Genomic DNA, 115,343 nt, shown 5'->3' with positions numbered 1-115,343 from the left:
TCGGGGCAAGGGCGGCAGCGACACTTGCCACCACGTGAAGGGCGGTCACCGCGATCAATGGGATGCGGCGCCCGACCTTGTCGCTGAGAGGACCGACCACCAGCTGACCCAACGCGAAGCCGATCATGGTGCCTGTCAGCGTGAGCTGGATGGCGGCCGCGGTGGTCTGAAAATCCTCTTCCAGCACGGGAAACGCTGGCAGATACAGATCGATTGTGAACGGGCCTAGTGCTGTGAGCGCGCCGAGCAGAATGATGTAGAGAACCCGGCGCCGAGTCGAGATCGAGTCTCCGGGATGCAGCACGATTGGCGCAGTGGCCGGGTTGTGCCCGAGGGCGCGGATCGCGTCGGTGTGCATCGCGGGCGCACGCCGACCGTCGTGGGGTGCTGCTTGAGTGGGAATAGACGCGGTGTCGAGCAAAGAGAATCTACGTTTCAAAAGGAGAGGAGGAAAAATGGAGGTCGAATCGATTCGACACCTCCATCGTATCGGACGACCAACTTCGCCCTTCCCAGCTGGCACCATGTTTGGGGCGCATAGGATGACCCTGTCCCGACCCCGCCCGCACGACCCGACGGGCCCAACGAGCCGAGATCGCCCATGAGTTCGAAGTCCCCATCGTCGCCTGACAAACGTCAAAGCGGCAACCCCGCAAAGCAGGCCGACATCAATTTGTCCGTCAAGCAGCAACGCGAGGCAAAACGCCAAGAGAAGCTCGCGGAGTATCAGCGCCAAATGGCCAAGCGCAAGCGAAGCAAGCTGGTCTGGTGGATTGTCGGCGCAGCGGCCGCGATTGCTGTCGTTGCCCTCGTGGCAGCATCCGTCGTGTTCGCGCCTGACCCCCCTAAGAGCTACGACGCGGGCAGTGAGGGCGTTGAGATCGTGGGCGTCGAGGAATTCGCCCACACCACCACGCATGTGGAAGGCACCGTGGAGTACGACCAGTCGCCACCCGCCGGCGGGGAACACAACGCGATCTGGTTGAACTGCGGCGTGTACAGCGAGCCCGTGCCCAACGAGAACGCGGTGCACTCGATGGAGCACGGAGCCGTCTGGGTGACCTACGATCCCGACACCATCTCGGGTGACGATCTCGAGACTCTCAAGGCGGAGCTCCCCTCGTCGTACGCCATTCTGTCTCCATACCCGGGCATCGATTCGCCGATTGCGCTCTCGAGCTGGAACCACCAGCTGAAGGTCGACTCGGTCGACGACGAGCGCATCGGCGAGTTCTTCGAGGAGTATTGGCGCAGTCAGAACGTGCCCGAGCCCACCGCGGTGTGCACGGGTGCACTCGACGCACCCGGCAAAGAAAGCTAGAGAGCTACGGGTGAACGTGCACGACACCTCATCGCCAGCGCCGCGCTGGCGATGGTGGATGGTCGCGCTCGCGGTGATCGGCGTTATGAGTCTGGCCTTCGCCATCGGCCGATTCTCTACTTTCAGCGCAAGTAGTGTTGGCGCGTACCCCACCTCGTCGTCCGCTGAAGCAGGCTTCTCGCGCGACATGCAGGTGCACCACGCACAAGCCATCGAGATGGCCATGGAGATCTACCGCAAGACTGACGACGATGAACTGCGAATTCTCGCCTACGACATCGCGACTGGCCAAGCCGGGCAGCGCGGCGAGATGTTCGACTGGTTGGTGCAGTGGGGGTTGCCGCAGGCTGGTGGGCCGATGATGGCGTGGATGGCGACCTCAGAAGCTGGCCACGACCATGGGGTACCCGCCGACGAGTCACTCACGGACGCCGAGGCGGAGGCAGCGATGGGTATGGCGTCGAGCGCAGAGCTCAGCGCGCTCTCGGCCGCTACCGGTCACGATGCTGACTGCTTGTTTCTCGAGTTGATGATTCGACACCACGAAGGCGCCATCCCCATGGCCGATGCGGTGGTGGAGCTTGGTTCCGACGCCCGCGTGCTCGAAGTCGCTGGTGCGATCATCGCTGGTCAAAGTGCCGAGATTGACGCCATGGAGTCCATCCAGGCCCGGATCGGCTGCTCAAGCTAGTTCACCGAGAGCAGCGCGGCACGCCCACGCCCGCGCACCACGCTGCCTCAGTGAATGTCACCCCTTGGTAGAGCCCGCGAGAAGGCCGCGCACGAAGTATCGCTGCAGCGAGAAGAAGACGATCAGCGGAACGACAATCGATACGAACGCACCGGCTGTGAGCAGTTGCCACTCGTTGCCTCGCGTACCAGTGATCTCGGCGAGCAGTTTCGTGATCGGCGCGACCGGGCCGTCGGCGAAGATCAGTGCCACCAGCAGGTCATTCCACACCCACAGGAACTGGAAAATCGCGAACGATGCGATCGCCGGCATGGTGAGCGGCAGCACGATGCGATAGAAGATCTGACCACGTGTGGCACCATCGACCCGAGCTGCTTCGATGATGTCGGCGGGAATCTGCGACATGAAGTTGTGCAGCAGATAGATGGCCAGCGGCAGCGCGAACATCGAGTGCGCAATCCACACCTGCGCGTAGCCGCCTGAGACACCCAGCGGCCCGGTGATCTGCACGCCCAGAATGTTGATTCCGCGCGAGAACGAGCTCAGTAGCGGGATCAATGCCATCTGAATCGGCACAATCTGAAGTGCGAACACGAAGATGAACAGCCAGTCGCGACCCTTGAAATCGATCCACGAGAACGCGTAGGCCGCGAAACAAGCGATCGCCAACGGCACGATCGTCGCCGGTATGGTGATGGCGATCGAGTTGACGAATGCGCCAGCCATGGTCAACTGCGAGTTGCCTGCCTGCAGCACCTGCACATAGTTGTCGATCGTCACCTCGGGGTCGGCGAAGAACGTCCACCATCCCGTCGTCTTGATCTGCGCTTCCGGGCGGAACGATGACACCAGCAGGCCGAAGGTCGGTATGGTCCACAGCAGCGCGATAACGATCGACGCGGCCGAGGCCCATGGGTTTGAGAGCGCCTTCTTGGTGCGACTCCAGATGCTCTCTGAACGACGCTCCCCGCGCGTAAGCTCTTCTCTCGTCTCGTCATCGACGGGAAGGTCGATTGGCATTACACCGCTCATCGGATCTCCTTCTGCAGGCGAATCTGTCGTGCGTTATAGATCACGATCGGCAAGACAAGCACGAACAGAATCACGGCAAACGCCGCTGACCGGCCAGCCTCAAACTTCGTGAACTGGGTGTACATCTCGTTCGCGATCACCGACGTGTCGAAGTTTCCGCCCGTCATGGTTCGAACGATGTCGAACACCTTCAGCGACGCAATCGAGATCGTTGTCAGCACCACAATGATCGCGGGACGGATCGCGGGAACCGTCACGTTCCAGAAGGACTGCCATGCGTTCGTACCGTCAAGTTCAGCAGCCTCGAGCTGCTCAGTGGGCACGCCCTTGATCGCGGCCGACAAGATGACCATTGCGAAACCGGTTTGCACCCAGATCAGCACGACAATCAGAAACAGCGTGTTCCATGGCGCTACCAAGAGCCACTGCTGCGGCTCCCCGCCAAACCAGACGACGATCTGATTCAGCAGACCGATCTGTTGGAATTCGGCCGCGCGATACTCGTACACGAACTTCCAGATGATGCTGGCGCCGACGAACGAGATCGCCATCGGCATGAAGACGAGCACCTTGTAGATCTTCTCGCCGCGAGTCTTGTCGATGAACACGGCGTATGCCAGACCCACCGCCGTCGAAACGGCGGGCGCGATCAGCACCCACACGATGGTGTTCGCGACAGTGCGAATGCCGTCGGGCTGCGTGAACACCCACACGAAGTTGTCGAATCCGATGAACTCCTTGCCAGAGGAGTTCATAAACGCTGCGACGAATGTCTGAATGGACGGGATGATGAGCCCGATCAGCAACAGCAACGCTGCCGGAGTCAAAAAGGCGATGAGCTGAATCAGATAGCCCTTGCCCTGACGTGCGCGATAGTCCAGCAGGAACAGAATGGCGCCGACTACCGCAGCGGCTGCGGCCGCCCACCATGCCGAGTTGAACGCGACGAAAAGCACGACTGGAATCAGCACGCACATGGCGAGGCGAATCCAGGTATAGATCTTTCCTGGGCGTGGCGCGATGTCGATGAAGAAGAGGATGAGGCCTACCACCGCGAGGAACGCCACCACCACCAGGATTGCCTGGACTACCGGGGGGAAGGCTCCCACCCAGGTAAAGAAAGCGGTCATGTCGCTCCTTTCGAGTGCGACGACGGACTCAAGGGATGAATCCGAAACAAGAGAGTCACTGCGTGCGCAACACGAGCCGCCCCACCCATGCGGGGCGGCTCGTGCGCGGCGCTAGCTAGGCCAGCCCGACTCAATCTGTTCAGTGACTTCGTTGACCGGAGTCCCGCTGATCCACGAGACCATGCCCTTCCAGAACGTTCCTGCACCAACGGCACCCGGCATCAGGTCCGAAGCGTCGAAGCGGAATGTCGTATTGGGGTCCTGCAGAATCTCGATCGCTTGCGACAGAATTCCCGAAGAGGCACTCGAGGAGTCAAGCCCGGTGTTCGCCGAAATCACGCCGCCCAGTGCAACGCGGTTGTTTGCCCACTCGGGGCTAGACAGGAACTCGAGCACCTGCACGGTGTCAGCATCGGAGTTGAATGCACCGACGATCTCGCCACCACCTGTGACAGCCGCGGCACCAGCCTCAACACCCGGCATGATGAATGCCCAGACGTCGCCGTCTTCAGCGACAGTTCCACCGGCATCCTCAATGAATCCCGAGTAGAAGGAAGCCTGGTGGTGCAGTGCGCAATCGCCCGAGACAAGCGCGCCCGCGGGATCGCCGAACTCAGTTGAGTTGATGGACTGCACATCACCGAAGCCGGCGTTCACGAGGTCTTCGTTCAGCAGGATCTCGCCAGCTGAGTTGAAGGCATCGACGATAGGAGCGTCGGTGAACGTAACCTCATTCGCGACCCACTGGTCGTAGACCTCAGGGCCAGACTCTCGCAATACGTAGTCTTCAATCCAGTCTGTTCCCGGCCAACCAGTGGCATCGCCAGACCCGAAGCCGACACACCACGGTGAAGTGCCCGTCTTTTCTTGAATGGTGCTGGTGAGCGCCATCATCTCGTCAAGAGTTTCGGGAACGGTCACGCCCCATTCCTCGAACTTTGCGGGCTGGTACCAGATGAAGCCCTTGACGCTCGCCATCAACGGCGCGCCATAGAGGGTGCCGTCGACGGTGCCATAAGTAGCCCAGTCTTCGGTCCAGTAGTCCTCGACGTTCGCGACAACTTCTTCAGGAGCGGGCGCCAGGTAGTCGCGACTGGCGAGGTCAGCGAGAAGGCCCGGCTGCGGGAAGATGGCGATATCGGGTGGGTTGCCGCCCTGCGCGCGAATACCGATCTGCGACTCGAACTCTTTCGAGGCTTCGTACTGGATCGTGATTCCAGACTCTTCCTCGAAGTCAGCCCAAGATTCCTCGAGCAGCTCGGCTTCGGTGTCAGAGATGGTGCCGTAGACCGTGACGGTGTTGTCGCTCTCAGCGGCATCTGAATCACCTCCGTCCGCACTGCAACCCGTTATCGCAAGTCCCACGACCCCCGCCAGGGCGATAGGCACCATCACACGACTCCGCTGTGATCTCACCATGTTTTTTCTCTCCTCGTTGAGCGTGCGGGCGACAGAGCCCGATCGACATGTGTTTGACGGCATCCTCGGGAACCGCTTCCAGGCAAAGGTACATTGCCAACACCCTGCGCACAACAAATCGATTGTTACAACTCGGTAACTCGGTGAATTCCGGCCCACGGCGAGCCGATGCGAACATGGAACCGGTTGCTGACAGACGCGTGCTCAGGTACGGTTTACGCATTCCCATCCACCTTCGATGACGAAAGCTGACGGATGAGCGGTATCGCCGATGTGGCCCTTCGTGCAGGCGTGTCTAAATCGACTGCCAGCCGCGCCCTGAGTGGTGCAGGGCATACGTCCGAGCGCACCCGCACCCGAGTTCTCGCGGCAGCCAGCGAGTTGGGATACGTTCCATCGACCAACGCGGTCAGCCTTGCCACTGGGCGCACGCGCAACATCGGTGTGGTGATGCCTCGCGTCAACCGTTGGTTCTTCGCCGAAGTGCTCGAGGGCATTCAAGCCACTCTGCTCGCGCGGGGGTACGACCTCACGCTCTACGATGCCAAACCGGGGTCACCCGAACGAGCGCGAGTGTTCACCGAATTCTTCGCGCGCAAACGCTTCGACGGGCTCATCGCGGTCGGCATTGAGCCGGTCGACGATGAGATCGGTCAGCTGCAAGCGGTGGGCCGGCCGATCGTCAGCGTGGTCGGAGCGCAGGATCAGCCTGGCGTCGTAGGAATCGATGACGTGCGCGCGTCAAGGCGCGCGACCGAACACCTGCTCGGATTGGGGCATCGCAAGATCGCGTTCTTAGGCGCCGGAGATGCTGAGGTGTGGGCCAACGTCGACCGATTGCGGCTGGAGGGATACCGCGCCGCGATGAGCGACGCTGGCCTCAGCGCATCGATCCTGCACGTGCCGTCGCCAGTCACACTGCCTGGGGGCTACGCAGCGGCGGTTGATCTGCTCAGCGACGACCAACGACCGACAGCGATACTCGCGGTGTGCGACGAAGTAGCCATCGGCGCGATTATTGCCGCGCGGCGACTAGGCATCGCCGTGCCCGCATCGTTGAGTGTTGTGGGCATCGATGACCACGAGTTCGCTGAGATGTTCGCACTCACCACTCTGCGGCAAGAGCCGCAGGAACAAGGGGCCCTCGCCGCGCGGGTGCTGCTCGAGACACTGCAGCACCCCGACAATCCGACCCTCATCGAGCCGATGCCTGCACGGTTGATCGTGCGCAACTCCACAGCCTCCGTGGATCCGTCGCAGCTCTAGCGGATTGAACAGAATGCACGAAGCCCCGGATGCCTAAGCATCCGGGGCTTCGAAATAACCCGATCGGATCAACCGATCTGAGCGATCAGCGGACGCTCAACGAGCGCCCGCATCGGCTCACTTGAGGGTTACGGTCGCGCCTGCGGCCTCGAGAACTTCCTTGGCCTTGTCAGCGGCTTCCTTGCTTGCGCCCTCGAGCACAGCCTTGGGAGCGCCGTCGACAACAGCCTTGGCCTCGCCGAGGCCGAGCGAGGTGAGCTCGCGCACGGCCTTGATGACCTGGATCTTCTTGTCGCCAGCAGCCTCGAGGACGACGTCGAAGGAGTCCTTCTCCTCGACCTCTTCAGCTGCGCCTGCGCCGCCGGCGCCAGCAACGGCGACGGGAGCAGCAGCGGTGACGTCAAACTTCTCTTCGAATGCCTTCACGAACTCGCTGAGTTCAACGAGGGTCAGGTCGGCGAACTGCGACAGCAGTTCCTCAGTGGTGAGCTTCGCCATGATGTATCTCCTAGATAAATGGGGGTTTGTGTTGAGAAAAAGCCAGACGCTTACGCAGCGTCGGCAGTCTCGAGCTTCTCGCGAAGAGCATCGATGGTGGCCGCAGCCTTGCCCATCGTGGCCTTCATCATGCCCGCAGCCTTTGCAAGCAGAACCTCGCGGCTCTCGAGCGAGGCGTACTTGTTGATCTCGTCGGCGCTCAGGAGGTTTCCCTCGAAGACACCGCCCTTGATCACGAGATGCGGGTTGGCCTTGGCAAAGTCACGCATTGCCTTCGCGGTGGCGACGAAGTCACCGTGCACGAATGCGATAGCCGACGGCCCCTTGAGGTCGTCGTCCAGACCAGAGACGCCAGCGTTGTTCGCCGCGATCTTGGTCAGCGTGTTCTTCACCACGGCGTATTCCGCGTCCTGACGGATGCTGTTGCGCAGCTCCTTGAGCTGTGCAACCGTCAGACCGCGGTACTCGGTAAGCAGAACGGCGTTCGAGCTCTCGAAGTTCTTCGTAAGCTCGGCAACCGATGCATCCTTCTGCGCCATGGTCACTCCTTGTGTATATGAGACGTTCCGCGGCAGCGGGGCGTCAGCTTCGGCATCCGGTCAGCTGATTTGTTCACGAACATCAAAAAAGCTCCGGCGCAAGCGCACGGAGCTGGATTCTCGAAGAGATTCATTTCGTACACCTGCGCGGGCCCCTGCAATGCAGTGCTTCAATCTTCGTTCGCTTGCGCGCACGATGATGACCGACGGTCTTTGGCTAACGTCAAGACTAAACGATCGAGCTCTCTCCGCCAAATCAAGGGCCGTCGACGAAGTCATACTCCTGAAACTCGGCGACTTCGGTGACCCAACGATTCGCAACGAAGGCGACGTGATCGGGGTGGTTGTTGTAGGCGTCGTACGCACTCTGATCTGCAAAGCTCATCGAGAACTGGTGGGTCAGTGCACTTTTCGCACTCACTTGCCGCGCGACAGCAAAATTCTGCACGCCCGGAATAGCGGCAAGAATATCGGGGCCAGCATCCAGAAATTCACTTTCTTCAGCGGAGCCCGCGGAGTGCACCAGGCGGAAGACAACGGTGTGCTGAATCGACATGACCCCATCTTGGCAGGTGCAGCGCACTGCCCTTGCTCTCGACGCTCGCGTGCACGAAGAAGGCCCCGCTCACCGCTTGAATGCAAACGATGAGCGGGGCCTTCCGTGTTGACTAGACCGCGCGACGTGCGGCGATAACCCGCAGTGTCACCCCGAGACCCAGCATCATCGCGAGCGCGATGAGAAGCGCACCGAGCTCACCGGCGTTGCCACCGGTCGCAGCCAGCGCGCCCCCGGCGCTGGTGTCGCCGGCATCGTCTGTGCTCGTCGCGACGTCGCCATCGGCGATCGTGATCGACTGCCAGCCGATCACCTCACCGGAGGCATCGAGCACGACAAGACGGTGTGTTCCCGTGACATCGGTGGGCAGCTGAACCGAAACAGTTCCGTCTGCGGCCACCTGCAACCAACCACCGCCCAGCTGCTGTGGCGTCGAGTGCAGCCACACGCTCACCCACTGGCCCGCGTACTTCGGGTCAAGACTGATCACGACGGTGCCGCCGGGCACGAAGTCGCCATCGAGCCCTGCAATGCCGTTCGCATTCTGCGGGGTGAGATCACCATCTGCAACCGGAATTGCATCGGTGGTCGGCTTCGCCGATCCGCCCGTTGAGGGCAGTTCTCCCCCTGTGTCCGGGTCAGTCGGATCGGTCGGATCGAGAACTCCCACCACTGTCAGCGGAACAGTCACGACCGTGCCACTGACGGGTGCTGTGAGCGTCAGCGTGGTCGCACCTGCTGCCGACTCAGGAACAACGAGTTCGATGGATGCTGCGCCCGCCGTCACTGCGAACGGGGCGTACGCCGTATCGCCGATGGTCGCCTCGACCGTGGTGTTCTCTGGGCTGCCGAGCGATGTCAGGTTAAGCCCTGAGACCTCGATCGAAAGCGTCTCACCTGCGTTGATCATCGAAGGAACACCGGTGACCTGAGCGCTACGGCTCTCGAAACTCGGGCTCACCGGTGAATTCGACTGAAGGTAGGCGATCCAGGCGTCACGATCGATGAGGCCCGAATCCCGCGTGTTCGATCCCTGAGCCAAGGTAGAGAAGTTGTCTCCGCCCTGAAGCAAGAAGCTGAACGATCCGATGCGGTAGTCAGCCTCACGGTCGATCGGCTCACCGTCGATCCAGACACCTGTGATGTGCTCACCGCGGTCTGCGGTCGCGTCGAACGTGTAGCTGACGTTCTCTGACAGACCAAGAGCCAAGAAAGCACGGCTAGAGCCCTCGGGCTGCCATTGCTCTTCGAGTGCCGATATGAGCTGTGCACCTGTGAGCGTTGTCGTCCACAGGTTGTTGAGGAACGGCAACACGGCGTTTGCCTCGGCGTAGGTGATGACTCCGTTATCTGAGCCGTAGAGCATCTCGGCTCGAAGCCCGCCGGGGTTCACCATGGCGATCTCGGCTGCCCCGAGCTCGGGGCTTGAGAGGCTTTCGACGATCGCGTCTGCAACCAGGTTGCCCAGTGTCGACTGCGAGGTGCGGTCGTCTCGCGACCCACCGGTCCACACTCCGTCGACAAACGCGCCGCCGCTGAACGCGGTGGTGATGTCGGCGGTGACCGAGCCCACCTGAACACCGCCGACCACAGCTGCGTGCGCAAGAGCGTCGGCGACGATCGTCGACACTTCTTGAACGCGCGGGTAGGCGGCGATCAGGTCAGCATCACTGGTCGTTGTGCGAGCAACGGTGCGTGCCGTGTATGACTCAACGTCACCCGATTCAGCGTCAACCGAGAGAACGATCTGACCGATGTTCGAGCCGTAGTCACCGCTCTGAACAATTGGGCGTGTGCCCTCTTCGCCGGGGATCGGTGCGTCCCACACATACAGCTTGTGGGTGTGGCCGGTGAAGATGGCGTCGACGTCGCTCGACGTCTTCGTGACGATGTCAGCGAATGAACCGCCAGCAGCAACCTCTTCTTCAACAGTCGCGCCCTCAGCCGCACCGTCAGTAGCTCCCTCGTGGTATTCGGCAATGATGACGTCGGCCGTGCCCTCGAGTTCAGCTGCCACTCGGTTGACGGCCTCGACCGGGTCTCCGAAGTCAACCGAAGCGATGCCACCGGGGGTGACGAGCGTTGCGGTGTCTTTCGTCACCGCGCCGATCACGGCCACGGTGAGGCCATCGACCTCGAACAACTCATACTCCTGAAGAACGGGGTCGGTAGTGCCCTTGGCATAGATGTTCGCGCTGAGGTACGAGAAGTCTGCTGCGTCAGTCACGCGGCCTGTCAGGTCATCGATTCCGTTGTCGAGCTCGTGGTTGCCCACGGCCGACGTTGCCAGGTCAAGAGCATTCAACACATCGATAGTGGGCTCATCACCCTGCGTTGAGGACGCAAATTCTGACGCACCGATGTTGTCACCTGCAGAAAGGAACAGGGTGTTGTCGTCGCCGTACTGTGCACGCAGCTGCTCCACGGTTCCCGCGAACTTCACGGTGTTCGAGTTGATGCGTCCGTGGAAATCGTTGATGTTCAACAAGTTGAGATCCACAAATTCGTCTTGTTCGGCGAAGTCCACACCCACCACGACAGGATCGTGGTCGCTCGAACGGTACGGTGACTCGTCGTAGAAGATCGTCGCGTTGTAGTTGTAACGGCTGTACTCCAGCGCGATCGATTCACCCGAGTTGATGTTCCAGATGTCTGCACCGGTCACAAGCTCGTCTGCCGAAGCCGAGGCGAGAATGTGGTCAAGCGATCCGCTGGCACCGTCGAACGAGTATGTGTACTTTCCCGTCTTGGAGCCCTGGTCAACGTATCCCGCGCTGTAAAACACCTGCATCGGGTCTTCCTGCGTGTAGGCGTTGAAGTCTCCGATGAGGAAGACATCGTCAGTACCGACGTCGGCCTGCAGCGTATCTGAGAACTCGACGAGGGCGGTCGCCTGCGCAACGCGCGATGCGTTCGAGGCTCCCTGACCATCGCCCTGGTCGGCGTCAGCTCCCGTGCCCGATCCTTTCGACTTGAAGTGGTTCACGATTGCGATGAAGGTGTCAGCGTCACTCCCACCCGCGGGCTTGAACGCTTGAGCAAGCGGGTAGCGCGCGTTGCTGAACGCTGCGTCATCATCGATGACCGCGTCGCCCACGGTTTCAAGATCTGCTTTCTTGTAGATGAAGGCAGTGCGAATGACGTCTTCGCCCGTCGGCACGGTTTCGGGCGAACGAGCGTAATCCCATGCGTCCGAGCCAAGATCAGCATTCAACGCGTCGACGAGTTCTGCCACAGCAGCGTCGCGGTCGACGCCAGCGATGGTGGAGTTCTCGATTTCTTCGAGCGACACGACCTCAGCGCCCAGCCCGTTGATCGCTGCGACGATCTTGGCTTGCTGACGTGCAAGGTTTTCGTCGTTTGCAGCTCCGCGCACGGCTGCGGTTCCGGAGCACGAGTTCACCGTGATGTTGTTGCCGGCGCGGTCTGTGTAGTAACTGCACGATGAGCCGAGCGCTACAGCATCTGCGCCGGTGGTGGTGAAGTAGTTCAGCACGTTGAAGCTGGCGATCTGCACGTCGCCACCCACATCCGCAGGCGACGCGGTGCGAGTGTTTTCGAACGTTGCCGGCTGCACAGTGGTGGCGTTTTCTACCGTCAACTGCTGGGTGGGCTGGAAGTTCCACAGGCCGTAGCGGTAATCAACGATCACCGCTTGGGTGAACGTCGTCGAGGCACCGACGATGACCGGATCGGTGGTCGACAGGTACGGCAGCGGAATGCCTTTGTTGGCGGTCGAGTTGAAGTTCGTCGAGGCACCGTCATCGAGCGTGACGAAGCGCGCCGCGTTATCGGCGATGACATCCTCGTACTCGGCGCTGCCGGGAAGAGCAACTTCAGTCGGGGTCAGCAGAGGTTCGACGCCTGAAGCCAGACCGATTGATCCGTAGTAGTTGGTGTCATACGTGTCGGTGACGGTGAACTCACCCTGAGGAGCAACAAGCATGCCCTCGAGCAACTCCCGCTCGTCGTCGGTGGTGGGCCATGTGATGTTGGTCGGAGTCACCGGCTCAACGACATCAGAGAGCACTGTGACGTTTGCGTCGGTGGCTGAAAGCTGAGTCGCTCCGCTGAACTCCGAAACGGCTCCCGTCACCTCGACGTAGTCGCCGATCGCGACCTTGCTGGCCGCTGCAGATCCATAGACGAATACCGCCTCGGATGCTGTGTATGGCGCCTCAGGCGCACCTCCGGTGCCCGGCGTCTGAATGTAGAAGCCATTGAAGCCACCCGTGGGATAAGCAGCGGTGACCACACCGTGGGTCGTTACCGTCTGACCCGCGAGTGGGCTGGCGGTGCCGGTGCCCTGAATGGCGGCGATCGTGACGGCTCCCGGCGCTGCAGTCGCAGTCGGCGTTGCCGTTGCCGTAGGAGTTGCCGTCGCGGTAGGAGTTGCCGTCGCCGTGGGGGTCGGCGTCGGCTCCACACTTGAAGCGGATGACTGTGGAGTGACCGTTGCAACACTCGCAAAGTCGACGGAGTTGTTGTCGGTGTCTACAAAATCAGCGCGAGTGAGTGAGTTGGGCTCACTGTTACCCCCGTTGACGGCGACGACTGCGCCTTCAAAAGTGTTCGACGTTCCATAGCCGATAAGGTCTGCGACCTCGGGGTTGTCAACGATCGACCCGATGGCAAGAGTGACAGACTCTGTCGTCTCCGCCAGGTAAAGGGTTCCTGAGGTGCCTGAGGCGCCAAGGGTGGCGTCAAACGCAAGGTCGGGAGTTACCGGCAACGCGGCCCCATTGGCGCCGTTGCCGTTCCACGCAACCAAGAAGTAGCCGCCTGGCTCGATCGTGCCTGCGAGTGGGTAGCTCACCGAGGGCCCCGCCGTACCGCTGGCTGAGCGGTATTGCACAGACCAGTCCGAGAGGTCTTGCGCAACGTCGCCAGCGTTGTACAGTTCAACGAATTTGTTCGTGTACGGCGCGTTTGCGCTTCCGCCCTTGAGGTATGCCTCACTGAAAATGACATCAGCTTCGCCAGGCTCTGCGGCGAATGCCGATAGCGGCACTAACGCTGTGCCAACGAGTGCCACCGTGATACCGGCGGCGAGACGACCAAGCAAAGGGCGCCGTCGAGAACTGGACATATGTCTCCTGATGAGTGTGATCGAATGATCGGAACCTCCAAAAGCTATGGCCGCGTTCATCCCGTAGCGTTTCCCGTGCGTGTCGCACTGATGAACAGTCGATGTGAGTTTCCCGCTGCACCATCTGCTGTGTTTCGAGCGTCGCAGGCGCACGGTGTCTACGCACCGAGTTAGTCTCGATTGGTGACCCCCGAACTCGCGGCCAGAATCGTCGCTGATTCTCGCGACCGAGTGGCGTGGATGCGAGCACGATCGCGTGGAATCACCGCGACAGATGTGGCATCCCTCACCTCCGAGAAGTCAATCGTGCGCGCCGCTGACTCGAAGCTCATGGGTTCGGGCTTCTCGGGCAACGCTTTCACCGCGCATGGCAAGGCGCGCGAGCCCGAGATCGCCGCATGGGTTGCCGCGACCCACGGCATCCAGCCTTCATCGGCACTTTTTCACGCCGTCGTCGAAAAGCGGCACCTCGCGACTCCCGACGGAATCATGATCGACTCCGCAAGTCGTGTCACTCTCGCCGAGATCAAAACGACGAACAAGTCGTGGCGCAGCGTGCCACGCACCTACCTCCGTCAGGTCTGGTGGCAACAGCACGTCCTCGGGGCAGAGCGCACGCTCGTGGTCTGGGAAGAGCACAACGACTTCGTTCCGGTGAGCGACGAACCCCGTTGCGTCTGGATCGACCGCGACGAGCGTGAGATCGCAAAGCTGGTCAGCCTCGCAACCTCGTTGATCGATGAGCTTTACCACCGCACAACAGGCCGACGGCCCGCAGCTGATGCCCCCATCGCAGCGCCTGTTGATGCGCGTCAACCCTTCCGCTCGCTGGCACTTGTCGACCTGAGCTGACGCCGGCGGGCGCCTTCGACTCTTCCGCATGCGCATTTAGTTGACACCAGTCAAAGATCTTCATATAGTTGACTCTTCTCAACTATTGACCTAGATCAACCATGTCGCGTCAATGCCGCCGCGCGCCACGCGAAGGATTTCCATGTCAGCATCCACCGGCAAAGCTCAAACCGCCGCCGCTCCCCCTGCAGACCCCGCTCACAAGCGCCGCGTTCTTCAGGCTCTTATCGGCCTGCTGCTCGGCATGTTCGTTTCGATGCTCGCATCGACAGTGGTCTCTTCCTCGCTGCCGGTGATCATTCACGATCTCGATGGCGACCAGGCGGCCTTCACCTGGGTGATCACAGCCACTCTTCTGACGACGGCTATCTCGACACCCATCTGGGGCAAACTCGCCGACCTTTTCAACCGCAAGATCCTCATCCAAACCGCCATCGTCATTTTCGTGCTGGCTACGGCGGCAGCAGGTTTCTCTCAGAGCACCGAGATGCTGATCGCCTTCCGCGCAGTGCAGGGCATTGGAGCAGGCGGGCTCGCAGCTCTCAGTCAGGTGATCCTGGCCGACATCATCAGCCCTCGCGAACGCGGACGATACATGGGGTTGTTCGGGGCAGTCATGGCGCTCGCGACGGTCGGTGGCCCGCTTCTCGGCGGCGTGATCACCGACACCTGGGGCTGGCGCTGGAACTTCTTCGTCGCGTTGCCCATCGCCGTCGTCGCGCTGATCATTCAGCAACGCACCCTTCACCTGCCCCCGCGCCCCAAGGTCAAGGCACGCATCGACTACCTCGGCATAGTGCTGCTCTCTACCTCGGTATCGCTCTTGCTGATCTGGATCACCAATGCTGGATCGACCTACGACTGGCTCGGCACCGAAACGCTCCTCATGGTGGGCGGCGCGATCCTCGGGGTGATCGCGTTCGTCATCACGGAGCTGCGCGCGAGTGAGCCGCTGATTCCACTCACGCTGTTCCGCAACCGCACCTTCACCCTGTCGGTACTCGCGTCGATCGCCACTGGCATCGCGATGTTCGGGTCGGCGGTGTTCCTCAGCCAGTACATGCAGATGGCGCGAGGAGCGACCCCCACTGAGGCTGGTCTGATGACGATCCCGATGATGGCTGGCTTGCTCATCGCGTCGACGGTGGTCGGTGGCATCGTCACGAAGTACGGGCATTGGAAGCCTTACCTCATTGCTGGCGCCGTGCTGCTCATCGCTGGGTCGTCGCTGCTGTCGACAATTCACTACGACACAAACTTCGCGCTGGTGTCGCTCTATATGTTCTTGCTCGGTTCCGGTGTCGGCATGACGATGCAAAACCTCGTGTTGGTGGTGCAGAACACGGCAAAGCCCGAAGAGATGGGTGTCGCCAGTTCAGGCGTCACGTTCTTTCGCAGCCTCGGCGGCACGATCGGCGTTTCGGTGATGGGCGCGGCACTGGCTTCGTCAGTCACCACGCTCACCGCCGCAGCAAGAGCGGACATCACTGCCGCCCTTGCTGCGCTGGGCGAGCAGGGTGCGGTGATCGCGGAGCAGCTTCAGTCTGGAACGCTCCCGCAGGTTTCGGCGTTGCCCGAAGGCATCCGCATCATCATTGAGGATATCTATGCTCAGTCCATCGCTCAGTCGTTCCTCATTGCGGTGCCGTTTGCCATTCTGAGCTTGATCGCGATCGCTCTGTTGCCAAATCACCCGCTCACGCGTATGACTACCAGTGAACGCGTCGTGGCGAACGAGGCCGATCTGGCAACAGTCTCTACGGCCCAAGGCATGGATGTGCTGCAAGCGACGGGTGACGATCGTGAATCCCGTTCACACGACTCTCGCACCGCGCACGACAACCGCTAGTGTCGACAGTCATGGACCCGATCGACACCCCCGAGGCGCGCACGGCTGCCGTGCGCGCCCTGGAGGCCGAATTCGGCGAGCTGATCTCTCGATTCCGGCGCGTGCTTTCTGAGAATGCCAACCGGGTGAGCCCTGGCATGCTGCCCGGCGCATACAAGGTTCTCACCACGATCGCACGCAAGGAACAGGTCACCCTCTCTCACTTGGCCGACTGCTTGATGGCCGACAAGGGGCAGATCAGCCGCGCGGTGCGTGAACTCGAGGCCTTGCAGCTCGTCACCCGCACGCCCGACCCCGAGGATGGGCGTTCCAGTCTGATCTCGCCCACCGCGTTCGGGCTGGAACGGTTGAGCGTCGCTCGCGCCCCCCAGGAAGGCGCACTCCTCAAGGCGCTCGACGCGTGGTCGCTCGCAGACATCGAGAATCTCTCTCGCATGTTGCACGCACTTAGCGCAGGCGAGACCCCGTAACTCGCCCGGCGATCGGGCACGACGTTCGCGACACGGTAGCACCCGCGTAACACGTGCGAGACATTGACAAGGTTGACTGCTCGTATCACCAAATCACGTGCGGTCGTCGCCGACCGCACACGCGGAAGGAGCCATCATGAGAGCGCGACCTCTGCGAACCGCCTCAGCGCCACGCCCCGACACCACCCCAGTCGGTGAAACGCCAGAAACCATGCGTGCCGCTGTCTTCGACACCCCCGGCGAATCGAGCGTTCTCCATATCGCTACGGTGCCTGTGCCGAGCCCGGTAATCAGCGAACTGCTCGTCCGAGTTCATGCTGCGGGAGTGAACCCGATCGATGCCAAGACTCGCGCTGGCCGCGGCGTGGCCCCAGCGATCGACTCGTTTCCTTCAACGATAGGTTTCGACTTCAGCGGCACCGTAGTGTCGTCGCCCTACGAATCGCACCCCTTCCCCCCGGGCACGGAGGTGTTCGGCATGACGCACTTTCCTCGCTCTGGCGGAACCTACGCCGAATATGTTGTCGTGCCGACGCTGTCTGTCGCACGCAAACCGGCAGCGCTGTCGCACGTTGAAGCGGCTGGCGTTCCCCTGGCGGCGCTGACGGCGTGGGGCCTTGTCGTTGAGACCGCGCGCGCGCATGAAGGTCAGCGCATACTCATTCACGCCGGCAGCGGAGGGGTGGGCCACTTCGCCGTGCAATTCGCAGCCTATTTCGGCGCGCACGTCACGGTCACCGGTTCAGACCACAACGCCTCGTGGCTCCGCGAGCTCGGAGCATCCGTCGTCGTCGACTACAAAACGACACGATTTGAAGACGTTGTCGCCGATGTCGATGTCGTGATCGACCTGGTCGGCAACGTCAGTGATTCGACAGGCAGCCGCTCACTCACAGTGTTGCGCCCTGGGGGGCTTTACATCATCGTGCCAACCGGGTCTTGGCCCGAGTACGCCCACGCAGCGGATGAAGCTGGTGTGCGCGCAACCAGTTTCAAGGTGAGCCCCGACGGCGCCGCCCTTTCGACTATCGCGCGCCTGCTCGACTCGGGCTCGGTGCAGGTGTACATCGACCAGATCTTTGAACTTGAGGATGCTGCCGCCAGCCATCGTGCAGTTGAAGATGGGCACACGCGCGGCAAGATCGTTCTGCGCGTCGCCGAGGGCTGAGCGTCACGGGTTCTCAGACGCCGGGCCGCTCCAGCACCGTGGCGGCGGCCTCGGCGACGGTGTCAGCAATCGCGTCGAGCAGCTGCGATCGCAGATTCCACTGTTGCCAGTACAACGGCACATCAACCCACAGGTTGTCGAGCTTTACCAAGCTGCCGTCGTTGAGGCCTTCGGACGATTGAAAAACCGGCAGCAGACCCCAGCCCAGCCCCAACGACACGGCGCGCGCGAAGTCGTTCGATGCAGGCACATAGTGCCGCGGCGCAGTGCCCGCGCTCCCCCGGTCTCTGAGCCAGCGCGTTTGCAGATCGTCTCGTCGATCGAACTCGACCACGGGCGCGGCGTCGAGCGCTGTTGCGGTGGGGCCAGCGGGCAGCCATCGCTTCATGAATCCCACCGTAGCCACGGCGTCGTAGCGCATGACTCCGAGCGGCATCACCTTGCACCCCGACACCGGAGCGCGCCGCGAGGTGACCGCGCCCATCACGGTGCCCGATTCCAGCAGCGAAGCAGTGAAGTCTTGGTCGTCGCGGTGCAGATCGAACACGACAGGATGCTGCTCAGCCAGACGCGCCAGCGGCTGCAAGAACCACGTGCCTAGGGAATCAGCATTGACCGCGAGTGGGATGCTGACCCGTGCGGAATCGTCGCCGACGCCCATCTGAACCAGCGCATCGTGCTCGAGAAGGGCGATCTCACGCGCAAATCGAACTACGGCCGTGCCCGCCTCGGTCGTGCGTGCCGGCTTCGCTCGCACCAGCACGACCCGACCGAGCTGCGTCTCCAGCGCTTTGATGCGCTGACTGACCGCAGATGGGGTGACGTGTAGCCGTTTCGCCGCAGCGTCGAGCGTGCCTTCTTGAACGACCGCCAGAAGCGTCTCGGCGAGTTCCCGCGAAATGTTCATCATTAGCTAGACTAATGCGTCCTTAGAATCATTAGCTGGTTTTACTAGCAATGCGGCCGTAGCTTCGTTGTGTGGCACTCACCTCGATACTTGCTGGCTTTACTCTTGGACTCTCGCTGATCATCGCGATCGGCGCGCAGAATCTGTTCATCCTGCGCCAGGGCGTTCACCGCCAGCACGTGGTGATGGTGGCGATCATATGCGCCCTGTCAGATGCGATCCTCATCGTGTTCGGCGTCGCAGGCCTTGGTTTTATCGTTGCGGCCGCGCCCTGGCTCATAACTGCAGTCCGCTGGGCGGGAGCCGGCTTCTTGCTCGGGTATGCGCTCCTCGCTGCTCGGCGCGCGTGGCATCCGCGCACGACCGGGCTTGACGTCTCGGCCGCACCGATAACTACGGCACAACCGTCGCAGACTGGCGCTGTCTTGACCGCAGCCAAGATGAAGGCATTGCCGGTCGCGCTCACGTGTCTCGCGCTCACCTGGCTCAATCCGCATGTCTATCTCGACACCGTGTTCTTGCTTGGCTCGGTGGCCAGCACGCATGGCGACCAGCGCTGGCTGTTCGCTTTGGGTGCGGTGATCGGCAGCGTCGTCTGGTTCAGCGCTTTGACCTTCGGCGCGCGTTACCTGAGTCGCTGGCTCGCAACACCACGGGCGTGGCGAATTCTCGATGGCGTGATCGCCGTGGTGATGACGGGCCTGGCGATCAGTCTGCTGATCTCGCACTAGCCCCGTGCGCGCTCGGCCGCCGAGCGCACGAGCGGGATTCAGCGGTCTATCTGCGCCCGTCGGGTGTGCACCATTGTGCGCACGGCCGCATCGGGAATGGGATTGTCCGGCTGGAAGCGCACGGTGCCCTTGTCGCGATCGAAGCCAACCAACTCATCTGCGGCCGCCGCGATGGCTTCGGGGCTGAACGGATACACGCCGATGTGCTTCGCGGTGCGCATCACAGAGATCAGTGACTTGCCTTTGTACACCAGGGCGGGCATTCCGTAGCCTTTTCCTTGCTCGACGTCAGGAACCAGATCCCGAGCGATGTCGTAGACGTGCTCGATCACCACACGATCATTCTCGGTTTGCTCGGCTAGATAGTCATCGACTGTTCCCATAGCGCCATCATGCCAGCAGTTCAGCGGCGACACCGCCGCCGGGCACAACAAGAAGGGCCCCACCCGGAGGTGAGGCCCTTCTTTGCGAATCAGTCAGACTCAGATGGAGTTGACGTCCAGCGGGATGCCCGGACCAAAGGTGGTCGAGACAACAGCCTTCTGGATGTAACGGCCCTTCGAGCTCGACGGCTTGAGACGCACGATCTCTTCGAGCGCCGCGAGAATGTTCTCGTCGAGCTGCTCGGCCGAGAACGATGCCTTGCCGACGATGAAGTGCACGTTCGCGTGCTTGTCAACACGGAACTCGATCTTTCCGCCCTTGATCTCCTCCACGGCCTTGGCCGGGTTGGGAGTCACGGTGCCGGTCTTCGGGTTCGGCATGAGACCACGGGGGCCCAGCACCTTACCGAGACGGCCAACCTGGCCCATGAGCTCAGGAGTTGACACGGCAGCGTCGAAGGACGTGTAGCCCTCTGACACCTTCTGGATGAGCTCAGCGCCGCCGACCTCATCTGCGCCCGCGGCAATAGCAGCCTCAGCGGCCGGACCCGTTGCGAAAACGATGACGCGGGCCGTCTTGCCGGTACCGTGCGGCAGAATGACGGTGCCGCGCACCATCTGGTCAGCCTTGCGGGGGTCAACAGCGAGCTTCAGCGCGACCTCAACGGTTGAGTCGAACTTCGCTGAGCCGGTTTCCTTAGCCAGTGTGACGGCTTCGGTCGGCGTGTAGAACTTGTCTGCCTCGATCTTGGCAGCTGCGGCCTTGAAGGCCTTTGACTTGGTAGCCATGATGTTTATTCCCCTCAGTCCTCAACCGTGATGCCCATGGAACGGGCGGTGCCGGCGATGATCTTCGAGGCAGCCTCGATGTCATTTGCGTTCAGGTCGGGCTCTTTCGCTTCAGCGATTTCGCGAACCTGAGCCTTGGTGAGCTTGCCAACCTTGACCGTGTGAGGCGTGGAAGAACCCTTTGCAAGGCCAGCGGCCTTCTTGATGAGCTCTGCCGCCGGCGGGGTCTTGAGGACGAACGTGAAGCTGCGGTCCTCGTAGACAGTGATCTCTACGGGGATGACGTTGCCACGCTGTGCTTCGGTAGCCGCGTTGTACGCCTTGCAGAACTCCATGATGTTGACGCCGTGCTGACCAAGCGCCGGACCGATCGGCGGCGCGGGGTTTGCGGCACCAGCCTTGATCTGGAGTTTGATCAGGCCGGTCACCTTCTTCTTGGGTGCCATTTCCTTTTCCTTTCATCGAGCGAAACTGCGTCAGGCTGCGCCTCGACGAGTTCCGTTCTCCCGCACGCTCGGCATTTCCGAGCCGCGGTTTTCCCGGGTGGTCCCGGGAAGTCTTAGTGTCAGAGCTTTGTGACCTGGTCGAACGAGAGCTCGACCGGTGTCTCACGCTCGAAGAGCGAAACGAGAACCGTGAGCTTGCCGCTTTCGGGCTTGATCTCGCTGATCGTGCCGGGAAGACCCGCGAACGAGCCTTCTTTGATGGTGATAGTCTCGCCAACTTCGAAATCGACCTCGGCAGGGATGCTGCGCGCGACAGGCTGGTTGCCCTTCGCCGCACCAGCCTTGGCCGGAGCAACCTCTTTGATCTCGACGAGGCTCTTCAACATGTTGAATGCTTCTTCAAAGCGCAACGGCGTGGGGTTGTGAGCGTTGCCCACGAAGCCGGTGACACCGGGGGTGTGGCGCACGACCGACCAGGTGTCTTCGTTGAGTTCCATGCGCACGAGAACATATCCCGGAATGCGAACGCGCGTGACCATCTTGCGCTGGCCGTTCTTGATCTCGACGACGTCCTCCATGGGGACCTCGATCTGGTAGATGTCTTCTTCTACCTCGAGCGTTGACTTGCGCTGCTCGATGTTCGCCTTGACCTTGCGCTCAAAACCGGCGTAAGAGTGAATGACATACCACTTGCCCTCGAGTGCGCGCAGTTCTGCGCGGAACGCGTCGTAGGGGTCTTCTTCGCTGTCATCGTCAGAATCAGCTTCGGTGACGTCTTCGTCACCGTTCACATCTGGTCCGTCGTAGGGCGCGACCTCGTCCGCGGCTTCAGCGGCAACTTCTTCTGCCTCTTCGGCAGCCGAGTCAGTCAGCACCTCAGCTGCGGCTTCGACCTCAGCGGTCTCGTCGATCTCAAGCGCGTCATTCACGATTGCGTCTGCTTCCGGGTCGTTCACTTCGACGTCATCCATTTCGGACTCGTTTGCGTTGTCGCCATCTTCGTCAACAATGTGAATTGCGACGTGCTCGGCCGACGTGCTTGCGCGCTCTTCTTGAGCGAGAACGTTGCCTTCTTGGGCTTCGTCATCTTCTGAGGACTGCTCTGCAGCGGTCGCCCAGTCGGCGTCGTCGACATATCTTTCAGACACTTGGGATTCTCTTCCGTTTCGTCGCGGGGTGTGATCCAACCGCGTCGCCACTTGGTGATTCAGGGATGTAGGTGATTCAGGTTTAGGACGGGACGCCGAAGACGTACTGCGCCATCAATACGAACACGAAATCGAGTCCGTACACGATGGCCATCATGACGACAACAAAACCCAGTACGACTGCGGTGTACTTCAGGAGCTCTTGACGGGTCGGGGTGACGACCTTGCGAAGCTCGGCGAAGACCTGACGGATGAAAAGAGCAAAGCGCGCGAAGACGTTGGGCTTCTTCTCACGTGTGCCGCCTGAAGCGACGACTTCACCCTTCGGTTCGTCCTGAGCCATCGATGTCACCTGATTACTTTCCGCGCTTCGACATTCGCCGAACCACTGTGTTGTCAACCGCTGACACCGTACTGTCAACGTTTGCTGACGCGCAGGGCGGACAGGAATCGAACCTGCAACCTGCGGTTTTGGAGACCGCTGCTCTGCCAATTGAGCTACCGCCCTAGAAGCCCGGAAGCTTCGAGGCCCGCAAACTTCTGCCGCACTTTGTGAGAAGTGGAGTGCCACCCATTACAGGGCACGGCGAAAGAATGCAGATTTGTACTGCACGTTCAAGTGTACGGCATGCCCTCGCGGGCCGCGAACCAGGCCAGCGCGTGACGCGGCGCCGACCCGGTCGCGAACCGTCTCACATGGCGGTGCGAATGAGCTTCTTGTTGACGAACTCGTCAGCGGCGAGCAATCCCATCTCTCGCGAGGTGCCAGAGCGCTTGACTCCCCCGAAGGGGAGCGCAGGCTCGTCAGCGAGAACGCAGTTGATATAGACCATGCCCGCGTCGATCTGATCGGCCATGCGCGCCGCCTGCTCAGAATCGGTCGTGAAGATGTAAGAGCCCAAGCCGAAGCTCGTGTCGTTCGCAATCTCGACAGCCTCCTCTTCGCTAGCGACGCGGTACACAACACCCACCGGACCGAAGAACTCTTCGCGGTAAGCGTCCATATCGCTGGTGACGTCGGTCAGCACCGTGCCAGGGTAGAAGGCACCGTCACGCACGCCGCCGGTCACGAGCGTCGCACCCTGCGCGACGGCGTTGTCTACCTGGGCCGCCAGGCGCTCTGCGGCGGCAAGCGACGAGAGGGGGCCGAGCACAGTGTCTTCAGCGAACGGGTCCCCGACCTTTGCCGCATCCATGGCCGCCGTGAACTTCTCGACGAAGCCTTCGTAAAGATCGTCGGCCACGATAAAACGCTTCGCGGCATTGCAGGATTGACCGTTGTTGTCGAGACGCGCATCGATGCCGGCTTGTACGGCAGCATCCAGATCATCGGTTGACAGCAAGATGAAGGGGTCGGATCCCCCGAGCTCGAGAGCAACCTTCTTCAAATGACGGCCAGCCAGTTCGGCTACCGCCGACCCGGCACGCTCAGACCCGGTCACCGACACGCCCTGCACGCGCCGATCAGCGATGACCGTTGCGGCTTGCTCATTCGTAGCAAGAATGTTGACGTACACGCCTGCGAGCCCGGCGTCGTTGTAGATCTTCTCGATTGCTTCTGCCGACTCGGGGCACTGCGGAGCGTGCTTGAGCAGGATCGTGTTGCCCACGACGATGTTGGGAGCCGCAAAACGCGCGACCTGGTAGTAGGGAAAGTTCCACGGCATGATCCCGAGAAGCACACCAATCGGCGACCGTCTGATGATCGCATCACCATCACCCTCGATGTCGAGCGGCTGATCACCGGTGATCTTGTCGACGTGATCGGCGTAGTACTCGGTGATATCAGCGGCGAAGTCGACTTCTCCGAGCGCCGCTTCTAGGGGCTTGCCCATCTCGCGCACGATGATGTCGGCGAGCTCTTCGCGCCGTTCACGGTGAAGTTCGGCGACCCGGCGGATTCCCGCAGCACGCTCGGCCGGCGACACGGTGCGCCACGTGCGATACGTCGAATCGGCTGTCTCGATGGCCTGTGCGAGCGCCTCGTCGGTGATCGTCGGGTAGGTGGACAGCGTCTCGCCGGTGGCGGGGTTGATGACGGCATAGTCAGTCATGAGTGTTCTCTCCGATCAGAAGGGTGGGTTAAGTCTGCCGCTATCGCTTCACGCGACGCAGGCTTGGCGGCGATTCCAGCGAAAGTGTCTCACCACGGAAGAATGCCGGACGCTTGATCGCCTGCCAGACCATGACGATCACTCCCAAGAGGATGACACCCATGCCGAGAATGAAGACGAGTCCGACACCACCGATGTTGGAGCCGCTGCCATAGTCAGGATCCATGCTGTCGACGAGCGTGATCGCGAACAAGGCTGCCAAGATCGCTCCGCCCAGAAGCGGAAACAGCAACGTGAAGAAGATGTTTCGCGTGCTGTCAAGCCATTGCTTGCGGAAGTACCAGACACAAGCGAACGCGGTGATCCCGTAGTAGAAGCAGATCATCATGCCCAGCGCTGTGATGGTGTCCCACAGCACGTTCTCGCTGATGAGCCGCATGACCGTGTAGAACGCCGATGCGACGATAGCCGACACGACCGTCGCGTAGCCGGGGGTGAAGAAGCGGGGGCTGATCTGCGCGAATTTCTTGGGGAGCGCGCCGTAGTGCCCCATAGCCAGCAAGGTGCGCGCTGGTCCGACGAAAGTGGATTGAAGCGAGGATGCTGAGCTGGTCAGCACCGCGAGTGACACCAGGAACGCCATTGGGCCGAGCACTGGTCCTGACAGGTAGAAGAAGACGTTGTCTTGAATGTCGGGGTTGCCGAGCCCCAGCCCTTCTGCTCCGGTGCCGGCGAACATCAGCAGAGACACCGCGATCAGAAGATAGAGCACAACGATGGTGATCACCGTCAGCGTGGCCGCCCTGCCGGGTGTCTTTTCGGGGTCCTTGGTTTCTTCGTTCATGGTGAGAGTGACATCCCACCCCCAGAAGATGAAGATCGACAGCGACAGACCCGCTACTACCGCTGTCACAGAGCCGACAGCGAAGGGATTGAACCACGAGAGTTCGGGAAGGCTGGCGTCGAAGGCGTTGCCCTGCACGACTTGCACGAGCGCCGTGATCGAGAAGATCAGCAGCACCGCAACCTGAAAGGTCACGAGCACATACTGCAGCTTTTGCGTCGTCTGCATATCGCGGTACGACACCAGGGTGGCCGCGAGCATGAACAGCAGACACACCGTGACGTTGATGAAAGGGTTGAAGGCCAGCGCGGCGATCGTGCCGGGGCTGCCCGCAATCTGGTCGATGAGCAGGAACAGAAACTCGACCGCGATTCCGGCCAAGTTCGACAGCACCAAGATGGTGGCAGCAACCAGCCCCCACCCTGCCATCCAGCCGATCCATGGGCCGAAAGCCCGCGACGCCCAGGTGAACGATGTGCCGCTGTCGGGCATCACACGGTTGAGTTCCCGATAGCCGAAGGCCACCAGCAGCATCGGGATGAAGCCGACGAGAATAATGGCCGGCACCTGAAAGCCGACTTCCGACACGGTAGGGCCAAGTGCGGCAGTGAGCGTGTAGGCGGGCGCGATGCACGAGATGCCGATCACGACGGCACCAAGCAATCCGATCGTGCCGGCACTCAGGCCCTTCTGCGAGAGTCCGCCCGTGGCTACCGGGTCTTTTTTCGGCGCTGACGCGGCTGAGGGAGCACTCATTGCTGCCCGCTTTCTGTGGAACGCGTACGCGGAACCACGACCATTGGTACCGGCAGCTCGTGCAGCATCTTCGCTGCCGTTGAGCCGAGGAAGAGTCGACGCGGCTGCGCCAAGCGGCTAGAGCCGACGACTGCGAGCTCGCCCGGCTCCCAGCCAAGGTGCGAGACGGCGTCTTCGATGCTGTCGCCGCGGGCGACGATGACTTCAGCGTCGATATCGTCGGGCAAGGCAGCCAACGCCTGCGTGAGCACGTCGTCGGCGTGTGCCGCCCCCGCGATGCGGATGACGCCCGTGTTCACTGACGCGGGAAGGTCGACCGAGACCAGCGAAACCAAGCGCAATTCGGCGCTCGTCGCCACGGCGAGCGCAATGCTCTCCTGCAAGAGCGCGTCGGCGCCGGGTCGGGTTCCGACAGCCGCCGTGATCCTGGTGATACCTGCACCGGCCTCGGTGCGCCTCGCTCCCTCTGGTGCGAGCACCACTGGCACGTTCGACGAGTGCAGAAGCTCGTCGGCGACGGTGCCCAGCCGATGGCGACCGCGAAGACCGCCGTTCGCTGCGCCGACGACGATGTAAGACGCTTCAAAATCGGCCGCCGCTGTCACCAGGCCCTCGGCGAACGAATCCGCGTATCGCACGTGTGTGCGCGTCTTGACACCCTCGGGCACCTGTTCTGCCGCCTGGCTCAGCCACGCTGAAGCCTGGTCACGCAGGTAGCGGTCGTAGGCGGCATCTGGCGGCGTGATCACGCTGCGGCCATCGGCTGGCAGCACGACGACAACGTCAACCGCGCTCGCAGACGCGTGAGCCAAACGTGCAGCCAGCGCTACCGCGTCGGCCCCGGCACTGGTCGCCGTATAGCCGACGACGATACGGGCGGTCACGAATGTGCCGCCGCGACGATGTTCGCCGCGACCAGTCGGCCCATGCGAATGGCGCCGTCCACGTGCTGGTAACCAGCACCGGCCATGTCACTGCAGGCGAAGTGGATGGGACCCACCGGCGTGCGCAGATCGGCTCCGTACCGAGCAAGCCCGCCCAAGTCGAAGCTCGCCGCGTACGCTCCGCGAGTCCACTCTTCGGCGCCCCAGTCGCTCTCGAAGTACACCAGCGGCTCTTTCGCCTGCGGTCCGTAGTAGTTGGCCAGCGACGAGAGAATCCGCTCTTTGCGCTCCTCAGCCGAGACGCGAAAAAGGTCGTCGGCATTTCGATCCGACACGAACCCCACCAGCGTGCCGCGCTCGTCGCCGTGGTTGGTGTTGTCGTACGCTTCGTGCGCAATCTCGTAGGGGCTGAAGGCGGTGCCCGAAAGTCCGTCTTCTCGCCAGAACGGCCGCTCGTACACCGCGTGAACCTTGATCACAAAGCCCATCGAGATGTGCTGGTGCATCTGCTGCTTGAGTCGCGGCAGCGGCGGGGCGAAGTCGATCCAGGGATACAAGATCGGCGCATGCGCAAGAATCGCAAAGCGCGCGTGCACGGTCATATCTCCGTCTGAGATGACAGTCACCCCGTCTGCGTGCCATTGCACCGTGTGCACGGGGTGCCCGAGAAACACGTCATCGCCCAGCCGTTCCGCGAGCAGCAGCGGCACCTGCTGAAGTCCGCCCACGACTCGCTCGTCGAGAATGTAGTCGGCGTCGACGAGGTTCGAGAAGCTTCCCGCACTTGCCGCCATCAGCAGCGCCTGCAGGGCGGAGAACGCATACGCGGGCTTGGTCAGCATCGCCCCGGCGATGAAAAGCGCGATGTTGTCGCGCGCTTCTTGGTCTTGAGTCTGTTCTTCTAGCCAAGCTTCGAATGAGATGCGGTCGAGCGCCTCTGCATCAGGGTGTTCCCAAGGCTTGTCTGGATCGATGAGTGCCACCATTGCGTCGAGCTTTTCGATGAGTCGAACCAGCTCCTTCTCGGTCGCCTCGGGCACCGGAAAGATCTCTCCCGTAAACCGGGTGAGCTCACCGCTCGCATTGACGTACACCGAGTCGCCCTCGCGGTAGCGGCGATAGGTTTCGAGCCCGAGCTCTTCGATCGTCTCTTTGAGCGCTTCTTGATCGGGCGACACCCACTGGCCCCCGATTTCGAGCATGGCTCCGTCGACGACGTCAGTCCATAGCCTGCCGCCCACGCGGTCTCGCGCTTCTAGAACAGCAACCGATAGACCGGCCTTCTTCAGCTCGTTCGCTGCGGTAGTTCCGGCGGCGCCGGCCCCAACGATGACAACGTCTCTCGTGATCTCAGTCATCTCACTCCTCTGTAGTGGTGTGGGCGCGCCGATGGCGGCCAGGTCACGCTGCGGCGAGAGCTGCCGCGACGACGTCGAGGCCCTCGTTGAGCAGACCGTCAGGGATCGAAAGCGGCGGCAGAAAGCGAATGACGTTTCCGTAGGTGCCGCATGTCAGCACGATCACACCTTCCGCGATGCACGCCTTCGCAACGGCTGCGGTGAGCGCAGCATCCGGATCGCCGGTGTTTGGATCCACAAACTCGGCGGCGATCATCGCGCCGTGGCCGCGGATGTCTCCGATGCGCGCGTCTCGAGACTGCATGTCTGACAGTCGCGAGATCAGGATGCTGCCGATGTCGCGTGCGCGCTCGATGACCCCGTCGTTCTCAAAAACGTCAATCGCGGCGATTGCTGCCGCACAGGCGATCGGGTTTCCGCCGTAGGTGCCACCGAGACCGCCGGCGTGCGAGGCGTCCATGATCTCGCTGCGACCGGTCACCGCGGCAAGGGGAAGCCCACCCGCGATGCCCTTTGCCGTGGTGATGAGATCGGGAACGATGCCAAAGATCTCACTGGCGAACATGGCGCCGGTGCGGGCAAAGCCGGTTTGGATCTCGTCAGCGATGAAGACGACGTTGTTCGCGCGCGCCCACTCGACAAGTGCCGCAAGAAAGCCCGCTGCGGGGACGATGAAGCCGCCCTCCCCCTGGATGGGTTCGATGATGATCGCGGCGAGGTTGTCGGCGCCTACCTGCTTCTCGATGATCGAGATAGCGTTCTTTGCGGCAGCTTCGCCGCTGAGGCCGTCGCGATAGGGATACGACATCGGCGCGCGGTAGATCTCAGAGGCGAACGGTCCGAAGCCGCTCTTGTAGGGCATCGACTTTGCGGTGAGACCCATCGTGAGGTTGGTGCGTCCGTGATAGCCGTGGTCGAATGCGACCACGGCCTGCTTCTTGGTGAATTTACGGGCGACCTTGATGGCGTTCTCGACAGCTTCCGCCCCCGAGTTGAAAAGCGCGCTCTTCTTTTCATGGTCGCCGGGAGTGATGCGGTTGAGCGCTTCGGCAACGTCGACATACGACTCGTAGGGCGCAACCATGAAGCAGGTGTGGGTGAATTGGGCGACCTGTTCTTGCACCGCTGCGACAACCTTGGGGTGCGCGTTGCCAATGCTGGTGACCGCGATACCCGAGCCGAGGTCGATCAGCGAGTTGCCGTCGGCGTCGACGATGACTCCCCCACCCGCGGCGACCGTGTGCACGGCGGCTGTGTGTCCGACTCCGGCTGCCACGGCGGCGGCTTTGCGGGCGATCAGCTCCTGCGAGCGAGGGCCCGGAATGCTGGTGACGAGGCGACGCTCCTGCGGAAGAGTCGGGCCGCCGAGGGGAACGTGAGTGAGGGTGTCGGTTGCGCTCATAGTGGCGAGCGTAGGGCGCTCAACCCGCGCAATGCACCTGCCCTCATGTACATTGTGCATACCTTCTTGTACCGCTCGTACACGAAGCCCGCAGCGCATTCAGGAGCACCATGGCCGCCGCCCCCGAAACCCCCACCCTTCGCGCTCTGCTTGGCCGCGCCGATCTTCAGCTGACGCTCGATGGCGAAAGCGCTCGGCACAATCGGCTGCTTGACCGCGCCGTGCGATGGGTGCACAACTCAGACCTCGCAGACCCCACTCCGTTCCTGTCAGAGGGAGTCGTGCTGCTCACTACGGGCACGCAGTTCGCCGAGGGCGTCGACAGCGACGCGGACGTTCACGCGTACGTGTCGCGGCTTAAAGAACGCGGGGTCGTCGGGCTGGGTTTCGGCACTGAAGTGGTGCGCGATGGCATCCCTCCGCAACTGATCGATGCGTGCCGCGCGACGCAAACACCACTGTTCGAGGTGCCGTACCGCACCCCCTTCATCGCAGTTGCGCGCGCGAACGCCGAGGCTATTGCCGCGGCTTCGTATGCACGCAGAAGTTGGGCATTGGCTGCACAGCGCGCCATTGCCCTCGCTGCCCTCAGGGCCGACGGCCTCGGCGCCACCGTGGCAGAGCTTGCCCGCCAGCTCGACACGTGGGTGGGATTGTTCGACGCTGCGGGAGAGCTTTCTCGCGAGCACCCTGCCGGCGGGCTTGCCGCGACCACGGCTGACTCACTTCGGTCCGAGGTGATCGCTGTGCTGCATCGCGGGGCCCGAGCGGGGTCATCGTTGCCAATCGGCGACACCGCTTTCTCGCTGCAGACGCTCGGGCGGGGTGGGCATCTGCGTGGCGTGATCGCGATCGCCGCAGGTGACCTCGACCAAGAAGGACGCCGGCTCGTGACATCGGTTATCGCGATGGCTGGGCTGGCTCTTGAACAGCAGCAGGGCCTCAGCAAAGCGCGCAACTCGCTGCGGGCAGGGCTCGCTCAATCTCTGCTTGGCGATGACCCGTCTCTCGCTCGACGAATCTCAAAAGACCTGTGGGGCCCGCTGCCGGCCGCGCCCGTGGTTGTCGCCATCACCGATCTTGCCTCAGCCCGCGTCGATGCCGTGTCTGAGCGACTGGAGTTGCGTGCAGAAGAGCGCCGCGGATCGGTGTTCTTCGGACGCACCGATGACGGACTCGTCGTGGTCGTTCCCGCCGATGACCGCTCACCCATCGTCGAGGTCGCAGAGCTCTTCAGCCTCCGCGTCGGCGTATCCGAGCCGACCACCTACGAGCGCGTTTCATCGGCGATCGGGCAGGCGCTTCTGGCACGCGATCGCGGTTTGACCGGCGTGAGCAACTTCGCCGACGTCGCTCACGGCGGAGTACTCTCAGCGCTCACCGATGATGCGCGCACCCTCGCCCTGGCTGAGCTCGCGCCGTTGAGCGAGTACGACGCTGAGAATGGCTCCGAACTGGTCGTCATGTTGCGCACCTGGCTAGACAACGATTGCTCGCACGAGGCCTCAGCGCGCGCCCTCGGCGTTCACCGCCACACCGTACGCACGCGCTTGGCGCTCGCTGAGAAGCTGCTCGGGCGCGACCTGTCGTCGTTTGCGATTCGCGCCGAACTCTGGGCGTCGCTCCGCGTCGCGCAATAGCCAGACACGCTGACTCTTTCGTCCCCAATTCACGACAGCTTGGCGTCGTGGCGCCTGCAGCACTGCGAGAAGATGATCAGGTGAGTGAAGACAGCGCGACAGTGAACGGCGACGTCTCATGGTGGTGGCGCGATCTGGGTGGTTTGCCGACGGTGCGAGCAGCCCTACCGGGATCGATTGACGTTGATGTAGCCCTTGTCGGGGGCGGTTACACCGGACTGTGGACGGCGTACTACTTGAAGAAAGCTCAGCCAGATCTGCGTGTTGCGGTGCTCGAGCAGCGCTTCGCGGGTTTCGGGGCGTCAGGACGCAATGGGGGGTGGCTGACCAACTCGGTGACCGGAGGCCGCGCCACCTACGTCGCCGCACATGGCCGCGATGCGGCGATCGCTCAGCAGCGTGCACTCAACGACGCGGTCGACGAAGTGATCGCCGTCACCTCGCGCGAGGGCATCGATGCCGACATCATCAAAGGCGGTGAGTTCGAGGTGGCCCGCACACCAGCGCAGCTGGCGAGGTTGCAGACCTCTGCCGCGGGCGAACAGACGTGGCCCCACACTGAAGTCGAACTATTGGATGCTGCTGGTGCCGCTGAAAGAATCGCTGTCGACGGCGCACTGGGCGCGACGTGGCACCCTCATTGCGCGCGCGTGCACCCCGCCAAGCTGGTGAGCGGCCTTGCCTCTGCGGTTGAACGCCTCGGGGTGGCGATCTACGAGAACACTCGGGTGTCAGCGATCACCCCGGGGCGCGCGATCACCGACCGCGGAACAGTGCGAGCAACGCACGTATTGCGCGCAACCGAGGGCTTCACCCCCGATCTGAAGGGCGAGCACCGCACGTGGTTGCCGATGAACTCGTCGATGATCGCGACCGCTCCCCTGCCTGCGTCAGCGTGGAATGCGATCGGCTGGGATGGTCGCGAAACGCTCGGCGATTTCGCGCACGTCTATATGTACGCCCAGCGCACTGCCGACGATCGCATCGCCTTCGGCGGTCGAGGGGTGCCATACCGCTACGGGTCGCGTGTCGACACCGACGGAACAACCCAGCAACGCACGATCGCGTCGCTCACCGCGCTGCTCCATAGCTTCTTTCCCATCGCGGCAGACGTGCCGATCGACCATGCATGGGCGGGAGTGCTCGGCGTGCCAAGAGACTGGGCGGCGTCCGTCGGGCTGAACCACACGACCGGGTTGGGCTGGGCGGGCGGCTATGTCGGCACGGGAGTGACAGCAACCAACCTTGCCGGTCGCACGTTGGCCGATCTTGTTCTCGGCCACGACACCGAACTCGTTCGCCTGCCGTGGGTAGATCATCGGGCGAAACTGTGGGAAGCCGAACCCCTGCGCTGGCTTGCGGTGAATGCGATCTACACCGCCTATCGCGCCGCCGATCGCGCGGAATCTCGCACCTCGTCGACGCGCACCGCGTGGCCGGCAAACGTCGCGGCTTGGGTGGCTGGTCGCTGACTGGGTCTCAGGCTGGTGCGTGAGCTTGGAGGAACTCATACACGTCGGTCGTGTCAACCCCCGGGAAGGCGCCGGTCGGCAGCGTAGCGAGAAGCGTGCGCGGTGTGCGAACGTTCGGCCAAGAATGCTCACGCCACGCCAGCTCAAGGTCTGCCGGAGCTCGACGGCAGCACGTCTCGACAGAGTGCTTCGAAACCCCACGGTTTGTCGTGTCTCGCCCTAGGAACCACTTGGTGTCGTCGAATCGCACGCCGACACTGACCGAATGTGCTCCCTCGCTGGAAAGCTCGACTCGCGCTGTGCACCAATACGTTCCGTTGCCCGTGTCGGTGTATTGGTAATACGGGTTGAAGTGATCGTCCACATCGAACACCACGCGCGACGTCCACTTGCGACAGCACATCTGTCCTTCGATGGCGCCCAGACGGTCCGTCGGAAAGTTCACGTCGTCGTTCTCGTAGGCCTTCGTGATCGTGCCCGACTCATGCACCTTGAGAAAGTGCACGGGAATGTCGAGGTGGCGGGTCGCGAGGTTCGTGAAGCGGTGCGCTGCGGTCTCGTACGAAACCGAATACGCGTCGCGAAGGTCTTCAATCGAGATGGCACGGTCGTTCTTGGCCGCCACCAGCGAAGGCACCACGTGCGCTTCAGGAATCATCAGCGCACCCGTGAGGTAGTTCGTCTCGACTCGCTGGCGCAGGAACTCCGCGTAGCTCTTGGGCTCCTGATGCCCGAGAATGCGACTCGAGAGCGATTGCAGCACCGCCGTGCGCGGGTCGCCCTTCGTGGCCAGCCTGCTCGACAGATAGAGTCGACCGTTCTTGATATCTGCAACACTGCGAGTCGTCTGCGGCAGATCTGGCACGTAGTGCAGCGTGAAACCAAGATGCGCCGCGATGTCGCTCGCCGTGCGCTGGGTCAGTGGGCCGCCCGGGTGATCGACGGCGTCCAACACCCGTCTTGCGTGCTGCTCAAGGTCTTCAAAGTAGTTGCTCTGCGTGCGCATCAGCTTGCGCAGCGCCACGTTGGCACGGCGAGCCTCTTCGGGGGTGGCCGCGCGTTCATCACGAAGCCGCTCGATCTCTCCCTGCAACGACAGCATTGCTTTCAACGCATCGGTGGGAACCGACTTGGCGATGCGAAACGGGTCGATGCCGAGCGCTTTGAATGTCTGGCCGCGCATTGCGCGTTCGAGCGCGATCTCGAGTGTCGCTCGCTCGTCCAGGGGCTCCGATTCCAAGAGGGCATCCAGAGACGATCCCACGGCACGCGCAATGGCCTGCAACAGCGTGAGCTTCGGTTCGCGCTTGCCGTTCTCGATCATCGAGAGCTGGCTGGGAACGCGATCAACCGCCGCGGCGAGTTCGTCAAGCGTCATACCGCGGTCTGTGCGCAATTGCCGGATCCGTCGGCCGATTGTTAGTGAGTCCACCTCATCATCGTCGGGCAGATCAGCGACCGATTCACGGCCCGAAGTCATCGTCATACCGCGATTCTGTCACGAAACGAGAATTTTTGACAAACTTCACACCTAAATCCGTCGGGGAACCGCACGAAGTTCACTGCAGAGTGGAGGTACGACAACAGCAGAGGCCGAAAGCCGAAGCATCCAACTGATCCAACGCAGGAGAACCGCCATGACGATCCAAGCCACCCCCGGCCAGCCGCCGCTTCGTGCAGGCGACCAGACGCAGACCGCTGCCGAGCTTCAGGAGATCTGGGATACCGATCCTCGCTGGCAGGGCATCGAGCGCACCTTCTCGGCAGAAGACGTCGTCGCACTGCGCGGATCCGTTCGTGAAGAGTCGACGCTCGCGCAGCGTGGCGCCGAGAACCTTTGGAACCTGTTGCACACGGAGGACTACATCCGTGCACTCGGCGCATACACCGGCGGTCAGGCAGTGCAACAGATTCGTGCGGGACTGAAAGCCATCTACCTGTCGGGATGGCAAGTAGCTGCCGATGGCAATCTCGCCGGCCAGACCTACCCTGACCAGAGCCTCTACCCCGCCAACTCGGTGCCGGCCGTGGTGCGCCGGATCAACAACGCGCTGATCCGCCAAGACCAGCTCGAGCACGCCGAGGGCGAAATCACTCAGGACTGGTTGGCCCCGATCGTCGCTGACGCCGAGGCTGGCTTCGGCGGTCCACTGAACGCCTACGAGCTCGCTCAGTCGCTGATTTCTTCGGGTGCCGCAGGCATCCACTGGGAAGACCAGCTCGCGAGCGAGAAAAAGTGTGGCCACTTGGGCGGAAAGGTGCTTGTTCCCACGCAGCAGCACATCCGCACCTTGAACGCCGCTCGGCTCGCCGCCGACGTTGCCGGCGTGCCGACGGTCATCATTGCGCGAACCGATGCGCTGGCTGCCGATCTGCTCACGAGTGATGTCGACGAGCGCGACCAGCAGTTCACCACCGGCGAGCGCACGAGCGAGGGCTTCTATCGCGTCAACCCCGGTCTCGACGCAGTGATCAGCCGCGGAATGGCATTCGCGCCCTACGCTGACCTCATCTGGGTCGAGACGGGCGAGCCTGACATTGAACTTGCTCGCGAGTTCGCCAAGGCGATTCACGCAAAGTACCCGGGCAAGCTGCTCGCGTACAACTGCTCGCCCAGCTTCAACTGGAAGCGTCACCTCAACGACGCACAGATCGCTACCTTCCAACAAGAACTCGCCGACCTGGGCTACAAGTTCCAGTTCATCACCCTCGCGGGCTTCCACGCGTTGAACTACTCCATGTTCGACCTTGCCCGCGGCTACGCCGATCGCGCTATGAGCGCCTACGTCGAGCTGCAAGAAGCTGAGTTCGATGCCGAGAAGGACGGCTACACCGCTACCAAGCACCAGCGCGAAGCGGGCACCGGCTACTTCGATCGCGTCTCTACCGCGCTCAACCCTGACAGCGCCACCCTCGCCCTGGTCGGTTCGACCGAGGCGCAGCAATTCCACTGACCAAGTGTTCGGATGCTGCGGCTCCCCCATCCGGGTGGCCGCAGCATCCCGCCAGATATTTCGTACGACCCACACAGATAAGGACAGGGCAATGACTCCGACCGCTACGGGCATCGCGCCCGAGACGAACTCCATCCCGACGACGACCACCGCGAGCATCCAGATTCTGGGTGAAATGCGTCCTCGCTATGACGAGATCCTCACACCCGAGGCCGTCGCTTTTCTCGCCGCGCTGCACCACCGCTTCTCGGGGCGCCGCCACGACCGGCTCGCCGATCGCATGCGGCGCCGCTACGAAATCGGAAACGGGCACGACCCGCGCTTTCGCGACGACACCGCTCACATTCGCGAGGATGCCGAATGGCAGGTCGCCGGAGCGGGCCCGGGCCTCGAAGACCGTCGTGTCGAGATCACCGGCCCCACCGATCCCAAGATGACCATCAACGCGCTCAACTCGGGTGCGAAGGTATGGCTCGCCGACCAGGAAGATGCCACAAGCCCGACCTGGAAGAACGTGATCGAAGGCCAACTGTCGTTGCGCGATGCGATCCGCGGCGAATTGTCGTTCACGAGCCCCGAAGGCAAGACCTACGAAGTCACCGCCGAAGAGACTCCGACGATCGTGATGCGCCCGCGTGGATGGCATCTGACCGAGAATCACCTGCGGTTCACCGACCGCTCGGGGCGCGAGATGGCGGCCTCGGGTTCGCTGATCGATTTCGGGCTGTACTTCTTTCACAACGCGAAGCAGCTCATCGAGAATGGTCGCGGGCCCTACTTCTACATCGCCAAGCTCGAGAGCGCTGAAGAAGCCAAGCTCTGGGACGACGTGTTCACCTTCGCAGAGAACTACGTCGGCATTACCCACGGCACGGTGCGGGCGACAGTTCTCATCGAGACCCTGCCGGCAGCCTTCGAGATGGACGAGATCCTGTTTGAGCTGCGCGATCACTGTGCGGGTCTGAACGCGGGACGCTGGGACTACATCTTCTCGATCATCAAGAACTACCGCGGCCGCGGTGCACGCTTCGTGCTCCCTGACCGCAGCGAAGTGACGATGACCGTTCCGTTCATGCGCTCGTACACCGAGCTTCTCGTGAAGACCTGCCACAAGCGGGGGGCATTCGCGATCGGCGGCATGAGCGCGTTCATTCCGAATCGTCGTGATCCTGAGGTGACTGCGCGTGCCTTCGAGAAGGTGTCTGCCGACAAGAACCGCGAGGCTGGCATGGGCTTTGACGGCACCTGGGTAGCGCACCCTGATCTGATTCCCGCCGCAATGGCAGAGTTCGATGCGGTGCTGGGCGACAAGCCGAACCAGGTCGATCGCCAGCGTGACGATGTTGAGGTCACGGCAGCCGATCTGCTCGACGTGCACATCGGTCGCCCGATCACTGCGCAGGGCGTTCACGACAACGTGTCGGTGGCGATCCGCTACATCGAGGCCTGGTTGCGTGGACTCGGTGCCGTTGCGCTCGACAACCTGATGGAAGATGCCGCCACCGCTGAGATCTCGCGATCGCAAGTGTGGCAGTGGATCCACCAGGATCAGCGAACAGCTGATGGCGCACTGATCACTCGCGAGTACGTCGAAGGGCTCATCACACGGGTGCTCGGCGAAGTCGATCGTCGCGAGGGCGACCGATTCGATGACGCGGCGGCAATCTTTCGCGAAGTCGCTCTGGGCAGCGAGTTCCCCGCGTTCTTGACCCTGTCGGCCTACGCCAACTACCTGACCGAAGCCGACTAGTTTCAGCTAGCTAGCAGCGCGCCGCGTCTCTGCCACAACGCAGAGTCGCGGCGCGCTGTGGTTGGCAACGGCCAAGCACGTCTAGCCGCTGCGGCGATTCCAGCGGAACGTAAGCAGGCTCAAGACCGCCCCGACAACGAGCCAGATCAAGAGAGCGACAGCCACCCAGCCGAGCTCCCATGCCCCAGCAGGCTCGAGGGTGGCGAAGTCCTCTGGCAGAAACACCGCGCGCATGCCCCGCGCCATCCACACCAGCGGGAACAGGCTGGCGAGATTCTGCAACCAGTCGGGCAGCAGCCAGAAGAAGAGATAAACCCCTGAAGTGAACTGAAGAATCAGCGCCACCGGCACGACAACGGCGACGGCGCTCTTTCCGGTTCGGGGAACGGCTGACATCGCGATCCCCAGCAAAGCTGAGGTCAAGATGCCGAGCACGAACACCCATGCGAAGGTGGTCCACGACTCGAGCGACGTGGGCAATTCAACGCCGAAACCAAACGCGGCCACCAGCAACAGCAACGTTGCCTGCACGATTCCGGTCGCAAACACCTGACCGAACTTGCCGAGGAAGTAGCTCAGCGGCGACAACGGCGTGCCGCCAAGCCGCTTGAGGGTTCCATCAGATCGCTCCATAGCGATGTCGGTCGCGAGGTTCTGAAAACCAGAGAGCAGCAGGCCTGCGGCAAGCATTCCCGGCAGATAGAGCTGAGCTGCAGACAGCGCCTCTACCTCGGGCCCGACGACGAGATCTCCGTCGGCGCCAAAGATAGAACTGAACAGGGCGAGCATCATCACAGGGAAAAAGAAGGTGAACAGCAACGTGTCGGGCGCCCGAAAGTAGCCGCGAACTTCGTAGCCGACTCGCGACGCACCCAGCGCCAACACGCTCATCGACGGGCCTCCGCTTCTGCAGATTCTTCGATCATCGATAGGTAGATCTCTTCAAGACCAGGCCTGCGAATCTCGAGGCCTTCAGGCTCGGCACCCAGCCGAACCGCAAGCGCATTCGCAAATTCGAGGGGTGTCGCCGTGGTTTCAATGCGCTCTTGCGCCGCCTCAAGCCAGCGCACGCGTGGCGTTCGCGCTCCTTCGCCGCCGAACGAGTCGATCGGACCGATAGCGTGAACGACACCTGCCGCGATGACCGCGACGCGGTCTGCCAGCTGAGCGGCTTCGTCGAGATAGTGGGTGGTCAGCACGATCGTCGTGCCTTCCGACTGCAGCCCGCGAATGAGTTGCCAGAACTCCCTGCGGGCGTGCGGGTCGAACCCGGTCGTGGGCTCATCGAGAAAAAGCACTTCAGGTCGCCCGATAATTCCGAGCGCGACATCGACGCGACGCTGTTGCCCTCCCGACAGACGTGAGATGCGGGTGCGGGCCTGCTGTTCGAGGCCGACCGAGGTGATCACCTCTTCAACCTCACGCGGATTCGGATAGTAGCGGCTGAACTGTTGCAGCTGCTCACGCACGGTGTAGGCGCCAGCTTGCCCCGTTGACTGCAGCACGATGCCGAGTTTCGCCTTCCACGACAGGCTTCCAGAATCCGGATCGGTGCCCAGCACACTCACGGTGCCACCCGATCGAGAGCGGTAGCCCTCGAGGATTTCAACGGTCGTGGACTTTCCCGCTCCATTCGGGCCGAGCAGGGCAAACGTCTCACCCCGCTGAATGTCGAACGATACGTCACGCAGCACTTCGCGTTCACCGTACGACTTACGAAGATTTCGCACGTGGATCGCTACCGTATTCATAGACCCAGTCTCGTGGGTGCTCTACAACAGCACAATCCAAGATCCGTCAGGGTTCACATTCCACGTCGCACCTCGCGCGACTACGCTCGTAGATGTGACCGAACGCGCACCACTCTCCCGCAAATTGTCCGCCATCGCCGAGTCTGCAACGCTCAAGGTCGACGCCAAGGCCAAAGCCCTTCAGGCTGCGGGCCGGCCCGTGATCAGCTATGCCGCAGGCGAGCCTGATTTCTCGACGCCGCAGTTCATTGTGGATGCTGCGGCCGAGGCCTTGCAGAACCCGGCGAACTTTCGTTACACCCCGGCCGTAGGCCTGCCGGTGTTGCGAGAAGCCATCGCGGCAAAGACACTGCGGGATTCAGGCCTTGAAGTTGACCCGTCGCAGATCATCGTCACCAACGGTGGCAAGCAGTCGGTCTACCAAGCTTTTCAGGCCGTCGTGAACCCGGGCGATGAGGTGCTGCTTCCCGCTCCGTATTGGACCACCTACCCCGAGGCGATCGCTTTGGCCGATGGCGTACCCGTGGAAGTGTTCGCCGGAGCTGAGCAGGACTACAAGGTGACGGTTGCGCAGCTTGAGGCCGCACGCACCCCCAAAACCACCGTGCTGGTCTTCGTCTCGCCGTCAAACCCAACGGGTTCTGTCTACACGCCCGACGAGACTCGTGCGATCGGCGAGTGGGCCGTCGAGCACGGCATCTGGATCATCTCCGACGAGATCTATCAGAACCTCGTCTACGAAGGCGCCCGTGCGGTGTCGATCGTTGAAGCGGTGCCCGAGGCGGCGAACCAGACCATTCTTGTCAATGGCGTTGCCAAGACCTACGCGATGACCGGTTGGCGCGTGGGTTGGATGATCGGGCCGAAAGACGCCATCAAGGTCGCGGCAAACCTGCAATCTCATCTGTCGAGCAACGTCAACAATGTCGCCCAGCGCGCCGCCGTTGCCGCCCTGACGGGCCCGCAAGACGAGGTCAAGCAGATGCGCGAGGCGTTCGACCGTCGACGTCAGCTGATCGTGAGCGAGCTGAACAAGATCGATGGGGTTCATACGCCGAACCCGCTTGGCGCCTTCTACGCATACCCCGACGTCACCGGCCTTCTCGGCAAGACGTGGGCTGGAAAAACTCCGACCACTTCACTCGAGCTCGCTGATCTGATCCTCGAAGAGGCTGAGGTTGCCGTCGTCCCCGGCGAGGCGTTCGGCCCCAGCGGGTACCTTCGGTTGTCTTATGCGCTCGGCGACGACGCTCTGCTCGAGGGCATCCAGCGCATGCAGCGTCTGTTCACCGCGTAACGGCCGACGACGCAACGCTCGTCAGAGGTCGACTCCCACGAGTACTGGCTCTGGTTGCAATACGAGGCCGAATTCTGAGTACACCCGGTTCTGAATGAAGCGGGCGAGCTCAGCGAGCTCACCCGCCGTCGCGTTGCCTCTGTTCGTAAGAGCAAGTGCGTGCTTGGTCGACAACGAGGCTCGAGACCGCGGCAGCTTGAAGCTCTTGCCAATGCCCGATTGCTCGATCAGCCAGGCTGAGCTCACCTTGACCTCAGACTTCTTGGCCGCAAGCTTCGGCACATAGCCGTCGAACGAGTCCAGAGGAATGACGAGCACCGGATCGAGGTCTGGGGCCACGGGCCAGCGAGGGCACTCGGCTGGAAGCGTGCGGGCGAAGGACTCCGACACCACGGCATTCTGAAAGAAAGAACCCGCGCTGTATGTGTCGGCGTCTGTGTCGTCGAGCACCATGCCTTTGCTGACACGAGTTGCAAGCACGTGGTCACGAATCCATTTGAGGCTGACGCGATCGTCTGATTCCAAACGCAACGCGGAACGCAACTGCTCACCGGCGATCGGGCGATCACCTTGGCCTACCTCTGCAAGCTCGAAGGTCACCGAGATGATCACCGCGCGGCGGGCCGGCAATGATCCGTAGTGCTGCTTGAGCACTGAGGTGCGAAAACCGAGACCGAGTTCTTCGGCCGACACCGTCGAGACATCGCCGGTCGATTCATCGATGAGCTCAGCCTCCACGAGCGTCTGAACGATCTCCTGACCGTATGCGCCCACGTTCTGCACCGGGGCTGCACCGACGGTTCCCGGTATTCCCGACATCGCCTCGATCCCGGCGAGTCCAGCATCGACGGCAAAGGCGACGAGTGCGTCCCAGTTGTGCCCCGCTTGCACTTTCACACGTGTGAAACCGGGACGCGTTCCAGGTTGACGTTCGATGCCCTCAGTCAGAATGCGAACCACGGTGCCCTCGAACGGCTCGTCGCCGACGAACAGATTCGAGCCGCCGCCGAGAACAAACCACTCCTCGCCGGTAGCCCACACGTCATGCAGAGTGCTGATCAGCTCATCACGGGTCGTAGCGTCGACCATTCGTGCTGGCGCGGCGCCCGTGCGCAGCGTTGTGAGCTGCGAGAGCGGGATCGGTGCAATCTCGGGCACGACTCAACCGACCCGAACTCGCACCTGAGCTTTGCCCAGCACGGTCGTATCAGCGTGAGTCACCGTCAGGTCAACGCGCACTGCGTCTTCTGCGATCGCGCCGACCTTGGCAACAACCGATACCTCGGCGCCGGCCGCGGCGTCGACGACCACCGGACGCGTGAACCGAACGCCGTACTCGAGAATGCGCCCCGAGTCACCCAGCCATGGCACGATCGTCTCTACGGCAAGGCCCATCGTCAGCATGCCGTGTGCCAGCACGCCCGGCAGACCCACCGTTTCGGCGACGTCGTCGCGGTAGTGAATGGGGTTGAAGTCTCCGGATGCTCCGGCGTACCGCACGAGCGACTCGCGGGTGAGATGAACTGTTCTTTCGGCGACGACGTCTCCGACTGCAAGAGCGCTCATTCGCTTGCCTGCCCGACCAGCAGCACCGACGTCGCTGTCACAACGTGCGCGCCGTCAGCATCCACTACTTCAGCATCGCTGGTCACCATGGCGTTGCCACCGAGCGTGCGGATGCCCGTTACTGTCAGCTGAGCCGTCAGCTCATCGCCCGCAACGATCGCGCGGGTATAGCGAAAACGCTGCTCTGCGTGAATGACCCTCGAGAGCACGATGCCCGAATCGGGCGCCGAAATCAGCTGCTGCAGAGTGAGATCTTGCACCACCATGGCGAACGTCGGAGGCGCAACCACGTCGGCATAGCCGAGGGCACGGGCTGCTTCAGGGTCGACATGCTGAGGATCGTTGGCGAAGACCGCGCGCGAGAACTCACGCACCTTCTCACGACCCACGAGGTAGGGGGCAGTCGGCGGGAAGACGCGACCGACGATCTCGGGGTTCACTGGCACGTACACAATCCTATCGACCGGGGCAGAGCCCGATCGCTGTCACTTGTTCTTGTTCCGCTGCGCCTTGACGGCTTTCACGCCCATTTGAACGGCGATGAAGGTAAGGAACAACGCGAAAAGGATGTTGGCTGCGAAAGGGTCGAGCAGGGTCGCGAACCAGGCACCGACAGCCGTGGTCGTACATGCCGCCCCGCCGATGATGGCTGCGGCGAACAGATTGACGTTGCTGCGGCGAAGGTTTCCCACCGTGCCAGAGATCGCGGTCGGGATCATCATGAGCAGTGAGGTGCCCTTGGCGATGAGGTCGCTCGTTCCGAATAGGAGTATGAGCGCGGGCACCACGATGATTCCGCCGCCCACACCGAGCAGACCGGAAAGCACGCCGGTGACGAACCCGACAGCGGCCAGGCCGAGCCCGTTCCACCAGTCAAGCTGAAGCCCGGCATCGCGAGAAGGAATCACCAGGAACAGGCTGACGATGACGATGCCTAGAAAGCCGATGAACGACCATCGAAGAATGGTGGCCGACAGCCGCGCCAGTAGCCACGTGCCCACCTGAGCGCCGATCACCGCCGTCGCGGCAAGGATCAGTGCGGGAATCCATGCCACGGAGTCCGATAGCGCGTACGAGACGACACCGACCGTGGCTGTGGGCACAATCGCAGCGAGCGAGGTACCCGCGGCGAGTCGCTGTTCGAAGCCGAGCAGCAGCACGAGCAATGGCACGATCACCGTGCCACCGCCGACGCCGAAAAGGCCCGACATCAATCCGGCGATCAGGCCGATACCGATGCACGCAGCGATGAAGCTGAAGCTCTTGGGGTTCTTTGTAGTTTCAGGCACGCGTCACCGATTGCTGATGCTGTCGATCGCCCAGTCGCCGTTCACTTCAACGACCAGGTATTCGTACTCATCAACGACGGTGTTGTCTGAATCTGTCGGATTGCCTTCTTCGTCGAAAGGCACTTTGTAGGTTTCGTCGGTCTCGACGAATATCACGCCGGGCTCTTCGTTGATGCTGACCACGGTTACCTGATACTCCGAGGATGTCGCATCGAAGTCTTCGACCAACTGGGTGAAGGTAACGCAGTCCACAGCGCCCTCAGTTGCGCGGAACGACTCGGTGGTCGATGCGAAATAGCTCTCGCAGTCCGCACTTGCCCACGCGTGGTCGTACAACAGCACTGCGTCGACGGCCGCCTGCTGGTCCGCGCTCTCGGCGACCACTGACGAACTGGTTTCGGAAGAGCCATCTGACGTCGACAGGCTGAAGATCAGCAGCGGCACGACAACTGCGATAGCGATGACGATGCCAAGCAGCACAACGCCCAGCACGACCCACACCACCCACAGCTTGGACTTGCCGGGTTCAGTGGCGGCCACGAATCCGCCGCTGTACGCGGGAGCTTCAGCGCCTGGCACCGCTCCCGGGTATCCATCGGGTGCGTGCACGTATCCCGGAGTCTGGGCGGCATCAGCTTCCATTGCAGCCATGAAGTCCTCAACCGACGCAGGGCCGGCTGGTTCTGCATCGCTGGCGGTAGCCGACTCTGTGACGCCGCTCTGCTCCGCGTTGGGAACAGCCACATGCTCGGTCCACTGCGAGCCATCCCACCAGCGCATTGCGCCGTGTCCGTCGTCATACCAGCCAGGAGGGGTCGTCGTCATTCTCAAACCCTATCCGTCTGCCAACGCTAGGCACGCACGCGGGCATGAAAAAGCCCCGACCGTTACCACGCGGCCGGGGCGAGACGAATGAGATGTTCGCCTATCGAGTACAGCGTACCCCGCCAGGCTGGCAATTGGCCTTATGCGTCGACTATCGCGAACGAAGAAGCTAGCTCGTCACTTCGGCTAGCCAGCCGATAGTCGCCTCGAGCGCTTGTTGCGCTTCGGGGCGATCAAGATGGAACTGGTACTCATGGGCAAGCGCGGGCTCATGATCAGCGGGCCAGAACAGCTCGGTGACGGGCACGCCTGCGGCTTGAAGCGCCGTGCTCATCGGTATCGATTGCAACCAGGTGAGCCCATCGCCATTGCCGCCGCTGATGTAGGTGGGAGGAAAGTCGGGTGTAGCGAAATCGATGGTCGACATCGTCGCGCCCTCGTAGGTTGCCGACCAGTTCTTGGTGCCCGTGTATGCCCACAGCGACGTCTGCAGACCCCAAGCGATGATTCCATCGAGCTCGGCCATCGATGCCAGATCGTAAACACCGCAGTTGAGCAGCGCGCCACTGAGCTGCTCGGGTTCGAGGGTAGGGGCAATTCCCATCAGATTGGCATAGCGCTCGTTGGTGATCAGCGTGGCGAGCTGGCTGGCAAGCTGGGCCCCCGCCGAGTCACCAGCCAACACGATCTTCGAGCTGTCAATGCCGAGCTCATCAGCATGATCGTCGAGGTAGCCGAGCGCCTCATTGAGCTGGTTCACCGCGGTGGGGTACGTCGCCTCCGGCCCGAGGCCATAGTTGACGCCAACAGTCGTGTACCCCTCATTGGCGAGCAGTTGCAAGTACGGGTTGACGTTTGCTGAGGATCCGGAAACCCACGCCCCACCATGAATCCATACGACGGTGGGTAGCGCCTCGGCGTCCGCAGCATTGCTGAAGAGATCTAGCGTCTCGACGGGGTTGACTCCATCGCCGTAAGCGATGTCGAACATTTGGGTGGTGGGTTCAACCGCCACGTGCTTTTGCATCTCTGCGGCGGTGGTCGCGCCGTCTTTCACGAACAAACTGCGGATGATCAGGGCTGACGGAGTCGGTGTCACCGCGCCGACTATGGCGCCCACGACCGCGACGACCAGCAACGAGCCGACGATCCACGCAGCTACGCGCCAACCGCGATGGCCGCGACTCGAAGAGTCTGAGGCAATTGCCTCGTCGGCAGTCTTCGAAGGCTTGCTCATCAACGAAGGCTAGCGGGCGTCAGGTGAACCAAAGTGCACGAACAGCCCACAGATGGATTTGTGCGGCGTGCGTCTGATGGGAACGGCGCGAGATTCCGCCTGGAGCTCGTCTGCGACTAGAGCAGCCGTGAGACAACGAAAAAACCCCCGGAAATCCGAGGGTTTCAATCTGTAGCGGGAGCGGGGCTTGAACCCGCGACCTCACGATTATGAGTCGTGCGCTCTCACCAACTGAGCTACCCCGCCGCACCGTTTTCAGATCATTCGATCCGAATACTACGAGCCCCGAGACAGGTTTGAACTGTCGACCCCTTCCTTACCATGGAAGTGCTCTACCACTGAGCTATCGGGGCGTGCTGCCTGCAACAGGCAACTAGAAGAGGATACCAGAGCATCCGCCTATTGCTGAACCGGTGCCACTATCCCGCGTTCTCTTGCAGCCAGACCAGCGGGTCGATAGCGGTGGTGCCGTTCAGCAGAATCTCAAAGTGTGTGTGCGCACCGAATGAGTAACCCGTGTCGCCAGTGTTTCCGATGACCGTGCCTACCGTCACCTGCTGCCCCGCCGTGACCTGCAGCGAACCATAGAGCATGTGCGCGTAGTGGCTCGATACGAGCACCCCGTCGACTTCGTGATCGATGATCACGTGCACGCCGTATGCCCCGCCAGCTTCTGTTGCCACGCGCACCACACCGTCGGCAATCGCCTGCACAGGCGCACCCTCTCCGGGGGTGAAGTCCACGCCTTCGTGCATCGTTCCCGAGCGCATGCCGAAGCCGTAACTCATCGGAACGCCCACAGCGAATGGCCATTGGATGTCAGCATTCGGATCGTTCACGAAGAGGTCAGAGACATTCGAGATGCCAGAGTCAGATGCAACTTCTGCGACCGTGACGGTGTCGTAACCGCCTTCGCGGTCAAGCGTGGCATTCTCAATCGTCGATGGTGCAACGTAGGCCTGGATCTCGTCGTCATCGTCGGTGGGGCCAACATCGCCCGCCGCAATCGTTGCGCCCTGCGAACCAGCAGTCATCGCAGCCATCGCTTCAGCAGGCGTCGTCATGCCGACAGTCAGCAAGCCGACAGCCCCCATCACTCCAACCGAGAAGGAAAGGGCTGTGGCTCTCTTCAGAGCGGCACGCCGGCTGACCCGGCGCCTCGCCGCAGCAGTGGCGCGAGTAGTCGGGTGCACAATGACGGTTTCAGCGTCGTCAAACTGAACGGCTTCTTCACGCACGGGCAGTTCACCCGTGAATGAGAACAGGCGTGCCGACGCAGCGAATGCATCATCGTTGCTCTCATGCGCATCGGCCGCGAGCTCAACAGGCTCCGCGTCAATTGCGGCCGCGTTGTGAGCTGCAGGCTCTGCGTCGATTGCCGCCTCGTCGCGAACTGTGGGCTCTGCGAGCGCAAACGAACCCGTCTCGGTGAACGCGGGGGTGAGCACGGGAGCCGGCGCCTCGGGGGCCACTGCATGCGACGCGGTCGCTGCGCGACGCGCGCGGCGACTCGTCGGTTCTGTCACTGCACGAGCTGCGTCGTCAGCATGCGCCGAATCGGCGATTCGCGCGGTAGCACCTGCAAGGTCTGCTCCCGCTCGCTCACGCCTCTGCGCGCGCGACAACGCCGGGTCAGCAGCGGGCGGCTGAACGGGCGTGGCGGCGGTACGGCTCGAGCGACGCGTGGGCGCGTTCGCAGCCTGAGGGGCTTCAGCAGACAAGCGGGATGGAGCTCTCGGGTCGTGTCGCTTCGGGGGCAACGGTACGGTCTTCGGGCTTATGAGGTCACAATTGGTTCGGGCCAAAGGTAACGATCGGGTAAACAATACCCGGGGAGGCCTGAGAATGCCATGTGTGCGTCGCCGAGGCGCGGGAATTCGTTCGCGCTGTTTACTTTTGCGTCTAGTCGCCGCTCGCAGAGGAGAAGAGCGAGTCGAAGAGCAACGAGTTGGATGCTACGACAAGCACGCGACCGAATTCGTCCCTCTCATGACCAACACTCACACGACCGCCCGCCTCGGTGACGATGAGGGCGCCTGCCGCGTGATCCCACGGTTTCAGACCACGCTCGAAGTATCCATCGAGTCGGCCTGCCGCGACTGCACACAGATCCAGGGCCGCCGAGCCGAACCGGCGAATATCGCGAGCGAGCGGCATGACTCGAGCCACGCGTGCCAGATCGCCCGCGTGGGAGCGAGGGTCATAGCCGAATCCGGTGCCAAGCAGCGCACCTGCGGGCGAGGGTGCATCGTTCACAGCGATGCGCCGACCGCCCAACCACGAACCATTGCCGAGCGAAGCATGAAAGATCTCGGCCGTCACCGGATTGAACACCACCCCCGCAAGGGCGGTCCATTTGTCGGGCTCGGGGGTTCCTCGCACGGCCGCGATACTGACCGCATAGGCCGGAATCCCATAGGCGTAATTGACGGTTCCATCGATGGGATCGACGATCCAGGTGATGCCGCTCGTACCTGTCTCGGGTTCGGACTCCTCACCGACGAACCCATCTTCGGGTCTCATCGAACGGAGTCGATCGCGAATGAGTGACTCGACCTCTCGGTCAGCCTCGGTGACGATGTCTGCCATCGACGACTTGGTCGCAGCGATCTGTACTCCCTCATCTCGTCGGCGGCGCGCCAGCGCTCCTGCCTCCTGAGCAATCTCGATCGCAATGTGTGCCAGCTCGGAAACATCAGTCATGTCCCCACGGTAGCGGGATGAGGCCTGCCGCTACCGTGAAGCATGGCCATTTCACACTCAATGTTCACGCACGACGTCGTCATCGTTGGAGGCGGCCACAACGCGCTCGTCGCGGCCGCGTATCTTGCCCAAGCGGGCATCTCAGTTGTCGTTCTTGAACGCCTCGAACACGTGGGTGGCGCAGCAGTCTCGGAACGGCCTTGGGATGACATCGACGCAAAGCTCTCGCGCTATTCGTACCTGGTCAGCCTGCTCCCCCAGCAAATCATCGATGATTTGCACCTCGACATCACGCTTGAGCGCCGGCGCTTTTCGTCGTACACACCCGACCCCGATGACCCGACTGAGGGCATATTGGTCGACAACGAAGATGCCACCGCCACAGCAGCATCCTTCTTGCGCGTGACCGGCGATGACTCCGAAGCCGAACGTTTCGAGGAGTTCTACGCTCGCGTTGCACCGATCGCCGCAGCGGTGTTCCCCTCTGTCACCGAACCGCTGTTGCGTGAGAGCGAGGTTCGTGAGCGTTTGCAGAACGATGTGCTTTGGCAAGACCTTGTTGAGCGCCCTCTCGGCGAAATGCTCAACCGCGACCTGAAATCAGATATCGCGCGAGGGATCGCCCTCACAGACGGACTGATTGGCACCTTCGCCAGCGCCGACGACAAGTCTCTGCGACAGAATCTCTGTTTTCTGTACCACGTGATTGGTGGCGGCACCGGAGACTGGGACGTCCCCGTAGGCGGTATGGGCGTGGTCAGTGGCGCGCTCGAGAGCGCAGCGCGCGCGGCTGGCGCAGAGATTCGCACGTCAGTCAACGTGACGGCGATTGACCCCGATGGCAGCGTGCATGCCGGCGATGAAGCGTGGCGAGCACGACTGGTGCTGAGTGGAGTGGGCCCCGCAGTACTTGACCGGCTCATGGGAACCAGCGACGCAGACATCGCAATGCCTGAGGGCGCACAGCTCAAGGTGAACATGCTGCTCTCCCGGCTGCCGCGCCTGCGCGATGAGCAGGTCTCAGCCGAGGCCGCGTTTGCAGGAACGTTTCACGTCAACGAGACGATGAAGCAGCTTGAGCAAGCTTTCGCGGCTGCGAAGAGCGGCAGCATCCCGAATCCGTTGCCGTTGGAGATCTACTGCCATTCATTGAGCGACCCGACAATTCTGGGCCCGCAGCTTCGTGAATCAGGCGTACAGACTCTCACGCTCTTCGGGTTGCATGTGCCGCACCGGCTCGTCGCGGGCGAAGACCCCGACACGGTGCGCGCTGCGTTGCTCAAGTCGGCGATGGATTCGCTGAACTCTGTGCTCGCGGAGCCCATCGCTGACTGCCTCTATCTTGCGCCAGACGGCACGCCCTGCGTCGAAGCACGCACGACGGCTGACCTGGAAGTTTCGCTCGGGATGCTCGGGGGCGACATCTTTCATGGCTCGCTCTCATGGCCGTGGGCAAGCGATGACGAACCGTTGAACACCCCCGCGCGGCGATGGGGCGTTGCCACGAGTCACGACGCGGTGCTGATCTGCGGATCGGGCGCACGGCGCGGTGGTGCTGTCAGCGGTATCGGCGGCCACAACGCGGCGATGGCAGCGCTCGAGATTCTGCGCGGCTAGGCGGGTTCAAGGGCGAGGCGGCAACGGCGGGGGCGGTGGAAAGTTGCGGTAGTCGATCTCGTCGGCTGCCACCGTTGGCGCCGTTGCGGTCTCAGTCGCCACTGCTGGGGCGACATCCGCCTCGGCATTTGCGCTCGCATCTTCCGGAGCTGCAGCAACATGGGCGGCAGGGGGCTGCTCGCCGGCAGACCCTTCCGCGGCCGCAGATTCAGACTCGGATGCGGCCAGTGACGACTGGTCGGGCGTGGGAAAAACATAGGCGCCGGCGCTGGGCTGACCGGAATAGTAGGCATTCCAGTCGGGTGATCCGTCTGGAAGCATCGGCAGGGGCGTCTTGCCGTCTACGTAGTACGGCCACGGGAGCGGCTCAGGGGCAGGCGCCGCGGCAATCGCACCGTAGTGAGCGTTGCCACCCGCGTGAGCAGGCGGCGCGGGACGCGGTGTGTGTGGTGTAAACAGCACGTTGACCAGCGGAAGCAACGCCGTGCCCACGGCAGCGAGAATCGCAACCGCTACGACGACTCTGCCGTACAGGTCGGAGAAGTCCAGCCACTCCGAGAACATCAGCGGCAGCGTGAGAAGCACTGCCAGCGTGACGACAAGCACGATCGTAACGATCGCAACCACCTGGGTGAATGTCGTGACCCGGCGAGCGAAAGCCTTCACGTAGAACCGCACGTGCAACAGCACCAACTGGAAGATCAACACGATGATGAGAAAGTTCACGAACCGTGACGCGAGCCACCACGTGCGCTCGGGCATCCAGATCATCACCGCGCCGACAAGCAACAACACGATCCACGTCGCCATGCTCGCCAGCGCAAACCATGACGGGCGACGCGGAGCGAGGTGAACATCAAGAATCGTGACGCCCGCAAACGCGGCCAGCAGAAGGACCGTGGCGAAAGCGCGGCCAATAATCCCGTTCTGCTCGCCGACGAGCACCCAGACTACGCACACCAGCGCGGCCGCGATTAGCGCACCGATCGCAACCCAGATCGCAGCTCGCATAAGCGGCGGCAACGCCTGCTCTTCAGCTGAAGCAGCAGCGGGTACAGAACCCAAGGAATGCTCTGGCGCAGTCATGACAGTCCTCTCTCACCGTGAGATCGTTCGAAAGCCATCCTGACACGGTGTGATCAAAAGACAGAGGCCCGAGCGCGTTCGCAAAACTGCACTACCCGCGAAGTGGCGGTGTAGGTACGGTGGTTTCGTGGCTCATATTGATCTTCGCGAACTCGGCGACGACGATCTCGATGCAATCTTTGAGATGATGCGCGATAGCGCCGCCGTCGAGCTGGCGGCGTTCACCGCCTCTGATCCGGATGATCGCACCCGATTCGACGAGTGGATAGCCCGCGAGCGCGGCAACCCAGATGTCAGCATGCACGTGGTCACCGAGGACGGTGGGTTCGCAGGAACCGCGGCGACTTTTATGGCCGACGGCGATCGCGAGGTCACTTATTGGATCGCACGCCATGCCTGGGGTCGTGGCGTGGCCACCGCCGCGCTGCAGCTTTTGGTATCGCGAGAAGCCACGAGACCGCTTTTCGCTCGCGCCGCATCCCACAACCTCGCGTCGATCGCTGTGCTTGAGAAGTGCGGCTTCACCGAAGTCACGCGCAACGTCGACTTCGCGCCAGGCCTCGGTCGACAAGTCGAAGAGATCGTCTTCACACTCGTACCCACCCTCGACTAGCGCGAGTCAAGCGCGAGTCAAGCGCGAGTCGAGCGCGGCGAGAATATGCGACGACAAAAGCTCACCAACCACGAGCGTCTCGCGACATAGGAGCCCTCAGTCGCGAGAGAAAATTTGGTGGCGAGTGAGGGATTCGAACCCCCGAATGCTGAGCAGTCTGATTTACAGTCAGATCCCTTTGGCCGCTTGGGTAACTCGCCAGGTGCGCACCCGCCCAGGCTTTTTCAGTCGACCGGAGGCGCGATCCACAATATTACCCCCTGCGGGGCACTCCCAGAAATCGAGTGCGTTCAGGTGCCGATACGATCAAGATCCAGGTCGTCTAGCGCCGACGGAAGCCGCAGCAGAGCGCCCTCAAATCGGCATGTGGCAGCGGCAGCATCCATCGCCTCGTGAAGAACCTCAGACCAGGATTGAACGGCTTCGGGCCACTGCCTGATCACGGCCGCGATGACCGAGGCGAACACTGCATCACCCGCCCCCATCGTGTCGACGATCGAGCCTGGCAGTGAAGAAATCGGTGCTGTTGCGACGTCGCCGTTCGACTCAACGGATGCGCCGGCCGCTCCCTCGGTTGAGAGCACCGCGCGTGCCCCATGCTCGATCAGCCGCGCGCTCAGCGCATCAACCGGCACCTCGTAAAGCAACGTGGCATCGTCGGCGCCGATCTTCACCAGGTCGGCGTGAGCGGCCAAACGCTCGAAACCACTGACGAACAGCGAGAAGTCTCGCATCATGCCTTCGCGAGGGTTCGGGTCGATCGCGAGCATCGCACTGCCACCGGCGAGCGCCGTCGCCAAGCCGAAAACCTGGTTCGGATCGTCGAGCGCCATGCAACTGACGGCCACCAAGGGGGCCTGGCGAATCGCGTCGGCAGCGGCGGAGTCGAATTGGATGCTGCGCTGTTGCGCGGCTTCGTTGAAGACGTACTCAGGCTCCCCGCCCGCACTGCGGGTGCTGACGGCACGCGCGGTGCCGTGAGGTGCAGGTGTCGCGATCAGGTCGACGCCATAGTCATTCAGGTAAGACCTGATGCGCTCCCCCTCGTCGTCATCCCCGACCATGGCAATCAGAACGGCGGGTACTCCAAGCCGTGAAAGACCCACGGCGACGTTGAGCGCCGCGCCACCCACGAATTCCCTCACCCCGCGGTCGTCGCGTATCTCGTCGATAAGAGCATCGCCCACCACCGCTACGCGGTTCACGAGGCGTCCACGCTTGAGTCGAGCACGCTAGCGACGAAGCTCTCCACACGTCGCCGGGTTCCATCGATCTTCATATCTACACTCGCTCTCATTTCGCTGGGGGCTAGCGGCGCCGCCAGACGTACATTTTCGTGACATGACAGATCGGCACAGATGTACGTGCCAATACTGTCCCCTCGCTCTCCTGCTTTGCCACCCTTGCGTGCGCTGAACAGCGACACCTGATCGCCGGGCTGCATCGTGTGACAGAGGTTGCACAGACCCGAGCGGGCGCGCGACGTAGTGCTCGCCGCACGCACGACCACACCGCGCAGCTCACCGTCTACTTCTGCGATGACATAGCCGCGACCCCGGGTTTGGGGATCGCGCCAGGCGTAGAAATCGAGATGGTCCCAATCAGTGAACAAGAAATCAGCCGGCAAAGCCAGAAGCTGTGTTTCGTCATCAGTGGCGTTCTCAAGTGCCGAGCGCACATCGCTGTCGATAAGTGGGCGCATTGCAACCTCCTGACTGTCCTGATCCAGTCTACGAACGCGCGTGACTGCTAGCTCTGCGGCGGCGCAGCCACGGCTTTCGCCTCAGCGTCGTTCACGTCAGTGCGATCGCGAATCAAGAAGCCGAACCCGAAGGCGATGAAGAACATCAACACGCCATACACCGCGGCAGGCAAGCTGAGCTCGGTTGAGCCCAGTACGGTCTGCGCGATCACAATGGCGAGCGTTGCATTGTGGATGCCGATCTCGAACGACGAAGCGATGGCTTGACGTTTGCCGATTCTGATCGCGCGAGGCACGAGGTAGCCGATCGACAAGCTGATGAGACAGAAGACTACGGTGATCAACGCCAATTGGGCGAAGTTTTCAAGCAGCAGAGACCAGTTGGACGCGACCGCTCCCGCGATGACGACAACCAAGATGATCACCGAAGCGATCCTCACGGGTTTATCCATCGCATCGGCGAACGTCGAGGCGAAGCGGCGGATCAGCATGCCGACCGCGACCGGCAGCAGCACGATCGCGAAAACCTCGAGCGTTTTTGACCATTGCAACCCGAGCTGGTCGTCGAACGGGTTGAAGTACACGATCGCCAGGTTCGTGATTAGTGGCAGTGTGACGACAGCGATCACCGAGTTCACTGCGGTAAGTGAGATGTTGAGCGCGACATCACCCCGGAACAGATGGCTGTAGAGATTTGCGGTCGTGCCCCCCGGCGACGCCGCCAGCATCATCATTCCTACGGCGAGAATCGGCGGCAGCTGGAACAGCAGTACCAGTGCGAAACAGATTGCCGGAAGCAAAACCAGTTGGCACCCGAGAGCGACTATCACCGCCTTGGGCTGCTTCAGCACCCGCGCGAAATCGCCGGGGGTGAGACTGAGACCGAGGCCGAGCATGATGATGCCCAGGGCCACGGGAAGGCCGATTGTGGTCAACGCTGACATAGCACTCAGTGTGCCCGACACGACGACGCTTGTCGCGCATGCTGGGGAGTGTTCGGCCAAACGCCTGCAGCGATCGCAGCATCCACCAACTGGCGGGCAGAGATCGCATCACCTCGATCGAGGACTGCCGCGCCCGCGAGTTGAGAACTCGCGCGTGAAATGTTCCTAACCTGCTGTTTCAAGCCAACCGAGGCGTGCCGCTACGGCGTCTGCTCCCCTCGACGGAAACTCGCTCCACCCCGGCTCAAGAATCTGTCGCGTGAGCTGAAACAATGCCAGCGCGGCATCTTCGACCGGCTGCTCTAGGGCCACCGCGATTGCCGCTGCCCATTCGGGAAAGTCCTTCTCAAACCGACGCGCTGGGTCAAGAGAATCACGTTGTGACGTCGAGACGTCGGCAAACCGCCCACGTATCGCGCGCAGGAGTAGCTGCGTGGCCCATTGACGCACGAAGAACCCTCCGTTGAGCACCTCGCCTCGCCGTATCCGGCCGACACCGATCAACAGTTTGGCCAGCACGAGCCGCGTGTCGTTCTCAGGATCGAACGCGTCAGCCATGGCGCTTCGCGCTTGTGACTCACAAATCAATGTCGCCGTCGTGGCGGCCGCGTCATCGACAACGACAGTTGCCTCACCCGCGACGGCGCTGGCAAGCTCCGCGACTTCTGAGAACGCGAACTCAAACACATGACCATCGTCGTAGACCGCGACGAACCCGATATCGCCCTCACGCGCGGTGAGCGCGATGCGATTCGAATCGGGAAGCCATGACAAATCGGGGCGGACGTCGCCCGCCCGACCAGGTGCGATGATTGCGAAAAAGTCATGATCCGACCATTCATCGCGGCGATGTGCTGCTTCATCAGACGCGGAGCCGAGCAGCACGAGACCCACCAGTGCCTCAGATTCTTCGACGCCGCGGGCAAGCCCAACGCTGAGAGCATTGAACCTCTCGGGGCTGCTCACGCGTGAACACTAGTCGCCTGTGGCACCGAGACACCCGGCAACGACCAGACGGCGAACGTCGGTCCTTCAGCAGAGATCAGTACCGCGCCATCTTCTGCGAGCGCGAGCGTGGCTTCGCCATACAGCTCCACGGCTTGGCCAACGCCCGCCAGCGCGCCGGCGCCGATCGCTGCATCGATACCTTCACGGGCGGCCGCGACGAGAATGGTTTCATCCGCCGCTTCGCGCACGAAGATCACACTGTGCTCATCGACGTGCACCCAGCGAAGCCCTCCGGTGGCCAGAGCCGGACGCGCGCGGCGCAGCCCGATGAGAGACGTGTACAGTGCCAGCCTTTGCGCGACCTCGGGTGAAGACTCGCTCCCCCACGGAATCGGGCTGCGGCTCCACTCGCCATCAACGCCGGTGAGGCCGAACTCATCACCAGCGAAAACCACGGGAAGCCCCGGCAGAGTCATCGCCAGCCCGACTGCAACGGGTACCGTGCCGGGCGCGGCATTCGTCGCGAACCGCGCCGTATCGTGCGTGTCGAGCGGTTGCATGTTGCCCAAACGCACCCGCCACGGGATTCCGGCGTTGAAGCGCACAACCGCGTCGACGAATTCTCTCGCCGAATAGCGAGGAATTCCGCCCAGAGGTTGACCGAAGAACCACGGTTCTGTGAGCGTGTTCGCGTCGCCATCGAGATAGGGCTCGTGCGTCGGCTCGCTGAGCCAACCCCACACGGGCCGCGTGAACGACGGGTACGTCATCGCACCGTGCCATCCATCGCCCTGCAGGTCACTTGCCGCGTCATTGGTCGACTCGCCCAACAGAATCGCATCGGGATTGATGGCATGCATGGTGTCACGCAGCAGTCGACGTACGTCTTCGTTGAGGTCGACGGCCCCTAGTCGCCCCGTCATGTTGGCGACGTCGATGCGCCAGCCATCCGTCGAATAAGGCGGCTTCAGCCACTTTGCCACCACCGACTGTTCGCCCGTGATGAAGCGCTCGCGCAGCTGTTCTGAGGCCCAGTTGAACTTGGGCAGACTGGGGTAGCCGAGCCACGAGACGTACTCCGTGTTCTGTTCGTTCTCGAAATAGTAGAACTCGGACTCCGGTGCTTGCGGATGCGCGAAAGCCGACTGAAACCACTCGTGCTGGTCGCCCGAGTGGTTGCTGGTGAGGTCACCGATGATTCGCATGCCCCTGGAATGAACCGCGTCGATCAGCCGCTGGTACGCCTCGCCGCCGCCGAGCAGCTCATCGATCTCGTCGAAGCTTGACGCGTCGTATCGGTGGTTGGATGCTGCGGGGAACACGGGCGTCAGGTAGACCAGATTGACGCCGAGTTTTTCCAGGTGGTCGAGCTTTTCAATGATGCCGTCGAGGTCGCCGCCGTAGAACTGGTCGGTGCGATGTGGCATGACGCCATTGACCGGGTCATCCCACTCTGCGGGAATCGCCCACTCTGGCAGCTCCCGTCCGTCGGCACCGGCCGAGCGCGCGAAACGATCCGGAAAGATCTGATACATCACGGCTTCGTTCAGCCATGCCGGAGGTGCGGCGTTGGCGACGAGGGCGAAGTCCTCGGCATCCAAAGTCTCGATGTGGTGCAAACCTGTCTGATTGAGCCACTCGGCGCCGCCCTCACTATGCACGAGAAGCCAACGGTAGCCATGGCGCGGGTTTGCGACGACGATCTCTGCTTGCCACCAGTCCCACCCGTCGACCGTGCCGAGGTGTTGAGCTTCGGCCCATGCCGGCTCATGGTCAGGGTTGGAGCGCACGCGGACCGCGGATAGCGGTGCATAGCTGCCTGGCACACGCAAGCGAACGGCTACCCGATCACCGAGGGCAGGCTCAAGGTTCGATACGTATAGCGGCGAACCGTCGTGGTGAGGGTGAAGGGTTGTCATAGGGGTGCCTTTCGTGTGAATGATCGACGTGGTTGCACGGCAGCCGCCATGACAGAGCCCTTGAGTTGTTGTTCAGTTGTCGGATTCAGGATGCCGCAACTGCCGCCACCAGTTCGCGGTCGAACGCGGCACTGGCGCTCACTACCGAGTATCGCGCGGCGCGACACGAACGCGCATCGTCCACACCGGGTCGGCCGCGATCACACCGCGCCACTCGACTACTTCACACTGCCCGCGGTGAGACCTCCCACGATGTAGCGCTGCAGCGCGAGGAAGAGCGCCACCGGAAGGATTGCGGCCAGCACAGCACCCGCCGCAAACACGCTCCAGTTCTTCGAGAACTCGTCAGATATGAACTTGTAGAGTCCGACCGCCAGCGTCTGCTTTTCGGGGTCGATGAGGATGACGCTGGCCAGCACGAACTCACTCGAGGTGCCGATGAAGCTGAGAAGGCCCACGACCGCGAGAATCGGCGCGACGAGACGCAGGATGATCGTGAAGAAGATGCGTGCGTGGCCGGCGCCGTCGATCTTCGCAGCCTCGTCAATCGATGAAGGCACGGTGTTGAAGAAGCCGTACATGAGGTAGGTGTTCACACCCAGCGCGCCGCCGAGATAGATCATGATGAGCCCGATCTGGCTGTTGAGCCCGATCGCCGGGAATACGTCGCCGATAGCGACCATCAGCAAGAAGATGGCGACCATCGCGAGCATCTGCGGGAACATCTGCACCACGAGCAGCGTCGTGAGACCGAATCGGCGTCCGGTGAACCGCATGCGCGAGAACGAATATGCGGCGAGTGCTCCGAGAAGAACCGTGCCGGCTGCTGTGACCAGCCCGATGATGAGGGTATTGATGTACCACGCACCGTAGGGTTGCCGGTCGCTTGAGAACAGCGTCAGGTAGCTGTCGATACTCGTATTGGAGAACAGGGAGTTCGCCGTGAGCAGCGTGCCGCCAGGGTTGAGCGACGCCGACAAGACGTACAGCAGAGGAAAGATCGCGAACAGCGAGATGGCAATTGCCACGAGGTGACGCCATCCGGTCTCGCGAAAATACCGTTTGAACGGACGACGCGGGGCTGCGGCGACACCGCGCACGCCCGCAGTACCGCGCCCCGAGGTGCTGGCGGCCAGTTCGTCGTCTTGTGCGGCGACGTTGTCGATGAGTCCACGCGCCGCGGGGGCACCGGGTCTGAGGTTGCTCATGTCAGTTGATCTCCTCGAGTGCTTTGGTGCGCCGGAAGGCGATCACCGAGATCGTGCCCACCAATAGGAAAATGATGATCGAGAACGCGCTGGCCAGGCCGTAGTCGGCCGTCGAACCGACGAACGCGACCTTGTAGACCATCGTGATGAGGATGTCGGTCGCGCCGACGTTAACGCCGGCCGCCGCATCGCGTGGTCCGCCACCGGTGAGCATGTAGATCAGGCTGAAGTTGTTGAAGTTGTAGGCGAAGGACGCGATCAACAGCGGCGCAACCGCGACGAACAGCAGCGGCAGCTTGATGTTGCGGAAAACCTGCCACGCAGTCGCACCGTCGACGCGCGCGGCCTCCTGCAGTTCGTCGGGGATCGCCTGCAACGCTCCCGTGCAGATGAGGAACATGTAGGGAAAGCCGAGCCAGAGATTCACCAGCAGGATGCTGAACTTCGCCAGCCACTCGTTGGTGAGCCACGGCACGTCGGCTCCCCCGAGAAGTACGACGTTGATGAAGCCGAACTCTTGATTCATCATTCCGGCCCAGACGAGCGCCGAGAGAAATCCGGGGAACGCGTACGGCAGGATCATAATCAGCCGGTAGTACTTCTTCGACTTCATACGCGGATCGTTCAAGACGATCGCAACGAAGAGTCCGAGAACGAACGTCGTTGCAACCGAGAAGAACGCGAAGACGAAGGTCCATACCAACACCGACAAGAACGGACCGCGAATAGATTCTTCGCTGAAAGCCCGCACGAAGTTGTCGAAGCCCACGAAGATCTGCCAGCCCGGCCTCAGCTCCGAGCCGTCGTCGGCGACAAATGCGCCGGTTCCCTGGTCGGAATACACCGTACCGGTGCGGGTGTCGGTCATCGTGTCGGCTTGCTCGTCATAGACGAGCTTCGAGGTATAGACGTAGGCCGACGATCCGTCGGGGGTGCGCAGCGCCCCATCGTTCGGGTCGTCGCTGATCGGAACCGCGATGTCGGCGATGGCCTCTTGGTTGGCGACGATCTCTGCGAAGCCGAGCGAAGTGTAGCCGTCGATCGCGACCGCTTTGCTTCCGTCCATCTCGGCACCCGTGACCGGCTCAAGCGGACGTTCTTCGCCACCGATCTCGACGGTGCCGTCGGGATCGGTAACCAGGAAGGAGAATTCGCCGAGCTGTTCGACGACGGTGAGTCCGTAGGCGGGTGAGTCGGGCACGCGCTCCTGTGCCGACAGCATGAGCGAATTGATCGCACTGTCTTTGTCGCTGTTGTGACCGGTGCCGTAGTTCGTGAACGCAACGTAGCCCGTGTAGCCCGCGGCGAAAATCTGAAAGACGAAAAGGAACACCAGGCCAGGAATCAAGTATTTGGCTGGCAAGTGCCCGCGACTGAGGTAGATCCAGTTGGCGTAGGCCGTCACAGCGAACACTACGCCCGCAGCGACCCACTGGTCGCTCTGCAGCAGCACGAGGATCGAGTACACCGCGAGCGCATCGATGACGCCGAGCGCGACGATCTTGACCAGCAGCACTTTCCAGCCTGCCGCGGCGGCATCTGCCATCCGTGCGGCGCGGGCCGAGCGTTTGGTCCGCTGAGCGTCGACCGCGAGGTCGCGGTCTTCGGTGGTGGGGGTCGTCATTGGCATCCCTCGACTTGGAGACTACATGGGCCGAACAGCGGGGCGACACCGGTGGTGCCGCCCCACTGAGCGATTGCTTATTCGATGGCGCTCTGTACGTCGGTTGCCATCTGATCCCACAGCGTCGCAGGGTCGCCGCCGTTGATGATGGCAGCTTCGGTGACGCCCCAGAACTCCCATACCGCGCCCATCTCTGGAATCGACGGCATCGGCACGGCATTCGCGCCGACCTCGCCGAACCCGGCAACGATGGGATCGCTGGCGACGGCCGCGTCGAAGGCCGAGCTGAGTGCAGGAGCGCGACCGCCAACCTCATAGAGCGCGGTCTGCACTTCTTCAGATCCCACGTAGTTCACGAGGAACTCGTTAGCGGCGAGGCGGTTCTCGCTCTCGGACGAGAGGAAGAAGCCCTGCACACCGGCGAACGGCTGCGCGTCCTGGCCACCTGCCGAAGGAATGGCATCGACAGAGAAGTTGATGCCAGCTTCTTCGATCGCCGGAACGTTCCAAGGCCCGGTCAGGTAGAACGGCGCGCCACCACTCGTGAAGTTCTCAAGTGCGAGCTCGCCCGTGATGTTGGTGTTCAGAACACCGGCTGCACCCTGCTCGCCGAGCCAGGTTGCGAACGCCTCGCCGCCGTCGTTGCCGATCTGAAGGTCATCGGCGTTGTAGCTGCCGTCGGCGTTGTTGCCGAAGACTGGAGCGCCGAACGAAGTCTGGAACGGGTAGAGGTGGTACGGGTCGGCTTGCTCGGGGTCGAGGCCCACCAGGAACTCGTACTCGGTGCCCGCGGCCTGAGCCATGGCGATCATGTCGTCATAGTCTGCGGCGGCCTCGGGAGCGAGGTCGGTATTGCGAATGAGGGCGATGTTCTCGATCGCGTACGGCACAGCGTACGTCTGGCCGTCGTAGGCCCAGGCGTCCACCGCGACCTGTTCAAAGTCCGAGGACTTGTCACCGAGTTCCACGGGCGCCACCACACCGTTGGTGGCGAGCACGCCGAGCCAGTCATGCGCACCCACCGCGATGTCGGGTCCTTCGCCGGTCGGAACCTGCTGCACGAACTGGTCGCGGATCTCGCCGAACTCTTTCTGGATGAGTTCGACGTCGACACCGGTCTGCGCCGTGAAGTCAGCGGCGGCTTCTTCCAGTACGCCCGCCCGGTCTGCATCCACCCAGACGGTGATGGAACCGGTCATCTCGGGTGCTGCCGTGTCGTCGTCGGTCGTCGTGGAGCCTTCGCCAGCGCAGCCGACAAGGGCCAGCGATGAAACAGCCACGATCGCGCCGAACGTCGCGATGCTCTTGTTGTTCACCTTCATTGGTGTGTGCCTCTCTCAAAGTCAATGGATGCGACCGGCCGACGCCAGCGCCGCAGCACCGTAGAAGGCCGTTCTTCCGCCCGCGAATGCAAGCGCTTACATTCTTATCACGAGATTCTCGTAGATCAAATCCGCAAGATGATTCGATATCCTCCTGTGATCAAAGCGGCGAGTGGAATCGCTTGCATAAAACCAACGCGCAACAACAACGGCTCACGGATAGACTTCCGCGCATGGCAGATTCATCATTCGACATCGTGAGCAAGGTCGATCACCAAGAGGCAGAGAACGCCCTCAATCAGGCCCGCAAGGAGGTCGAGCAGCGCTACGACTTCAAGGGCACTGGCGCCTCGGTTGAGTGGAGCGGCGAATCAATTCTGGTCAAGGCGAGCACCGAAGAACGTGCGAAGGCTGTTCTCGATGTCTTCCAGTCCAAGCTCGTCAAACGCGGCATCTCGCTGAAGAGCCTCGAGTCAGGCGAGCCTTTCGCCAGCGGCAAAGAATTCCGCATCGTTTCGACGATCAAAGACGGCATCTCGTCTGAGAACGCGAAGAAGATAAGCAAGCTGATCCGCGACGAAGGCCCCAAGGGTGTCAAGTCGCAGATCCAGGGCGACGAATTGCGCGTGCAGTCAAAGAGCCGTGACGACCTGCAAGAGGTGCAGCGCCTGCTCAAGGCGGCCGACCTCGAAGTCGACCTGCAGTTCATCAACTACCGCTGAGTCGCTGGCCGCCACCAGGGCATGACCGCGTGATGCCCTGTCACGCAGCGACCACACCCCCTCAGCGGCTCATCCGTAGCGGACACACCCCGCCAAGACCCCCAGCGTCTTAAGACGTTGGGGGTCTTTCTTGACCCGCGCGCACGGAGCTGAGCATCTCTCGCCCCACCGCCGAGAGATGCTCGGCGACCTGTCGACCCTCGTTTACCACTCGTTCACATAGAAGGTCTTCTATGTGACACGGATAGAAGCTCATCTATCTGAACTGCCTGCACCGGCGGTTCGCTGTAGCCGCGCATGCGGCTCCCACGCTTCGCTCGGTGAACTCTCATGAGGCATCTTCCGATAGTAGTCGGATAGACGATTGTCAATGTGTAGCTAGTCGCGCGAGGAGCGTGGTTCCGACCGGCGGTCGGGCGCTAGCCTCCGCGCGAAACGCGCACCATCTCATCGCGTGGCACGACCTTGACACGCGCGCGCTCTTGATCAGCGCCCAGAGCGATCTCATGCTCGTCGAGCCGGTGCCAACCCTCAAGATCGGTCCACTTCACGCCGCGCGTGGCAAGCAACTCAACAATCGCTGCTTCTGAGGGATCGGCGGGCTGCCACCACGAACCTTGGTCGTTGATAATGTGCCGCACGGTTTCCATCGCATCGGATTTGGTGTGGCCGATCAGCCCCACGGGTCCGCGCTTGATCCAGCCGGTGGCATAGACGCCAGGAACGCGCTCGTTCGAGTCGTTGCGCAGCACTTGCCCCTCGTGATTGGGGATCACGCCATGTCGTGTGTCGAAGGGCACGCCAGGCAACGGCGACCCGAAGTACCCCACCGCGCGATAGAGCGCCTGCACCTCAAGTTCTCGAATCTCTCCGGTGCCGACAACGCCGCCCTCGCCGTCTGGACGAGTGCGCTCGTACACGAACGCACTCACCCGACCGGAAGCATCTTTCTTCACCTCGACAGGCTTGGCCCAAAAGTGGAGGTGTAGGCGTCGCGAGCAGTCGCCACCCTCATTGTTGACGGACGGGCGCTTTCGCCATGACTGCAGAATTCGGTCGATCACCATGACCTGCTTATTGCTGGCGATGGCGGCCTTCGAGGCTTCGTCGTAGTCGAAGTCTTCGTCGTACACAACGGTGTCAACGTCACGCATTTCACCGAGCTCACGCAGTTCGAGCGGCGTGAACTTCACCTGGGCAGGTCCGCGGCGACCGAACACGTGCACATCAGTGACGGGTGAGCCCGCCAGACCCTCGTGCACGTTCGCGGGAATCTCGGTGGGCAGCAGGTCGTCGGCGTGCTTGGCAAGCATGCGTGCGACGTCGAGCGCCACATTGCCATTGCCGATGACTGCAATGGACTCTGCATCGAGCGGCCACTCCCGAGGCACGTCGGGGTGCCCGTCGAACCAGCTGACGAAATCCGCTGCGCCATAGGAACCGTTGGCGTCGATGCCTTCGATGTCGAGATCGGTGTCTCGAATCGCTCCCGTCGAGAAAATCACCGCATGGTAGTGATTCTTCAGGTCTTCGAGGGTGATGTCTTCGCCGAAGCGCACGTTGCCGAACAGTCTGATGTCGCCACGGTCGAGCACCCCGCGCAACGCGGTGACGATCCCCTTGATGCGGGGGTGATCGGGCGCGACGCCGTAGCGCACCAATCCATACGGTGCGGGCAGGTGCTCGAACAGATCGATCGACACATCGAACTTGCGCTCTGCTTTGAGGATGATGTCGGCAGCATAGATGCCCGCCGGTCCGGCACCTACGATTGCGAGTCGCAGCTTCGTCATGATTCCCCTTTGATCACTGAACCAGCGGTAGATCAGCGAGAGCGATCGACGACTGCCCGTGCAAAACGAGTCAGTGCGTCGCGCACTGCGCCATCAGGCAGCGGCGCCAACGCGTCAATCGATTCCGCCGACCAGCGGTGTGCAAGGTCGAGCGTGGCCTGCGTCGATTCGTGGTCGCGCAGTTCGGCGAGCGCATCATCTAACAGCGCCGGATCAGCACCGTCTGCGATCTGCGCGACGCCGTCATCAATACGTTCGCGAAGTGCTGTGGCCGAAGTGTCTGAACGCTGTGCCAGCAGAAGGTAGGGCATTGTCGGCACGCCTGCTCGCAGATCGGTGCCGGGCACCTTGCCTGTTTCGTCGGGGTCAGCCGACAGATCGATCACGTCGTCGAGCAACTGGAACGCCACACCGACCTTCTCGCCAAAGACGGTCAACGCCCCTTCGAGCTCAGCGGGTCCGTTCGAGAACGTCAAGCCAGTTCGTGCTGCCGCAGAAATCAGCGAGCCCGTCTTGTCTGCCAACACCCGCAGATAGAACTCAACCGGGTCATCGTCGTCTTGGGCACCTGTGGTCTCGTGCATCTGCCCAATCACGAGCCGTTCAAACGTGTCGGCCTGCAGACGAATAGCAGCCTCACCGTGCCGTGCCATGATCTGGCTGGCACGCGAGAAAAGCAGGTCGCCGGTGAGAATGGCAATGTTGTTGCCCCACACCTCGTGAGCCGCCGGGACACCTCGTCGCTTGTCTGCAGCATCCATCACATCGTCGTGATAGAGCGAACCTAGGTGGGTCATCTCAAGGGCTGTGGCCCCATCGATCACCTTGTCGGTCGCGCCGTCGCCCAGTTGGCAGGTCAGCAGAGCGAGCATCGGGCGCACGCGCTTGCCGCCGGCGTCATAGAGATAGCGGCTGGTCGCGTTCGCGAGAGAATCTGCCATAGCGAGCTCACGCACAAGCGCGGCATCCACACGCTCAAGGCCAGCCTCCACCGTCGACAAAAGCCGGCGCGAGCGGGGACCGGCGAAGATTCGGTCGCTCAAGCCCAGCTTGCTCGCGATGCGCGTGCTTGGAGCCGACGATGTCACCACTCCAGCCTAGCGCTGGTACGGCTAAGCGAGATCAGCTTGCACCGTTGGGCTTGCAGCCACGGTGAAGCGCGACGATCCCCATCGATAGATTTCGATGGGCGACGTCGCTCCAGCCTGCTTCACGCAGCCACGCCGAAAGGGTCGGCTGGTCGGGCCAGTCTTTGATGGATTCGTTGAGGTAGTCGTAAGCGTCAGCGTTTGAGCTCACAGACTTTGCGACCACGGGAAGGATGCGGTCGTTGTAGAAACGGTACAGGCCACGGAACGCGGGCGACGGGGGCTGCGAGAACTCACAGATGACAATTCGGCCGCCCGGTTTGGTCACGCGCAACAACTCGCGCAGCGCCTTCTTCGGTTCGTTGACGTTGCGCAGACCGAACGACATGGTGACCGCGTCGAACTCGTTGTCGGCGAACGGCAGCTCGGTTGCGTCGGCCTGCACGAACGTGAGGTTTTCGACGCCTCCGCCCGCCGCTGACGGACCATAGCGACGAACACCCTCGGCGATCATGCCGCGCGAGAAGTCAGCGGCAACGATCGTGGCGCCGCTGCGCGCCAGCGCCACACTTGATGCGCCGGTGCCTGCTGCGAGATCGAGAATGCGCTGCCCAGGCTTCGGGGCGATTGCGCGAGTGGTTGCAGCTCGCCACAGCCGGTCATTGCCCATGCTGAGCACCGTGTTGGTGCGGTCATAGCCCGCGGCGACTTCGTCGAACATTCCGCTGACGCGCGCCGGGTCTTTATGAAGATCAGCGCGGTGAGAGTCTGGCGAAAAAGCGTCGTTCGAGGTCACCCGTTGAGTCTAGGGCGTCTGACATGCGGGCCGGCTGGTCTGGAATGGATGCTACTCAAGTTCCAGGGCTGCGAGCTGTCTGAGCCAGTGCGAGACCGTGGTGTCGTCAAACGGAGCAGTGCGTGCGGTTACTTCGCGTTCCAAGTCGCTGGCAAGGGCGTCGAGAAACTCGACCACGTCAGCGGGGTAGCCGTAGCCCACTCGGTGCTCATCCCATTCATCGCGGTCGTCTATGTAGACCCCGCCGTCGACGCGGTCGACCACATCAAGATCCATATCGATACCGGTCGGCTCACCGTTGCTCCAGCGCACATCCCACGCGAGATCTATGTACACGCGAGTGCGGTGCGGCGCGGCATTGTGGGTGAAGGCATAGTCGCCGCTCGGCGGCATCAACGTGACATTGGCATGGTCGGCGACGAACGATCGCGCCGGTCGAGAGCTGCCCCACCCCGGAATCTGCCCAAACCAATCGCCCCACTGATCCTGACCCAGATAGACGCAATCGTGAACCCAGTGCACCCCACCATCCCACTTGCGCCATCGAAACTTGAGGCGAGTGCCCGGTGCAGGTCTCTCGATCGCGGATTCAGTCACGCGTGCGAGTCTAAGCGCGCCGGACGCGTCTAGGCTGAGATGTGTGACCGAACCGCCTCGCCTGCCGCGACTCGTCGTCACAACTCGCGAGATCGACCCGGTCGACGACCTGCTTGAGTTCGCTGGCCCCGCTTCACCGCTTGCATGGCTGCGGCGTGATCGCGGAATCGTCGGTGTCGGCATCCCCCTGGTTGAGATCTCTCTTTCAGGAGCGGATGCGACACCCGAGCACTTTGCGGCACGCTGGCGCGAGCTTGCGGCGGCCGCCGAAATCGATGATGCGGTGAGCCTTCCTGGCACCGGGCTGGTCGGTTTCGGCACCCTGGCTTTCGACCCCGAGGCATCGGCGTCACCGAGCGTGCTGCTCGTGCCGCCGACGGTGATTGGTCGCTCCGGTGATCGGGCGTGGCTCACCTCCATTCACCTGGCCGACGACATCGCCGCAACCGAGGCGCCCATTGCCCGACCATACGGTCCGCTCTGGTCGGCGACTCTCGGACCGGGCAGCCAAGACCCGGCTGGCTATCAAGCGTCAGTCAGCAGCGGCTTGACTGCGATCGCCAACGGCGACTACGAGAAGATCGTGCTCGCGCGCGACGTGGTCGGCACAATTCCTGCGGGCGCCGATCTGCGCAGGCTTGTGCGCGCTCTCGCCGGTGACTACCCCGATACGTGGACGTTCGCCGTCGACGGCCTCGTGGGCGCAAGTCCCGAAACGCTCGTGACGGTGCACGGCGGCCGGCTCACTGCTCGAGTGCTCGCCGGCACCATTCCTCGCGGCACCGATGCGAGTGACGATGTCGTCGCGTCGGATGCCCTTGCGCACAGCGCGAAGGATCTCAGCGAACATCGCTTCGCGGTACGCAGCGTGCTCGAGACCCTTGCGCCGCATGCCACCAACCTGCATGCCGATGATGAGCCGTTCGCCCTGGAGTTGCCGAATCTCTGGCACCTGGCGACAGACGTCGCTGGTGATATCTCTCACCACGCTTCGGCACTCGATTTGGTGGGGGTGATGCACCCCACGGCCGCGGTGGCGGGCACGCCCACACAGACCGCGATTCGCGCGATCCGCGCCCTTGAGCCGTTCGACCGGGGGCGCTATGCGGGCCCGGTGGGTTGGGTCGACGGCAACGGCGACGGTGAGTGGGCGATCGCCCTGCGCTGCGCTCAAATCGGAGAGCCTGACGACGAGACGATCCCCGTTGTTGCACATGCCGGTGCGGGAATCGTGCGCGGCAGCATCCCCGAGTCTGAACTGCTTGAAACGCGCGTGAAACTTCGCCCCATCATCGACGCCCTCGCCTAGTCAGGCTCAGCTGGCGGCGAGCCGCGCTTTCTCGGCCGCAACGTCGAAGGTCGCGGCCGGCCAGCGCGGATCGATGTCTTCGAGCGCCTCAAGAAGCAGGTGTTGCACAGCAAGACGGGCGTACCACTTGCGGTTCGCTGGCACGACGTACCACGGCGCATGCTCGGTTGAGGTGCGCTCGAACACGGTTTGATACGCCGCCATGTAGTCGCCCCACAGCTGTCGCTCGTCGACGTCACCCGGGTTGTACTTCCAGTATTTGTCCGGCCGCTCCAACCGCTCTGCCAGCCGCGACTTCTGTTCTTCGCGAGAGATGTTCAGCATTACCTTGACCACCCGGACGCCAGAGTCTGTCAACCGCTTTTCAAAGTCGTTGATGGCGCCATAGCGCCGCTCGATCTCGTCGGGTGCGGCAAGTTCACGCACTCGTCCGATGAGAACGTCTTCGTAGTGCGAGCGGTCGAAAACGCCGATGAACCCGGGCTCAGGGGCACGCTGTTCGATACGCCAGAGAAAATCGTGCGCGAGTTCCTCTTCGGTCGGCTTCTTGAAGGCGGTCAACGCCACGCCCTGGGGGTCGACCGACCCGACGACGTGTCGGACGATTCCGCCCTTTCCTGCCGAGTCCATTGCTTGAAGCACGAGCAGCACCGAAGCGTCGGTGGCGTCAACGCGGCTCTGCGCAAACAGTCGCTCCTGGTATTCGTCGAGCTGCTCTGCCCCCGCGGCCAGGTCATCTTTGGCGTGCGCTTTGTTTTGCTCATATCCCGGCGTCGACTGCGGGTCGACGTCTGCGAGGACGAACCCTTCGCGCACCCGAAGCAACTCGGCCACGTCGTCACTCCAGTGTTTCTGGCTGCGGGCGATCATCGTGTTCTCCTTGAGATCATCTAGTCAGGATGCCAGGGGTTACCGCTCGAGCGATACCTCAATGATCTGCATTCCTCCGACCGGCGAGGTGAGCGCCTGGTCGAGGGCGGCACGCGTCTTGACATGGTGGTATTCCCAGCCGTAGGCGTGCGCGAGCGAATCAATCCGCACACTCTGCGGGGTGTAGAGCACTCGGTTCATCGCATCGTCTGAGGCAACCTCAGCAACCTCGAGACTGTCGAAGATCGTTCCCCCGCGGTCGTTGCCGATCACGACTTGAATGCGCGGCTCAGCCTCGCTTGGCGCAATCAGCATCGCGCCGACGTCGTGCAGAAACGCGAGGTCGCCGAGCAACACACGCGTAACCCCGGCGGCATCGCCGGCTTGGCTGGCCAAGGCGACGCCGAAGGCTGTAGCAACGGTGCCATCGATTCCCGCGAGACCCCGGTTGGCGTGCACGGGCACCTTCTTACCCGCGAGCACAGCGTCAGCGACTCGGACGAGCCGCGATGAACCGAAGAACAATCTGTCGTGCGGCCACGTCGCACGCCAGACAGCATCGACCAGCGATTCCCGATTCAAAGGTGCACGAATAACGGCCAGTTCGGCGGCGACCGCGGGAAGGCGGGTATCGCGCTCGGCTGATGCCAGCGCACGTGCGTCGGGCGCTGGCGGAGTGAGATCTACCGCGAGTCGCCTCGACGCCGACAGCCATGCACCAAGCCATTCGCGGTCAGTCGCCCCCGGGGCAACAACCACCGCATCAGCCGCGACAGTCGAACCGTTCAGGTTGAGCGGTTCGCCGGGGCCGCGCAATGCGATCACCTCTACGCGCGCGTCGGCCAGCAGCCCCGCGACCTCGCGACTGAGGGTCGGGTGACCGAGCACAATGGCGCGCTGGATCATGCCGCCGAGTTCAGCCTCAGCGAGCAACGAGCGATAGCCGTGCACGAGTTGTCGGCCGAATCTGGCCCCGCTGACGATTTCGGCTATGAGCGGCCATCCACCGAGATGCGCGAGCTCTTCGGCGTCGGCACCCGCATCGGCGCCAGCAATAACAACCGTTCGCGGCCCACGCTCGATGACCAACGGAAAGTCGCCGGTGTCGCCCGGCAGATCGGACTCACCGATGCCCCCGCCGCCTTGATACAGCGCTCCCGACATATCTTCATCGTGCTCATCGCCCGGGAATGAGGCCTCACGAACTTCGGGTGTCGAAGCAACGGTGTCGGCAGAGGCGTCACCGAACCACGTGGGAAATTCGCCAGCGAGAGGCTCGCGGTAGGGAACGTTCAAGTGCACGGGCCCCGGCGAGCGCAGCCCTTCGCCGAGCGCAGCAGCCATCGACTGGTTGGCGATCTGGCGCAGCATCATGCTTTGCTCGCCATCACCGCTCTCGTCGATGTCGACGGGCACCGGAAGATCCGCCTCGAATCGAGCGTCGCGGGCGAACATGCCGGGTTGATGGGTAGTCTGATTTGCCCCGATCCCGCGCATTTCGGGTGGGCGATCGGCGGTGAGCAGAATCAAGGGCACACCGGAGTGGTGAGCTTCGAGGGTCGCCGGCAGCAGATTCGCCACCGCCGTGCCCGACGTGCAGATCACGACGGCGGGCATTTTGCTCTCTCGGCCTATGCCCAGGGCTGTGAAGCCAGCAACCCGCTCATCGACGCGAACATGCAACGAGATGATGCCGCGTCGTTCCAATTCGGCAGCGGCAAGCGCCAGTGGCTGCGAGCGTGAGCCCGGACTCACAACAATATGGGCGACGCCGAGTTCGACCAAGCCGCCGAGCAACGCCGCAGCCGCATCGGTCGCGGCTGCCGCGATCCGGTGATCGTGCCGGGCCATCTCAGCCGAGCGCGCCGCGGTGACCACGGTTGTCGTCGTCACCATCAGAGACGTGGGGCGAAGAATCTGGGTCGCTCACCGTGTCGGCATCGCTTGGCTGCGGGTCTTCGTCGACGACGTTGTAGTTCGTCTTCCACTTTGGATCGTCGTCTTCGCTATCAAGCTGGGCGAGCTCTTCTTCGAGTCGGCGGATGCGATCGTCTTGCTCGCTTGTCGACCCGAGCTTGCCGAGAAACTCGGGATCATCGTCTGGAGCGTGCCGCTCCGCGGCTTTCGCCGCACGCATGCGGCCCACGCTCAACCAGAGCAGTCCGCCCAGCACCGGAAGCAGCACGACGATCAGAATCCACACGGGTTTTGACACACCGCGGTGACGAGTCGGAGGCTGGACGGCGCAATCAACAATGGTGAAGACCCAGAACGCGGTCGCCACCAGGGCCAGAATCAGCAGCACCCGAGGCATCTCCCTATCCTATGCGCCAGAACGCGCTCGCGGTCCGCGCTTGACGTAGAGCAAGCTGTGTGTTCGCACCGCGGCTTAGGATGAAGGTGTGAAAGCTCGCTCCGCCCTCGTCTATTCGGTGTTGCGCCTGCTCGCATTTCTCGTGCCTTTCGGCGTGCTCATGCTGTTGCCGATCATGCGCGACTATTACTGGCTGGCCGCAATCTTCGCTGCGCTCATCGGCCTGAGCCTCTCGATGCTCTTCTTGCGACGACCGCTCGAAGACATGGCTGCCAGCATGGCGGAACGTCGCGCCCGCGCGACCGCGCCTGTCACCGACGAAGACGTGGAAGACGCCGCGGCTGATGCCGTGGACTCTCCCAAAGACTGAGTTCGTTCAGCCCACGAACGCCCAGCACAACACCGCGCCGTAGGCCAGCGAGGTGAGCGACGTCACGCTCAGCGCGACGACGAGTTCACGCGGGTCGCGATACGTCCACACAATCAGGATTGCCGCGACGGCCGCCACCATCGGCAGCAGGCTCAGCCATGCGATCGGATAGACCAGAGCGAGAAGAATCGCAATGGCAAAAGGCAGCAGCACGAATACCGTGAACAGCCACCGCGTGGCCGTTCTGCCGATCAGAACCGTGAGAGTGCGCTTGCCCGCTTTGCGGTCTTGATCGATGTCGCGCAGGTTGTTGGCGAGCAGCACCGCACACGCAAACAGTCCTGCCGCGATCGCCCCGAACCATGCTTCCTGAGGGAGTACGAAAGCCTGCACCCAGGTTGTGCCCAGTGTGGCAACCAGTCCGAAGAAGACGAACACGACGACTTCGCCGAAGCCGTAATAGCCGTAGGGCCGTTTGCCGCCGGTGTAGAACCAGGCGGCAGTTATCGAGATGACGCCGACCAGCAGCATCCACCACTGCTCAGTGCGAATGACGATCGCAAGGCCCGCGACAGCGGCCACCGCGAAGAACGACAGTGCGACAAGCAGCACCGTGCGCGGGTTCGCTTTGCGCGCTCCGGTCAGCCTGGCGGGGCCGACACGGTAGTCGTCGGTGCCACGAATGCCGTCGCTGTAGTCGTTGGCATAGTTCACGCCGATCTGCAGCGCGATCGCGACCACAAAGCAGCACAGCGCAATCACCCAGTGAAAGGCATCGGTCACCACCAGGGCGGCGCCCGTGCCAATCAGCACCGGTGTCGCCGCAAGCGGAAGGGTGCGGAGGCGCGCTGCGCCAATCCAGTCGCTCGCTCGCGCTTTCTCAACTCTCGCCGGGTTCTGCGATTGGGTCGTCTTCTGCGGGTTGCCGCGCGAGACGTGCTTCTTGGAGCCCGGACGTTTGCGTTTCTTGCTGGAGGTGCCTGCCACGAGTGGTCATCCTAGACCGCGAATCAATGACCTGGCGAAGCCGAGGCTCATCGGCGCGTCAGCGCAGAGCTCCCACGACCCGCCGAATCGCTTCTCGGTCGGGCTTTCCTGAGGGAAGCATGGGCAGTTCATCAACGAGCACAAGCCGCGACGGTCGCGCATGGGCACCGAGCTGTGCGGCGACCGCATCGCGGGCCTCTTGCAACTGCACCGCTTCGCTGCGCCGCAGCGATTCACCGCGCCGCGCCACGACAACCGAGGCCTCGCCCCACTTGTCGTCATCGACCGCAACGACGACCGCACCGTGCAGACCCGTGATCGAACGCACCGCGTGTTCGACGCGGTCAAGCGAGACATTCAAGCCACCCGAGACGATGACATTGTCGATACGGCCATGAATGCGCAGCAGCCCACCGTCGATGAGCCCGGCGTCACCGGTTCGATACCAGCGCGCGCCGCTGTGGTCGCGGACGAAAGTCGTGTCGGTGAGCTCGTCGTTGCCGAGATAGCCGTCCGCGAGGGTCGGTCCAGACACCTGCACCTCTCCCCGCTCGACGCGGAGCGCCACACCTCGCAGGGCTGACCCGTCATAGACGCAACCGCCACTGGTTTCTGTCGAGCCATACGTGCGCACGATGCGCACCTGCTCGGCCTCGGCCCGCTCGCGCATCGCCACTGGCATTGCTTGGCCGCCGATGAGGATCGCTTCAAACGAACGAAGCGCCGCTCGCACCGCCGAGTCGTGCTCTGCGGCGTCGAGCAGCTTTGCCAGCTGAGCGGGCACGAGCGAGGTGTAGGTGGGAATGCGCTCGCCGCGATCAGTCGACACCATCATGAGGGATGCTGCGGCAAAGCCTTGCGGCGTGAATGAACCGCTCATGATGGCGGGTTCACGATCGGCCACGATTGAGCGCACCAGCACTTGCATTCCCGCGACATAGCTCGCCGGCAACGCGAGCAGCCACATTCCCTCGCCGATTCGGTCGGCGGTCGCCAGCGCGCTAGAGGTCAGCGCGTCTCGGCTCAAGGCGACACTCTTGGGTACACCGGTAGAACCCGAGGTCGTCACCACTACCGCCGTGCCGGCCCGCACATCAGTGGGCATCGTTGACACAGCGCCCAGAGCGAGCGCGGGGCCGGCGCCGTGCAGAGCGGATCGCACCGCACGCAGCACCTCTCGGGGGTCATCCCCGGTGACGGGCTGCAGCTTCATAAGCGCACCATGCGCGTCAGAAGTGCCAGGGGTACGGCGACCAGTCGGGTGCACGCTTCTCGAGGAACGAGTCACGACCTTCGACGGCTTCATCGGTGCCGTAGGCGAGGCGAGTCGCCTCACCGGCAAATACCTGCTGGCCGACCAAACCGTCGTCGACCGCGTTGAAAGCGAACTTCAGCATTCTGATCGCCGTCGGCGACTTGGTGAGAATGGTGCGAGCCATCGCGATTGCCTCGTGCTCGAGTTCGGCGTGCGGAACGACACGGTTGACCGCACCCATCTCATACGCCCGCTGGGCGGAGTATTCCTCGGCAAGAAAGAAGATCTCGCGCGCGAACTTCTGCCCGATCTGGCGTGCGAAATAGGCCGAGCCGTAGCCCGCGTCGAACGAGCCGACATCAGCATCCGTCTGTTTGAACTTGCCGTGTTCGGCGCTTGCGATTGTGAGATCGCAGACGACGTGAAGCGAATGACCGCCGCCAGCCGCCCAACCCGGCACAACAGCGATAACGACCTTGGGCATGAAGCGGATCAGCCGCTGCACCTCGAGGATGTGCAGTCGACCGGCGCGCGCGGGGTCGGTGACCGAGTCAGTCTCGGAGTATTTGTATCCATCCCGGCCGCGAATGCGCTGATCGCCGCCCGAGCAGAACGCCCAGCCGCCGTCTTTTTCGCTCGGACCGTTGCCGGTGAGCAACACCACACCGATGCGCGGATCCTGTCGCGCTATCTCGAGCGACCGGTACAGCTCATCAACGGTGTGGGGGCGGAACGCATTGCGCACTTCAGGCCGGTTGAAGGCGACGCGTGCGATGCGCCCGTCGAGGGAGACATGCGAGGTGATATCGGTGTATGCGTCGGCGCCAGGCGCCAGCATCCACTCACTCTCATCGAACAGATCGGAAACGCTCACCGGCCCAGCCTACGACGCACGCGCAGAGTTCATGGTGAGACACATAGCGAAGCCCCACGGCGCACGCGCCCTAACCTGGAATCGTGACCATGACTCTGCGCGCTTTCGCGGCCTCTGCTGCCGCTGCCCTTCTAATTTCCCTCGCTGCCTGTTCTTCTGCCGACACCACGGCAACACCCGAGGCATCGGCAACCACCGAAGCCGGCTCCGGCGAGTGCGCTGGTGTGACAATCGTCGTCGAATTGCCTGAAATCGACGTGGCAGACTCCGATGCCGGAACCACGTGTATCGAAACGGATGAGGCGATCGCCGCCAGTGAAGCCGTAGCTGAGGCAGGTCTCACCACTGAGGGCACAGCCGAGTATGGCGACCAAGTGGTTTGCCGTGTCAACGGTTTTCCCGCCGCCGACTATGCACTGACCGCAGAAGACGGTTCTGATTACTTCGAGACGTGCGAGTCGATGCCCGCCGCGTTTGCGTACTGGTCGATGTGGGTGCAACCCGCCGACGGCGAATGGGGCTACGCCCAAGAAGGCCTCGGCACGCTTCAGTTGCAGCCCGGCGAGAGCCTCGCCCTGCTGTTCACTCTGAACGGCGAGCCCGCGGCACCCAGCGCCTGAACACCGAGCTCCTGAACACCCAGCGACTGAACACTAACCGCCTGACGTGACCTTTCGACCCGGACCCCTTCGTGCCGCCGCGGCTCTCGCTGCAGGCTTCGTTGGGGTTCGTGTCGTTTACCGGGTTCTTTTTCACGGCGCTGATGGGTCAGGAACGGTGGTGCTCGCACTGCCCGAGTACCGCCTGCCGGCTCCGCTGAACCATGTCGTGCTGTTGGGGCCTGCCACAACAGATGGACTGTGGGATGCTGCGGCGAGCGCAATGCCGATCGCGTTCACCATTCTGCTCTTCGGGGTCATCAACGCGCTCATCGATGTGCCACGCCTCCTTGCCCGTGGATCACGGCGTGGCCCGCTCAAAGGCGTTGCGCGCACACTCGCGGTAGCGTGGGCTGCGTTGCCAGCCCTGGCTGATTCGGTGCGCCGGGTGCGCTTCGCGCAGCGGTTGCGTGGCGAGCGAGGTGGGCCGCGCCTGCTCGCGCCCGTGCTCGAACGCACTCTCGAGCGCGCCACGGCCATCGCGTCTGCACTGGAGCTTCGCGGGTTGGCCGGAGCGGCAGCCGAGGGTGATTGCGAGCATCCCGCCAACGCGCTCGATGCAGCGATCACGCACCATGGCGCGCCCTCGCCAGCGGTGCGCATCGACGCGCTTGACCTCGCCCCGGGTCGGTTGACGCTCGTCACTGGCACCACGGGCAGCGGCAAGTCAACGCTGCTGCGGGCTTTGGCGGGGCTTCACAGTCATGTCGATGGCGGCACCATCAGCGGGCGACTCGACGTCGTGGGCCTCGATCGCGTCGCTACACCACCGCGAGATACCGCTCGACTAGTCGGTGTCGTGCTGCAGAATCCCCGCGAGGGCTTCGCCACTGATCGCGTGCGTGATGAGATCGGTCTGACGCTTGAGCTGCGCGGGGTCGCTCCCGTGATCGTGGCCGCGCGTGTAGATGAGATCGCCTCCCGCATTGGCATCGAGTCTCTGCTGGCCCGGGATGTTCGAGGCCTCTCCGCTGGCGAAGCCACGCTGGTGGCTATCGCGGCCGCCATTGTGGAGCATCCGATTCTGCTACTCGTCGACGAGCCGCTTGCCGATCTTGATTCGCGCTTTCGTCGGCGAATTGTCGAGCTTCTCCGTGCGCTTGCGCACGACGCGGGCATGAGCGTCGTCGTTGCCGAACACCGACATGCCGACTTCTCATGCGTCGCAGATGAGCGTCTCGAGATCATCAACGGTGCGGTTGGTGCGGTGCCGCTGCACGCGGCGGTGTCGGCCATTCCGATGCTCGCTCGGGTGTCGACGGCGCGCGAGACGGTGGCGTTGAGCGCGAACGACGTCACCGTGATTCACGGTGACACCACCGCAGTACGGGGCGCCTCGCTGAATGTCGCGGTGGGAGAGATCGTCGCGCTGCGGGGCGCCAATGGTGCCGGCAAGTCGAGCCTGCTCGCCGCGATCGCGCTGCCGCCGCGTGATGCACACCTCACCGTAAAGGGCGTCGCGGTGACCAGGCGAAAGATCGCGCTGGTGCCCGACGCTTCCGATGACCTGTTCGTCTGCACCAGCGTGGGTTCGGAGTGCGCGCGGGCAGACCGCCGTGCACACGTGCGGCAAGGCACCACTGCAGCACGGTTCGCCGGTTTTCTTGGCCACGAGGCCGGGTCGGCGGCATTCCTCGCGCTGGCAGCGCAGCATCCGCTCGATCTCTCTCTCGGCGAGCGCCGATGCTTGGCAATCTCGCTGCAACTGGTGTCCTCACCACCGGTTCTGCTCGTCGACGAACCCACGCGAGGGCTCGATCCGGCGGCGAGTGCGCTCGTTTCTGCGGCACTGTCTCGTGCCGCTTCTGACGGCGCTGCGGTGCTCATGGCCACTCACGATGGGGACTTCGCTGCCGCCCTCGCCGACAGAACTCTGACGATGGCGAACGGGATCGTCTCAGAGCAACCGCAGGTGTCGAGCCCTGGTGCGACGCCGCAAACGCCGCAGACTCACGAAGATGCTTGGCGCGAGCCGCCGCCCGAGCCCGCACATCCTCTCGCGCTACGCCGCGTGACCGGCATGCCCGCTCGCTCGCGCGGGTGGCGATTCTCAGCTCCCTGGGTGGCTCTAACTGCCGCGAATCTCGTTGCCCTCGCAGCGTTTGCGTGGCCGCTCATGGCATACGCGGTGCCCGCGCAGTCGGCTGCCGCGGTTCCTGTTGCGGCCTTCGCGCTCGCCCCAGTGGCTGCCATCGTCGTGCTGATAGCCCTCGACGGCTCGGTTCGCGCAGCACACACCCTTGCGCTGCTGGGCACATTGGCGGCGATCGGCGCCGCAGTGCGCATTGTGGGAACCGGCGTCGGCGGAGTAGAAGCCGTCTTCATTCTGCTGATACTCGCGGGGCGAGCCTACGGCGTGAAGTTTGGCCTGCTGCTCGGATTGCTGACCATCGCCCTCTCGACCGTTGTCACAGGCACGTTCGGCCCGTGGACGCCATTTCAGATGTTCGCGTGCGCCTGGGTCGGTGCCGGGGCGGGCCTGCTTCCTGGTAGAGGGTCTGCTCGCGCCGAGATCGCAATGCTGAGCGTCTACGGGGTGCTTGCCGCATACGCCTTCGGTCTGATCATGAACCTCTGGTTCTGGCCATTCGCGATCGGCACGGGTTCGGGAATCTCGTACGAAGCAGGGGCACCCCTCACGCAGAATCTCGGCAGTTTCTTCGTTTACTCGCTAGTGAGCTCCACTCTCACGTGGGACACCCTCCGAGCGATCACCACGGTGATCGGTTTGCTCGTGGTGGGAAGCGCCGTTCTAGCGGCCTTGCGGCGCGCCAAACCCGTCGCTGCGCAACCGAGCACACCACGAAGCGGTGTTGAGAAGCCACTGCGCGTGGGACACTAGAGCCAGGTGACTCCCCATTCGGGTCGAAGCCGCCGAAAGGACTCCCCGATGAAAATCACCACCTCCTCCGACTGGCGCGACGAGATGCCGTTCGACGTTCCAGTCTCGGCGGCCGAGGTACTGCCAGGCGAGCCCACCCGCTGCGCTGGCTGTGGATCGGATGCTTCACTGAACCCACGAACGGTGATGTGGGCGGTCAAGCACCGGCATCCCAACAACCACGCCGGCTTCGTGCGCCTGTATTGCAGCGTGCATGTGCCCAAGCCCCCCGCACGAGCACCGGAGCTTTCGGTGACGAAGAAGCGCGAACGCCGCCCGGCCGCCCGCAAAGCAGATGCGGTTCCCGAGCGCCCGAAGATCCTCTGCCCCGACTGCTACGTCGAAGTGCCGTCGCACGGCACCTGCGGAATGTGCGGTCAGCAGGTCGCAGGCTAACCAGCCGCGGCCGGCTCACCGGCAATGCCGATGCGCCGTCTCACACCGAGAAGTACTTGGCCTCGGGGTGATGGAACACGAAAGCGTCGGTCGACTGCTCGGGATGCAGCTGCAACTCGTCGCTCAATTCAACGCCCATGCGTTCAGGCCTCAGCAGTTCAACCACCTTGCGTCGGTCTTCCATCTCGGGGCACGCCGGGTAGCCGAGCGAGAATCGCGCGCCGCGGTATTCGAGTTTGAACAGTCCCGCGACATCTTTCGGCTCTTCATCGGCGAAGCCAAGCTCGGAACGAATTCGGGCGTGCCAGTACTCAGCCAGCGACTCGGTCAGCTGCATCACAAGACCGTTCAGCTCGTAGTAGTCGCGATAGCGGTCTTCGGCAAACAGCTTCGCGGTGACTTTGTCGATAGCCGCACCGGCAGTCACAAGCTGCACCGGCATCACATCAATTTGGCCAGACTCCTTCGAGCGAACGAAGTCTGACAAGCAGAGGTGGCGATCACGGCGCTGGCGCGGAAAATGGAACCGAAGTCGTTCGGCGCCAAGCTGACCGTCAGAGCCACCGTCTGGAGCGAGCAGGCCCGCGGCGCCAAGCGTTCCTTCGCGGTCATCGCCGTGGTGAAGCAGGATCAGGTCGTCGCCTTCACTCTGCACCGGAAAGTAGCCGTAGGCAACCGAGGCATCGAGCATGCCTTCAGACAAGATGCGGTCAAGCCAATAGCGCAAGCGAGGGCGGCCCTCGGCCTCAACCAGCTGATCGTATGAAAGACCGTCGGCGCCACGCCCCGGCTTCAGCCCCCACTGCCCCATGAATGTGGCGCGCTCATCAAGGAAGGCCGAGTAGTCGGCGAGCGCGAGACCCTTGACGATGCGCGTGCCCCAGAACGGCGGCACCGGCACCGGGTTGTCGGCCAGAACGTCGGAGCGCGCGGGCATCTCTTCAGGCTCGGTGAGCGTGAGCTGGGTTCCCGAGCGATGAATCCGCTTCTTGAGCGGCGGCAGGCCCACTTCTGCCGGGTCGGCGCCGCGGGCAATCGCCACCAGCGGCTCCATCAGTGTCAGTCCCTCGAACGCGTCTCGTGCGTAGCGCACGTCACCGTCGAAGAGGCCGGCGAGGTCATCTTCCACGTAGGCGCGGGTGAGCGCAGCACCGCCAAGAATGATCGGCCACTTCTTCGCCAGACCCCGAGAGGAAAGCTCCTGCAGGTTCTCTTTCATCACGACGGTGGACTTGACCAGCAGCCCCGACATGCCAATCACATCAGCGTTGTGTTCTTCAGCGGCCGCGATGATCTCAGCGATTGGCTTCTTGATTCCCAAGTTCACGACGTCGTAGCCGTTGTTGGTGAGGATGATGTCGACAAGGTTCTTGCCGATGTCGTGCACGTCGCCACGCACAGTCGCGAGGATGATCTTGCCTTTGCCCGACGCATTGGACTTCTCCATGTGCGGCTCAAGCAGGGCGACGGCCGCCTTCATCGTTTCTGCCGACTGCAGCACGAACGGCAACTGCATCTCACCCGAACCGAAGCGCTCCCCGACAACCTTCATGCCCTCGAGCAGATGTTTATTGATGATTTCGAGCGCCGTCAAGCCGCTCTCGCGGGCGAGATCTAGATCGGCCTCCAGCCCCTTGGCTGCACCGTCGATGATTCGACGCTCCAGCCGCTCCCCGACGGGGAGTGCATCAAGTTCAGCGGCACGCTGATCGCGAAGCGCGGCGGTGTCGACTCCGGCAAAGAGGTCGAGCATCACAGCGAGCGGATCGTAGGTGAGGTTGCCCTCCGCGTCATATTCGCGGCGGTCCCAGACCAGATCGAGCGCAACCTTGCGCTGATCTTCTGACAGCGAAGCGAGTGGCACGATTTTCGCGGCGTCAATGATTCCTGAAGTCAAGCCAGCTTCGACGGCTTCGTGCAGGAAGACCGAGTTGAGCACGCTTCGCGCCGCGGGGTTGAGGCCGAAAGACACGTTCGAGACTCCCAACGTGGTGTGGATGCCCGGGTACTTGGCGGTGAGCCGGCGAATGGCGTCGATCGTCTCAATGCCATCGCGTCGCGTTTCTTCTTGCCCAGTGGCGATCGGAAAGGTCAGGCAGTCGACGATGATGTCTTCGACACGCATGCCCCAGTTCTGCACCAGGTCATCGACGAGGCGAGACGCGATACGCAACTTGTCATCGCCGGTGCGAGCCTGCCCCTCTTCGTCGATGGTGAGCGCTATCACCGCAGTGCCGTGCTCTTTGACCAGCGGCATGATCCGCCCGAAGCGGCTCTCGGGCCCCGCACCGTCTTCGTAGTTGACCGAGTTGACGACCGGGCGCCCACCAATCAACTCAAGCCCCGCGGCGATCACCGCTGGTTCAGTTGAGTCGATGACGAGCGGCAGGGTTGAGGCGCTGGCAAAGCGTGAAACGATCTCGCGCATGTCGTTAACGCCATCGCGTCCCACGTAGTCGGTGCACACGTCGAGCAGGTGCGCACCCACGCGAATCTGGTTGCGAGCGATATCGACGCAGTCGTCCCATCGCCCTTCGATCATCGCTTCGCGAAACGCCTTCGAGCCGTTCGCGTTGGTGCGTTCGCCGATCGCCAGGTAGGACGCATCTTGGTCAAAGGGCACGTGCTGGTACAGGCTCGCGATGCCCGCTTCGGGCGCGGCGGTGCGTCTGGTCGAGGCATCAACCGAGCGCAGTCGCTCGACGACGGCACTCAGGTGCTCGGGCGTAGTGCCGCAGCATCCACCAACCAGACCGACACCGAACTCGCGCACGAACTGCTCGTGAGCCGTGGCCAACTCGTTCGGAGTCAGTGGATAGTACGCGCCATCGGCGGTTAGCACGGGCAAGCCCGCGTTCGGCATGCAGGCCACCGGCACATTGGAGTGCTTCGACAGGTGCCGCAGGTGCTCACTCATCTCGGCCGGGCCGGTGGCGCAGTTCAGACCGATTGCATCGACGCCGAGAGGCTCGAGGGCAGTGAGGGCTGCGCCAATTTCGCTTCCCATCAGCATTGTTCCCGTGGTCTCGACGGTCACCTCGACGAGGATCGGAAGCCGAACACCGCGATTGACGATGGCCTGCTTGCAGCCGTTGATCGCGGCTTTCGTCTGCAACAGGTCTTGTGAGGTCTCAACGAGAAAAGCATCGGCGCCACCGTCAATGAGTCCCTCGGCTTGCAGGGCGAAAGTCTGCTTGAGGTGTTCGTAGGTGGTGTGGCCAAGACTGGGCAACTTAGTTCCGGGCCCCATAGATCCGAGCACCCAGCGCATGCGCCCATCGGCGGCTTCGGCGGCTTCTACCTGCTCGCGAGCAATGCGCGCACCGGCCGTGGCGAGCTCGAGAATGCGATCGTCGATGTCGTAGTCCGACAGATTCGACCAGTTCGCGCCGAAAGTGTTGGTTTCGATCGCGTCGATCCCGACAGCGAGGTACTCATCATGGATGGCCGCGATCATGTCGGGGCGTGTGACGTTGAGGATCTCGTTGCAACCCTCGAGTTGCAGGTAGTCGTCGAGTGTCGGCTCGTGCCGTTGCAGCATGGTGCCCATCGCACCGTCTGCGATGACGACGCTGTTCTGCACGGCGTCAAGCAGCGCCTGCGCACGCGCTGGTCGCGGCACCGCCTCGATATCGAGGGCGAAACGGGACGAAGTGCTCTGAGCGTTCACCCACGCGAGTTTACTCAGCGCGTCGCGTTGCGGCTGTCGTGAGTCTGACTGAGTCAGCCGTTTTTCGCGTCACGCCAACGCAACCATGATCTGACGATCTCGTAGTCGTAGTCGGGCCCGCTGAAGTTGAGGGTGAACAGTCTCGTGCCGGCCGCGTATAGTTCGTCGGCGTCGTCTTGACTGCGTCGGTGCAGCTCATTCGAGACCACTAGTCTCGACAGATCGCGCTGCTCCTTCTCTGCCCACCGTTCGATAACCTCAAGCTTGTGAGGCAGCTCTTCGGCAGCCACGAAACTGTGCCAGATATCGGCGTGCCTCGCGACCAGGCGCAGGGTCTTCTGCTCTCCTTTGCCACCGATCATCACCGGGATCTCGCGCGTGGGCGCGGGGTTGAGCTTCTGCCACCGCTCCTCGATCCGCGCAAGTCCGTCGGCGAGGTCATTCAGTCGAGAGCCGGCGGTGCCGAATTCGTAGCCATACTCGGTGTAGTCGCGCTCAAACCACCCTGAGCCGGTCGCGAAGATGAACCGGCCTTCGCCGCCTCGTGCCGAGATGTGGTCGATTGTGCGGGCCATATCAGCCTGCAGATCTGGGTTGCGATAGCTGTTGCAGTTCACCAGCGCGCCGAACTCCACCCGTTCGGTCTGCTCCGCCCAGGCGGCGAGCATCGTCCACGACTCAAAGTGCAAACCTTCGGGATCGCCCGACAGCGGAAAAAAGTGATCCCAGTTGAACAGAATGTCTACGCCCATCTCTTCGAGGCGTAGAACAGCGTCGCGGATCTGAGGGTAGGTCACGTGCTGGGGAGCGATCTGCACGCCGAGGCGCACGGGAGTGTCGAGAAGCATGCTTCTCAGCCTAAATCCCTCGCGGCGCCCATAGGTTTGCCATGATGATCACATGATCCTCCCATCGCTCGCTGACATCCTCGCGAGTACGCGCATTGTTGCGCTGCCCCTCGCCACTGAGTTCCGCTCGATCACCGTGCGCGAGGCCGCACTGTTCGAAGGGCCGGAAGGGTGGACGGAGTTCTCGCCTTTTCTCGAGTACGGCGATGCCGAAGCGGCGACATGGCTTGCCGGGGCAATCGACTTCGGGTGGATGCCGCAACCCGCGGCTTTGCGGCATCAAGTTGCTGTCAACGCAACCATTCCGGCTGTCGGCGCTGCCGCTGCGGCGGAGATTCTCGCCCGCTTCGACGGGTGTCGCACGGCCAAGGTCAAGGTCGCTGAACCAGGCCAGACGCTCGCCGACGACGTGGCCCGCGTGCAGGCAGTTCGTGAGGCAATGGGCTCAGAGGGACGCATTCGCGTTGATGCCAACGGAGCCTGGAACATCGACGAAGCTGAGCATGCCATTCATGCCTTGGCCGAATTCGATCTGGAATACGTTGAGCAGCCGTGCGCGAGCGTCGACGAACTCGCTGAGATTCGGCGGCGGGTGAAGTACATGGGCATTCCCATCGCGGCAGATGAGAGCGTGCGTAAAGCCGCTGATCCTCTCGCCGTCGCGCGCGCCGGGGCAGCCGACCTTCTGGTGATCAAAGCACAGCCACTCGGAGGAGTGAATCGCGCGCTCGAGATCGTCGCCGAAGCTGGCCTGCCCGCTGTCGTATCCAGCGCTCTCGATACCTCAATCGGACTATCGATGGGCGTAACTCTTGCGGCTGCGTTAGAGCAACTCGACTACGACTGCGGCCTCGGCACCGCAGCACTGTTCACCAGCGACGTGACCTCTCCCGCCCTGACCCCGCAGAGCGGCGCCCTTTCGGTCGACCGGATCGCCGCGGACCCGTCGCTGCTCGCGGCGAGCGCGGCGGGCGCAGCTCGCGCGGACTGGTGGCGCGAGCGCATCACCCGCTGCCATGCACTGCTCAGCTCTGCGGCGGCCGAATGACCAGTTGGGCTACGATCGCGAGCTCAGCGCTGACGAATTCGCGCATCTGAGTGTGATTGAGCCCAGCCATCACCGCCCGTACCGACGCACTTTCCCAGGTGGTGAGCATTACTCGAGCGACGTCGGCGGCTGGCAACGCGCAGACAAGATTGCTCGCTCGAGAGATATCGTCGACGATCTGCGTGACGCTCACCAGCAACTCGTCTTCTTGAGCGAGCGATGCGGCCGCAAGGCCCGGGTTACGCAAGGCGTTGATGCGAATTTCGCTCATCAACAGCACGCTCAGCCGATCTGACGCTGTCGTATCGAGAACCTGCTGAATGACCTGCAACGCGTTCGTTTCTCCGCCGTTCAACGCGCCATCTTGCTCAAGCGCTCTCACGCGCGCACGAACGGCCTCTACCCGCGAGAGTGACACTCGTCCGGCGAGTTCAAGAAAGAGTTCGTCTTTGGACTCAAAGTTGGAGTAGAAGGCGCCGCGAGTGAACCCTGCTCTCTCGCACACCTCTTCGACCGAAGCCGCATCGAGGCCGACTTCAGCGAATACCTGAGCGGCGGCATCCAGTAGCTTCTGCCGCGTGGCTTCTCGTCGGCGTGAGGGCGAGGCCATGCTCTCTGACATCAGTTCTCCTTGGTTCTCATCTTCTGTTCAGCCTGAACGCATGAGACTCGCCTACGATACACTGACGTATCCGATACAGCGGTGTATCTGTTTCGCATTGGCACTTGAATGACGGAGGCACTGTGTCCACTCTGCTGTACTCGCTCGGACGCTGGTCGTACAACCGGCCGTGGCGGGTTCTCGTCGGCTGGCTGCTGCTACTGGCGATCGCCGGCAGCAGCGCAGCAGTGTTCATGAAGGGCACCGACAACTCGTTCAGCATTCCAGGATCTGAGTCCCAAGAGGGGCTCGAACTGCTCAGCCGCAGCTTTCCATCGGCCAGTGGCGCGAGCGCGACACTCATCGTCGGAGCCGCTGACGGCGACAACATCACCGAGGCTCCATACGATCAGCTCATCTCCGACGCCATCGTCGATCTAGAGAGCGTCGATGGCGTGGCAGCAGTCGCCGACCCGTTCGACGGGTTGATCGATGGAACGATCGCTGACGATGAATCGGCTGCCATCGTGACCGTGCAGCTAGACGGCGATGCGACCAGCGTCTCGAGCGCCACGACGTCGGCGCTCACCGACATTGCTGCGGAACTGCGCGAAACGCTTCCCGAGGGTGCGAACGCAGCCATGGGAGGCGAGCTGTTCGCCGCCGCGATTCCCGCGTTGTCGCTGATCGAAGCGGTAGGGGTTCTGATCGCTCTCTTCGTGCTGATCGTCACGTTCCGCTCGTTCGCGGTCGCATGGTTTCCCCTCGTGAGCGCGCTGATCGGCGTGGGGCTGGCGATCTCGCTCATCCTCGTGTCGACCGCGTTCGCATCGGTCTCTTCCACAACGCCGATGCTGGCAATCATGCTCGGTTTAGCCGTCGGCATCGATTATGCACTGTTCATCGTGGCCCGACATCAAGATCAAGTACGCGAGGGAATCGACCCCGAAGAGTCGGTCGCGCGTGCCACCGGCACGGCTGGCTCCGCGGTCGTGTTCGCCGGCATCACGGTGTTGATCGCCCTCATCGGGCTCAGCTTCGCCGGCATCCCGTTCCTCACCACGATGGGTGTTGCCGCCGCGGTTGCCGTGGCGATAGCGGTAGTCGTCGCTGTCACTCTCACTCCCGCTTTGCTGGGATTCAGCAAAGGCCGGGTGGTCGGCTGGGGCTTTGCAAAGAAGAAGCCGGCGCAACCGACCGAAGACGACGAAGAGCAGACAGTCGTTGCGCATACCCCACCGAAGTCGAACCGCTGGGTGATGCTTGTCACGAAGCATCCGCTGGTCACCACGATCGCGGTTATCGTCGGCCTCGGTGTGATGGCCGTGCCTGCCAGCAGTCTTGCGCTTGCCCTTCCCAACGCGGGCGTGCAACCGACTTCAAGCGAAGCACGCCAGGCTTACGACCTCACCGCAGAAACCTTCGGTCCAGGCGCCAACGGACCGCTGATCATGACCGGCACAATCGTGACATCGACGGATCCGCTCGGCCTCATGGACGATTTGGCGACCGAAATCGAAGCGATTCCCGGTGTTAAAGAAGTAGCGCTGTCAACACCCAACGAAACAGCCGATACCGGACTCATCCAGATCATTCCTGAGACTGCTCCAGATGCCCCCGAAACAGCGGAACTCGTTCGGACACTGCGGGACCAACACGATCGGCTTCTCGAGGAATACGGTGTTGATCTGAAGGTCACCGGATTCACCGCTGTCGGAATCGATGTCTCAGACCGGCTTGGTGCCGCGCTCGTCCCGTTCGGCATCTTTGTGGTTGGCCTGTCATTGATCCTCTTGATGATCGTCTTCCGCTCCATCTGGGTTCCGCTCATGGCCGCCGGTGGCTACCTGTTGTCGGTGGCCGCGTCGTTCGGCGTTGTGGCGGCGGTGTTCGAGTGGGGGTGGTTCGCCGACGCGCTGCACGTCGCCAAGGTGGGCCCCATCATCAGCTTCATGCCCATTTTGCTCATGGGCGTGCTGTTCGGCTTGGCCATGGACTACCAGGTGTTCCTGGTTTCACGCATGCGCGAGGACTACGTGCATGCTGTGCGCGCGCCTGGCGGCGCGGCTGATCGAAAGACTGCGCTCGGTGCCGTTCGATCGGGCTTCACTGCCTCGGCGCGGGTGGTCACCGCAGCGGCCGTCATCATGTTCGCCGTGTTCGTCGCCTTCGTGCCCGAAGGCGACTCTTCGATCAAGCCCATCGCGCTCGGACTCGCCGCTGGTATCGCCATCGATGCGTTCTTGGTGCGAATGACACTGATCCCCGCTCTGATGGCGCTACTCGGCGAGAAGTCATGGTGGATTCCGCGGTGGCTCGACAAGGCCCTACCCCACTTCGATATTGAAGGTGAAGCCGTCCAGCGTGAACTCGAGTTGGCGAACTGGCCTGAACCCAATACGTCAGCTGCCGTCGTGGGCGAGAATGTCGCCGTGCATGCCGACGGCGGCAACCGAAACGGCGAAGTCACCCTCTTCGCTGGCGCGACGTTCCGCGTCGAACCGGGATCTGCACTGGTTGTCACTGGAGACGCTCGCGCGGGAAGAGCCTTTGCCCTTGCCGTGGCGGGTCGAATCACTCCCGATCAAGGTCTGCTGCGCGTCGGAGGCCATTTGCTTCCCGGGCGAGCTGCCTGGGTTCGCGCCCATGTCGGCGTGGCTTTGCTTTCTACTGCGGAGCACCCGGTCAAAGAACTGCGAAGCGCGCTTGCCGGCAACACTCGAACCGTCGTTATCGAAGCGCCAGAGGTCTTAGAAGGCGCCGAGCGCGACCAGGCGGCCGCTGTTTTGCGGGACGCGATCGAGCGTGCGTCCGAGCGGGGCGCTGCCCTCACGGTCGTGACCGTCTCACGTGCCGAGGGTCCGGCCCTTTCCATGCTCGCCGAAGCGAGGTTCAGCGACGTTGCGTCGATCGGCCTCACACAGCATCCTTCTCCCACTCCTTCCACCGCTGAGGTGAACGCATGACTCTCCCCCTAGAACGCTCGCAATCCCGGAGCCCCATCACGTGGCTGACGTTGATCGGTGTCTTGCTGCTGCCCGTCATCATCGGCGGCATCCTGATTACTGCGCTGTACAACCCCACCGAGCGTCTCGATAATCTGAACGCCGCAATCGTGAACAACGACGAACCGGTTGACGTTGACGGTCAAATGGTGCCGTTGGGCCGCCAACTCACCGCCGGTCTCGTCGAGGGCTCAGACAGTCTCGACAGCAACCTCACATGGACGCTGTCAAACACCGACGAGGCCGAGGCGGGCCTGGCGGACGGCACTTATGCCGCGGTGATCACCATTCCCGAGAACTTCTCGACCGCTGCTCTCTCTACGCGCCCCGGAGAAACTCCCGAGCAGGCAACGATTGAGGTCACCACTCCCCCAGACAGCTTGATCGTCGACGACGCAATCACCTCGCAGGTGGCGACCGCCGCTGCGTCTCTCATGGGATCCGAACTGTCGACGGTGTATCTCGAAAATGTCTTCCTCGGCTTCACTACCCTGGGCGAACAACTGAGCGAAGCGGCAGATGGCGCGGGTGAACTGGCCGACGGTGCTGCCAGCGCGGCAGAGGGCACCGTCAGTCTCGCTGACGGCGTCGACCAGTTGGCGAGCGGCGCCACAGAGCTGTCGGCCGGTGCGGGCGAGATCTCGGCTGGCTTCGGTCAGCTCTCGGGCGGTGCCGCAGAACTGGCGGTTGGTGCGGGCGAGATCTCAACTGGTATCGGCCAGCTCTCGACGGGCGCACAGGAACTCGCCGACGGTGCAGACGAGATCTCAGCCGGCACGAGTGGCATAGCCACCGGTGCGGCCGGGCTCGCGGCGGGAACTACAGAAGCGGCTGAGGGACTTGACAGCTGGGCTGCCGGCGCGCATCAGAGCGCCGATGGCGCCGCACAGCTCGCCGATGGACTCACCGTCATGGCTGACGAGGTGGCTGCGCTTCCCGATGTTCCCGAAGAGCTCGTCGTCGCAGCGCAGACCCTTGCCGACAACAGCGGCCAGATCGAAACCACCGTGACAGACGCCGCAGCAGAGCTCGACACCCTGGCTGCCAGCTGTCTCGCAGAGGGCGGCTCGGCTGCGCTCTGCGAGGCCATCACAGATGTCGCCGATACCGCCAATGAGGCGTTGCCCGCTATCACCGGCATTCTCGACGACTCGCAGAACATCGCCGACGGGATTGCTGGCCTGGCCGAATTCGAACCGCAACTGGTCGCCGCGCTGCAACAATCAGCTGCGGGAGCCGATTCGTTGGCAACAGGAGTGTCTGCGCTCGCAGACGGCGCCACCGAAACAGCAGTCGGCCTCGATGAGCTCGCGTTCGGCATGGGCGCCCTTGCGGTTGGCGCCGACGATCTTGCTGAGGGCACCACGACGTGGGCCGGCGGAGCTGAGGCGTGGGCTGCGGGCACGTCTGAGGCGAGCGCAGGAGCCAATACATGGGCAGACGGTGCCTACCAGTGGGCGAGCGGCGCGGCAGCCGCCGGCTCCGGCGTGAACACGTGGGCCTTCGGCTCGAGCGAATGGGCTATGGGAGCCACCGACGCGGCTACGGGGGCTGAAGAACTTGCTGACGGCGCCGGACAGCTCGCCGACGGCACAAGCGAGCTCGCCAGCGGCCTTGGCACCGCAAGCGAAGAGATTCCCACCTACACCGAAGACGAGGCCGACGCGCTGGCAACCGTGGTTGCTGATCCGGTTTCGGCTGAGGGCGCGGGCAACGAGCTGTTCGGCGCTTCGGCTATTCCTCTGCTCGCGATGCTCGCACTCTGGTTCGGCGGCCTGGGAAGTTTCATCGCTCTGCAGGCTGTCTCACGACGGGCACTGACCTCACGCAAGCCCTCTGCACTGCTGGCGGCTCGGGGCCTCGCTCCTGCTGCTGCCATCGGCGCAGCGCAAGGTCTGCTCGTGGCTGCAGTCGTGCAGTTCGCCGCGTCGTACGACTGGTCAACGTGGCTCGCATTCGCGGCAATGGCGATCGTCGCGGGCGTGGCCTTCGCGGCGGTGAACCAAGCGCTCGTCGCTGCGCTCGGTGGAGCGGGGCGCTGGGTCGCCGCCATGATCGGCGTGCTTGCACTCGCTACCGGGATCGTGTCGACAGTGCCCGGAGTCTTCGCCGACTTCGCCGCACTCTTGCCCACTACCCCCGCCTACAACGGCATGCTCGCCGCGCTCACCGCGACGACCGGCTACGGCGCGGCGATCGCCGGGCTAGTCGTCTGGACGCTGATCGGCTTCGCAATCACCGTCATCGCGGTGGCACGACGCCGCTCGGTCTCGTCGAAGAGCTTGTTGGCGCCGGCGACCGCCTAGCGGGCCCGCTACGAGAAAGGGTCCGTCGCTCATCGAGCGGCGGACCCCTTTTCTCGTGGCCGGGATCAGCTCAAGCCGGAGTAGGCGTGCAGACCCTTGAAGAACATGTTCACGATGGTGAAGTTGAACAGCACAGCGGTGAAGCCGATGATCGACAGCCACGCCGAGCGCGACCCGCGCCAGCCTCGCGTGGCACGCGCGTGGATGTACCCCGCGTAAAGGACCCAGATCACGAAGGTCCACACTTCCTTCGTGTCGAAGCCCCAGTAGCGGCCCCACGCATCGTTCGCCCAGATCGAGCCCGCGATGAGCGTGAATGTCCAGAAGATGAATCCGAGAATCGCGAAGCGGTAGGCGAGCGACTCAAGCGCCTCGGCACTGGGGACGGTACGCAGAAACCCTGGGCCGGTTTTAACGGCAGTGGTGGATGCTGCGGCTGCCGCAGCCACCTTCTGTTCGCGTCGCGCCTGCATCAGCTGCAACACCGAGAGGCCGAACGCGATCGCGAACAGCGCCGTCGCCAAAGATGCGACGAAGACGTGAATGACGAGCCACACGCTCTTGAGCGGATCCATCAGCGGGGTGATCTCTACGTAGAAGTTCATCGCCGAGGCACCGAGGAGCACGACTACCAGACCGGTGATGAACGCCCCGAGAAAACGTAGGTCGTAGCGCAGCAGGGTGACGAGGTAGACACCGACGACGAGCAGAAGGCCCGTGAGCGCGAACTCATACATGTTCGACCACGGCACGCGACTCGAGGCGATGCCCCGCGTCACGTCGCCGCCGAGGTGGAATAAGAAGCCGAAGACGGTCAGTGAGGTGCCGATTCGCGCCCAGAGGTACCGGGGTCGCTGCGACGGTGACGCGTTCAGCGCGACCTCAGCGGCTCGCTCTTCATCGCGTAGCTGCGTCATCGCGCTCGCACTCGAACCGGCCGCGGCACCAACCAGTTCACGCTCGCGCAGAGCGGCGTCCTTCTGATCGACGCTGCTTGCCGAGCGGGTGGCGAGATCTACGGCGTAGGCGATGAACGCGAGCGCGTAGACCGCGATCGCTGTCCACACCAGCAGCACTGAGATCGACTCGAGCGAGAGAGCGGCGGTATCCTGCATCGTGCCAGTCTACGTCGCGGGAGCGGCGCTCTGACCGGCTCTGAGCGACGCGCTGTGCTTGTCGGCCACCTGGTCAACGGCGCCCATCAGCGTCGGATCTTCACCGCGCGCAAGGCCGGCGTATTCGACATTGAGCGCTCCTGGTTCGGGCGTGATCTTCACCCACATTCGGCGGCGCGGCACGAAGAGGGCCACCATCAGTCCGACCGTCGCGAGAATCGCGAATAACAGCACCCAGGTTGCGCCCGCATCGCGATGCACTGAGAGCGATACGTAGCGCTTCACCGACTGCTCATAGCCAGCGGCGCCAGCGGGCGATTCGTCTTCAAATGTGATCGTGCCGTACCCGTCGGGCAGATCAGCTGTCTCACCCGGAGCCAGCTCGATCGATTCGACATCGGTGTCACGTCCGGTGAGCTTTTCCATTCCCGTCGGGTCGAGCGTGTAGACCGAACGAGGAATGCCGTCGTTGATGCCGAGGTCGCCGGCATAGACGTCGAGAGAAAGCACCGGGTTCACGAGCGCCGGGTATGCCGAAGAGAAAGCACCCGTCGTGAGTGGTGCCTGCGTGGGATAGAAGAAGCCCACCAATCCCAGCTGATCTTCAAGGCCATCGGCGATCTTCACCACGCCGAGCGACGTCATATTGGTGTCTTGCGGCAAAAACGGCACAGATTCTGAAAACACGACTTCGCCGTCAGAGTCCTTCACGGTGATTGTCGGTGCGTAGCCATTGCCCAGGAGATAGACACGGTCGCCGTCGATCTCGAGCGGATGGTTGACGCGAACCTCAGCTTCGACGGGGTCGCCGCCCGCTTCTTGCACGGTGAGGTTCGCAACGAAGTCGCCGGCCTGACCTGCGCCCGGGGTGTTTGCGGGTTGATAGGTGACTTCAAAGCTGTCGAGCGTCATCGCGTACGGCGAGAGCTGCTCTTCATCGACGAAGCGGCCAGGGTTGAACGAGGCGTAATCAAGCAACGTGTTGACGAAGGTGCGTCCCTCGATTATCACGCTCTGGCCGGTGTGCGTGAACCCACCGCCCACTCCGACGGCGATGAGGACTCCCACGAGCGACGCGTGAAAGACGAGGTTGCCGGTTTCTCGCAGGTACCCGCGCTCGGCAGACACCGACATTGCACCGCGGGCGTCATAGCGCTCGACGCGGTAGCCCGCACTTCTGAGCTGCGTGTGCGCGGCCGCAATGGCGGCAGACGCGGTGGAATCAGCATCCTGCCCGTCGGCAATGGCGACTGTCTCTGAGCGATATGCGTCCAGGCGAGACAGCCGTGCCGGTGTGCGCGGCGGACGCGCACGCAGGGCCTTCCAGTGGTGCTTGGTGCGCGGAATCACACAGCCGATCAGTGAGATGAACAGCAGCAGGTAGATCGCCGAGAACCAGGGCGACGTATAGACGTCGAAGAGGCTCAGGTTGTCAAGAATCGGAGCGAGGTCGGGGTTGTCGGTGAAGTACTGCGTGACGCCGTTGGGGTCGGCGCTGCGCTGCGGCACGAGCGAGCCGGGCACTGCAGCGATGGCGAGCAGCAAGAGCAGCACCAGCGCCGTGCGCATCGAAATGAGGTGGCGCCAGGCCCATCGAAGCCAACCGGTGAAGCCGAGTGAGGGATTCGTGATGCCGGAGGCCGACTTCGTGTCGCGAGAGGACGAATCCGCGTGATCGGCGGGGCGCAACGGCTCGCCTTCGAGCATGTCTGCGTCAGATGGGGAGCGGGACACTCGCAAACACCCCCTGCAGCTGAGCCATGATCTGAGTCCATATGCCCGTGACCATGAGCAGGCCGAGCACGATGAGCACGATGCCGCCGATGATGTTCACCGCGCGGATATGTTCGCGCAGGAACGCGACTGAGGCCGTCGCCCAGCCGAAGCCGAGCGTGAGCAGCACGAACGGAATGCCCAGGCCGAGCGAGTAGGCAAAACCGAGCAACGCGCCGCGCCACACGGAGCCACTGTCAAAGGCCATACCCAGAATGACCGCGAGGGTCGGGCCGATGCACGGCGTCCACCCGATGCCGAGGGCTACACCAAGCAGCGGCGCTCCAACGAGTCCGACGTTGTTCTTCACCTGCGGTCGCATCGTGCGCTGCGCGACACCGAATACACCGATGAAGACGAGCCCCAGCAGAATGATGACGACGCCGAGAATGCGCGTGATCGCGTCGGCGTATTCGAGCAAGAACCTGCCGAGAGTGCCTCCCAGCATGGCAACGCTCATGAACACCACGGTGAAGCCACCGATGAACAGCAGCACGCCCAGCAACAGGCGCCCTCTCGCGGGCGCATCTGCGGCAACTGCGGCAGGGGGGCCTGGTGCGAGCCGACCGCTCTCAGAAGGGCTGCGGTCAGAAGTCTGACGCGGCGTCGCCGCGCCCGCGATGAAGCCGAGGTATCCGGGAACGAGCGGAAGAACGCAGGGCGACAGAAACGAGATCAGCCCTGCAAGCACAGCAATCGGGATCGCTACCAGCAGCGTGCCGTCGGCGACAAGGGCGCCGGGGTTCATGATTCGTCCAGCGTGTCACGCACAAGGGTCTCGAGAATCGACGCGCTCTCGACGACACCGATGATGCGCACCGCTACGCGACCCTCGCGGTCGAGCACGAGGGTGACCGGCACCGCATTCAACGGGGTCTTGCCTGCGAAGGCAAGCTTGATCGACCCGTCGACGGTGGTCAACGCGCTGGGATACGTGATGCCATAGGTATCAGCGAACGCCTGTGACTGTTCGGCGCCGTCGTAGAGGTTCACGCCGAGAAACTCGACCTCATCATCAATGAACTCTTGGTGAGCGGCCTCGAGTTCAGGCGCCTCGAGCCGGCACGGTGCACAAGCGGCGTACCAAAAGTTCACGACGAGCACCTCGCCGAGGTAGTCGTCGCTGGTCACTGTTTCGCCGTTGTCGAGTACAGCGTCGAACTCGACGGGTTCGGTGCGCTCTTCTTCGGGAATCTCTACGACGCGAAATCCATCGGCCGCGATGAAGCCGTTGTTGCTTCCTTCGCGGTAGGCCTCGGCAAGCGGGTCGCTGGAGCATGCGGCGAGCGAGAGCACCATGGTGAAGGCCAAGGCGATGGATGCTGCCGCCTTCGCGAACCTCAGTCTCATACGGCGCCCACGTCGACGGCACCCTCGGTGGTCGCCGGTTCTGCGTAGGACAGTTCAGCCCACTTGCCATCGGGCATCTCGAAGCTCGTGACGCTCGACAGCGCGCAACGGCGCTCGCGAGGATCATGGCGCGACGGCAGGCCTGCCACCGCAAGATGCGTCACCCAGATCGGCAGCTGGTGCGAGACGATCACGACATCGCCAGCGTCAACCGACTCCCATGCCGTCGTCATCGCCTTATTCATGCGGGCGATGACCTGTGCGTAGGGCTCGCCCCAGCTGGGCAGTGCAGGTTTGCGAAGATGACGCCAGTTCCATGGGTTCATCAGCGAGCGCACCATGCGCCGACCCTCGAAGACGTTCGTCGGTTCGATGACTCCCTCATCGATTGTGGCGTCTAGTCCGAAAAGCTCTGTGAACGGCTCTGACGACTCACGCGTGCGTTGCAGCGGGGAACACACAAGCGCAGTGACGGGGCGATCGAGCGTTTTCACGTATTCCGCGGCTTGCTGCGTCATGCGGCGACCGGCATCGCTCAAACCGAATCCGGGGAGCCGCCCGTAGAGCACGCGGTGGGGGTTATAGACCTCCCCATGACGCACGAGATGAAGGCGATCGGCGGGCACCCACACAGTCTACGCGGCCGAGGTCTGTGGGGCGGCTGAGCGTCAGTCGTCGGAGTGCTTCGCCGGTGCGTCCGCAATGGGCGTCGCAGCTGCAGACGTGAGTTGACGTCGCTGAATCACGCGCTCGACAGCGATCATCCCGAATACGATCCCGGCGCCGATGATCATCAACAGAATCGGACCGCCCACCGGGTCGTACGGCGCGACCGGAGTGCCAACGCCGTGTGAATCGTCGCTCGTTGCCTGCCACGGCCACAGTGCCCGCAGCGATCCCAGCATCAGACCGGCCATTGCCAGAAGCGTGATTCTCCGATGGTGATCGAGTAGCCACTTCATGAGCTGCACAATCGTGACGAGCCCAACGAGGGCGCCCGCTGCGAAGACCGCGAGGTACGAGAGGTTGCGCTCGTCTACCGCGATCAACGTCGGTGAGTACAGGCCGATCGCCAGCAGGAAGAACGATCCAGACACTCCGGGCACGACCAGCGCACACACGGCGATTGCCGCCGCGATGAAGACCACCCACAGCGGCGGTTCGGCAGAGAACGAGCCACCGGCCAAGTCGATGAGCACAAACGCCACGATCGCTGCAACGACAAAAACGAGCACCCCCAGGATCTTGGATGCGACCGCGCGCTGTGCTTTCGGAATGAGCTGCAGGGGTACCACGATGCTCGCGGCGACAAGCCCGAAGAACAAGCCGCGGGCAAGTTCCACGTTGTTTGCAACCAGCGACTCGATCATTCCAGCGAGGGTCAGCACCATCGCCGCCATGCCGACGATCACGGGGATGACCAGCCACCAGTCGACGGCACGGAACTCCCGCAGGAAGCCCTCGCGGCGCGAGGGTCCGACCACGAGCCGTTTGAGCGCATTGACTCCGTGCGAGGCAGAGTCAATGAGCCGCTCGTAGACACCGGTGATCAGCGCAATCGTGCCACCCGAGATGCCAGGAAGCAGTTCGGCGAGGCCGACTAGTCCACCGCGCAACGCGTTCAACAACACTGCCGGGATGCGGTCGGAGGCGGTGCCTGAAGTGCGGCTAGGCTGCGGCGAAGCGGGCGTCGTCATGCCTCGACGATACGCGCTCACCTCGGCCACTCGCCTACAGCCAGACCAAGCAGTGCGCTGCACCGATCCGGACAACTGTTTGGATGCGTCACAGGTAGACTGCCCTGCGTGAATGAACGCGTCCTCGTAAAGCACCTGCAGGACCTCGCCGACGGTCCCGTTTCCGTCTCTGGTTGGGTCGAAACCGTCCGAGACCAAAAGAAGGTGCAGTTCGTCATCCTTCGCGACGAGACGGGCGCCGTGCAGCTGGTCAACCCGGCAACCCGCGAGGTCGGTGACGATGCCACCCCCGAGGCGACCGCCGCTCTTGAGCTGACCGAAACCATTTCGGCTCTCGCCACGGGCACGTTCTTGACCGTGACAGGTCACCTCAAAAAAGACGAGCGCGTCAAGCTGGGTGGGCTCGAAGTCAAACTGTCGGGCCTCGAAATCGCGGCGGCCGCGCTGCCTGAAACGCCCATCGCCGCTGACAGCGCGCAAGACAAGCGCATGGACTGGCGGTTCCTCGATCTGCGCCAAGCTCGAAACAACCTGATCTTCCGTGTGCAGACGACGCTCGAGCATGCGCTGCGCACCTATTGGATCGAGCGCGACTATATCGAGATCCACTCACCCAAGCTGATGGCTTCTGCGAGCGAATCCAATGCCGAGCTATTTGCGCTCGAGTACTTCGGCGAACAGACCGCCTACCTCGCGCAATCGCCCCAGTTCTTCAAACAGATGGCTCAGTCTGCCGGCTTCGGCAAGATCTTCGAGATCGGCGACGTGTTCCGCGCCGACCCGTCGTTCACCAGCCGCCACGCAACCGAGTACACCTCGATTGATGCCGAGATCAGCTGGATCGACTCTCACGAAGATGTCGCGTCGATGCAAGAAGAGTTGCTCGCGTTCGCATTTCAGACCGTGGCCGACAAGCACGGAGCCGAAATCAAAGAACTGTTCGACATCGACCTCGTCGTGCCGACCATTCCGTTCCCGCGTATTCCGCTCGCCGAAGCGGTGGAGATCGTCAAAGCGCGAGGCTATGACATTCCGCGCACCGACGGGGATCTCGACCCCGAGGGCGAACGTCAGATTTTCGCCCACGTGAAGGAGACGTACGGCCACGAGTTCGTTTTCGTGACTGACTATCACCCCGAGATTCGAGCGTTTTACCACATGCGCGACGAAGAATCTGGACTCACCAAGAGCTACGACCTGCTCTTCAAAGGTGTGGAGATCACGACCGGCGCGCAGCGTGAGCATCGCGTCGAAGTCCTCGAAGCGCAAGCGCGCGAGAAGGGACTTGACCCAGAGCACCTCGACTTCTACCTTGACTTCTTCCGCTACGGAGTTCCGCCCCACGGTGGCTTCGGAATGGGCCTCGCCCGAGTGCTCATGCTGATGTTCGGTGAATCATCGATCCGCGAAGTCACGTACCTGTTCCGTGGCCCCACTCGCCTGGCTCCCTAGTCGTCTGTGCGTGGACGCGTGTCGTCCACGCACTGATCACTGCCCGTTCATCCGGCGGGATGCCTAGCTTTACCCCACGTCCCTAAGTTCCTCTCGACCCCACATTTCTTGCGTCTTCCAGCGCGCGCGAATTGTGACCCACTCGAGAGGATCACAGATGTCCCATTCCCCTGCACGGCGCCTTCTGCTTGGCGCCGCCATTGCAACGGTGACCGCACTGGCTCTCGCCGGTTGCGCTAGCGAGAGCACGCCCGCCGCCGACGGCCCTGATGCCAGTATCGACGCGTCCGCGGCGACAACCCTCAGCGACTTTGGCTCATTCGAAGACCTTGAAGAGGCGGCAAAAGCAGAAGGTCAGCTGAACGTCATCGCATTGCCACGCGACTGGGCTAACTATGGCGAGATCATCGACACGTTCGTCGAGCGCTACCCCGAGATCACGATCAACGAGCAGTCTCCCGATGTGTCAAGCGCCGAAGAGATCCAGGCTGCCGAAACGAACGAGGGCCTCGACACGGCGCCCGACGTGTTCGACATCGGATTGACCGTCGCGTTGCAGAACACCGACTGGTTCGCTCCCTACCAGGTCGAGACCTGGGCTGACATTCCTGATGCGCTCAAAGAGCCCTCGGGTCTCTTCGTCGGAGACTACGGCGGATACATGTCGGTGGGCTACGACGCGTCGCGCTACGACGCGCCTTCGAGCCTCGACGATCTGCTCGGCGAGGACTACCGCGCCGCTGTCGCCATCAATGGTGACCCGACACAGGCCGGCGCCGCATTCGCCGCGGTCGGCCTTGCCACTGTGCAGTCCGACGGCACCCTCGATGACTTCCAGCCGGGCATCGACTTCTTCTCGGAGCTCAACGCTGCCGGCAACATGCTCAAGGTCGATGTGACCTCCGCCACGGTCGCCAGCGGCGAGACACCCGTCGTGTTCGACTGGGACTACCTGAACGCAGCTCACGCAGCTAGCAACGACGACTGGGCAACCGTGGTCTTTCCTGGCATCGGGTACGCCGGCTACTACAACCAGGCCATCAACCGCGATGCGCCTCACCCCGCCGCCGCGCGCCTGTGGCAGGAATACCTCTTCAGCGATGAGGTGCAGAACCTATGGCTCAAGGGTGGCGCGCGTCCCGTGCGCATGGAAGCCATGATCGAGTCGGGCACGATCGATCAGGCGCTTGCGGATGCGCTGCCAGCTGCACCCGCTGAGACGGTCGTCCCCACCGAAGAGCAGAGCTCATCGGCTGGAACACTTCTCGGTGAGAACTGGGCTGCCGCAGTCCAGTGACCCAAGCCCTCATTGACGCCGGTCCCTCTGACTCGGCGGCAAGCCACGCCGCGCCGGAACCTCGTGTTCCGGCGCGGCGTGGCGCATCCGGCTATCTGCCCGTCCTCGGGCTTGTTCCGTTTGGCCTCTACCTGCTCGCGTTTCTTGTGCTGCCGGCCGCAATAGCAATCGGTTCTGGACTATTCGATGGCGACGGAGAATTCACGCTTGAGAACGTCGCGGCGCTCACCGACCCGGTGATTCTTCGCACTTTCTACAACTCTGCGTGGCTATCGCTGCTGACAGCGTCGCTGGGCGCAATCGTCGGAGCGGTGGTTTGCTACGCGATGCTGGGACTGCCCGCTACGGGAATCGTGCGCACTACGGTCGACGCAGCATCCGGCGTACTGGCCCAATTCGGCGGTGTCATGTTGGCCTTCGCCATGATCGCGACAATCGGCATCCAAGGTGTGCTCACCCAGTTTCTGCGCACCACGTTCGGCATCGACATATTCGCGAACGGTGCCTGGATCTACGCGTTGCCGGGACTCATCCCGACCTATCTGGTGTTTCAAATCCCGCTCATGGTCATCACGTTTTCACCGGCGATGAGCGCGCTCAAACCGCAGTGGGTCGAGGCGCATCTCACTCTCGGCGGCACTCGGGCCAGTTTCTGGGCGCACGTTGGGCTGCCCGTGCTCGCGCCATCCTTTCTCGCGAGCTTGTTGCTGCTGTTCGCCAATGCGTTCTCGTCGTATGCAACCGCGGCCGCCCTAGCCAGCCAGGGTTCGCAGATCGTCCCGCTGCAGATTCGCACCGCGCTCACCAGCGAGACGCTGCTCGGTCGAGAAAACCTCGCGGGCGCGCTGGCGCTGGGCATGCTCGTCGTTGTCGCAATCGTGATGTGGCTGTATTCGCTGGTTCAGGGTCGCGCTGCGAGGTGGCACGCATGAACCTGCTCGCTCCTCCCGTCTACGTGCGTTGGGTGATCGGGGTGGTCGTCAGCGCAGTCTTCGCGATTCCGTTCGTGGCCACGTTCCTATTCACCCTCTCTTCCGACGACGGCTACACATTCGACCGCTGGGTCGGGCTGTTCAATCCCGAGAACGCACGCCTCTACGCACCGATCTGGACCGGGCTGGCAAACTCACTGATTCTGGCGATTGTCACCGTTGCCATCGTGCTGTTTTTGCTCACTCCGACGATGATTCTGATCACGCTGCGGTTTGCACGACTTCGTCGCGTATTCGAATTCATCGCCCTGCTGCCGATCACCATTCCTGCCATCGTGCTTGTCGTCGGACTCGCGCCGATCTATCTGCAGATCGGGCGCACACTTGGTACGGGCACCTGGACGCTTGCATTTGCGTACGGAGTCCTGGTGCTGCCGTTCGCATATCGGTCGATCCAGGCCTCGATAGATGCGGTCGACATCAAAACACTGACCGAAGCGGCGCGAACACTCGGCGCAGGCTGGTTCACGGTGCTCGTGAGCGTGGTCGCACCCAACCTGCGCCAGGGGCTGCTCGCGGCGTCGCTTATCTCTGTCGCGGTGGTGCTGGGCGAGTTCACCATTGCCTCGCTGCTCAACCGGCAAGTGCTCCAGACAGCCCTAGTCGTCGTAAACCGAATCGATGCGTACTCCGCCGCGATGTTCACCCTGCTCGCGCTCGCGTTCGCGTTTGCTCTTCTCCTCGTCATTGGGCGCGTAGGACGCTCCCGCCCCGGAAGGATCCCCTCTTGACCTCTGCCGACGCTCCCCCACGCAACCTGCCTTCGACCTCTGACAACATCTTGCTCGGCGACGTCGCTGACAGCACGCGAGTCGAGTTTCGTTCCGTCACAAAGAACTACGGCACAACCCAAGTTCTTCACGGCGTAGATCTCGATGTGGCACCCGGGGAGTTCGTGTCGCTGCTGGGGCCTTCGGGCTGCGGCAAGACGACCGCGCTGCGCGTGCTGGCCGGACTCGAGAGCGCTAGCGGCGGCAAGGTGCTGCTGGGCGGAGTCGACGTTTCCGGAGTGCCAACAAACAAGCGTGACATCGGCATGGTCTTTCAGGCCTACTCGCTGTTTCCGCACCTTACGGTGGCTCAAAATACCGCCTTCGGTTTGCGCCGACGTCGTGTGTCGCGCGCAGATGCAAACCGTCGAGCCCACGCGGCGCTCGATCTGGTCGGGCTCGACCACCTCGCGGAGCGCTATCCGCACCAACTATCGGGCGGCCAGCAACAACGCGTCGCGCTCGCTCGCGCGCTCGTGACGGAGCCTCGCGTGCTGCTGCTCGACGAACCGCTCTCTGCGCTCGATGCAAAAGTCCGCGTGCAATTGCGCGACGAGATTCGTCGTATTCAACTGCGGCTCGGCATCACGACGGTATTTGTCACGCACGATCAAGACGAGGCACTCGCGGTTTCCGACCGCATCGCGGTGATGAACGCTGGCCGGATTGAACAGGTCGGCACACCCGAAGACCTCTACTTGCGGCCCGCGACGGCGAGCGTTGCGTCATTCGTCGGGGTGTCCAGCTTGGCGCCGGGCGTTGTGCGCGGCGACAGCGTCACCGTATGGGGCAGCGCGTTGCCGCTTCAGACGCCTCACGCCGATGGTCCGGTCGAGGTGTTCCTTCGACCGGAAGACCTCAGGCTGGTCGACACCGAGGCCGCTGGCACTGATGCCGTCGTTCAGGAGAGCACGTTCTTGGGCAGCTTCCGACGCACGCTGGTCCGCACAGCGGACGGCACGCTGGTGCGCGTCCAACACGCGGCGACAGCGCGCGTCGAGTACGGCGACCGCGTGCGGATTGCGCTCTCGACGCACCCGGTGACGGTTCGTCCGCTCAGCGAGAACAACGCGAACTAACTGGAGGCGAGGGCCGCTCGCAACCGATCGGGCGAAACGCGCCAATGCGCGTGAAACTCGCCATTGACCAGCACGACGGGAATCTTCTCCCACCACTGCGCATAAAGAGCCGGGTCGTCTTCGATCGAAAGTTCGTCGAGCGCTACCGCGTTCTCAGGAAACTCGTCGGCCACGGCCTCGATAACGTCGCGCGCCACATCACACAGGTGGCATCCTGACTTGCCGATGAGCGTGATGGTCTTCACCGTGCTCAATTCTCGGTTGAGTAGCCGGCAGCGATCCATTCGCCGGTGCCGCCATCGACGTTTGTCGCGTCGTAGCCGCGGGACTCGAGCGCTTCAACCACTCGTCCGGATCGCCCACCCACCTGGCAGATCACGTCGAAAGGGCCCTCAGGAAGCTCATCGAGTCGGCCCCCGATGCTCGACATGGGAATGTTCACTGCCCCCGGCACGTGCCCCAACGCGAACTCGTCTGCTTCGCGCACGTCGATAAGCGGAGTATTTGATCGCTCGCGCAGTTGCTGCACGCTGATGCTCTGCATGGGACTGTCCTCTCAGGGGCGGTGCCGACGGTTGGCAGGACCAACACGAAGCGCCCGTCCGAGGACAGGCGCTTGGTGTCTAGCCGCTGCTACTTCTTGTTGCGGCGCTGGTGGCGGGTCTTGCGAAGCAACTTGCGGTGCTTCTTCTTCGCCATGCGCTTGCGGCGCTTCTTAATAACTGAACCCACGGAAAACCTCACAATGTCGGGGTCTGGGCGCAGCTCGTGCGCGCCCGGGAACGGCAATATGCAAAAATGCCTCTCGTCAGTCTAGCCGACGTCAGCGATGGGTCGTTGCAATGCTTCGGTTACAGCCGTTTCTGGTACGCGATAACTGCGGCCGAAGCGCACCGCCGGCAGTTCCCCCGCGTGCACCAGACGGTAGACGGTCATCTTTGACACGCGCATGATCGCGGCAACTTCAGCAACCGTCAGAAATCTGACATCAGGCAACTCAGCCATAGCGATCCCTTTCCCCAGAGTCTCTGTGCACACTCTAGAGCGGGATGCGTGCGCGTGTAAACCCGAGTGACGCTTGAGGCGGATGTGAAGACGGCGTCAGCGACCGGGAAGCTTCTTGAGTGCACTCTCAAGGGCGTGCTTGGCGGATGCGGCGGCACGGCCCACTACCTCGGCCGCGTGTGCTGCCGAATCCGTCAGTGTCGATTCAGCGATGAGATCATCTTCCCCACTGCCGAGGAAGGGGACCAACCAGTCATCAATCTCATCGAGAGGCGCAGCAGACAGGCTGTAGTAGCGGTGCTGGCCCTCTTCGCGCACCGATACCAGCTGAGACTCGCGCAACACCTTTAAATGTTTGGAAACAGTGGGTTGGCTGACCCCGAGTTCGTGAACGATATGCGAGACGCTAGTCCCGCGTTCACCCTCGTTGACGCGATCGAGAAGTAACCTCAGGATGTCGCGGCGCGTACCGTCCGCAATCACGTCGAAGATGTCCGGCATGACTTCAGAGTAGTCGGGCGACGCGACGAGTACCATGACTGAGGTCCACGAAGGAAGAGAGGCGACGCATGGCGACTGGCCCCGCGGCGTCGTTCGCGCGCCGAGTGCGTGCGGCCGCGAAGGCGACAAGCGATACCTTGCGCTCTGCAACAACATCTTCGCCGGCACGGTTCGCGGTAGTGGTCTTTTTGATCCTCATCATGCTGTTTACCGCGCTGTTGTCGCTTCCGATTGCGGCGGCACCCGGTTATCGGGTGCGTTTCGCCGATGCCGTCTTCACCGCAGTATCGACAATCTGCGTGACGGGCCTCACCACCGTCGACATCGCAACCACGTTCTCAGGGTTCGGCAAAGCCGTCATATTCGTCGGGGTCAACATTGGCGGCATGGGCGTGTTGACCCTTGCGTCCATCCTCGGACTCGTCATTTCAAAGCGTTTGGGCCTGCGCGCAAAGCTGATGGCGGCGGGCGACTCGAACCCACTGCGTGCGCACGGCGGCCCCGTCAACGAGGGCCAGACAGTTCGACTGGGTGAAGTCGGTCAGCTTCTTCGAACCGTTGCTCTTTCGACTCTGCTGATCGAGGGTCTCGTAGCAATCGCGTTGTACCCCACCCTCGTTATGGCAGAGATCAATCCGCTGGATGCGCTGTGGGAAGCGCCGTTCTACGCGGCGATGGCTTTCACGAACACCGGCTTTACGCCGAACCCGGGTGGTTTGACCGCGTTCGCCGATGACTATGTGCTGATGACCATCCTGATGACCGCCGTATTCCTCGGCAGCATCGGCTTTCCGGTGATCTACGCCCTGTGGAAGAACCACTGGCACGTGCGCCGGTGGCCGCTGCACACCAAGCTGACCATCATCACCACGATGCTGTTGTTCTTCGCCGGTGCTATCGCCTTCCTGAGCCTCGAGTTCAACAACCCCGCCACATTCGGAGCAATGGATGCGTGGGATACGACATTCCAAGCGTTCTTCTTGTCGGCCATGACCCGCTCTGGCGGCTTCTCGGTGGTTGACGTCGGTGAGCTCTATGGCTCTTCGCTCGTCGTCGGCTCGATGCTGATGTTCGTGGGCGGCGGTTCAGCATCCACAGCCGGCGGAATCAAGGTGACCACCCTCGCCGTGTTGGCTCTGGCTGTGTGGTCAGAAGCCAAGGGGCGCACCTCGGTCGAAGCGTTCGGACGCCGCATTCCCAGCGATGTGCAGCGCGTCGCGCTGTCGGTTGTCGCGTGGGGCGCGACGCTGGTGGCGCTTTCGACCATCGTGATCGCGCAGATGAGCAAAGCGCCGATCGCAGATGTTCTCTTCGACGTGATTTCTGGCTTCGCGACGGTGGGGCTCTCGACTGGTCTCACCGCTGACCTCGACGACCCCGCAATCTATGTCATGGCGGCAACCATCTTCATGGGTCGCATTGGTACAGTGACACTCGCCGCGGCTGTGGCAGCAACATCTCGATCGCAGCTTTACTCGCTGCCCGTGGAAAGGCCGATTGTTGGTTGAGCGCATTCGGAGCGACGCTCCCGTCCTAGTGATCGGCCTCGGTCGTTTCGGCGCCGCGTGTGCGGGCGAACTCGACCGCCTCGAGCGCGAGGTGCTTGCCATCGATGAGAACCTCGATCTCGTACAGAAGTGGTCTGAGCGCGTTACGCACACCGTGCAGACAGATGCTCGCAACATCGACGCGTTGAAGCAGATCGGCGCCCAGGACTTTCAAGTGGCCGTGGTCGCCGTAGGTTCATCCATCGAGGCATCCGTGCTGATCACCGCCAGCCTCGTCGACCTCAAAGTGCCGCAGATCTGGGCTAAGGCCGTTTCACAATCTCACGGCAAGATCCTGGCCCGCGTAGGCGCGAACCACGTCATCTACCCCGAGCGCGAAGCAGGCGAGCGAGTCGCGCACCTGGTCAGCGGTCGCATGCTTGACTTCATCCGCTTCGACGACGACTTTGTGCTCGCCAAGATGTACCCCCCGAAGTTCATTCGCGGAGTGGGCCTGAACGAGTCTGGCGTACGCACCAAGTACAGCGTCACCGTCGTCGGCGTGAAGAGCCCCGGTCGCCCATTCCGCTACGCCGAAGCAGACACGATCGTCACAAACCACGACCTCATCATCGTCTCGGGCACAAACTCCGACATCGAGCGCTTCGCCGCGCTTGATCGATAGAGCCCCGGCGCTACGAGCTCGCCGCAAGCTCTCTTGCCCGAGCTAGGGCGGCATCGGTCGCACGCGCAAAAACCTGGTCAAGGTTCGCATCTTGCAAGACCGCAACTGCGCGTTCTGTCGTGCCGTTGGGACTCGTAACTCGGCGGCGAAGCTCGGCCGGATCGTCATCTGAAGCGTCAAGCAGTGCGGTCGCCCCGATGAAAGTCTGTTCCACCATGCGGCGTGCCTCATCGATAGTGAAGCCTTTGGCTACCGCCGCCTTGGTGAGCTCTTCGATGAGTAGAAACACATATGCGGGTCCCGAGCCGGAAATGGTCGAGAGTGCGTCGATCTTGGTTTCGGGCACTTCGAGCACTTCGCCGCACGTTTCGAACAACGCTCGCACTAGCGACATCTGCTCGGAGCTCGCCGCGGTACCGGCCGCGATGCCGGTCACCGCCTTGCCGACAAAGGCGGGAGTGTTCGGCATGGAGCGAACGACCGAGACGTCGGCGCCAAGAATGCTCTCGAACGTGGCGACGGTCACCCCAGCCGCCAAGCTCACCACGATGGTGCCGTGCTTCAGATGGGGGGCGATTTCGCGCAGCAGATCGGGGACCATAGCCGGTTTGACGCCAATCAACACGACGTCTGCGGTCGCAGCTGCGTCGGCGTTGCCCGTGGGCTGAGACTCCAAGGCGATGCTGGTGACTCCGTCAAGCTCCGCGAGCTCACGGGCCTTTTCCGCCGTTCTATTGGTGACGGTGATGCCTGCTGCGGCAACCCCAGATCCCACCAATCCGCGCAGAATTGCGCCACCCATTGAGCCGGCGCCGAGGATTGCGATTCGTGGAGATGTCATCTTGCAATCCTAGAAGTCACCCACGGTCAAGGATGATTTTGAGCGAAGGTGTTCGTCCCTTCTCAATATGTGAGAAAGCAATGCTCTCGGCCAACCGGTCGTTTCCTTCGTCGATCGCAGCCAAGAGCTCATCGTGTTCGTGAGATTGCACGCCTGGGTCTCGCTCAGCACCGGTCAAATAGAACATCCAGGTCATCCGGGCTGACACGGCCCGCATCAGGTCTCGCAACAGCGCGCTGTCGGCGAGCGCAACGATCTCGTTGTGAAAGCGCGCGTGCGCTTCAGCGATCGCCATGCGCTCCCTCGTCGCTACAGCGTGGTGCGCGAGGTCAAGAGACTCGGCAAGCGGCGTCGAATCGGCCCCTCGGCGAATGTTCTGTGCGGCAAGCCTCGCCGCGAGGCTCTCCAGGCTCAATCGCACGTCAAAAAGTTCGTTGATTCCCCTTGCGGTCCAGATCGTCACTCGTGCGCTGCGCCGAGGCGCCGTGACCACGAAACCGTCGTTTGCCAGCTGCAGCATCGCAGAGCGGACGGGTATGCGCGACACCTCTAGCTCCGCCGCGAGCGCATTCTCCTTCAGCGCCAAGCCTTCCTTGAAACGCCCTGTGATGATCGATGCCCTTAGCGCGTGATAAGCCTGTTCGGCCAGAGAATCCTGCACCAGTGTTTCATCGACCATCTCTATCCCTCGTTCACTCTCGAATGCAAACCATCGTGCCAGTTCCTAGAGTCCGAGCACGCCCAAGCACGTGATCCGCAGCCGCGAGATCCTGCAACCCGATCCCGACCGAGTTGTAGACGGTGATGTCAGAGGCGTTCACGCGGCCGGTTGCGGGGGCGCTGAACACCTTGCCCAGCTCAACCAACGCCGATGGCGCGAGCGCGTTGGCATCGCATGCATTGCGAATGTTCCCTGAATCGGCCAGCGCGACTGATCGCTCATCAACCACCACGGCAGTGGCTCTCTGAAAGACGTCGGGATGGAGCTCGCTGAACGCTGAACGCGGCGGCGAGCCAACTGCATTGACGTGTACCCCCTCGACAATCTGGGCTCCGAAGAGGATCGGTTCCGAAGAGGGCGTCAAGGTGCAAACAATGTCGGCGCCTTCAACGGCCTCCGCGACACTCACTTTCGAAGTCGCCGGCAGGCCTGCTTCTCTGAGCTTGCGAACCCCGTCGCGGGATCGTTCGGGGGAACGTGACCACAACCGCACTTCATCAAACTCGAACAAGCGCGACAAGACGGCGGCGTGTTCGATCGCCAACGCGCCTGCTCCAAGCAGGCAGAGCACACGCGAGTCAGCCCGAGCAAGCGAGCGGGTTGCAACCGCCGTGACCGCCGCGGTTCTCATGCGGGTCAACGAACGACCGTCCACAACGCCTACGCACTCGCCGGTGCCTGCATCGAACACCGAAATGCTCGAGCGTTGTGCAGGCAGACCCTCGGCGCGGTTTCGGGGCGAATCTGCCAACACCTTGAGTCCAAACAAGCCCAACGATGGCGCGAACGCTGCCATGGGCACAACTGTCGGTGCATCGTCAGCGCGATCATTGCTGAGGTACAGGGCGTGGGGCGCCAGTTGCACCGCTTCGCCAGCTGAAAGCTCGCAGTGCGCACGGGTGAGCGCCTCAAAGAGTTCATCCCAGTCCACGAGGCCCTCAACTTCCGCCGAGGTAAGAGTGAGTGTCGCCATCTTCGTATCTACTTTCTGTATCCCAAACGGGTTTCGCTAGAAGCGACGATAGTTCAATTTCGCTCGACGAATTTGCGCACCTTGTCCTGTTGATGACGACGCCAGTCGCGAAAAATGCCCATATTTACGGCAAAAAAACGCGCGCGCTCATCGCGATTTATTCATCCGAAGAGTTCATCCTTCAGAAACGCCGTGTCACGCGAACGAAACACTCGTGCGCAATTCTGTATCCCAGATCAATTCCTAGACAGTCGGGGGGTGCGGCATGGCAAGTCTCATCGGACGCCGCTTGGCGCAAGCGATGACCACGGTTTTCGTCGTGGTCACGATCGCGTTCTTGCTCGGAAGGCTGAGCGGGAGCCCTGCAGCGCTGCTGCTCAGCGAGAATGCGTCGACGGAGCAGATCGATGCCCTGAACACCCAACTGGGCTTTGACCAGCCGGTGTGGAAGCAGTACATCGATTACCTCGCAGGAATCGTCACTGGCGACTTCGGCGACTCCTACCGGCAGACAGGCGTCTCGTCTATGGAGTTGGTGCTCGAACGACTTCCCGCCTCGATCGAGCTCGGCGTAACAGGGCTGTTCCTTGGCATCGCACTCGCGCTGGCAGCCGCAGTGATCGTTCAACTCTCCGGCAGTCGAGGGGTGCGCACGGCATTCTTGGGATTGGGGTCTGCGCGACAGGCCATCCCCGACTTCTTCTTCGGTTTGCTGCTTGTGCTGATCTTCTCAGTGCACCTGGGCTGGCTGCCCTCGCTTGGCGATAGCGCGCCTTTCTCAATCGTGATGCCCGCGGCAACCGTCGGGACTGCCCAGTTTGTGATTTACCTTCGGCTGCTCGATAACTCGCTCGGCGAACAGTTCCGGCTGGACTATGCCCGCACCGCCCTCGCCCGCGGTGAGAACCGCTACCGGGTGATTGTGCACGAGTTGCTACCCAACGCCGCGTTGCCGGTTCTCACGATCGCTGGAATCAGTCTGGGCACTTTTCTCGGCGGCCTTGTGATCGTCGAGAACGTCTTCGCATGGCCGGGCATGGGGCAACTGATGCTCAGCGCCGTCTACTCCAGAGACTTTCCCGTCGTCCAGTCTGGGCTGATCGTTGTGGCCACTTTGTTCATCCTGTCCAACGCGATCGTTGACGTGCTCAGCGCTGCGATCGATCCGAGAGTGAGACAAGCAGCATGACGACGATCGACAACGACCGGGTGCTCGTCGCTCCCGACCCTGACACTGCCGCCAAGATTCGGCTGCCGAGCTTCTCGGCCCAAGAATGGGTCGGCATTGGCTTACTCGCAATCGTGGCCATTTACATCATTGCTGTCCCGTTCCTCGCGCAGTACGACCCCTACACCCAGGACCTGTCCGCTGTACTCCTCGAACCGTTCACGGACGCAAACCATGTGCTCGGCACTGACATGCTCGGCCGCGATCTTGCCAGCCGGCTAGCCCTTGGCGGGCGAGTTTCGATGGGAATCGTGCTGCTAGTCGTGGTCGTCAACTCCATCACCGGCATGATCGCCGGGATGCTCGCCGGGTATGCGGGAGGAAGAGTCGACAACCTGCTGATGGGGTGGGCTGATGTACAACTCGCAATGCCCGTGATTCTCGTGCTGATCGCGCTCTCCGCTTCGCTCGGCCCGAGCGTGTGGCTCATGATCTTCACGCTTGCCGCCACCTATTGGGTGGGATACGCACGCGTCGCGCGGAGCACAGCGATGGCTTTGCGCGGTCGGGACTTCGTGATCGCACCGCGAATTCAAGGCGCTACCCCCTACTGGACGGTCAGCACCCACATCGCACCACACGTGAGCGTGCAAATGGTCATTCTCGCCTCGGCTGATATCGGGGGCGTCCTCCTGCTCACTTCTTCGTTCGACTACTTGGGGCTCGGTGTGCAACCGCCCACTCCAAGTTGGGGGTTGATGATCAGCGAAGGCCAGAAATACGTGCGCGAATCGCCGCATCTCGCATTGATCCCCGGCATCGCCATCTTCTTGGTGGTGATCGGCACGAACCTCGTCAGCCAGCGGTTCACCGCTGAGAGAAACATCTCGACGCTCCGCCGACGAAAGAAGAAGGCTACACAATGAGCACACCCCCGCTTCTGCAGGTAAAAGACCTCGTCGTCGCCACCCGAGATGAGAAACACGGCCTTGTTCGACTGGTAGACGGAGTGTCGTTCTCAGTGCAAGAAGGAGAAGTGCTCTGCCTCGTCGGCGAGTCTGGATCAGGCAAGAGCATCACCATGTCGGCGGTGCTTGGCCTTCTGCCCACTGGTGTCGAAGTGCTCAGCGGCAGCATCGAGTACCGCGGTCGCGACCTGCTTGCGCTGTCGAATCGTGAGTTGCGTGCACTACGCGGCGATGAGCTGGCGATGGTATTCCAGGACCCCATGACCGCACTGAATCCTGTCAAACGAGTTGGCCACCAGCTCGCACGCGCAGTGCAATTGAGAGGAAAGCGTCGCTCAGCCGACGAAATCGACCACCGAGTGCAGGAGCTATTGCACTCGGTGGGTGTCACCGACTCGGCGGAACGCGGCAAGTCCTATCCACACCAGTGGTCAGGCGGAATGCGCCAGCGCGCCGTAATCGCGATGGCGATCGCTCACAATCCACGGCTACTAGTCGCCGACGAGCCGACGACAGCCCTCGACGTGACGATCCAGTCACAGATCATGGCGCTTCTCACCGAAGCACGGGCTAAGTCTGGAGCGGCTATGGTTCTCATCACTCACGATCTTGGGTTGGTCGCGCAGACGGCTGACCAGATCTGCATCATGTACTCGGGCCGCATCGTCGAACAGGGCACGGTCTGGGATATCTTCGATCAGCCGAAACACCCCTATACCGCTGGACTGTTGGCGAGTCTGCTCACCGCAGACCGTTCTAGCGGGCGCGCCTACGCAATCCCGGGCTCTCCTCCGATGCCAGCTCGCCGTGGCAGCGGCTGCGCGTTCGCTGCGCGTTGCGAGCTTCCCGCCAAGTCGCTCGAATGCGCGAGCGCCGTACCCACGCTTCGCGATGTCGGCACGGATCACTTCGCCGCTTGCCATCATGCCGAAGCCATGTCGGCCTTCGAGACGGTGGTGAATTCGTGATGGCTTCCTCTGCCGCGCCTGTTCTTGAGATCGATGATCTGCATGTCCAATTCACGCGACGCAAGGGTCTCCGCGGACGCCACGTCGTGAACGCCGTCGATGGAGTCTCTCTCACGCTTCAGAAGGGCGAAACCCTCGGACTTGTCGGCGAGTCCGGCTGCGGAAAATCGACCCTCGTTCGCACAGTCTTTGGCTTGAACAAGCCGACCGCCGGCTCAATAAGAGTCCTTGGTGAGACGCTGAGCACGCTCAGCCCGGCGAGACGACGCGCTGTCCAAAACCGCGTGCAGCTTGTCTTTCAAGACCCGTACTCGTCGTTGGACCCACGGTTGAGCGTCCATGACATCGTTGCAGAGCCCCTGCAGATTGTGGGCACGTACTCCAAAGAACGCGTGGTTGAGCTGCTCGCAGATGTCGGCATCGGCGCTGAGAACCTTCGTCGCACACCGGATCAGTTTTCTGGCGGACAAAGACAAAGGATCGGCATCGCGCGAGCGCTTGCTCTGCGTCCCGAGGTTCTCGTTCTTGACGAGCCGGTGTCGGCACTCGATGTATCAGTGCAAGCGCAGGTGATCAACCTGCTCATCGATCTGCAGGCGAAACATGACCTGTCATATCTGTTCATCGCCCACGACCTGTCGGTGGTGCGGTATCTGTCAGACCGCGTGGCGGTGATGCGCGCGGGCAGCATCGTCGAGCTCGGCCAGCGCGATCAAGTGTTCGACTCGCCCCAGCACCCATACACGCGATCGCTGTTGTCAGCGATCCCGATCCCAGATCCGCACCTCAGACCAGACTCACCACGATCAGTCCAGCGCCCTGCCCCTACCCCCTGAGAAACCGAGGAATCACAAATGTCACGCAGACTCATCCGCACCCCCCGCCGTGGGCTCGCTTTCGCGACCGTCGCAGTGAGCAGCATTGTGCTTGCCGGTTGCGCATCCGGAGGCGCCGAAGGCGAAGCATCCCCCGATCATGACCTGACGATAGGCGTCGTCACTGAACCGGAAAAGACCCTCGACGGCATCGTCGATGGATCACTCGCCGGCTACAACATCTACTACAACCTGTTTGACCAGCTCACCACGCTCGACGCGGACGGCAACATAATGCCGTCAATCGCGACCGAGTGGTCAGCGAATGATGACTTCACCGAGTGGACGTTCACGCTGCGCGACGACATTGAGTTTCATGACGGCACCCCGCTCACGTCTGAAGACGTCGCGTTCACCTACACCGAGGTTCTCGCGACGCCTGACTCCGACAACTTGGGTTATATGGGAATGCTTGAATCGGTGTCTGCACCGGATGCAACCACCGTCGTCTTCGAACTCAACTCGTCGTTCTCGCCGTGGCCATCGATCACTACTGCGCAGTCGATCGTTCCCGCTGAGCTGTACATGGAACTCGGATCAGAAGAGTTTGCCGAAGCCCCGGTCGGCAGTGGAGCATTCACCTTCGTTAGCCGGTCGCGCGGTGTTGACTACGTTCTTGAGCGCAACGACGACTATTGGGGAGACGTGACTGAGGTCGACACTCTCACCTTCCAGACGGTCGCTGACGAAGAAGCCCGCCTGAACGGAGTGATTTCAGGGAGTCTCGATGTCGCACTCATCTCGCCAAATCAGGTGTCTTCACTCGAGGGCAGCGGCGCGGAGTCTGTGTCACGTGCGTCGAATGGTGCCACGTTCTTGGGCATCAACTCGACTTCGGGTCCGCTAGCCGATGAGAAGATTCGCCTCGCTGTGTGGCACGCGATCAACCGCGACGAGCTTGTCTCGGCCGTGCTGGATGGCCGCGCTGTTCCCAACGACCAGATCGTTGCGCCGAATGTCACCGGCTACGTCGATGGCAGCGAAGGCCCGGCCTATGACCCTGCCGCTGCCGAAGCGCTCCTCGCTGAAGCCGGCTATGACGGCACCGCGATTGCTCTGGAGTATGCCACTGACGGTCGCATCCCGATGAGCTCAGAGGTTGCGCAAGCAATCGGTGGCTACTTGGAAGCCGCCGGAATCACAGTTGAGCTTGTGGGAATGGATCAGGCCAGTCTGTCGAACCGCATCTACGGCACCGTCGACATGGATGGCATCTTCTTGAACACGTGGGCGCCGTCGACTATGGACGGCGATATGCCCATCACCAACATGTTCGCGGGCGGACAGAACGACTACGCGCAGAGCCCGACCACGGCCGCGCTGGTTGAAGAACAGCGCATGGTCGATGGCGCTGACAGGATCGCTGTGTTCGACGAACTCGCCAGCACCAACTATGCAGCGGCCTACTTGATTCCGCTTTACACGCCTGACGCTGACTATGCCGTGACTGCCGGCATCGACTGGACCCCTCGTGTCGACGGGGAGTTCATGCTCGCCGACGTCACATTCAGCGACTGACGCTACTGTCACGCGAGTGGAGGGCCGTTTGCAAGCGGCCCTCCACTCGCCTCTCCTCTGTTACGCGTCACACTGGCGCAAGAAAGGCTCGTGATGTCTTCAACAATTCTGCGCAATGTGCGCCCATGGGGGCAGCTCCCCGTCGACATCGTCCTTCAGGACGGCGTGATCGACGCCATTTCGCCGCACTCTGACTCTGGCAACTTCGCCGGTGTTGCCGAGATCGACGGCGAATGCGGCATCGTGGTGCCGTCGTTCAGCGATGTGCATGTGCACCTGGATTCCACCCGCATGGGGCTCCCTTTCCGCCCCCACACCGGGGGAAATACCCTGTGGGACCGGATCACGAATGATCGTGAGAACTGGCGCTCTGCCGAGCAAAGTGTCGCCGATCGCGCGACATACACTCTCGGACGGATGATCGAACAGGGCGCCACCCGCGTTCGCAGCCACGCGCAGATCGATGCTGACTCGGGTCTAGAGAAGTTCGAAGGCGTTCTTGCCGCGCGCGAAGCACACCGCGACCGCGCCGATGTCGAGATCGTCGCCTTTCCTCAGGTAGGAATTCATCTCGAGGCCGGCGTGCCGGAGCTACTAGATGAAGCGCTGCGCAACGGCGCAGATCTCATCGGTGGAATCGATCCGTGCGCTTTGGACCGGGATCCACGCCGTCATCTCGACACAGTTTTCGAACTCGCGCAGCGGCACAGCGTAGGAATCGATATCCACCTGCACGAGGGCGGCACGCTCGGGCTCTTCTCGCTGCAGCTGATCACCGAACGCGTGCGAACGCTCGGAATGCACGGACTCGTAACGGTCTCGCACGCATTCTCGCTCGCGTCGGGGCTCCCCGGTGTCGCGGCCGCCTTGGATGAGATCGCTGATCTCGACATCGCGTTGACCACTGTTGCCCCCAAGGGGTCACACGTGGACCCCCTCGATCTACCACTTCAGGATCTCTTAGAAAGAGGCATCAGAGTGGGTCTCGGTATGGATGGCCAACGGGACTACTGGTCTCCCTGGGGCAATGGGGACATGCTTGAGCGCACATGGATGCTGGCGTACACCCAGGGCTACTCACGCGATGCACTCATTGAGTCTGCGCTCGCTGTGGCTTCATGGGGTGGCGCGCGAGTTATTGACCGCTCGTTGCGCTCAATCGATGAGGCCGTCTGGCCAGGAATGGCTGTCGGCGATCCCGCCGAACTCGTCGTACTTCGAGGCGAGACGGCAACGGCGGCGGTCATGGATCGCGACCCGAATCGCCTCGTCATCCACGCGGGTTCGGTCGTTGCAGCCGGTGGCGCATTGATATGAGTCAGAGACCTGTGGTCCTCGTTGTCAACTGCAATACAAACCGAGTGATGACCGAGCAGATAGTAGCCATCGCGGAATCCGCATCGAACCAAACCACGAAGATCGTCGGCGTCACCCCCGCGTGGGGGCCGTCATCGGCAGAGGGATACGCCGAAAGCTATGTCACCGCAGTTGCGACGATGGACGCGGTTCTTTCTCACCGTGAGCACTTCGATGCCGTGGTGATGGCAGGCTATGGCGAGCACGGCCGCGAAGGAATGCGACAGGCTCTGCGACAGCCAGTCGTCGACATCACCGAAGCGTCGGCCTACTTTGCCTGCCTGCTCGGAAGACGGTTTGGCGTCGTCACCACGGTGCCAGCGGCTGTTGCTGGCATCGAAGATAGCCTGGCTGTCGCAGGCGTGCTGGCAAGATGTGCTGGTGTCGCCGCGAGCAAGGTTTCTGTCTCGCACATCGCCGACGACCAAGCTCGCACTTTCGCGGCGCTTGAGACTGCTGGCCGCGAACTGCTCCTGCGCGGGGCGGATGTCATTGTGCTCGGGTGCGCAGGTTTCGCCGGCCTCGACAAAGCCCTTGAATCCAGTCTCGGCGTGCCGGTGCTCGACTCTGTCGCCTGCGCAGTGCAGATGGCGCACTCGCTCGTCTGTCTCGACAAGCGCACGAGCAAAGTCGGGGCATTCACCCCGATGGATGAAGCCAAACCGTGGACAGGGCGCAAGCTCGGTGAGATGCCACACACACCTTGACTTGGTGCAGATGCAACTTATGATCGGGCGATTGCGCTGGCAGTCACACGTCGCGCATCCGTAGACTCAATCCATGAGTGCATCTGGTGGCGGCAAGGCAATTCTTGCGGCGTTCCTCGCGAATCTGGGGATCGCAATCGCAAAGTTCGTGGCGTACTTCGTTTCAGGCTCGGCGTCGATGCTGGCCGAGGCGATCCACTCGGTCGCAGACTCCGGAAACCAGCTGTTGCTGATGTTCGGGGGAAGGCAGGCACGGCGACAAGCAGACGCGGAGCATCCGTTCGGCTACGGCCGCGAACGCTACGTCTATGCGTTCGTCGTCTCGATCATTCTGTTCTCGGTGGGTGGCGTCTTCTCCATCTACGAGGGTGTCGAAAAGATCACAAATCCGCACGAGCTGACCAACGCGTGGCTTCCCATCACGGTGCTGCTCATCGCGATGGTGCTCGAGTCTTTCTCCCTGCGCACGGCGGTGAAAGAGAGCAACCAAGTTCGTGCCGAAGGCCAGTCCTGGATCGCGTTTGTGCGGCGCGCCAAGGCGCCCGAATTGCCTGTGGTGCTGCTCGAAGACGTCGCGGCGCTGACAGGATTGTTCTTCGCTCTGCTC

Annotated in this window: 105 protein-coding genes and 4 tRNA genes (2 of these 109 only partly in view); 39 read left to right on the top strand and 70 right to left on the bottom strand. The window is 62.5% G+C overall.

Annotation, left to right across the window (positions count from 1 at the left end; all coding sequences use genetic code 11):
• A protein-coding gene (locus tag SJY18_RS12730; RefSeq protein ID WP_396667840.1) for a multidrug effflux MFS transporter crosses the window boundary here: on the bottom strand, positions 1 to 421 show its beginning. Its footprint begins 926 nt before the window's first position; only the first 421 of its 1,347 coding nucleotides appear in the window; its start codon is at positions 419 to 421; its stop codon lies off the left edge, out of view.
• A 180-nt stretch (positions 422 to 601) separates the two neighbouring features.
• On the opposite strand from SJY18_RS12730, the gene SJY18_RS12725 reads away from it, so the two are divergent.
• Together SJY18_RS12725 and SJY18_RS12720 are read left to right on the top strand one after the other, a co-directional pair.
• Complete coding sequence (locus SJY18_RS12725; RefSeq protein WP_396667839.1) at positions 602 to 1,321, top strand: DUF3105 domain-containing protein; 720 nt, start codon at positions 602 to 604, stop codon at positions 1,319 to 1,321.
• 10 nt (positions 1,322 to 1,331) lie between these two features.
• Positions 1,332 to 2,012: a DUF305 domain-containing protein gene (locus SJY18_RS12720; protein ID WP_396667838.1), complete on the top strand. Its 681-nt coding sequence runs from the start codon at positions 1,332 to 1,334 to the stop codon at positions 2,010 to 2,012.
• Between the two features lie 57 nt (positions 2,013 to 2,069).
• On the opposite strand, the gene SJY18_RS12715 is transcribed toward SJY18_RS12720, so the two are convergent.
• The 3 genes from SJY18_RS12715 to SJY18_RS12705 form a co-directional block, all read right to left on the bottom strand.
• Entirely contained in the window at positions 2,070 to 3,044 is a 975-nt protein-coding gene (locus tag SJY18_RS12715) for a carbohydrate ABC transporter permease (RefSeq protein WP_337337416.1), read from the bottom strand.
• The gene (locus tag SJY18_RS12710; RefSeq protein WP_396667837.1) at positions 3,041 to 4,174 is read right to left on the bottom strand and encodes a carbohydrate ABC transporter permease; all 1,134 of its coding nucleotides are present in this window, start codon (positions 4,172 to 4,174) and stop codon (positions 3,041 to 3,043) included. The genes SJY18_RS12715 and SJY18_RS12710 overlap by 4 nt, the downstream gene beginning before the upstream one ends.
• A gap of 111 nt (positions 4,175 to 4,285) precedes the next feature.
• On the bottom strand, positions 4,286 to 5,593 hold the full coding sequence (locus SJY18_RS12705; protein WP_396667836.1) for an ABC transporter substrate-binding protein: 1,308 nt from the start codon (positions 5,591 to 5,593) through the stop codon (positions 4,286 to 4,288).
• Positions 5,594 to 5,848: 255 nt separating this feature from the next.
• Between SJY18_RS12705 and SJY18_RS12700 the strand changes: the two genes are divergently transcribed.
• The gene (locus SJY18_RS12700; protein ID WP_396667835.1) at positions 5,849 to 6,859 is read left to right on the top strand and encodes a LacI family DNA-binding transcriptional regulator; all 1,011 of its coding nucleotides are present in this window, start codon (positions 5,849 to 5,851) and stop codon (positions 6,857 to 6,859) included.
• 117 nt (positions 6,860 to 6,976) lie between these two features.
• Here SJY18_RS12700 and rplL read toward each other — a convergent pair whose 3' ends face one another.
• The 4 genes from rplL to SJY18_RS12680 form a co-directional block, all read right to left on the bottom strand.
• On the bottom strand, positions 6,977 to 7,357 hold the full coding sequence (rplL, locus tag SJY18_RS12695) for a 50S ribosomal protein L7/L12 (RefSeq protein WP_337337412.1): 381 nt from the start codon (positions 7,355 to 7,357) through the stop codon (positions 6,977 to 6,979).
• A 50-nt stretch (positions 7,358 to 7,407) separates the two neighbouring features.
• A complete protein-coding gene (gene rplJ, locus SJY18_RS12690; RefSeq protein ID WP_337337411.1) occupies positions 7,408 to 7,896 on the bottom strand; it encodes a 50S ribosomal protein L10 in 489 nt (162 codons plus the stop codon).
• A gap of 256 nt (positions 7,897 to 8,152) precedes the next feature.
• Positions 8,153 to 8,452, bottom strand: a complete 300-nt coding sequence (locus SJY18_RS12685; protein WP_396667834.1) for a Dabb family protein — start codon at positions 8,450 to 8,452, stop codon at positions 8,153 to 8,155.
• A 112-nt stretch (positions 8,453 to 8,564) separates the two neighbouring features.
• Positions 8,565 to 13,541 carry an ExeM/NucH family extracellular endonuclease gene (locus SJY18_RS12680; protein WP_396667833.1) on the bottom strand — a complete coding sequence of 1,659 codons (4,977 nt, stop codon included), beginning with the start codon at positions 13,539 to 13,541 and terminating at the stop codon, positions 8,565 to 8,567.
• Positions 13,542 to 13,724: 183 nt separating this feature from the next.
• Here SJY18_RS12680 and SJY18_RS12675 point away from each other — a divergent pair, with 183 nt between their 5' ends.
• From SJY18_RS12675 to SJY18_RS12660, 4 genes are all read left to right on the top strand, one after another.
• On the top strand, positions 13,725 to 14,393 hold the full coding sequence (locus tag SJY18_RS12675; protein ID WP_396667832.1) for a YqaJ viral recombinase family protein: 669 nt from the start codon (positions 13,725 to 13,727) through the stop codon (positions 14,391 to 14,393).
• A gap of 142 nt (positions 14,394 to 14,535) precedes the next feature.
• A complete protein-coding gene (locus SJY18_RS12670) occupies positions 14,536 to 16,242 on the top strand; it encodes an MDR family MFS transporter (protein WP_396667831.1) in 1,707 nt (568 codons plus the stop codon).
• 11 nt (positions 16,243 to 16,253) lie between these two features.
• A complete protein-coding gene (locus SJY18_RS12665) occupies positions 16,254 to 16,712 on the top strand; it encodes a MarR family winged helix-turn-helix transcriptional regulator (RefSeq protein WP_396667830.1) in 459 nt (152 codons plus the stop codon).
• A gap of 136 nt (positions 16,713 to 16,848) precedes the next feature.
• Positions 16,849 to 17,880, top strand: a complete 1,032-nt coding sequence (locus SJY18_RS12660) for an NADP-dependent oxidoreductase (protein ID WP_396667829.1) — start codon at positions 16,849 to 16,851, stop codon at positions 17,878 to 17,880.
• A gap of 13 nt (positions 17,881 to 17,893) precedes the next feature.
• On the opposite strand, the gene SJY18_RS12655 is transcribed toward SJY18_RS12660, so the two are convergent.
• Positions 17,894 to 18,787, bottom strand: a complete 894-nt coding sequence (locus SJY18_RS12655; RefSeq protein ID WP_396667828.1) for a LysR family transcriptional regulator ArgP — start codon at positions 18,785 to 18,787, stop codon at positions 17,894 to 17,896.
• A gap of 71 nt (positions 18,788 to 18,858) precedes the next feature.
• Between SJY18_RS12655 and SJY18_RS12650 the strand changes: the two genes are divergently transcribed.
• Positions 18,859 to 19,518 carry a LysE/ArgO family amino acid transporter gene (locus tag SJY18_RS12650; protein ID WP_396667827.1) on the top strand — a complete coding sequence of 220 codons (660 nt, stop codon included), beginning with the start codon at positions 18,859 to 18,861 and terminating at the stop codon, positions 19,516 to 19,518.
• A 38-nt stretch (positions 19,519 to 19,556) separates the two neighbouring features.
• Here the strand turns inward: SJY18_RS12650 and SJY18_RS12645 are convergent, their stop codons facing one another.
• The 11 genes from SJY18_RS12645 to gabT all read right to left on the bottom strand — a co-directional run bounded on the left by SJY18_RS12645 (position 19,557) and on the right by gabT (position 29,582).
• Complete coding sequence (locus SJY18_RS12645; protein WP_396667826.1) at positions 19,557 to 19,901, bottom strand: iron chaperone; 345 nt, start codon at positions 19,899 to 19,901, stop codon at positions 19,557 to 19,559.
• Between the two features lie 99 nt (positions 19,902 to 20,000).
• The gene (rplA, locus tag SJY18_RS12640; protein ID WP_337337401.1) at positions 20,001 to 20,690 is read right to left on the bottom strand and encodes a 50S ribosomal protein L1; all 690 of its coding nucleotides are present in this window, start codon (positions 20,688 to 20,690) and stop codon (positions 20,001 to 20,003) included.
• Between the two features lie 14 nt (positions 20,691 to 20,704).
• Complete coding sequence (rplK, locus tag SJY18_RS12635) at positions 20,705 to 21,136, bottom strand: 50S ribosomal protein L11 (protein WP_337337400.1); 432 nt, start codon at positions 21,134 to 21,136, stop codon at positions 20,705 to 20,707.
• Between the two features lie 119 nt (positions 21,137 to 21,255).
• The gene (gene nusG, locus SJY18_RS12630; RefSeq protein ID WP_396667825.1) at positions 21,256 to 22,284 is read right to left on the bottom strand and encodes a transcription termination/antitermination protein NusG; all 1,029 of its coding nucleotides are present in this window, start codon (positions 22,282 to 22,284) and stop codon (positions 21,256 to 21,258) included.
• Positions 22,285 to 22,366: 82 nt separating this feature from the next.
• Entirely contained in the window at positions 22,367 to 22,627 is a 261-nt protein-coding gene (secE, locus tag SJY18_RS12625) for a preprotein translocase subunit SecE (RefSeq protein ID WP_337337398.1), read from the bottom strand.
• Between the two features lie 92 nt (positions 22,628 to 22,719).
• Positions 22,720 to 22,792 (bottom strand) — tRNA-Trp (locus tag SJY18_RS12620).
• A gap of 184 nt (positions 22,793 to 22,976) precedes the next feature.
• The gene (locus tag SJY18_RS12615; RefSeq protein ID WP_396667824.1) at positions 22,977 to 24,338 is read right to left on the bottom strand and encodes an NAD-dependent succinate-semialdehyde dehydrogenase; all 1,362 of its coding nucleotides are present in this window, start codon (positions 24,336 to 24,338) and stop codon (positions 22,977 to 22,979) included.
• Positions 24,339 to 24,378: 40 nt separating this feature from the next.
• A complete protein-coding gene (locus SJY18_RS12610) occupies positions 24,379 to 25,938 on the bottom strand; it encodes an APC family permease (RefSeq protein ID WP_396667823.1) in 1,560 nt (519 codons plus the stop codon).
• Positions 25,935 to 26,822 carry a universal stress protein gene (locus tag SJY18_RS12605; protein ID WP_337337395.1) on the bottom strand — a complete coding sequence of 296 codons (888 nt, stop codon included), beginning with the start codon at positions 26,820 to 26,822 and terminating at the stop codon, positions 25,935 to 25,937. Before SJY18_RS12605 ends, SJY18_RS12610 begins: the two co-directional genes overlap by 4 nt.
• Entirely contained in the window at positions 26,819 to 28,180 is a 1,362-nt protein-coding gene (locus SJY18_RS12600) for a flavin monoamine oxidase family protein (protein WP_396667822.1), read from the bottom strand. The genes SJY18_RS12605 and SJY18_RS12600 overlap by 4 nt, the downstream gene beginning before the upstream one ends.
• A 43-nt stretch (positions 28,181 to 28,223) precedes the next feature.
• Positions 28,224 to 29,582: a 4-aminobutyrate--2-oxoglutarate transaminase gene (gabT, locus tag SJY18_RS12595; RefSeq protein ID WP_396667821.1), complete on the bottom strand. Its 1,359-nt coding sequence runs from the start codon at positions 29,580 to 29,582 to the stop codon at positions 28,224 to 28,226.
• 110 nt (positions 29,583 to 29,692) lie between these two features.
• On the opposite strand from gabT, the gene SJY18_RS12590 reads away from it, so the two are divergent.
• Both SJY18_RS12590 and SJY18_RS12585 read left to right on the top strand, forming a co-directional pair.
• Positions 29,693 to 31,222, top strand: coding sequence for a PucR family transcriptional regulator (locus SJY18_RS12590; RefSeq protein ID WP_396667820.1), 1,530 nt, complete (start codon positions 29,693 to 29,695; stop codon positions 31,220 to 31,222).
• Between the two features lie 47 nt (positions 31,223 to 31,269).
• Complete coding sequence (locus tag SJY18_RS12585; RefSeq protein ID WP_396667819.1) at positions 31,270 to 32,694, top strand: NAD(P)/FAD-dependent oxidoreductase; 1,425 nt, start codon at positions 31,270 to 31,272, stop codon at positions 32,692 to 32,694.
• Between the two features lie 7 nt (positions 32,695 to 32,701).
• On the opposite strand, the gene SJY18_RS12580 is transcribed toward SJY18_RS12585, so the two are convergent.
• A complete protein-coding gene (locus tag SJY18_RS12580) occupies positions 32,702 to 34,174 on the bottom strand; it encodes a helix-turn-helix domain-containing protein (protein ID WP_396668921.1) in 1,473 nt (490 codons plus the stop codon).
• Between the two features lie 157 nt (positions 34,175 to 34,331).
• On the opposite strand from SJY18_RS12580, the gene aceA reads away from it, so the two are divergent.
• Both aceA and aceB read left to right on the top strand, forming a co-directional pair.
• Positions 34,332 to 35,648 (top strand): isocitrate lyase, encoded by a 1,317-nt coding sequence (gene aceA, locus SJY18_RS12575; protein ID WP_337337390.1) that lies wholly within the window; start codon positions 34,332 to 34,334, stop codon positions 35,646 to 35,648.
• 91 nt (positions 35,649 to 35,739) lie between these two features.
• Positions 35,740 to 37,398 carry a malate synthase A gene (gene aceB, locus SJY18_RS12570; protein ID WP_396667818.1) on the top strand — a complete coding sequence of 553 codons (1,659 nt, stop codon included), beginning with the start codon at positions 35,740 to 35,742 and terminating at the stop codon, positions 37,396 to 37,398.
• Between the two features lie 81 nt (positions 37,399 to 37,479).
• Here the strand turns inward: aceB and SJY18_RS12565 are convergent, their stop codons facing one another.
• Together SJY18_RS12565 and SJY18_RS12560 are read right to left on the bottom strand one after the other, a co-directional pair.
• Positions 37,480 to 38,289 (bottom strand): ABC transporter permease, encoded by an 810-nt coding sequence (locus tag SJY18_RS12565; protein ID WP_337337388.1) that lies wholly within the window; start codon positions 38,287 to 38,289, stop codon positions 37,480 to 37,482.
• The gene (locus tag SJY18_RS12560; RefSeq protein WP_396667817.1) at positions 38,286 to 39,149 is read right to left on the bottom strand and encodes an ABC transporter ATP-binding protein; all 864 of its coding nucleotides are present in this window, start codon (positions 39,147 to 39,149) and stop codon (positions 38,286 to 38,288) included. The genes SJY18_RS12565 and SJY18_RS12560 overlap by 4 nt, the downstream gene beginning before the upstream one ends.
• A gap of 94 nt (positions 39,150 to 39,243) precedes the next feature.
• Between SJY18_RS12560 and SJY18_RS12555 the strand changes: the two genes are divergently transcribed.
• Entirely contained in the window at positions 39,244 to 40,446 is a 1,203-nt protein-coding gene (locus SJY18_RS12555) for a pyridoxal phosphate-dependent aminotransferase (protein WP_396667816.1), read from the top strand.
• A gap of 21 nt (positions 40,447 to 40,467) precedes the next feature.
• Here SJY18_RS12555 and SJY18_RS12550 read toward each other — a convergent pair whose 3' ends face one another.
• The 10 genes from SJY18_RS12550 to SJY18_RS12505 form a co-directional block, all read right to left on the bottom strand.
• Complete coding sequence (locus tag SJY18_RS12550; RefSeq protein WP_396667815.1) at positions 40,468 to 41,604, bottom strand: UDP-N-acetylmuramate dehydrogenase; 1,137 nt, start codon at positions 41,602 to 41,604, stop codon at positions 40,468 to 40,470.
• Positions 41,605 to 41,607: 3 nt separating this feature from the next.
• Positions 41,608 to 42,012, bottom strand: coding sequence for a MaoC/PaaZ C-terminal domain-containing protein (locus SJY18_RS12545; RefSeq protein ID WP_337337384.1), 405 nt, complete (start codon positions 42,010 to 42,012; stop codon positions 41,608 to 41,610).
• Positions 42,009 to 42,458, bottom strand: coding sequence for a MaoC family dehydratase N-terminal domain-containing protein (locus tag SJY18_RS12540; RefSeq protein WP_337337383.1), 450 nt, complete (start codon positions 42,456 to 42,458; stop codon positions 42,009 to 42,011). Before SJY18_RS12540 ends, SJY18_RS12545 begins: the two co-directional genes overlap by 4 nt.
• 39 nt (positions 42,459 to 42,497) lie before the next feature.
• Positions 42,498 to 43,301, bottom strand: a complete 804-nt coding sequence (locus tag SJY18_RS12535) for a sulfite exporter TauE/SafE family protein (RefSeq protein WP_396667814.1) — start codon at positions 43,299 to 43,301, stop codon at positions 42,498 to 42,500.
• 3 nt (positions 43,302 to 43,304) lie between these two features.
• Complete coding sequence (locus SJY18_RS12530) at positions 43,305 to 44,126, bottom strand: DUF2510 domain-containing protein (protein WP_396667813.1); 822 nt, start codon at positions 44,124 to 44,126, stop codon at positions 43,305 to 43,307.
• Positions 44,127 to 44,295: 169 nt separating this feature from the next.
• Positions 44,296 to 45,363 (bottom strand): alpha/beta hydrolase, encoded by a 1,068-nt coding sequence (locus SJY18_RS12525; protein ID WP_337337380.1) that lies wholly within the window; start codon positions 45,361 to 45,363, stop codon positions 44,296 to 44,298.
• 172 nt (positions 45,364 to 45,535) lie between these two features.
• Positions 45,536 to 45,609, bottom strand: a tRNA-Met gene (locus SJY18_RS12520).
• 35 nt (positions 45,610 to 45,644) lie between these two features.
• Positions 45,645 to 45,716, bottom strand: a tRNA-Thr gene (locus SJY18_RS12515).
• Between the two features lie 66 nt (positions 45,717 to 45,782).
• Positions 45,783 to 46,889: a M23 family metallopeptidase gene (locus tag SJY18_RS12510; RefSeq protein ID WP_396667812.1), complete on the bottom strand. Its 1,107-nt coding sequence runs from the start codon at positions 46,887 to 46,889 to the stop codon at positions 45,783 to 45,785.
• Between the two features lie 376 nt (positions 46,890 to 47,265).
• Positions 47,266 to 48,066, bottom strand: coding sequence for an inositol monophosphatase family protein (locus SJY18_RS12505; protein WP_396667811.1), 801 nt, complete (start codon positions 48,064 to 48,066; stop codon positions 47,266 to 47,268).
• Between the two features lie 42 nt (positions 48,067 to 48,108).
• On the opposite strand from SJY18_RS12505, the gene SJY18_RS12500 reads away from it, so the two are divergent.
• Complete coding sequence (locus SJY18_RS12500; RefSeq protein WP_396667810.1) at positions 48,109 to 49,683, top strand: phytoene desaturase family protein; 1,575 nt, start codon at positions 48,109 to 48,111, stop codon at positions 49,681 to 49,683.
• Positions 49,684 to 49,689: 6 nt separating this feature from the next.
• On the opposite strand, the gene SJY18_RS12495 is transcribed toward SJY18_RS12500, so the two are convergent.
• Positions 49,690 to 50,769: a hypothetical protein gene (locus SJY18_RS12495; RefSeq protein WP_396667809.1), complete on the bottom strand. Its 1,080-nt coding sequence runs from the start codon at positions 50,767 to 50,769 to the stop codon at positions 49,690 to 49,692.
• Between the two features lie 127 nt (positions 50,770 to 50,896).
• On the opposite strand from SJY18_RS12495, the gene SJY18_RS12490 reads away from it, so the two are divergent.
• A complete protein-coding gene (locus SJY18_RS12490; RefSeq protein WP_396667808.1) occupies positions 50,897 to 51,382 on the top strand; it encodes a GNAT family N-acetyltransferase in 486 nt (161 codons plus the stop codon).
• Between the two features lie 115 nt (positions 51,383 to 51,497).
• On the opposite strand, the gene SJY18_RS12485 is transcribed toward SJY18_RS12490, so the two are convergent.
• The 9 genes from SJY18_RS12485 to SJY18_RS12445 form a co-directional block, all read right to left on the bottom strand.
• Positions 51,498 to 51,582: transfer RNA gene (locus SJY18_RS12485), tRNA-Tyr, on the bottom strand.
• Between the two features lie 90 nt (positions 51,583 to 51,672).
• Complete coding sequence (locus SJY18_RS12480) at positions 51,673 to 52,587, bottom strand: PfkB family carbohydrate kinase (protein WP_337337374.1); 915 nt, start codon at positions 52,585 to 52,587, stop codon at positions 51,673 to 51,675.
• Positions 52,584 to 53,084, bottom strand: coding sequence for an FBP domain-containing protein (locus tag SJY18_RS12475; protein ID WP_396667807.1), 501 nt, complete (start codon positions 53,082 to 53,084; stop codon positions 52,584 to 52,586). Before SJY18_RS12475 ends, SJY18_RS12480 begins: the two co-directional genes overlap by 4 nt.
• Positions 53,085 to 53,131: 47 nt before the next feature.
• Positions 53,132 to 54,028: a bile acid:sodium symporter family protein gene (locus SJY18_RS12470; protein WP_396667806.1), complete on the bottom strand. Its 897-nt coding sequence runs from the start codon at positions 54,026 to 54,028 to the stop codon at positions 53,132 to 53,134.
• Positions 54,029 to 54,193: 165 nt separating this feature from the next.
• A complete protein-coding gene (locus tag SJY18_RS12465) occupies positions 54,194 to 54,994 on the bottom strand; it encodes a hypothetical protein (protein WP_396667805.1) in 801 nt (266 codons plus the stop codon).
• Positions 54,991 to 56,895, bottom strand: a complete 1,905-nt coding sequence (locus SJY18_RS12460) for a glycoside hydrolase family 13 protein (protein ID WP_396667804.1) — start codon at positions 56,893 to 56,895, stop codon at positions 54,991 to 54,993. Before SJY18_RS12460 ends, SJY18_RS12465 begins: the two co-directional genes overlap by 4 nt.
• 218 nt (positions 56,896 to 57,113) lie before the next feature.
• Complete coding sequence (locus SJY18_RS12455; RefSeq protein ID WP_337337370.1) at positions 57,114 to 58,103, bottom strand: sugar ABC transporter permease; 990 nt, start codon at positions 58,101 to 58,103, stop codon at positions 57,114 to 57,116.
• A gap of 1 nt (position 58,104) precedes the next feature.
• A complete protein-coding gene (locus SJY18_RS12450) occupies positions 58,105 to 59,727 on the bottom strand; it encodes an ABC transporter permease subunit (protein WP_396667803.1) in 1,623 nt (540 codons plus the stop codon).
• Between the two features lie 77 nt (positions 59,728 to 59,804).
• Entirely contained in the window at positions 59,805 to 61,049 is a 1,245-nt protein-coding gene (locus SJY18_RS12445) for an extracellular solute-binding protein (protein WP_396667802.1), read from the bottom strand.
• A 233-nt stretch (positions 61,050 to 61,282) separates the two neighbouring features.
• Between SJY18_RS12445 and SJY18_RS12440 the strand changes: the two genes are divergently transcribed.
• Positions 61,283 to 61,771, top strand: a complete 489-nt coding sequence (locus tag SJY18_RS12440; protein ID WP_337337367.1) for a YajQ family cyclic di-GMP-binding protein — start codon at positions 61,283 to 61,285, stop codon at positions 61,769 to 61,771.
• A gap of 419 nt (positions 61,772 to 62,190) precedes the next feature.
• Here SJY18_RS12440 and SJY18_RS12435 read toward each other — a convergent pair whose 3' ends face one another.
• From SJY18_RS12435 to SJY18_RS12420, 4 genes are read right to left on the bottom strand one after another with little or no spacing between them, the layout of a single operon-like run.
• A complete protein-coding gene (locus SJY18_RS12435; RefSeq protein WP_396667801.1) occupies positions 62,191 to 63,564 on the bottom strand; it encodes an FAD-dependent oxidoreductase in 1,374 nt (457 codons plus the stop codon).
• Between the two features lie 32 nt (positions 63,565 to 63,596).
• Positions 63,597 to 64,652, bottom strand: coding sequence for a polyprenyl synthetase family protein (locus tag SJY18_RS12430; RefSeq protein ID WP_396667800.1), 1,056 nt, complete (start codon positions 64,650 to 64,652; stop codon positions 63,597 to 63,599).
• 34 nt (positions 64,653 to 64,686) lie between these two features.
• Complete coding sequence (locus SJY18_RS12425; protein WP_396667799.1) at positions 64,687 to 65,448, bottom strand: demethylmenaquinone methyltransferase; 762 nt, start codon at positions 65,446 to 65,448, stop codon at positions 64,687 to 64,689.
• A gap of 51 nt (positions 65,449 to 65,499) precedes the next feature.
• Positions 65,500 to 66,045, bottom strand: coding sequence for a DUF402 domain-containing protein (locus tag SJY18_RS12420; RefSeq protein WP_396667798.1), 546 nt, complete (start codon positions 66,043 to 66,045; stop codon positions 65,500 to 65,502).
• A gap of 43 nt (positions 66,046 to 66,088) precedes the next feature.
• On the opposite strand from SJY18_RS12420, the gene SJY18_RS12415 reads away from it, so the two are divergent.
• Entirely contained in the window at positions 66,089 to 67,354 is a 1,266-nt protein-coding gene (locus SJY18_RS12415) for an isochorismate synthase MenF (protein ID WP_396667797.1), read from the top strand.
• A gap of 6 nt (positions 67,355 to 67,360) precedes the next feature.
• On the opposite strand, the gene SJY18_RS12410 is transcribed toward SJY18_RS12415, so the two are convergent.
• The 3 genes from SJY18_RS12410 to SJY18_RS12400 are packed head-to-tail and all read right to left on the bottom strand — an operon-like array spanning position 67,361 to position 70,538.
• The gene (locus SJY18_RS12410; RefSeq protein ID WP_396667796.1) at positions 67,361 to 68,224 is read right to left on the bottom strand and encodes a polyphosphate kinase 2 family protein; all 864 of its coding nucleotides are present in this window, start codon (positions 68,222 to 68,224) and stop codon (positions 67,361 to 67,363) included.
• A 39-nt stretch (positions 68,225 to 68,263) separates the two neighbouring features.
• Entirely contained in the window at positions 68,264 to 70,075 is a 1,812-nt protein-coding gene (gene menD, locus SJY18_RS12405; RefSeq protein WP_396668920.1) for a 2-succinyl-5-enolpyruvyl-6-hydroxy-3-cyclohexene-1-carboxylic-acid synthase, read from the bottom strand.
• Between the two features lies 1 nt (position 70,076).
• Entirely contained in the window at positions 70,077 to 70,538 is a 462-nt protein-coding gene (locus SJY18_RS12400; protein WP_337337360.1) for a PLDc N-terminal domain-containing protein, read from the bottom strand.
• Positions 70,539 to 70,626: 88 nt separating this feature from the next.
• On the opposite strand from SJY18_RS12400, the gene SJY18_RS12395 reads away from it, so the two are divergent.
• Entirely contained in the window at positions 70,627 to 70,908 is a 282-nt protein-coding gene (locus SJY18_RS12395) for a DUF4229 domain-containing protein (protein ID WP_396667795.1), read from the top strand.
• Positions 70,909 to 70,914: 6 nt separating this feature from the next.
• Here the strand turns inward: SJY18_RS12395 and SJY18_RS12390 are convergent, their stop codons facing one another.
• From SJY18_RS12390 to SJY18_RS12380, 3 genes are read right to left on the bottom strand one after another with little or no spacing between them, the layout of a single operon-like run.
• Positions 70,915 to 71,895 (bottom strand): 1,4-dihydroxy-2-naphthoate polyprenyltransferase, encoded by a 981-nt coding sequence (locus SJY18_RS12390; RefSeq protein WP_396667794.1) that lies wholly within the window; start codon positions 71,893 to 71,895, stop codon positions 70,915 to 70,917.
• Between the two features lie 58 nt (positions 71,896 to 71,953).
• Complete coding sequence (locus SJY18_RS12385) at positions 71,954 to 73,108, bottom strand: AMP-binding protein (RefSeq protein WP_396667793.1); 1,155 nt, start codon at positions 73,106 to 73,108, stop codon at positions 71,954 to 71,956.
• 16 nt (positions 73,109 to 73,124) lie between these two features.
• On the bottom strand, positions 73,125 to 74,024 hold the full coding sequence (locus tag SJY18_RS12380) for a 1,4-dihydroxy-2-naphthoyl-CoA synthase (protein ID WP_337337356.1): 900 nt from the start codon (positions 74,022 to 74,024) through the stop codon (positions 73,125 to 73,127).
• Positions 74,025 to 74,113: 89 nt separating this feature from the next.
• On the opposite strand from SJY18_RS12380, the gene SJY18_RS12375 reads away from it, so the two are divergent.
• Genes SJY18_RS12375 through SJY18_RS12365 form a run of 3 tightly spaced genes read left to right on the top strand, consistent with a single transcriptional unit; the run spans position 74,114 to position 77,960 of the window.
• Positions 74,114 to 74,644 (top strand): hypothetical protein, encoded by a 531-nt coding sequence (locus tag SJY18_RS12375; protein WP_337337653.1) that lies wholly within the window; start codon positions 74,114 to 74,116, stop codon positions 74,642 to 74,644.
• Between the two features lie 46 nt (positions 74,645 to 74,690).
• The gene (locus SJY18_RS12370) at positions 74,691 to 77,525 is read left to right on the top strand and encodes an ATP-binding cassette domain-containing protein (protein ID WP_396667792.1); all 2,835 of its coding nucleotides are present in this window, start codon (positions 74,691 to 74,693) and stop codon (positions 77,523 to 77,525) included.
• 48 nt (positions 77,526 to 77,573) lie between these two features.
• Positions 77,574 to 77,960, top strand: a complete 387-nt coding sequence (locus SJY18_RS12365) for a glucose-6-phosphate dehydrogenase (RefSeq protein WP_337337354.1) — start codon at positions 77,574 to 77,576, stop codon at positions 77,958 to 77,960.
• 40 nt (positions 77,961 to 78,000) lie between these two features.
• On the opposite strand, the gene metH is transcribed toward SJY18_RS12365, so the two are convergent.
• Together metH and SJY18_RS12355 are read right to left on the bottom strand one after the other, a co-directional pair.
• Positions 78,001 to 81,630 carry a methionine synthase gene (gene metH, locus SJY18_RS12360; protein ID WP_396667791.1) on the bottom strand — a complete coding sequence of 1,210 codons (3,630 nt, stop codon included), beginning with the start codon at positions 81,628 to 81,630 and terminating at the stop codon, positions 78,001 to 78,003.
• Positions 81,631 to 81,683: 53 nt separating this feature from the next.
• A complete protein-coding gene (locus SJY18_RS12355; protein ID WP_396667790.1) occupies positions 81,684 to 82,478 on the bottom strand; it encodes an LLM class F420-dependent oxidoreductase in 795 nt (264 codons plus the stop codon).
• A 52-nt stretch (positions 82,479 to 82,530) separates the two neighbouring features.
• On the opposite strand from SJY18_RS12355, the gene SJY18_RS12350 reads away from it, so the two are divergent.
• On the top strand, positions 82,531 to 83,526 hold the full coding sequence (locus tag SJY18_RS12350) for an o-succinylbenzoate synthase (protein WP_396667789.1): 996 nt from the start codon (positions 82,531 to 82,533) through the stop codon (positions 83,524 to 83,526).
• On the opposite strand, the gene SJY18_RS12345 is transcribed toward SJY18_RS12350, so the two are convergent.
• Positions 83,504 to 84,148, bottom strand: coding sequence for a TetR/AcrR family transcriptional regulator (locus SJY18_RS12345; RefSeq protein ID WP_396667788.1), 645 nt, complete (start codon positions 84,146 to 84,148; stop codon positions 83,504 to 83,506). The two genes, SJY18_RS12350 and SJY18_RS12345, sit on opposite strands and share 23 nt — an antisense overlap.
• A gap of 122 nt (positions 84,149 to 84,270) precedes the next feature.
• On the opposite strand from SJY18_RS12345, the gene SJY18_RS12340 reads away from it, so the two are divergent.
• Both SJY18_RS12340 and SJY18_RS12335 read left to right on the top strand, forming a co-directional pair.
• Positions 84,271 to 87,093 (top strand): MMPL family transporter, encoded by a 2,823-nt coding sequence (locus tag SJY18_RS12340; RefSeq protein ID WP_396667787.1) that lies wholly within the window; start codon positions 84,271 to 84,273, stop codon positions 87,091 to 87,093.
• Complete coding sequence (locus SJY18_RS12335; protein WP_396667786.1) at positions 87,090 to 89,438, top strand: YhgE/Pip family protein; 2,349 nt, start codon at positions 87,090 to 87,092, stop codon at positions 89,436 to 89,438. The genes SJY18_RS12340 and SJY18_RS12335 overlap by 4 nt, the downstream gene beginning before the upstream one ends.
• 65 nt (positions 89,439 to 89,503) lie before the next feature.
• Here SJY18_RS12335 and ccsB read toward each other — a convergent pair whose 3' ends face one another.
• Genes ccsB through SJY18_RS12305 form a run of 6 tightly spaced genes read right to left on the bottom strand, consistent with a single transcriptional unit; the run spans position 89,504 to position 95,373 of the window.
• Positions 89,504 to 90,553: a c-type cytochrome biogenesis protein CcsB gene (ccsB, locus tag SJY18_RS12330; protein ID WP_396667785.1), complete on the bottom strand. Its 1,050-nt coding sequence runs from the start codon at positions 90,551 to 90,553 to the stop codon at positions 89,504 to 89,506.
• Positions 90,554 to 90,562: 9 nt separating this feature from the next.
• Positions 90,563 to 92,260, bottom strand: coding sequence for a cytochrome c biogenesis protein ResB (locus SJY18_RS12325; RefSeq protein WP_396668919.1), 1,698 nt, complete (start codon positions 92,258 to 92,260; stop codon positions 90,563 to 90,565).
• Between the two features lie 7 nt (positions 92,261 to 92,267).
• A complete protein-coding gene (locus SJY18_RS12320; protein ID WP_396667784.1) occupies positions 92,268 to 93,074 on the bottom strand; it encodes a cytochrome c biogenesis CcdA family protein in 807 nt (268 codons plus the stop codon).
• On the bottom strand, positions 93,071 to 93,676 hold the full coding sequence (locus tag SJY18_RS12315) for a TlpA disulfide reductase family protein (RefSeq protein ID WP_337337345.1): 606 nt from the start codon (positions 93,674 to 93,676) through the stop codon (positions 93,071 to 93,073). Before SJY18_RS12315 ends, SJY18_RS12320 begins: the two co-directional genes overlap by 4 nt.
• The gene (locus SJY18_RS12310; protein ID WP_396667783.1) at positions 93,673 to 94,302 is read right to left on the bottom strand and encodes a histidine phosphatase family protein; all 630 of its coding nucleotides are present in this window, start codon (positions 94,300 to 94,302) and stop codon (positions 93,673 to 93,675) included. The genes SJY18_RS12315 and SJY18_RS12310 overlap by 4 nt, the downstream gene beginning before the upstream one ends.
• Before the next feature lie 42 nt (positions 94,303 to 94,344).
• Positions 94,345 to 95,373, bottom strand: coding sequence for a DUF368 domain-containing protein (locus SJY18_RS12305; RefSeq protein ID WP_337337343.1), 1,029 nt, complete (start codon positions 95,371 to 95,373; stop codon positions 94,345 to 94,347).
• Between the two features lie 108 nt (positions 95,374 to 95,481).
• On the opposite strand from SJY18_RS12305, the gene aspS reads away from it, so the two are divergent.
• The 5 genes from aspS (at position 95,482) to SJY18_RS12280 (ending at position 100,963) form a co-directional block, all read left to right on the top strand.
• Positions 95,482 to 96,825 carry an aspartate--tRNA(Asn) ligase gene (aspS, locus tag SJY18_RS12300; RefSeq protein WP_337337342.1) on the top strand — a complete coding sequence of 448 codons (1,344 nt, stop codon included), beginning with the start codon at positions 95,482 to 95,484 and terminating at the stop codon, positions 96,823 to 96,825.
• 157 nt (positions 96,826 to 96,982) lie between these two features.
• Positions 96,983 to 98,122: an ABC transporter substrate-binding protein gene (locus SJY18_RS12295; protein ID WP_337337341.1), complete on the top strand. Its 1,140-nt coding sequence runs from the start codon at positions 96,983 to 96,985 to the stop codon at positions 98,120 to 98,122.
• Complete coding sequence (locus SJY18_RS12290) at positions 98,119 to 99,054, top strand: ABC transporter permease (protein WP_396667782.1); 936 nt, start codon at positions 98,119 to 98,121, stop codon at positions 99,052 to 99,054. The genes SJY18_RS12295 and SJY18_RS12290 overlap by 4 nt, the downstream gene beginning before the upstream one ends.
• A complete protein-coding gene (locus SJY18_RS12285) occupies positions 99,051 to 99,845 on the top strand; it encodes an ABC transporter permease subunit (RefSeq protein WP_337337340.1) in 795 nt (264 codons plus the stop codon). Before SJY18_RS12290 ends, SJY18_RS12285 begins: the two co-directional genes overlap by 4 nt.
• Positions 99,842 to 100,963, top strand: coding sequence for an ABC transporter ATP-binding protein (locus SJY18_RS12280; RefSeq protein ID WP_396667781.1), 1,122 nt, complete (start codon positions 99,842 to 99,844; stop codon positions 100,961 to 100,963). Before SJY18_RS12285 ends, SJY18_RS12280 begins: the two co-directional genes overlap by 4 nt.
• Here the strand turns inward: SJY18_RS12280 and SJY18_RS12275 are convergent.
• The 5 genes from SJY18_RS12275 to SJY18_RS12255 all read right to left on the bottom strand — a co-directional run bounded on the left by SJY18_RS12275 (position 100,960) and on the right by SJY18_RS12255 (position 102,469).
• Positions 100,960 to 101,208, bottom strand: a complete 249-nt coding sequence (locus tag SJY18_RS12275; protein ID WP_337337338.1) for a glutaredoxin family protein — start codon at positions 101,206 to 101,208, stop codon at positions 100,960 to 100,962. The genes SJY18_RS12280 and SJY18_RS12275 overlap by 4 nt on opposite strands.
• Positions 101,209 to 101,213: 5 nt before the next feature.
• Positions 101,214 to 101,507, bottom strand: a complete 294-nt coding sequence (locus SJY18_RS12270) for a rhodanese-like domain-containing protein (RefSeq protein ID WP_337337337.1) — start codon at positions 101,505 to 101,507, stop codon at positions 101,214 to 101,216.
• Between the two features lie 89 nt (positions 101,508 to 101,596).
• Entirely contained in the window at positions 101,597 to 101,695 is a 99-nt protein-coding gene (locus tag SJY18_RS12265) for a 30S ribosomal protein bS22 (protein ID WP_003792170.1), read from the bottom strand.
• 81 nt (positions 101,696 to 101,776) lie between these two features.
• On the bottom strand, positions 101,777 to 101,968 hold the full coding sequence (locus tag SJY18_RS12260; protein WP_337337336.1) for a helix-turn-helix domain-containing protein: 192 nt from the start codon (positions 101,966 to 101,968) through the stop codon (positions 101,777 to 101,779).
• 96 nt (positions 101,969 to 102,064) lie between these two features.
• A complete protein-coding gene (locus SJY18_RS12255) occupies positions 102,065 to 102,469 on the bottom strand; it encodes a metalloregulator ArsR/SmtB family transcription factor (RefSeq protein ID WP_337337335.1) in 405 nt (134 codons plus the stop codon).
• A gap of 68 nt (positions 102,470 to 102,537) precedes the next feature.
• Between SJY18_RS12255 and SJY18_RS12250 the strand changes: the two genes are divergently transcribed.
• Positions 102,538 to 103,977, top strand: a complete 1,440-nt coding sequence (locus tag SJY18_RS12250) for a potassium transporter TrkG (RefSeq protein ID WP_337337334.1) — start codon at positions 102,538 to 102,540, stop codon at positions 103,975 to 103,977.
• Positions 103,970 to 104,641, top strand: a complete 672-nt coding sequence (locus tag SJY18_RS12245; protein WP_337337333.1) for a TrkA family potassium uptake protein — start codon at positions 103,970 to 103,972, stop codon at positions 104,639 to 104,641. Before SJY18_RS12250 ends, SJY18_RS12245 begins: the two co-directional genes overlap by 8 nt.
• A 10-nt stretch (positions 104,642 to 104,651) precedes the next feature.
• On the opposite strand, the gene proC is transcribed toward SJY18_RS12245, so the two are convergent.
• From proC to SJY18_RS12230, 3 genes are read right to left on the bottom strand one after another with little or no spacing between them, the layout of a single operon-like run.
• Entirely contained in the window at positions 104,652 to 105,482 is an 831-nt protein-coding gene (gene proC, locus SJY18_RS12240) for a pyrroline-5-carboxylate reductase (RefSeq protein WP_396667780.1), read from the bottom strand.
• A gap of 16 nt (positions 105,483 to 105,498) precedes the next feature.
• Positions 105,499 to 106,161, bottom strand: a complete 663-nt coding sequence (locus SJY18_RS12235; protein ID WP_337337331.1) for a GntR family transcriptional regulator — start codon at positions 106,159 to 106,161, stop codon at positions 105,499 to 105,501.
• 13 nt (positions 106,162 to 106,174) lie between these two features.
• Complete coding sequence (locus tag SJY18_RS12230) at positions 106,175 to 107,176, bottom strand: ornithine cyclodeaminase family protein (protein WP_337337330.1); 1,002 nt, start codon at positions 107,174 to 107,176, stop codon at positions 106,175 to 106,177.
• A gap of 265 nt (positions 107,177 to 107,441) precedes the next feature.
• On the opposite strand from SJY18_RS12230, the gene SJY18_RS12225 reads away from it, so the two are divergent.
• The 8 genes from SJY18_RS12225 to SJY18_RS12190 all read left to right on the top strand — a co-directional run.
• On the top strand, positions 107,442 to 108,365 hold the full coding sequence (locus SJY18_RS12225) for an ABC transporter permease (protein WP_337337329.1): 924 nt from the start codon (positions 107,442 to 107,444) through the stop codon (positions 108,363 to 108,365).
• The gene (locus SJY18_RS12220) at positions 108,362 to 109,270 is read left to right on the top strand and encodes an ABC transporter permease (RefSeq protein WP_337337328.1); all 909 of its coding nucleotides are present in this window, start codon (positions 108,362 to 108,364) and stop codon (positions 109,268 to 109,270) included. Before SJY18_RS12225 ends, SJY18_RS12220 begins: the two co-directional genes overlap by 4 nt.
• A complete protein-coding gene (locus SJY18_RS12215; RefSeq protein ID WP_396667779.1) occupies positions 109,267 to 110,280 on the top strand; it encodes an ABC transporter ATP-binding protein in 1,014 nt (337 codons plus the stop codon). The genes SJY18_RS12220 and SJY18_RS12215 overlap by 4 nt, the downstream gene beginning before the upstream one ends.
• The gene (locus tag SJY18_RS12210) at positions 110,280 to 111,116 is read left to right on the top strand and encodes an ATP-binding cassette domain-containing protein (RefSeq protein WP_396667778.1); all 837 of its coding nucleotides are present in this window, start codon (positions 110,280 to 110,282) and stop codon (positions 111,114 to 111,116) included. The genes SJY18_RS12215 and SJY18_RS12210 overlap by 1 nt, the downstream gene beginning before the upstream one ends.
• Positions 111,117 to 111,134: 18 nt before the next feature.
• Positions 111,135 to 112,673 carry an ABC transporter substrate-binding protein gene (locus SJY18_RS12205; protein ID WP_396667777.1) on the top strand — a complete coding sequence of 513 codons (1,539 nt, stop codon included), beginning with the start codon at positions 111,135 to 111,137 and terminating at the stop codon, positions 112,671 to 112,673.
• Positions 112,674 to 112,766: 93 nt separating this feature from the next.
• Entirely contained in the window at positions 112,767 to 113,990 is a 1,224-nt protein-coding gene (locus tag SJY18_RS12200; protein WP_396667776.1) for an amidohydrolase family protein, read from the top strand.
• Positions 113,987 to 114,736, top strand: a complete 750-nt coding sequence (locus SJY18_RS12195) for an aspartate/glutamate racemase family protein (protein WP_396667775.1) — start codon at positions 113,987 to 113,989, stop codon at positions 114,734 to 114,736. Before SJY18_RS12200 ends, SJY18_RS12195 begins: the two co-directional genes overlap by 4 nt.
• A gap of 73 nt (positions 114,737 to 114,809) precedes the next feature.
• Positions 114,810 to 115,343 carry the 5' portion of a cation diffusion facilitator family transporter gene (locus tag SJY18_RS12190; RefSeq protein WP_396667774.1) on the top strand. 432 nt of this gene lie beyond the right edge of the window, so only the first 534 of its 966 coding nucleotides appear in the window; it begins with the start codon at positions 114,810 to 114,812; the stop codon falls past the right edge of the window.

Origin of the sequence: Microbacterium sp. R86528 (assembly GCF_044596335.1) — a bacterium.
GTDB lineage: Bacteria > Actinomycetota > Actinomycetes > Actinomycetales > Microbacteriaceae > Microbacterium > Microbacterium marmarense.
This window is presented reverse-complemented; position numbering and strand designations above follow the sequence as displayed.

Excerpts from the sequence above, each read along its gene's own strand:
- SJY18_RS12725 (WP_396667839.1), top strand. The coding sequence starts at position 602 with ATGAGTTCGAAGTCCCCATCGTCGCCTGACAAACGTCAAAGCGGCAAC.
- SJY18_RS12715 (WP_337337416.1), bottom strand. The coding sequence starts at position 3,044 with ATGAGCGGTGTAATGCCAATCGACCTTCCCGTCGATGACGAGACGAGA.
- SJY18_RS12710 (WP_396667837.1), bottom strand. The coding sequence starts at position 4,174 with ATGACCGCTTTCTTTACCTGGGTGGGAGCCTTCCCCCCGGTAGTCCAG.
- SJY18_RS12705 (WP_396667836.1), bottom strand. The coding sequence starts at position 5,593 with ATGGTGAGATCACAGCGGAGTCGTGTGATGGTGCCTATCGCCCTGGCG.
- SJY18_RS12700 (WP_396667835.1), top strand. The coding sequence starts at position 5,849 with ATGAGCGGTATCGCCGATGTGGCCCTTCGTGCAGGCGTGTCTAAATCG.
- rplL (WP_337337412.1), bottom strand. The coding sequence starts at position 7,357 with ATGGCGAAGCTCACCACTGAGGAACTGCTGTCGCAGTTCGCCGACCTG.
- rplJ (WP_337337411.1), bottom strand. The coding sequence starts at position 7,896 with ATGGCGCAGAAGGATGCATCGGTTGCCGAGCTTACGAAGAACTTCGAG.
- SJY18_RS12685 (WP_396667834.1), bottom strand. The coding sequence starts at position 8,452 with ATGTCGATTCAGCACACCGTTGTCTTCCGCCTGGTGCACTCCGCGGGC.
- SJY18_RS12680 (WP_396667833.1), bottom strand. The coding sequence starts at position 13,541 with ATGTCCAGTTCTCGACGGCGCCCTTTGCTTGGTCGTCTCGCCGCCGGT.
- SJY18_RS12670 (WP_396667831.1), top strand. The coding sequence starts at position 14,536 with ATGTCAGCATCCACCGGCAAAGCTCAAACCGCCGCCGCTCCCCCTGCA.
- SJY18_RS12665 (WP_396667830.1), top strand. The coding sequence starts at position 16,254 with ATGGACCCGATCGACACCCCCGAGGCGCGCACGGCTGCCGTGCGCGCC.
- SJY18_RS12660 (WP_396667829.1), top strand. The coding sequence starts at position 16,849 with ATGAGAGCGCGACCTCTGCGAACCGCCTCAGCGCCACGCCCCGACACC.
- SJY18_RS12655 (WP_396667828.1), bottom strand. The coding sequence starts at position 18,787 with ATGAACATTTCGCGGGAACTCGCCGAGACGCTTCTGGCGGTCGTTCAA.
- SJY18_RS12645 (WP_396667826.1), bottom strand. The coding sequence starts at position 19,901 with ATGGGAACAGTCGATGACTATCTAGCCGAGCAAACCGAGAATGATCGT.
- rplA (WP_337337401.1), bottom strand. The coding sequence starts at position 20,690 with ATGGCTACCAAGTCAAAGGCCTTCAAGGCCGCAGCTGCCAAGATCGAG.
- rplK (WP_337337400.1), bottom strand. The coding sequence starts at position 21,136 with ATGGCACCCAAGAAGAAGGTGACCGGCCTGATCAAACTCCAGATCAAG.
- secE (WP_337337398.1), bottom strand. The coding sequence starts at position 22,627 with ATGGCTCAGGACGAACCGAAGGGTGAAGTCGTCGCTTCAGGCGGCACA.
- SJY18_RS12615 (WP_396667824.1), bottom strand. The coding sequence starts at position 24,338 with ATGACTGACTATGCCGTCATCAACCCCGCCACCGGCGAGACGCTGTCC.
- SJY18_RS12610 (WP_396667823.1), bottom strand. The coding sequence starts at position 25,938 with ATGAGTGCTCCCTCAGCCGCGTCAGCGCCGAAAAAAGACCCGGTAGCC.
- SJY18_RS12600 (WP_396667822.1), bottom strand. The coding sequence starts at position 28,180 with ATGACTGAGATCACGAGAGACGTTGTCATCGTTGGGGCCGGCGCCGCC.
- gabT (WP_396667821.1), bottom strand. The coding sequence starts at position 29,582 with ATGAGCGCAACCGACACCCTCACTCACGTTCCCCTCGGCGGCCCGACT.
- SJY18_RS12590 (WP_396667820.1), top strand. The coding sequence starts at position 29,693 with ATGGCCGCCGCCCCCGAAACCCCCACCCTTCGCGCTCTGCTTGGCCGC.
- SJY18_RS12580 (WP_396668921.1), bottom strand. The coding sequence starts at position 34,174 with ATGACTTCGGGCCGTGAATCGGTCGCTGATCTGCCCGACGATGATGAG.
- aceA (WP_337337390.1), top strand. The coding sequence starts at position 34,332 with ATGACGATCCAAGCCACCCCCGGCCAGCCGCCGCTTCGTGCAGGCGAC.
- aceB (WP_396667818.1), top strand. The coding sequence starts at position 35,740 with ATGACTCCGACCGCTACGGGCATCGCGCCCGAGACGAACTCCATCCCG.
- SJY18_RS12565 (WP_337337388.1), bottom strand. The coding sequence starts at position 38,289 with ATGAGCGTGTTGGCGCTGGGTGCGTCGCGAGTCGGCTACGAAGTTCGC.
- SJY18_RS12560 (WP_396667817.1), bottom strand. The coding sequence starts at position 39,149 with ATGAATACGGTAGCGATCCACGTGCGAAATCTTCGTAAGTCGTACGGT.
- SJY18_RS12545 (WP_337337384.1), bottom strand. The coding sequence starts at position 42,012 with ATGAGCGCTCTTGCAGTCGGAGACGTCGTCGCCGAAAGAACAGTTCAT.
- SJY18_RS12530 (WP_396667813.1), bottom strand. The coding sequence starts at position 44,126 with ATGACGACGACCCCTCCTGGCTGGTATGACGACGGACACGGCGCAATG.
- SJY18_RS12525 (WP_337337380.1), bottom strand. The coding sequence starts at position 45,363 with ATGAGCAAGCCTTCGAAGACTGCCGACGAGGCAATTGCCTCAGACTCT.
- SJY18_RS12505 (WP_396667811.1), bottom strand. The coding sequence starts at position 48,066 with ATGACTGATGTTTCCGAGCTGGCACACATTGCGATCGAGATTGCTCAG.
- SJY18_RS12500 (WP_396667810.1), top strand. The coding sequence starts at position 48,109 with ATGGCCATTTCACACTCAATGTTCACGCACGACGTCGTCATCGTTGGA.
- SJY18_RS12495 (WP_396667809.1), bottom strand. The coding sequence starts at position 50,769 with ATGACTGCGCCAGAGCATTCCTTGGGTTCTGTACCCGCTGCTGCTTCA.
- SJY18_RS12475 (WP_396667807.1), bottom strand. The coding sequence starts at position 53,084 with ATGCGCCCACTTATCGACAGCGATGTGCGCTCGGCACTTGAGAACGCC.
- SJY18_RS12470 (WP_396667806.1), bottom strand. The coding sequence starts at position 54,028 with ATGTCAGCGTTGACCACAATCGGCCTTCCCGTGGCCCTGGGCATCATC.
- SJY18_RS12460 (WP_396667804.1), bottom strand. The coding sequence starts at position 56,895 with ATGACAACCCTTCACCCTCACCACGACGGTTCGCCGCTATACGTATCG.
- SJY18_RS12455 (WP_337337370.1), bottom strand. The coding sequence starts at position 58,103 with ATGAGCAACCTCAGACCCGGTGCCCCCGCGGCGCGTGGACTCATCGAC.
- SJY18_RS12450 (WP_396667803.1), bottom strand. The coding sequence starts at position 59,727 with ATGACGACCCCCACCACCGAAGACCGCGACCTCGCGGTCGACGCTCAG.
- SJY18_RS12445 (WP_396667802.1), bottom strand. The coding sequence starts at position 61,049 with ATGAAGGTGAACAACAAGAGCATCGCGACGTTCGGCGCGATCGTGGCT.
- SJY18_RS12440 (WP_337337367.1), top strand. The coding sequence starts at position 61,283 with ATGGCAGATTCATCATTCGACATCGTGAGCAAGGTCGATCACCAAGAG.
- SJY18_RS12435 (WP_396667801.1), bottom strand. The coding sequence starts at position 63,564 with ATGACGAAGCTGCGACTCGCAATCGTAGGTGCCGGACCGGCGGGCATC.
- SJY18_RS12410 (WP_396667796.1), bottom strand. The coding sequence starts at position 68,224 with ATGATCGCCCGCAGCCAGAAACACTGGAGTGACGACGTGGCCGAGTTG.
- menD (WP_396668920.1), bottom strand. The coding sequence starts at position 70,075 with ATGGCCCGGCACGATCACCGGATCGCGGCAGCCGCGACCGATGCGGCT.
- SJY18_RS12400 (WP_337337360.1), bottom strand. The coding sequence starts at position 70,538 with ATGCCTCGGGTGCTGCTGATTCTGGCCCTGGTGGCGACCGCGTTCTGG.
- SJY18_RS12385 (WP_396667793.1), bottom strand. The coding sequence starts at position 73,108 with ATGAAGCTGCAGCCCGTCACCGGGGATGACCCCCGAGAGGTGCTGCGT.
- SJY18_RS12375 (WP_337337653.1), top strand. The coding sequence starts at position 74,114 with ATGACTCTGCGCGCTTTCGCGGCCTCTGCTGCCGCTGCCCTTCTAATT.
- SJY18_RS12365 (WP_337337354.1), top strand. The coding sequence starts at position 77,574 with ATGAAAATCACCACCTCCTCCGACTGGCGCGACGAGATGCCGTTCGAC.
- SJY18_RS12355 (WP_396667790.1), bottom strand. The coding sequence starts at position 82,478 with ATGCTTCTCGACACTCCCGTGCGCCTCGGCGTGCAGATCGCTCCCCAG.
- SJY18_RS12350 (WP_396667789.1), top strand. The coding sequence starts at position 82,531 with ATGATCCTCCCATCGCTCGCTGACATCCTCGCGAGTACGCGCATTGTT.
- SJY18_RS12345 (WP_396667788.1), bottom strand. The coding sequence starts at position 84,148 with ATGTCAGAGAGCATGGCCTCGCCCTCACGCCGACGAGAAGCCACGCGG.
- SJY18_RS12335 (WP_396667786.1), top strand. The coding sequence starts at position 87,090 with ATGACTCTCCCCCTAGAACGCTCGCAATCCCGGAGCCCCATCACGTGG.
- ccsB (WP_396667785.1), bottom strand. The coding sequence starts at position 90,553 with ATGCAGGATACCGCCGCTCTCTCGCTCGAGTCGATCTCAGTGCTGCTG.
- SJY18_RS12325 (WP_396668919.1), bottom strand. The coding sequence starts at position 92,260 with ATGCTCGAAGGCGAGCCGTTGCGCCCCGCCGATCACGCGGATTCGTCC.
- SJY18_RS12320 (WP_396667784.1), bottom strand. The coding sequence starts at position 93,074 with ATGAACCCCGGCGCCCTTGTCGCCGACGGCACGCTGCTGGTAGCGATC.
- SJY18_RS12315 (WP_337337345.1), bottom strand. The coding sequence starts at position 93,676 with ATGAGACTGAGGTTCGCGAAGGCGGCAGCATCCATCGCCTTGGCCTTC.
- SJY18_RS12305 (WP_337337343.1), bottom strand. The coding sequence starts at position 95,373 with ATGACGACGCCCGCTTCGCCGCAGCCTAGCCGCACTTCAGGCACCGCC.
- SJY18_RS12295 (WP_337337341.1), top strand. The coding sequence starts at position 96,983 with ATGTCCCATTCCCCTGCACGGCGCCTTCTGCTTGGCGCCGCCATTGCA.
- SJY18_RS12285 (WP_337337340.1), top strand. The coding sequence starts at position 99,051 with ATGAACCTGCTCGCTCCTCCCGTCTACGTGCGTTGGGTGATCGGGGTG.
- SJY18_RS12270 (WP_337337337.1), bottom strand. The coding sequence starts at position 101,507 with ATGCAGAGCATCAGCGTGCAGCAACTGCGCGAGCGATCAAATACTCCG.
- SJY18_RS12260 (WP_337337336.1), bottom strand. The coding sequence starts at position 101,968 with ATGGCTGAGTTGCCTGATGTCAGATTTCTGACGGTTGCTGAAGTTGCC.
- SJY18_RS12255 (WP_337337335.1), bottom strand. The coding sequence starts at position 102,469 with ATGCCGGACATCTTCGACGTGATTGCGGACGGTACGCGCCGCGACATC.
- SJY18_RS12250 (WP_337337334.1), top strand. The coding sequence starts at position 102,538 with ATGGCGACTGGCCCCGCGGCGTCGTTCGCGCGCCGAGTGCGTGCGGCC.
- proC (WP_396667780.1), bottom strand. The coding sequence starts at position 105,482 with ATGACATCTCCACGAATCGCAATCCTCGGCGCCGGCTCAATGGGTGGC.
- SJY18_RS12235 (WP_337337331.1), bottom strand. The coding sequence starts at position 106,161 with ATGGTCGATGAAACACTGGTGCAGGATTCTCTGGCCGAACAGGCTTAT.
- SJY18_RS12230 (WP_337337330.1), bottom strand. The coding sequence starts at position 107,176 with ATGGCGACACTCACTCTTACCTCGGCGGAAGTTGAGGGCCTCGTGGAC.
- SJY18_RS12225 (WP_337337329.1), top strand. The coding sequence starts at position 107,442 with ATGGCAAGTCTCATCGGACGCCGCTTGGCGCAAGCGATGACCACGGTT.
- SJY18_RS12220 (WP_337337328.1), top strand. The coding sequence starts at position 108,362 with ATGACGACGATCGACAACGACCGGGTGCTCGTCGCTCCCGACCCTGAC.
- SJY18_RS12215 (WP_396667779.1), top strand. The coding sequence starts at position 109,267 with ATGAGCACACCCCCGCTTCTGCAGGTAAAAGACCTCGTCGTCGCCACC.
- SJY18_RS12210 (WP_396667778.1), top strand. The coding sequence starts at position 110,280 with ATGGCTTCCTCTGCCGCGCCTGTTCTTGAGATCGATGATCTGCATGTC.
- SJY18_RS12205 (WP_396667777.1), top strand. The coding sequence starts at position 111,135 with ATGTCACGCAGACTCATCCGCACCCCCCGCCGTGGGCTCGCTTTCGCG.
- SJY18_RS12200 (WP_396667776.1), top strand. The coding sequence starts at position 112,767 with ATGTCTTCAACAATTCTGCGCAATGTGCGCCCATGGGGGCAGCTCCCC.
- SJY18_RS12195 (WP_396667775.1), top strand. The coding sequence starts at position 113,987 with ATGAGTCAGAGACCTGTGGTCCTCGTTGTCAACTGCAATACAAACCGA.